Annotated in this window: 128 protein-coding genes and 1 pseudogene (2 of these 129 running past the window's edge); 60 read left to right on the forward strand and 69 right to left on the reverse strand. The window is 53.3% G+C overall.

Annotated features, from left to right (window positions below):
• The 3 genes from RHI63_RS05345 to RHI63_RS05355 all read right to left on the reverse strand — a co-directional run.
• Positions 1 to 114: the start of a YccF domain-containing protein gene (locus tag RHI63_RS05345; protein WP_206201395.1), read on the reverse strand. Its footprint begins 255 nt before the window's first position; only the first 114 of its 369 coding nucleotides appear in the window; the start codon lies at positions 112 to 114; its stop codon lies beyond the left edge, outside the window.
• Entirely contained in the window at positions 111 to 686 is a 576-nt protein-coding gene (locus tag RHI63_RS05350) for a hypothetical protein (RefSeq protein ID WP_310821975.1), read from the reverse strand. Before RHI63_RS05350 ends, RHI63_RS05345 begins: the two co-directional genes overlap by 4 nt.
• A 113-nt stretch (positions 687 to 799) precedes the next feature.
• Positions 800 to 1,534 (reverse strand): glutathione peroxidase, encoded by a 735-nt coding sequence (locus tag RHI63_RS05355; RefSeq protein ID WP_206201397.1) that lies wholly within the window; start codon positions 1,532 to 1,534, stop codon positions 800 to 802.
• 247 nt (positions 1,535 to 1,781) lie between these two features.
• Between RHI63_RS05355 and RHI63_RS05360 the strand changes: the two genes are divergently transcribed.
• From RHI63_RS05360 to RHI63_RS05370, 3 genes are all read left to right on the forward strand, one after another.
• On the forward strand, positions 1,782 to 2,408 hold the full coding sequence (locus RHI63_RS05360; protein WP_206201398.1) for a hypothetical protein: 627 nt from the start codon (positions 1,782 to 1,784) through the stop codon (positions 2,406 to 2,408).
• A gap of 62 nt (positions 2,409 to 2,470) precedes the next feature.
• A complete protein-coding gene (locus RHI63_RS05365) occupies positions 2,471 to 2,725 on the forward strand; it encodes a hypothetical protein (protein WP_206201399.1) in 255 nt (84 codons plus the stop codon).
• A 21-nt stretch (positions 2,726 to 2,746) separates the two neighbouring features.
• Positions 2,747 to 4,564: an HMA2 domain-containing protein gene (locus RHI63_RS05370; protein WP_310821976.1), complete on the forward strand. Its 1,818-nt coding sequence runs from the start codon at positions 2,747 to 2,749 to the stop codon at positions 4,562 to 4,564.
• A gap of 18 nt (positions 4,565 to 4,582) precedes the next feature.
• On the opposite strand, the gene RHI63_RS05375 is transcribed toward RHI63_RS05370, so the two are convergent.
• The gene (locus RHI63_RS05375) at positions 4,583 to 4,759 is read right to left on the reverse strand and encodes a hypothetical protein (protein ID WP_310821977.1); all 177 of its coding nucleotides are present in this window, start codon (positions 4,757 to 4,759) and stop codon (positions 4,583 to 4,585) included.
• A 63-nt stretch (positions 4,760 to 4,822) separates the two neighbouring features.
• Here RHI63_RS05375 and RHI63_RS05380 point away from each other — a divergent pair, with 63 nt between their 5' ends.
• Together RHI63_RS05380 and speY are read left to right on the forward strand one after the other, a co-directional pair.
• Positions 4,823 to 4,954: a hypothetical protein gene (locus tag RHI63_RS05380; RefSeq protein ID WP_255451698.1), complete on the forward strand. Its 132-nt coding sequence runs from the start codon at positions 4,823 to 4,825 to the stop codon at positions 4,952 to 4,954.
• Positions 4,955 to 5,153: 199 nt separating this feature from the next.
• Complete coding sequence (gene speY / locus RHI63_RS05385; RefSeq protein WP_149817679.1) at positions 5,154 to 6,317, forward strand: homospermidine biosynthesis protein; 1,164 nt, start codon at positions 5,154 to 5,156, stop codon at positions 6,315 to 6,317.
• Here the strand turns inward: speY and RHI63_RS05390 are convergent.
• Positions 6,314 to 7,060, reverse strand: a complete 747-nt coding sequence (locus RHI63_RS05390) for a metal ABC transporter ATP-binding protein (RefSeq protein WP_302679049.1) — start codon at positions 7,058 to 7,060, stop codon at positions 6,314 to 6,316. The genes speY and RHI63_RS05390 overlap by 4 nt on opposite strands.
• Positions 7,057 to 8,007, reverse strand: a complete 951-nt coding sequence (locus tag RHI63_RS05395) for a metal ABC transporter substrate-binding protein (protein WP_310744929.1) — start codon at positions 8,005 to 8,007, stop codon at positions 7,057 to 7,059. Before RHI63_RS05395 ends, RHI63_RS05390 begins: the two co-directional genes overlap by 4 nt.
• 60 nt (positions 8,008 to 8,067) lie before the next feature.
• Here RHI63_RS05395 and RHI63_RS05400 point away from each other — a divergent pair, with 60 nt between their 5' ends.
• Genes RHI63_RS05400 through RHI63_RS05415 form a run of 4 tightly spaced genes read left to right on the forward strand, consistent with a single transcriptional unit; the run spans position 8,068 to position 10,971 of the window.
• Positions 8,068 to 9,246, forward strand: a complete 1,179-nt coding sequence (locus RHI63_RS05400; protein WP_310821978.1) for a peptidylprolyl isomerase — start codon at positions 8,068 to 8,070, stop codon at positions 9,244 to 9,246.
• A 38-nt stretch (positions 9,247 to 9,284) separates the two neighbouring features.
• Positions 9,285 to 9,746, forward strand: coding sequence for a pentapeptide repeat-containing protein (locus RHI63_RS05405; protein WP_206201404.1), 462 nt, complete (start codon positions 9,285 to 9,287; stop codon positions 9,744 to 9,746).
• A 3-nt stretch (positions 9,747 to 9,749) separates the two neighbouring features.
• Positions 9,750 to 9,902, forward strand: a complete 153-nt coding sequence (locus tag RHI63_RS05410) for a hypothetical protein (RefSeq protein WP_190278162.1) — start codon at positions 9,750 to 9,752, stop codon at positions 9,900 to 9,902.
• Positions 9,895 to 10,971, forward strand: a complete 1,077-nt coding sequence (locus RHI63_RS05415; RefSeq protein WP_206201405.1) for an Era-like GTP-binding protein — start codon at positions 9,895 to 9,897, stop codon at positions 10,969 to 10,971. The genes RHI63_RS05410 and RHI63_RS05415 overlap by 8 nt, the downstream gene beginning before the upstream one ends.
• Here the strand turns inward: RHI63_RS05415 and dcd are convergent.
• From dcd to petN, 5 genes are all read right to left on the reverse strand, one after another.
• Entirely contained in the window at positions 10,938 to 11,519 is a 582-nt protein-coding gene (gene dcd, locus RHI63_RS05420) for a dCTP deaminase (protein ID WP_181496856.1), read from the reverse strand. The two genes, RHI63_RS05415 and dcd, sit on opposite strands and share 34 nt — an antisense overlap.
• Positions 11,520 to 11,603: 84 nt before the next feature.
• The gene (locus RHI63_RS05425) at positions 11,604 to 11,936 is read right to left on the reverse strand and encodes a hypothetical protein (protein WP_310743493.1); all 333 of its coding nucleotides are present in this window, start codon (positions 11,934 to 11,936) and stop codon (positions 11,604 to 11,606) included.
• Between the two features lie 57 nt (positions 11,937 to 11,993).
• Complete coding sequence (gene argS / locus RHI63_RS05430; RefSeq protein WP_310821979.1) at positions 11,994 to 13,748, reverse strand: arginine--tRNA ligase; 1,755 nt, start codon at positions 13,746 to 13,748, stop codon at positions 11,994 to 11,996.
• Complete coding sequence (locus RHI63_RS05435) at positions 13,748 to 13,903, reverse strand: hypothetical protein (RefSeq protein WP_206201408.1); 156 nt, start codon at positions 13,901 to 13,903, stop codon at positions 13,748 to 13,750. The genes argS and RHI63_RS05435 overlap by 1 nt, the downstream gene beginning before the upstream one ends.
• 18 nt (positions 13,904 to 13,921) lie before the next feature.
• Positions 13,922 to 14,011 (reverse strand): cytochrome b6-f complex subunit PetN, encoded by a 90-nt coding sequence (gene petN, locus RHI63_RS05440; protein WP_011056671.1) that lies wholly within the window; start codon positions 14,009 to 14,011, stop codon positions 13,922 to 13,924.
• Positions 14,012 to 14,105: 94 nt separating this feature from the next.
• Between petN and RHI63_RS05445 the strand changes: the two genes are divergently transcribed.
• Together RHI63_RS05445 and RHI63_RS05450 are read left to right on the forward strand one after the other, a co-directional pair.
• Complete coding sequence (locus tag RHI63_RS05445; RefSeq protein ID WP_310438420.1) at positions 14,106 to 14,573, forward strand: ankyrin repeat domain-containing protein; 468 nt, start codon at positions 14,106 to 14,108, stop codon at positions 14,571 to 14,573.
• Entirely contained in the window at positions 14,570 to 16,354 is a 1,785-nt protein-coding gene (locus RHI63_RS05450; protein ID WP_206201410.1) for a mechanosensitive ion channel domain-containing protein, read from the forward strand. Before RHI63_RS05445 ends, RHI63_RS05450 begins: the two co-directional genes overlap by 4 nt.
• Here RHI63_RS05450 and RHI63_RS05455 read toward each other — a convergent pair.
• From RHI63_RS05455 to lipB, 3 genes are all read right to left on the reverse strand, one after another.
• Positions 16,351 to 16,860 (reverse strand): cupin domain-containing protein, encoded by a 510-nt coding sequence (locus RHI63_RS05455; protein WP_206201411.1) that lies wholly within the window; start codon positions 16,858 to 16,860, stop codon positions 16,351 to 16,353. The two genes, RHI63_RS05450 and RHI63_RS05455, sit on opposite strands and share 4 nt — an antisense overlap.
• On the reverse strand, positions 16,841 to 17,824 hold the full coding sequence (locus RHI63_RS05460) for an RNA polymerase sigma factor, RpoD/SigA family (RefSeq protein ID WP_315862901.1): 984 nt from the start codon (positions 17,822 to 17,824) through the stop codon (positions 16,841 to 16,843). The genes RHI63_RS05455 and RHI63_RS05460 overlap by 20 nt, the downstream gene beginning before the upstream one ends.
• 220 nt (positions 17,825 to 18,044) lie before the next feature.
• A complete protein-coding gene (gene lipB, locus RHI63_RS05465) occupies positions 18,045 to 18,725 on the reverse strand; it encodes a lipoyl(octanoyl) transferase LipB (RefSeq protein ID WP_206201412.1) in 681 nt (226 codons plus the stop codon).
• Between the two features lie 160 nt (positions 18,726 to 18,885).
• On the opposite strand from lipB, the gene hpf reads away from it, so the two are divergent.
• On the forward strand, positions 18,886 to 19,503 hold the full coding sequence (gene hpf / locus RHI63_RS05470) for a ribosome hibernation-promoting factor, HPF/YfiA family (protein WP_302676538.1): 618 nt from the start codon (positions 18,886 to 18,888) through the stop codon (positions 19,501 to 19,503).
• Positions 19,504 to 19,561: 58 nt separating this feature from the next.
• Here the strand turns inward: hpf and RHI63_RS05475 are convergent, their stop codons facing one another.
• From RHI63_RS05475 to RHI63_RS05485, 3 genes are all read right to left on the reverse strand, one after another.
• Positions 19,562 to 20,068 carry a hypothetical protein gene (locus RHI63_RS05475; RefSeq protein ID WP_302679059.1) on the reverse strand — a complete coding sequence of 169 codons (507 nt, stop codon included), beginning with the start codon at positions 20,066 to 20,068 and terminating at the stop codon, positions 19,562 to 19,564.
• Between the two features lie 85 nt (positions 20,069 to 20,153).
• The gene (locus RHI63_RS05480) at positions 20,154 to 20,846 is read right to left on the reverse strand and encodes a HEAT repeat domain-containing protein (RefSeq protein ID WP_206201415.1); all 693 of its coding nucleotides are present in this window, start codon (positions 20,844 to 20,846) and stop codon (positions 20,154 to 20,156) included.
• A 152-nt stretch (positions 20,847 to 20,998) separates the two neighbouring features.
• Positions 20,999 to 21,130 carry a photosystem II protein Y gene (locus tag RHI63_RS05485; RefSeq protein WP_149817644.1) on the reverse strand — a complete coding sequence of 44 codons (132 nt, stop codon included), beginning with the start codon at positions 21,128 to 21,130 and terminating at the stop codon, positions 20,999 to 21,001.
• A 238-nt stretch (positions 21,131 to 21,368) separates the two neighbouring features.
• Between RHI63_RS05485 and RHI63_RS05490 the strand changes: the two genes are divergently transcribed.
• Entirely contained in the window at positions 21,369 to 22,550 is a 1,182-nt protein-coding gene (locus RHI63_RS05490; protein ID WP_255521508.1) for a pentapeptide repeat-containing protein, read from the forward strand.
• Between the two features lie 8 nt (positions 22,551 to 22,558).
• On the opposite strand, the gene rodA is transcribed toward RHI63_RS05490, so the two are convergent.
• Complete coding sequence (rodA, locus tag RHI63_RS05495) at positions 22,559 to 23,827, reverse strand: rod shape-determining protein RodA (RefSeq protein WP_206201417.1); 1,269 nt, start codon at positions 23,825 to 23,827, stop codon at positions 22,559 to 22,561.
• Between the two features lie 146 nt (positions 23,828 to 23,973).
• On the opposite strand from rodA, the gene RHI63_RS05500 reads away from it, so the two are divergent.
• Positions 23,974 to 24,690 (forward strand): pyridoxine 5'-phosphate synthase, encoded by a 717-nt coding sequence (locus tag RHI63_RS05500; RefSeq protein ID WP_206201418.1) that lies wholly within the window; start codon positions 23,974 to 23,976, stop codon positions 24,688 to 24,690.
• Here the strand turns inward: RHI63_RS05500 and RHI63_RS05505 are convergent.
• Complete coding sequence (locus RHI63_RS05505) at positions 24,680 to 25,141, reverse strand: YbjN domain-containing protein (RefSeq protein WP_206201419.1); 462 nt, start codon at positions 25,139 to 25,141, stop codon at positions 24,680 to 24,682. The genes RHI63_RS05500 and RHI63_RS05505 overlap by 11 nt on opposite strands.
• Positions 25,142 to 25,166: 25 nt before the next feature.
• Positions 25,167 to 25,604, reverse strand: a complete 438-nt coding sequence (locus RHI63_RS05510; protein WP_206201420.1) for a hypothetical protein — start codon at positions 25,602 to 25,604, stop codon at positions 25,167 to 25,169.
• Between the two features lie 195 nt (positions 25,605 to 25,799).
• Between RHI63_RS05510 and RHI63_RS05515 the strand changes: the two genes are divergently transcribed.
• From RHI63_RS05515 to scpB, 6 genes are all read left to right on the forward strand, one after another.
• A complete protein-coding gene (locus RHI63_RS05515; RefSeq protein WP_225901665.1) occupies positions 25,800 to 26,408 on the forward strand; it encodes a DUF3038 domain-containing protein in 609 nt (202 codons plus the stop codon).
• Complete coding sequence (locus RHI63_RS05520; RefSeq protein ID WP_206201421.1) at positions 26,408 to 27,082, forward strand: DUF4335 domain-containing protein; 675 nt, start codon at positions 26,408 to 26,410, stop codon at positions 27,080 to 27,082. Before RHI63_RS05515 ends, RHI63_RS05520 begins: the two co-directional genes overlap by 1 nt.
• Positions 27,083 to 27,147: 65 nt before the next feature.
• Positions 27,148 to 27,681, forward strand: a complete 534-nt coding sequence (locus RHI63_RS05525; RefSeq protein WP_206201422.1) for a gamma carbonic anhydrase family protein — start codon at positions 27,148 to 27,150, stop codon at positions 27,679 to 27,681.
• Between the two features lie 117 nt (positions 27,682 to 27,798).
• Positions 27,799 to 28,824: a phosphate acyltransferase PlsX gene (gene plsX / locus RHI63_RS05530; protein WP_206201423.1), complete on the forward strand. Its 1,026-nt coding sequence runs from the start codon at positions 27,799 to 27,801 to the stop codon at positions 28,822 to 28,824.
• On the forward strand, positions 28,824 to 29,813 hold the full coding sequence (locus RHI63_RS05535) for a beta-ketoacyl-ACP synthase III (protein WP_206201424.1): 990 nt from the start codon (positions 28,824 to 28,826) through the stop codon (positions 29,811 to 29,813). Before plsX ends, RHI63_RS05535 begins: the two co-directional genes overlap by 1 nt.
• A gap of 2 nt (positions 29,814 to 29,815) precedes the next feature.
• Complete coding sequence (scpB, locus tag RHI63_RS05540; protein ID WP_310821981.1) at positions 29,816 to 30,325, forward strand: SMC-Scp complex subunit ScpB; 510 nt, start codon at positions 29,816 to 29,818, stop codon at positions 30,323 to 30,325.
• Here scpB and RHI63_RS05545 read toward each other — a convergent pair.
• Together RHI63_RS05545 and RHI63_RS05550 are read right to left on the reverse strand one after the other, a co-directional pair.
• Positions 30,297 to 31,175, reverse strand: a complete 879-nt coding sequence (locus RHI63_RS05545) for an FHA domain-containing protein (protein WP_225901666.1) — start codon at positions 31,173 to 31,175, stop codon at positions 30,297 to 30,299. The two genes, scpB and RHI63_RS05545, sit on opposite strands and share 29 nt — an antisense overlap.
• Positions 31,176 to 31,226: 51 nt before the next feature.
• The gene (locus tag RHI63_RS05550; RefSeq protein WP_255521510.1) at positions 31,227 to 31,406 is read right to left on the reverse strand and encodes a hypothetical protein; all 180 of its coding nucleotides are present in this window, start codon (positions 31,404 to 31,406) and stop codon (positions 31,227 to 31,229) included.
• 365 nt (positions 31,407 to 31,771) lie between these two features.
• On the opposite strand from RHI63_RS05550, the gene RHI63_RS05555 reads away from it, so the two are divergent.
• From RHI63_RS05555 to cysE, 3 genes are all read left to right on the forward strand, one after another.
• A complete protein-coding gene (locus RHI63_RS05555; protein ID WP_206201625.1) occupies positions 31,772 to 32,326 on the forward strand; it encodes a late competence development ComFB family protein in 555 nt (184 codons plus the stop codon).
• Complete coding sequence (cimA, locus tag RHI63_RS05560; protein WP_302676527.1) at positions 32,323 to 33,933, forward strand: citramalate synthase; 1,611 nt, start codon at positions 32,323 to 32,325, stop codon at positions 33,931 to 33,933. The genes RHI63_RS05555 and cimA overlap by 4 nt, the downstream gene beginning before the upstream one ends.
• Before the next feature lie 75 nt (positions 33,934 to 34,008).
• Positions 34,009 to 34,749 (forward strand): serine O-acetyltransferase, encoded by a 741-nt coding sequence (cysE, locus tag RHI63_RS05565; protein WP_149817618.1) that lies wholly within the window; start codon positions 34,009 to 34,011, stop codon positions 34,747 to 34,749.
• Here cysE and RHI63_RS05570 read toward each other — a convergent pair.
• From RHI63_RS05570 to RHI63_RS05610, 9 genes are all read right to left on the reverse strand, one after another.
• Complete coding sequence (locus tag RHI63_RS05570; RefSeq protein ID WP_302679064.1) at positions 34,746 to 35,264, reverse strand: DUF721 domain-containing protein; 519 nt, start codon at positions 35,262 to 35,264, stop codon at positions 34,746 to 34,748. The genes cysE and RHI63_RS05570 overlap by 4 nt on opposite strands.
• 16 nt (positions 35,265 to 35,280) lie before the next feature.
• Positions 35,281 to 36,168: a PRC-barrel domain-containing protein gene (locus RHI63_RS05575; protein ID WP_225901667.1), complete on the reverse strand. Its 888-nt coding sequence runs from the start codon at positions 36,166 to 36,168 to the stop codon at positions 35,281 to 35,283.
• Between the two features lie 148 nt (positions 36,169 to 36,316).
• Complete coding sequence (locus RHI63_RS05580) at positions 36,317 to 36,787, reverse strand: allophycocyanin (protein ID WP_206201429.1); 471 nt, start codon at positions 36,785 to 36,787, stop codon at positions 36,317 to 36,319.
• 21 nt (positions 36,788 to 36,808) lie between these two features.
• Entirely contained in the window at positions 36,809 to 37,282 is a 474-nt protein-coding gene (locus RHI63_RS05585; protein WP_302676524.1) for an allophycocyanin, read from the reverse strand.
• 45 nt (positions 37,283 to 37,327) lie between these two features.
• The gene (locus tag RHI63_RS05590) at positions 37,328 to 38,014 is read right to left on the reverse strand and encodes a V4R domain-containing protein (protein ID WP_206201431.1); all 687 of its coding nucleotides are present in this window, start codon (positions 38,012 to 38,014) and stop codon (positions 37,328 to 37,330) included.
• A 157-nt stretch (positions 38,015 to 38,171) separates the two neighbouring features.
• A complete protein-coding gene (gene ligA / locus RHI63_RS05595) occupies positions 38,172 to 40,244 on the reverse strand; it encodes an NAD-dependent DNA ligase LigA (protein ID WP_315862902.1) in 2,073 nt (690 codons plus the stop codon).
• Positions 40,245 to 40,262: 18 nt separating this feature from the next.
• Positions 40,263 to 41,183, reverse strand: coding sequence for an NAD(+) kinase (locus RHI63_RS05600; RefSeq protein WP_206201433.1), 921 nt, complete (start codon positions 41,181 to 41,183; stop codon positions 40,263 to 40,265).
• 8 nt (positions 41,184 to 41,191) lie between these two features.
• The gene (locus RHI63_RS05605) at positions 41,192 to 42,184 is read right to left on the reverse strand and encodes an NAD(P)H-binding protein (RefSeq protein WP_149817603.1); all 993 of its coding nucleotides are present in this window, start codon (positions 42,182 to 42,184) and stop codon (positions 41,192 to 41,194) included.
• Between the two features lie 120 nt (positions 42,185 to 42,304).
• Entirely contained in the window at positions 42,305 to 42,832 is a 528-nt protein-coding gene (locus RHI63_RS05610) for a pentapeptide repeat-containing protein (RefSeq protein ID WP_225901668.1), read from the reverse strand.
• Between the two features lie 48 nt (positions 42,833 to 42,880).
• Here RHI63_RS05610 and aat point away from each other — a divergent pair, with 48 nt between their 5' ends.
• From aat to RHI63_RS05630, 4 genes are all read left to right on the forward strand, one after another.
• Positions 42,881 to 43,471, forward strand: coding sequence for a leucyl/phenylalanyl-tRNA--protein transferase (aat, locus tag RHI63_RS05615; RefSeq protein WP_206201435.1), 591 nt, complete (start codon positions 42,881 to 42,883; stop codon positions 43,469 to 43,471).
• 189 nt (positions 43,472 to 43,660) lie between these two features.
• A complete protein-coding gene (locus tag RHI63_RS05620) occupies positions 43,661 to 44,395 on the forward strand; it encodes a TPM domain-containing protein (protein WP_310453437.1) in 735 nt (244 codons plus the stop codon).
• 74 nt (positions 44,396 to 44,469) lie between these two features.
• Positions 44,470 to 44,988 carry a hypothetical protein gene (locus tag RHI63_RS05625; RefSeq protein ID WP_024125793.1) on the forward strand — a complete coding sequence of 173 codons (519 nt, stop codon included), beginning with the start codon at positions 44,470 to 44,472 and terminating at the stop codon, positions 44,986 to 44,988.
• A 76-nt stretch (positions 44,989 to 45,064) separates the two neighbouring features.
• Positions 45,065 to 45,325 (forward strand): YkvA family protein, encoded by a 261-nt coding sequence (locus RHI63_RS05630; protein WP_206201437.1) that lies wholly within the window; start codon positions 45,065 to 45,067, stop codon positions 45,323 to 45,325.
• 3 nt (positions 45,326 to 45,328) lie between these two features.
• Here RHI63_RS05630 and RHI63_RS05635 read toward each other — a convergent pair whose 3' ends face one another.
• Genes RHI63_RS05635 through RHI63_RS05655 form a run of 5 tightly spaced genes read right to left on the reverse strand, consistent with a single transcriptional unit; the run spans position 45,329 to position 48,902 of the window.
• The gene (locus RHI63_RS05635) at positions 45,329 to 45,598 is read right to left on the reverse strand and encodes a hypothetical protein (protein ID WP_206201438.1); all 270 of its coding nucleotides are present in this window, start codon (positions 45,596 to 45,598) and stop codon (positions 45,329 to 45,331) included.
• A gap of 2 nt (positions 45,599 to 45,600) precedes the next feature.
• Positions 45,601 to 46,038 carry a tetratricopeptide repeat protein gene (locus tag RHI63_RS05640; RefSeq protein ID WP_310743500.1) on the reverse strand — a complete coding sequence of 146 codons (438 nt, stop codon included), beginning with the start codon at positions 46,036 to 46,038 and terminating at the stop codon, positions 45,601 to 45,603.
• Between the two features lie 12 nt (positions 46,039 to 46,050).
• Positions 46,051 to 46,404 carry an iron-sulfur cluster assembly accessory protein gene (locus RHI63_RS05645; protein ID WP_206201439.1) on the reverse strand — a complete coding sequence of 118 codons (354 nt, stop codon included), beginning with the start codon at positions 46,402 to 46,404 and terminating at the stop codon, positions 46,051 to 46,053.
• Between the two features lie 40 nt (positions 46,405 to 46,444).
• On the reverse strand, positions 46,445 to 47,881 hold the full coding sequence (gene lpdA, locus RHI63_RS05650) for a dihydrolipoyl dehydrogenase (protein WP_302676517.1): 1,437 nt from the start codon (positions 47,879 to 47,881) through the stop codon (positions 46,445 to 46,447).
• Positions 47,882 to 47,939: 58 nt separating this feature from the next.
• A complete protein-coding gene (locus tag RHI63_RS05655; protein ID WP_206201441.1) occupies positions 47,940 to 48,902 on the reverse strand; it encodes a DUF362 domain-containing protein in 963 nt (320 codons plus the stop codon).
• Positions 48,903 to 49,044: 142 nt separating this feature from the next.
• On the opposite strand from RHI63_RS05655, the gene RHI63_RS05660 reads away from it, so the two are divergent.
• Complete coding sequence (locus tag RHI63_RS05660; protein WP_149817595.1) at positions 49,045 to 49,449, forward strand: hypothetical protein; 405 nt, start codon at positions 49,045 to 49,047, stop codon at positions 49,447 to 49,449.
• Here the strand turns inward: RHI63_RS05660 and RHI63_RS05665 are convergent.
• Positions 49,423 to 50,880, reverse strand: a complete 1,458-nt coding sequence (locus tag RHI63_RS05665) for a site-2 protease family protein (protein WP_310800546.1) — start codon at positions 50,878 to 50,880, stop codon at positions 49,423 to 49,425. The two genes, RHI63_RS05660 and RHI63_RS05665, sit on opposite strands and share 27 nt — an antisense overlap.
• Here RHI63_RS05665 and RHI63_RS05670 point away from each other — a divergent pair.
• Positions 50,879 to 51,553, forward strand: coding sequence for an MBL fold metallo-hydrolase (locus RHI63_RS05670; protein WP_310821984.1), 675 nt, complete (start codon positions 50,879 to 50,881; stop codon positions 51,551 to 51,553). The two genes, RHI63_RS05665 and RHI63_RS05670, sit on opposite strands and share 2 nt — an antisense overlap.
• Positions 51,554 to 51,785: 232 nt before the next feature.
• A complete protein-coding gene (locus RHI63_RS05675; protein WP_206201444.1) occupies positions 51,786 to 52,223 on the forward strand; it encodes an Hsp20/alpha crystallin family protein in 438 nt (145 codons plus the stop codon).
• Positions 52,224 to 52,325: 102 nt separating this feature from the next.
• Here the strand turns inward: RHI63_RS05675 and grxD are convergent, their stop codons facing one another.
• The 3 genes from grxD to RHI63_RS05690 form a co-directional block, all read right to left on the reverse strand.
• Positions 52,326 to 52,649, reverse strand: coding sequence for a Grx4 family monothiol glutaredoxin (gene grxD, locus RHI63_RS05680; protein ID WP_181496364.1), 324 nt, complete (start codon positions 52,647 to 52,649; stop codon positions 52,326 to 52,328).
• Positions 52,650 to 52,710: 61 nt separating this feature from the next.
• Entirely contained in the window at positions 52,711 to 52,962 is a 252-nt protein-coding gene (locus RHI63_RS05685; RefSeq protein ID WP_149817589.1) for a BolA family protein, read from the reverse strand.
• A gap of 69 nt (positions 52,963 to 53,031) precedes the next feature.
• The gene (locus RHI63_RS05690) at positions 53,032 to 56,127 is read right to left on the reverse strand and encodes a response regulator (protein ID WP_310821986.1); all 3,096 of its coding nucleotides are present in this window, start codon (positions 56,125 to 56,127) and stop codon (positions 53,032 to 53,034) included.
• Positions 56,128 to 56,246: 119 nt separating this feature from the next.
• On the opposite strand from RHI63_RS05690, the gene petG reads away from it, so the two are divergent.
• Entirely contained in the window at positions 56,247 to 56,360 is a 114-nt protein-coding gene (gene petG / locus RHI63_RS05695; RefSeq protein ID WP_149817584.1) for a cytochrome b6-f complex subunit V, read from the forward strand.
• 43 nt (positions 56,361 to 56,403) lie between these two features.
• Positions 56,404 to 57,753 (forward strand): ribosome biogenesis GTPase Der, encoded by a 1,350-nt coding sequence (gene der, locus RHI63_RS05700; protein WP_206201446.1) that lies wholly within the window; start codon positions 56,404 to 56,406, stop codon positions 57,751 to 57,753.
• Here der and RHI63_RS05705 read toward each other — a convergent pair.
• Genes RHI63_RS05705 through RHI63_RS05715 form a run of 3 tightly spaced genes read right to left on the reverse strand, consistent with a single transcriptional unit; the run spans position 57,750 to position 60,168 of the window.
• Positions 57,750 to 58,955, reverse strand: a complete 1,206-nt coding sequence (locus RHI63_RS05705; protein ID WP_310743503.1) for an ABC transporter substrate-binding protein — start codon at positions 58,953 to 58,955, stop codon at positions 57,750 to 57,752. The genes der and RHI63_RS05705 overlap by 4 nt on opposite strands.
• On the reverse strand, positions 58,956 to 59,474 hold the full coding sequence (ilvN, locus tag RHI63_RS05710) for an acetolactate synthase small subunit (RefSeq protein ID WP_149817577.1): 519 nt from the start codon (positions 59,472 to 59,474) through the stop codon (positions 58,956 to 58,958).
• 49 nt (positions 59,475 to 59,523) lie between these two features.
• Positions 59,524 to 60,168, reverse strand: coding sequence for a J domain-containing protein (locus RHI63_RS05715; RefSeq protein WP_206201448.1), 645 nt, complete (start codon positions 60,166 to 60,168; stop codon positions 59,524 to 59,526).
• Between the two features lie 69 nt (positions 60,169 to 60,237).
• Between RHI63_RS05715 and RHI63_RS05720 the strand changes: the two genes are divergently transcribed.
• The 3 genes from RHI63_RS05720 to RHI63_RS05730 all read left to right on the forward strand — a co-directional run bounded on the left by RHI63_RS05720 (position 60,238) and on the right by RHI63_RS05730 (position 61,935).
• Positions 60,238 to 60,792, forward strand: a complete 555-nt coding sequence (locus RHI63_RS05720) for a shikimate kinase (RefSeq protein ID WP_206201449.1) — start codon at positions 60,238 to 60,240, stop codon at positions 60,790 to 60,792.
• Positions 60,786 to 61,343 carry a DUF4126 domain-containing protein gene (locus RHI63_RS05725; protein WP_149817571.1) on the forward strand — a complete coding sequence of 186 codons (558 nt, stop codon included), beginning with the start codon at positions 60,786 to 60,788 and terminating at the stop codon, positions 61,341 to 61,343. Before RHI63_RS05720 ends, RHI63_RS05725 begins: the two co-directional genes overlap by 7 nt.
• 73 nt (positions 61,344 to 61,416) lie before the next feature.
• Positions 61,417 to 61,935: a pentapeptide repeat-containing protein gene (locus RHI63_RS05730; RefSeq protein WP_206201450.1), complete on the forward strand. Its 519-nt coding sequence runs from the start codon at positions 61,417 to 61,419 to the stop codon at positions 61,933 to 61,935.
• Here the strand turns inward: RHI63_RS05730 and msrA are convergent.
• From msrA to RHI63_RS05755, 5 genes are all read right to left on the reverse strand, one after another.
• Positions 61,932 to 62,591 carry a peptide-methionine (S)-S-oxide reductase MsrA gene (msrA, locus tag RHI63_RS05735; protein ID WP_149817567.1) on the reverse strand — a complete coding sequence of 220 codons (660 nt, stop codon included), beginning with the start codon at positions 62,589 to 62,591 and terminating at the stop codon, positions 61,932 to 61,934. The genes RHI63_RS05730 and msrA overlap by 4 nt on opposite strands.
• 80 nt (positions 62,592 to 62,671) lie before the next feature.
• Positions 62,672 to 63,241: a DUF4340 domain-containing protein gene (locus tag RHI63_RS05740; protein ID WP_206201451.1), complete on the reverse strand. Its 570-nt coding sequence runs from the start codon at positions 63,239 to 63,241 to the stop codon at positions 62,672 to 62,674.
• 37 nt (positions 63,242 to 63,278) lie between these two features.
• On the reverse strand, positions 63,279 to 65,249 hold the full coding sequence (acs, locus tag RHI63_RS05745) for an acetate--CoA ligase (RefSeq protein WP_206201452.1): 1,971 nt from the start codon (positions 65,247 to 65,249) through the stop codon (positions 63,279 to 63,281).
• 67 nt (positions 65,250 to 65,316) lie between these two features.
• Positions 65,317 to 65,796: a DUF2214 family protein gene (locus RHI63_RS05750; RefSeq protein ID WP_310438400.1), complete on the reverse strand. Its 480-nt coding sequence runs from the start codon at positions 65,794 to 65,796 to the stop codon at positions 65,317 to 65,319.
• Between the two features lie 106 nt (positions 65,797 to 65,902).
• A complete protein-coding gene (locus tag RHI63_RS05755) occupies positions 65,903 to 66,256 on the reverse strand; it encodes a hypothetical protein (RefSeq protein ID WP_302676502.1) in 354 nt (117 codons plus the stop codon).
• A gap of 188 nt (positions 66,257 to 66,444) precedes the next feature.
• Here RHI63_RS05755 and RHI63_RS05760 point away from each other — a divergent pair, with 188 nt between their 5' ends.
• Positions 66,445 to 67,797: an AAA-associated domain-containing protein gene (locus tag RHI63_RS05760; RefSeq protein ID WP_149817559.1), complete on the forward strand. Its 1,353-nt coding sequence runs from the start codon at positions 66,445 to 66,447 to the stop codon at positions 67,795 to 67,797.
• Positions 67,798 to 67,807: 10 nt separating this feature from the next.
• Here RHI63_RS05760 and RHI63_RS05765 read toward each other — a convergent pair whose 3' ends face one another.
• Positions 67,808 to 68,152, reverse strand: coding sequence for a carboxymuconolactone decarboxylase family protein (locus RHI63_RS05765; protein WP_149817557.1), 345 nt, complete (start codon positions 68,150 to 68,152; stop codon positions 67,808 to 67,810).
• 322 nt (positions 68,153 to 68,474) lie between these two features.
• On the opposite strand from RHI63_RS05765, the gene RHI63_RS05770 reads away from it, so the two are divergent.
• Positions 68,475 to 68,930, forward strand: a complete 456-nt coding sequence (locus RHI63_RS05770) for a hypothetical protein (RefSeq protein ID WP_310821987.1) — start codon at positions 68,475 to 68,477, stop codon at positions 68,928 to 68,930.
• A gap of 29 nt (positions 68,931 to 68,959) precedes the next feature.
• Here RHI63_RS05770 and RHI63_RS05775 read toward each other — a convergent pair whose 3' ends face one another.
• Positions 68,960 to 69,157, reverse strand: a complete 198-nt coding sequence (locus tag RHI63_RS05775) for a DUF2949 domain-containing protein (RefSeq protein WP_206201456.1) — start codon at positions 69,155 to 69,157, stop codon at positions 68,960 to 68,962.
• 319 nt (positions 69,158 to 69,476) lie between these two features.
• On the opposite strand from RHI63_RS05775, the gene RHI63_RS05780 reads away from it, so the two are divergent.
• Together RHI63_RS05780 and RHI63_RS05785 are read left to right on the forward strand one after the other, a co-directional pair.
• Positions 69,477 to 70,310 carry a fatty acid desaturase gene (locus tag RHI63_RS05780; RefSeq protein WP_206201629.1) on the forward strand — a complete coding sequence of 278 codons (834 nt, stop codon included), beginning with the start codon at positions 69,477 to 69,479 and terminating at the stop codon, positions 70,308 to 70,310.
• Positions 70,311 to 70,316: 6 nt separating this feature from the next.
• Positions 70,317 to 71,183: an SDR family oxidoreductase gene (locus tag RHI63_RS05785; protein ID WP_149817549.1), complete on the forward strand. Its 867-nt coding sequence runs from the start codon at positions 70,317 to 70,319 to the stop codon at positions 71,181 to 71,183.
• A gap of 43 nt (positions 71,184 to 71,226) precedes the next feature.
• On the opposite strand, the gene ftsZ is transcribed toward RHI63_RS05785, so the two are convergent.
• Together ftsZ and RHI63_RS05795 are read right to left on the reverse strand one after the other, a co-directional pair.
• Positions 71,227 to 72,468: a cell division protein FtsZ gene (gene ftsZ / locus RHI63_RS05790; protein WP_310438397.1), complete on the reverse strand. Its 1,242-nt coding sequence runs from the start codon at positions 72,466 to 72,468 to the stop codon at positions 71,227 to 71,229.
• 94 nt (positions 72,469 to 72,562) lie between these two features.
• Entirely contained in the window at positions 72,563 to 73,408 is an 846-nt protein-coding gene (locus RHI63_RS05795) for a metal ABC transporter permease (RefSeq protein ID WP_304941103.1), read from the reverse strand.
• 22 nt (positions 73,409 to 73,430) lie between these two features.
• Between RHI63_RS05795 and RHI63_RS05800 the strand changes: the two genes are divergently transcribed.
• The 12 genes from RHI63_RS05800 (at position 73,431) to RHI63_RS05855 (ending at position 85,746) form a co-directional block, all read left to right on the forward strand.
• A complete protein-coding gene (locus RHI63_RS05800) occupies positions 73,431 to 74,213 on the forward strand; it encodes a TIGR00297 family protein (RefSeq protein WP_315863475.1) in 783 nt (260 codons plus the stop codon).
• A 75-nt stretch (positions 74,214 to 74,288) separates the two neighbouring features.
• A complete protein-coding gene (locus tag RHI63_RS05805) occupies positions 74,289 to 74,945 on the forward strand; it encodes an FkbM family methyltransferase (protein ID WP_206201459.1) in 657 nt (218 codons plus the stop codon).
• The gene (locus RHI63_RS05810; RefSeq protein ID WP_206201460.1) at positions 74,915 to 75,994 is read left to right on the forward strand and encodes a glycosyltransferase family 10 domain-containing protein; all 1,080 of its coding nucleotides are present in this window, start codon (positions 74,915 to 74,917) and stop codon (positions 75,992 to 75,994) included. Before RHI63_RS05805 ends, RHI63_RS05810 begins: the two co-directional genes overlap by 31 nt.
• Complete coding sequence (locus tag RHI63_RS05815; RefSeq protein ID WP_225901671.1) at positions 75,991 to 76,875, forward strand: alpha-1,2-fucosyltransferase; 885 nt, start codon at positions 75,991 to 75,993, stop codon at positions 76,873 to 76,875. The genes RHI63_RS05810 and RHI63_RS05815 overlap by 4 nt, the downstream gene beginning before the upstream one ends.
• Positions 76,876 to 76,894: 19 nt before the next feature.
• A complete protein-coding gene (locus tag RHI63_RS05820; RefSeq protein WP_310821989.1) occupies positions 76,895 to 77,785 on the forward strand; it encodes a glycosyltransferase in 891 nt (296 codons plus the stop codon).
• Positions 77,786 to 77,819: 34 nt separating this feature from the next.
• Positions 77,820 to 78,782, forward strand: a complete 963-nt coding sequence (locus tag RHI63_RS05825; protein WP_302679086.1) for a glycosyltransferase family 2 protein — start codon at positions 77,820 to 77,822, stop codon at positions 78,780 to 78,782.
• 15 nt (positions 78,783 to 78,797) lie between these two features.
• A complete protein-coding gene (dusB, locus tag RHI63_RS05830; protein WP_206201463.1) occupies positions 78,798 to 79,835 on the forward strand; it encodes a tRNA dihydrouridine synthase DusB in 1,038 nt (345 codons plus the stop codon).
• Positions 79,836 to 80,136: 301 nt separating this feature from the next.
• Positions 80,137 to 82,392: a formate C-acetyltransferase gene (gene pflB / locus RHI63_RS05835; RefSeq protein ID WP_310744943.1), complete on the forward strand. Its 2,256-nt coding sequence runs from the start codon at positions 80,137 to 80,139 to the stop codon at positions 82,390 to 82,392.
• A gap of 101 nt (positions 82,393 to 82,493) precedes the next feature.
• On the forward strand, positions 82,494 to 83,279 hold the full coding sequence (locus RHI63_RS05840; protein WP_255521518.1) for a carboxylesterase: 786 nt from the start codon (positions 82,494 to 82,496) through the stop codon (positions 83,277 to 83,279).
• Positions 83,280 to 83,303: 24 nt separating this feature from the next.
• Positions 83,304 to 83,525, forward strand: a complete 222-nt coding sequence (locus tag RHI63_RS05845; RefSeq protein WP_149817527.1) for a sulfurtransferase TusA family protein — start codon at positions 83,304 to 83,306, stop codon at positions 83,523 to 83,525.
• Positions 83,522 to 84,568: a small ribosomal subunit biogenesis GTPase RsgA gene (gene rsgA, locus RHI63_RS05850; RefSeq protein WP_206201465.1), complete on the forward strand. Its 1,047-nt coding sequence runs from the start codon at positions 83,522 to 83,524 to the stop codon at positions 84,566 to 84,568. Before RHI63_RS05845 ends, rsgA begins: the two co-directional genes overlap by 4 nt.
• The gene (locus tag RHI63_RS05855) at positions 84,568 to 85,746 is read left to right on the forward strand and encodes a glycosyltransferase (protein ID WP_310743509.1); all 1,179 of its coding nucleotides are present in this window, start codon (positions 84,568 to 84,570) and stop codon (positions 85,744 to 85,746) included. The genes rsgA and RHI63_RS05855 overlap by 1 nt, the downstream gene beginning before the upstream one ends.
• Here the strand turns inward: RHI63_RS05855 and RHI63_RS05860 are convergent.
• A complete protein-coding gene (locus RHI63_RS05860) occupies positions 85,728 to 86,780 on the reverse strand; it encodes a TrkA-related ion transporter (RefSeq protein ID WP_310743510.1) in 1,053 nt (350 codons plus the stop codon). The genes RHI63_RS05855 and RHI63_RS05860 overlap by 19 nt on opposite strands.
• Positions 86,781 to 87,086: 306 nt before the next feature.
• On the opposite strand from RHI63_RS05860, the gene RHI63_RS05865 reads away from it, so the two are divergent.
• Positions 87,087 to 88,427, forward strand: a complete 1,341-nt coding sequence (locus RHI63_RS05865) for a hemolysin family protein (protein WP_310821990.1) — start codon at positions 87,087 to 87,089, stop codon at positions 88,425 to 88,427.
• Here RHI63_RS05865 and RHI63_RS05870 read toward each other — a convergent pair.
• The 4 genes and pseudogenes from RHI63_RS05870 to ureA form a co-directional block, all read right to left on the reverse strand.
• Positions 88,424 to 90,670: a DUF3488 and DUF4129 domain-containing transglutaminase family protein gene (locus tag RHI63_RS05870; RefSeq protein WP_310744946.1), complete on the reverse strand. Its 2,247-nt coding sequence runs from the start codon at positions 90,668 to 90,670 to the stop codon at positions 88,424 to 88,426. The genes RHI63_RS05865 and RHI63_RS05870 overlap by 4 nt on opposite strands.
• A gap of 232 nt (positions 90,671 to 90,902) precedes the next feature.
• Complete coding sequence (locus RHI63_RS05875) at positions 90,903 to 91,178, reverse strand: MoaD/ThiS family protein (RefSeq protein WP_149817514.1); 276 nt, start codon at positions 91,176 to 91,178, stop codon at positions 90,903 to 90,905.
• A 50-nt stretch (positions 91,179 to 91,228) separates the two neighbouring features.
• Complete coding sequence (gene thrC, locus RHI63_RS05880; protein WP_206201469.1) at positions 91,229 to 92,527, reverse strand: threonine synthase; 1,299 nt, start codon at positions 92,525 to 92,527, stop codon at positions 91,229 to 91,231.
• Positions 92,528 to 92,701: 174 nt separating this feature from the next.
• A pseudogene (gene ureA, locus RHI63_RS05885) lies at positions 92,702 to 93,005 on the reverse strand (urease subunit gamma).
• A 67-nt stretch (positions 93,006 to 93,072) separates the two neighbouring features.
• Between ureA and RHI63_RS05890 the strand changes: the two are divergent.
• Positions 93,073 to 93,630: a 5-formyltetrahydrofolate cyclo-ligase gene (locus RHI63_RS05890; RefSeq protein ID WP_206201470.1), complete on the forward strand. Its 558-nt coding sequence runs from the start codon at positions 93,073 to 93,075 to the stop codon at positions 93,628 to 93,630.
• Here the strand turns inward: RHI63_RS05890 and RHI63_RS05895 are convergent.
• Positions 93,627 to 94,526 carry a CoB--CoM heterodisulfide reductase iron-sulfur subunit B family protein gene (locus RHI63_RS05895; RefSeq protein ID WP_206201471.1) on the reverse strand — a complete coding sequence of 300 codons (900 nt, stop codon included), beginning with the start codon at positions 94,524 to 94,526 and terminating at the stop codon, positions 93,627 to 93,629. The genes RHI63_RS05890 and RHI63_RS05895 overlap by 4 nt on opposite strands.
• A 184-nt stretch (positions 94,527 to 94,710) precedes the next feature.
• Between RHI63_RS05895 and metK the strand changes: the two genes are divergently transcribed.
• The gene (metK, locus tag RHI63_RS05900; RefSeq protein ID WP_206201472.1) at positions 94,711 to 95,961 is read left to right on the forward strand and encodes a methionine adenosyltransferase; all 1,251 of its coding nucleotides are present in this window, start codon (positions 94,711 to 94,713) and stop codon (positions 95,959 to 95,961) included.
• A 31-nt stretch (positions 95,962 to 95,992) separates the two neighbouring features.
• Here metK and RHI63_RS05905 read toward each other — a convergent pair whose 3' ends face one another.
• Positions 95,993 to 96,316 (reverse strand): hypothetical protein, encoded by a 324-nt coding sequence (locus tag RHI63_RS05905; protein WP_206201473.1) that lies wholly within the window; start codon positions 96,314 to 96,316, stop codon positions 95,993 to 95,995.
• Between the two features lie 178 nt (positions 96,317 to 96,494).
• On the opposite strand from RHI63_RS05905, the gene RHI63_RS05910 reads away from it, so the two are divergent.
• The 3 genes from RHI63_RS05910 to RHI63_RS05920 are packed head-to-tail and all read left to right on the forward strand — an operon-like array spanning position 96,495 to position 98,968.
• Complete coding sequence (locus tag RHI63_RS05910) at positions 96,495 to 96,740, forward strand: DUF3134 domain-containing protein (protein WP_149817500.1); 246 nt, start codon at positions 96,495 to 96,497, stop codon at positions 96,738 to 96,740.
• A 46-nt stretch (positions 96,741 to 96,786) separates the two neighbouring features.
• Positions 96,787 to 97,905, forward strand: coding sequence for a phospho-N-acetylmuramoyl-pentapeptide-transferase (gene mraY, locus RHI63_RS05915; RefSeq protein WP_310821991.1), 1,119 nt, complete (start codon positions 96,787 to 96,789; stop codon positions 97,903 to 97,905).
• A 13-nt stretch (positions 97,906 to 97,918) separates the two neighbouring features.
• Positions 97,919 to 98,968, forward strand: coding sequence for an alcohol dehydrogenase catalytic domain-containing protein (locus RHI63_RS05920; protein WP_310744228.1), 1,050 nt, complete (start codon positions 97,919 to 97,921; stop codon positions 98,966 to 98,968).
• Here RHI63_RS05920 and RHI63_RS05925 read toward each other — a convergent pair whose 3' ends face one another.
• The 10 genes from RHI63_RS05925 to petC form a co-directional block, all read right to left on the reverse strand.
• On the reverse strand, positions 98,969 to 100,141 hold the full coding sequence (locus RHI63_RS05925) for a murein transglycosylase A (protein WP_302679092.1): 1,173 nt from the start codon (positions 100,139 to 100,141) through the stop codon (positions 98,969 to 98,971).
• 5 nt (positions 100,142 to 100,146) lie between these two features.
• Entirely contained in the window at positions 100,147 to 100,401 is a 255-nt protein-coding gene (locus RHI63_RS05930; RefSeq protein ID WP_149817491.1) for a hypothetical protein, read from the reverse strand.
• A 69-nt stretch (positions 100,402 to 100,470) separates the two neighbouring features.
• Positions 100,471 to 101,067 carry a tetratricopeptide repeat protein gene (locus tag RHI63_RS05935; RefSeq protein ID WP_225901673.1) on the reverse strand — a complete coding sequence of 199 codons (597 nt, stop codon included), beginning with the start codon at positions 101,065 to 101,067 and terminating at the stop codon, positions 100,471 to 100,473.
• A 271-nt stretch (positions 101,068 to 101,338) separates the two neighbouring features.
• A complete protein-coding gene (tpiA, locus tag RHI63_RS05940; protein ID WP_399382240.1) occupies positions 101,339 to 102,037 on the reverse strand; it encodes a triose-phosphate isomerase in 699 nt (232 codons plus the stop codon).
• 129 nt (positions 102,038 to 102,166) lie between these two features.
• Entirely contained in the window at positions 102,167 to 102,484 is a 318-nt protein-coding gene (locus RHI63_RS05945) for a MarR family transcriptional regulator (RefSeq protein WP_302679093.1), read from the reverse strand.
• Positions 102,485 to 102,577: 93 nt separating this feature from the next.
• Positions 102,578 to 103,342 carry a MinD/ParA family protein gene (locus RHI63_RS05950; protein WP_149817487.1) on the reverse strand — a complete coding sequence of 255 codons (765 nt, stop codon included), beginning with the start codon at positions 103,340 to 103,342 and terminating at the stop codon, positions 102,578 to 102,580.
• 118 nt (positions 103,343 to 103,460) lie between these two features.
• Positions 103,461 to 105,197, reverse strand: a complete 1,737-nt coding sequence (locus RHI63_RS05955) for an ABC transporter ATP-binding protein (protein WP_310821994.1) — start codon at positions 105,195 to 105,197, stop codon at positions 103,461 to 103,463.
• A gap of 3 nt (positions 105,198 to 105,200) precedes the next feature.
• On the reverse strand, positions 105,201 to 106,610 hold the full coding sequence (gene mnmE / locus RHI63_RS05960; protein WP_310744953.1) for a tRNA uridine-5-carboxymethylaminomethyl(34) synthesis GTPase MnmE: 1,410 nt from the start codon (positions 106,608 to 106,610) through the stop codon (positions 105,201 to 105,203).
• 22 nt (positions 106,611 to 106,632) lie between these two features.
• Positions 106,633 to 107,568 carry a cytochrome f gene (gene petA, locus RHI63_RS05965; protein ID WP_149817480.1) on the reverse strand — a complete coding sequence of 312 codons (936 nt, stop codon included), beginning with the start codon at positions 107,566 to 107,568 and terminating at the stop codon, positions 106,633 to 106,635.
• 19 nt (positions 107,569 to 107,587) lie between these two features.
• Positions 107,588 to 108,130, reverse strand: a complete 543-nt coding sequence (gene petC, locus RHI63_RS05970; RefSeq protein ID WP_310438386.1) for a cytochrome b6-f complex iron-sulfur subunit — start codon at positions 108,128 to 108,130, stop codon at positions 107,588 to 107,590.
• 114 nt (positions 108,131 to 108,244) lie between these two features.
• Between petC and RHI63_RS05975 the strand changes: the two genes are divergently transcribed.
• The 3 genes from RHI63_RS05975 to apcB all read left to right on the forward strand — a co-directional run.
• Positions 108,245 to 108,565 carry a DUF3067 family protein gene (locus RHI63_RS05975; RefSeq protein WP_149817476.1) on the forward strand — a complete coding sequence of 107 codons (321 nt, stop codon included), beginning with the start codon at positions 108,245 to 108,247 and terminating at the stop codon, positions 108,563 to 108,565.
• 229 nt (positions 108,566 to 108,794) lie between these two features.
• Positions 108,795 to 109,280 carry an allophycocyanin subunit alpha gene (apcA, locus tag RHI63_RS05980; RefSeq protein WP_149817474.1) on the forward strand — a complete coding sequence of 162 codons (486 nt, stop codon included), beginning with the start codon at positions 108,795 to 108,797 and terminating at the stop codon, positions 109,278 to 109,280.
• A 59-nt stretch (positions 109,281 to 109,339) separates the two neighbouring features.
• A protein-coding gene (gene apcB / locus RHI63_RS05985; protein ID WP_149817471.1) for an allophycocyanin subunit beta crosses the window boundary here: on the forward strand, positions 109,340 to 109,547 show its 5' portion. It continues 278 nt past the right edge of the window; the window shows 208 of its 486 coding nt (coding positions 1-208); it begins with the start codon at positions 109,340 to 109,342; the stop codon falls past the right edge of the window.

The following is a 109,547-nucleotide window of genomic DNA, read 5'->3' on the forward strand; positions in this document are numbered from 1 at the left end:
CCCAAAGGGAATGCCAATGATCGTCAGGCACAGCGTCACACCGCCCAGCATATAGCCAATGCCCGTCAGGAAGCCGCCAAAGATCAACCAAATGATATTGCCAAGAAGACTCATGATCCGCTGCTCCAAACATTACCTAAGCCTAGCCTAGCAAGTAGCCAGTCGAGGAATTCTGCATAGGCAATCTGAGTCTGGAACCATGACGGTGGCAGTTGTCCAAAATAGGTCATCGCGAGGATTAGGGTGAGAATCGTTGTTAAAACTGCAAAAACAGTATTTTTGAGCAGGTTTTGGGGAACGCGATCTTGGCGATAACGGGTAATGGCCTCACGAATGCGCTGGGCGAGTTCAATCGCTATTTCTTCTTGCGTTTCTAGGCGATCGCCCACATCGGCTTTTGTAATGGTGACGAGCGGGCGGTTGTCTTGAACCACGCTGACATTGTCGCGATCGCCCACTCTTTTGATGGTAATGCTCTCAACGGGAATATCTTCATCCTCTGCCACTTGCAGGATACGGCGTTGAATCGCTGCCGCCCGTTCCTCGGGGGTAAAGGAGCCAATGCCTTCACGCACCTCAAACAAAACTTCGCCATCGAGGATCACTGGGTATTCCTGAATCTCAGCCGCCGCTGGGGGTACTTGGGCATCTTGCGCCATTGAAGGCCACTGTGCCTGCCCCACCACCAGTAAAAAAGCGTGTCCAAAAGCGTGGCTTTGTCATAGATGGCGGGGATGCAGGCAGTTCATTCTCCATTTTTGGGTGAAATCCTTGCCTGCCGCTGCTTTAGCGAAGATCCTTAACAATTGGTCGCTAGGTACTCTGCCAGTGCCTCCGAACCGCCAATGTATTGGCCGTCAATAAAGACTTGAGGAACCGTTGTTGCCCCTGTCACTGCTTGGAGCGATCGCAGGCTAGCCGCCTCACCGATGACAATCTCATCGTAGTGAATACCCTTTTGCGCAAGCATGGTTTTGGCGTTGGCGCAGTAGGGACAGCCCCGCTTCGTAAATAGGGAAACACATTGCCGCTTGTAGCCGGGGTTGAGATAGCAGAGCATCGTTTCCGCATCCGAGACCTTAAAGGGGTCGCCGGGTTCTTCGGGTTCAATGAACATTTTCTCGATGACGCCATCCTTCACCAGCATTGAATAACGCCAAGAGCGCTTGCCAAAGCCAAGGTCTTCCTTATCGACAAGCATTCCCATACCGGCGGTAAACTCACCATTACCATCGGGAATGAGGCGCACATTCTCGGCTTGCTGGGTTTTGCCCCACTCATTCATGACAAAGGCATCATTCACGGAAATGCAGAGGATATCATCCACGCCACAGTTACGAAATAGGGGTGCTAATTCGTTGTAGCCGGGGAGATGGGTTGAAGAACAGGTAGGGGTGAAAGCGCCCGGCAAAGCAAACACAACAACGGTTTTGCCATTGAACAAATCATTGGTGGTGACATTGACCCATTGATCGCCTTCACGGGTGCGAAAGGTGACTTCGGGAACCCGTTGCCCTTCACGGTTGGGTAGCATGGTGGAGTCCTCTACATAACCTTACTTCCTAAAGTGTAATCGTTATGACTTTGATTTGTCAAGCGACAATGGCTCGTTTTTGATCTCAGGTGCTCCCCTCTAACCTAGGAAGTGATCTACAGCCTTCTGATATGGTCTCCTGATTGACAGGCTATTTGGAAAACTTTGTGGCTTGACTCAAGTTTGCTATCGTACAGGTAGACTTACTCAGCGTACGATTACGACCACAACCTTTGGCAAGCTTCTGATGGACGAACTGCTTAAAACCAGCCAAGAATTAGCTGAACTGTTCCCTGACGGTGCGATTTTTATTGGCGGAATCGCAGTTTATCTGCATAGCAAATCCCAAGGTCTATTGCATCTTGCTGAAAGCAGTCATGATGGAGACTTCTACATCTCCCTTATTGATTTTGCAGATTTACGAGATTTGGAAGAGATCACACCAAACCGGCGCTTAAATAAGTATCAGCTCATTAAGAATGGATGGGAATTTGATGTCTATGTTGAAAGAAATAATCATCTCGCTATACCCTTTTGTGAGGTCAATGCAGAAAAAATAGTTATTGATAATCTGCCCTGTGCGTGTTTAGAGCATCTATTAATTCTTAAGTTAGATGCTTATTCTGACAGGTTTCATTCATCAAAAGGGGATAAAGATAAGCGAGATATTATTCGCATCTTAAACATGATGAAAAGTCCAAGAATTGATATTTTGAAAAACTACTTAGATCAAGAAAAAATAAAACTCATTAAATTGGCAATTAGTGATAATTCAAAGTATCTAGAAATGTGCAAAAACAATTCTCAACAAGCAAGTGCATTACGTAAGTCAACACAGAAAAATAGTCAAATTTTGCTCGATTTAGAAGTATGAGAAAACTATATCGCGTTTTTATACCACCGCCAAAATATGAGAAAAGGTGTTACTCCTATGAAATGATTTATACACTTGAGGAAATATGTGAAAAAGCGGGCTACAAATTAAAAGTAACAGGATGCCTAACACCGAAAATAATTTTCGCAGAAAAAGAAAATACAATTGCTTTTGATCGAGAGGGAAATCCAATCTATATCGTAGATGTTAGAGGTATTGATTTGTCGAGACCTGAAGGGTGGGAAATGATTTTGGAAACATTAGCCTATGGCTTTATGGATTACGCCACACGAGAAACGGTGCGTCACCTGTCTTGATTGAACTTCATGGGAGCGTTGATGGAGCAGCAAATTGTCCATGCCACAACAGGACGGGTGCGATTTCGGGTGCCGCGTGTGCAGCGAGATTCGGCCTACGGAGAGTTATTGGTGCAGTTGCTGGAGTCTTTGGCCATTGTCGAGCGGGTACGGCTCAATCCCCAAGCGGCAACGGTGGTGGTGGAGTATCAACCCCATTTGCTCCATGAAGCGGCGGTCTATGAAAGTTTGAATCACTGTTTTCAGCAAGCCATGGTGGCCATGCCGCAGCCCTTGCCGGAGAGTGCGGCTCCTGCGGATGCGATCGCCCTTGAAGATTACGAAGCACAAGTCGAGGCCGATGCTCGCCTTGAAACCGATTGGGAACGCTTGGGTCTGCCCTTGGTGGCCTTGGGGGTCTCGCTCCTCAGTGTGCCCTTGGAATTGCCCTTCGCGGTGGTTGGGGCAACGGTCTTGGCCAGTGCTTGGCCGTGGTTTCAGCGGGTGGGGCATCAGATGCGTCAGGGGCATCCCCCGAATGTGGATTTGCTCGATAGCCTCTGGATGGCACTGCATACCGTCAATGGCCAGTTCTTAGCGCCTGCCTTGAAGACTGCCCTAGTGGGGGTACGGGCAGATGTGCGCGATCGCCAGCGACGACAACAGTTGCATCGATATCCCAGTGTCTTGATGGCTCACTACGAACACCTGACGGTGGAACGCCAAGGACATTCCCTGACGATTGAAAGTCAGGAGTTACAAGTGGGAGATCTCCTGTGGCTGCGGCCGGGGGATGTTGTGCCCGTAGATGGCAGTGTTGTTGCTGGATTGGCGGAAGTGGAGCCTGCCCATTTTGAATTCTCGCGACAGGTGTGGGTGTGTCGTCCCGGCGATGCTCTCTATGCCGGCTGTCAAATCCTGACAGGACAAGTCCAGCTGCGGGTAGTGCGTACTGGCTGGCAAACACGCCTTGGCTTGATCACGGATCTCCTGCACACTGAACCGGTCTATGACAGTGCTCTTGCTCACCAACAGGGGGAATTTGCGCGCCATGCGGTGCTGCCAACCCTTGCCCTCAGTGGTGCCCTCTGGTTGGCTACGGGAGTCTATGGGCCAGCGATCGCCCCCCTACAATTTGACTTTGGCAGTGGTGTGCAACTGTCGCTGCGGACGGTAATGCTCTCGGCGCAGGTATTTGCTGTGCAACAGGGGATCTATTTACCCACCGCTGGTACTTTAGAGCAACTGGCACAACTAGAGAGCTTGGTGATTGATGCTCGCGCAGGTCTTCCCCAGCCCCAACGGGCACAAATCCTGATTCAGCAATTGCGACACCTTGGCCTTCATATCTATCTGCTGCAAGATCAAGGCTCGCCCCTTGAGGGCACCACCGATCTCACGAGCGATCGCTTCACCGATCTGCAGGCCTACCTCGTGGGTAAGCGGCGACGGGTGGGCTGGATTAGCTTTGGTGACACCTGCTCCTGTCCTGAACCCACGTGGTTGCCGATTCGCTGGCAGCCCCCTACCTTTGCCCCCAATGCCAAAGTGGTCGTTCTCTTGGATGACGACTGGTCTGCCCTTGGCCGTGGCATGGCCATTGCCCGCGATGCCCTAGAGCGAACCTATCAAAATGTTGCCCTGATTTCTCTACCCAATTTAGCCGTTACCTTTGGCGGCATGTTTTTGGGCTTGCATCCTGTGGTCAATGTCGTCACCAACAACGCCACTGCCTTTCTTGCCGAGTTTTGGCATGGAAACTCACCCCAGTTTCGTACCGCCCTATTGCCAAGTACACCAACGACCGTCCCCCTGCAACCGCTGCCCCTAGAATCCCCGCAACTAGCGGTGGCCTTATAAAGCGAGGCTATCAAAGCATCAATAGCGCTGCTTCAAGCAGGTGAGCAGCGACCAAAGTCCCGTAAACCAACTGGCAATCGCAAGGATTAAGAAAATTCCCCCCGGCAGCATCGTCAGCCAACCGGTTCCTCGCAAGAGGTAGAGAATGAGGAAGACGGTGAAACAAGTACCAAAAGCATAATAGGCACGGCGCACGGCAAATTAGGTAATGAAGTGTTATAGTGATCTCGTAATGTAAGGGCATGGGACTTGTCAACAGTGAAACAATTGACGTTGATGGGCTATCCCAACATCACCACTTGGTATCTCGAAATGGGGTTGCGCCAACGGCGAGCAGCCATCCCTGCACTCTCGGTTGTGGATAATTGCGAAGGACCGAGTATGAGCTGATCGGCCTGCAAGTGTTCACCCCTGTGTGAACTGGGTCGATCAGAAGTGTTGAGCGTATTCATCACTGTTACTGCACTTCAAGTTTTTAACAACTTCAACCCATTAGACACCCCTCAGCGGGTCTAGTCATGTTGCGGTTAGGAATGTTCCTGACTGGGCGGCTGCCCCTGCTGTGGAATTAGCTTGCGAGGAACGACCAATGTCTGCATTTGCTACTCCCATTACCCCTGCACCCATTCCCGACAATATCACCTTAACAGAACTTATTGATAAATACTTTACGGCCTACAACTCGGCACGCTTGCGGGAAATCTGCCAACTTCTGAGCCAACGGGTCTTCCAGCCAGAAGTGACGGTTGGCCTCAGCCTCTCAGGGGCGATGACCCCCACGGGATTGGGCATCTCTGCCTTAGCGCCTTTAGTGCGGGCGGGATTTGTTGATTACATTATTAGCACTGGGGCAAACCTCTACCACGATATTCACTATGCCCTCGGCATGGATCTCTATGCGGCACATCCTTTTGTCGATGATGTGCAACTGCGCAAGGAAAGCAAAATCCGCATCTATGACATTATCTTTGACTACGATGTGCTCCTTGAAACTGACGCCTTTTTGCGGCAAGTGCTGCGCAGTGAAACCTTCCAACGCCGCATGGGCACCGCCGAGTTTCACTATCACCTAGGGCGCTATGTCCGCGAACTGGAAGTGCAGCGGGGACAAACCCATTCCTGTCTCTTGGCCACGGCCTATGAGTGTGGGGTGCCCATTTACACCTCCTCCCCCGGTGATAGCTCCATTGGTATGAATGTGGCGGCGATCGCCCTCGAAGGGTCGAAACTGATCATTGATCCCGCCATTGATGTCAATGAAACCGCTGCGATTGCCTACTTTGCCCGCGAAGCCGCTGAAGGAAATGGTAAGAGCGCCGCTCTCATTATTGGTGGCGGGAGTCCGAAAAACTTCCTGCTGCAAACCCAGCCACAGATCCACGAGGTTTTGGGATTAGAGGAACGGGGGCACGATTACTTTATTCAGATTACCGATGCGCGGCCGGATACGGGTGGCCTCTCGGGCGCTGTGCCCAGTGAAGCCGTCAGTTGGGGCAAGGTGGATCCCCAAGGGTTGCGGGATACCGTGGTCTGCTACACCGATAGCACGATCGCTCTTCCCATCCTTACCGCCTACTGCCTCAATCGCTGTCAACCCCGTCCCCTCAAACGCCTCTACGATCGCCGAGGCGAAATGGTCGAACGCCTGCAGCAGCTCTACCTGCAAGCGCAACTTCAGCACAAGGTGAAAGACCTGCCCCCTGCAGCACCTGTAGCCACCTATCCCTGTGGTACGCCGATTCGTCGGGGCTAGTCACAGCGGCGGGGGATCCGCAGGGATCCCTCGAAGGCTCGCGCGAGATTTTCAGGGGTAAAGACCTCACTGGTGCGGCCATAGGCTAGGATGCTGCGGTTCACCAGCACCACCTGATCACAAAAGGTGGTAATCGAGGAGAGATCGTGGGTGGAGATGAGAATCGTGTGCCCCTTCTCCCGCTCCGCCATGAGGAGATCAATAATCAGTTTCTCCGTTTTTACATCCACACCCGCAAAGGGTTCATCCAAGAGCAACACCTGTGCTTCTTGGGCAAAGGCGCGGGCAAGGAACATTCGCTTCTTTTGTCCGCCGGAGAGTTCGCCAATTTGGCGGTGCCGCAAGGGCCACAATTCCACCTGTTCTAGACTTTCCCGTACCCGCTGGCGATCGCGCGCGGTTGGTTGGCGCAGCCAGTTCATTTTGCCATAGCGCCCCATCATCACGACATCCCAAACCCGCAGCGGAAACTGCCAGTCCACATCTTCACTCTGGGGGACATAGGCCACCAAGGACTGCCGTTGTACCTGCTGTCGGGGTAAGCCATGAATGCGCACCTGACCTCGGATCGGCTTGACAAACCCCATGATGGCCTTGAAAAGGGTGGATTTACCCGCCCCATTCATGCCCACCACCCCACAGATCGTGCCGGCGGGCAGTTGCAGCGTTGCCCCATGGAGGGCAAGATGGCGATGATAGGCCACCGTCACATCTTGTAAATCAATGGCAGGGCTAGAAATCATGAGGCTGTCCTCCCGGTGAGACCGCGAATCAGGGTGTGGATGTTGTAGCGCAGGAGCTCAAGATAGGTGGGGGCATTGCCCTCAGGGGACGATAGGGAATCCACATAGAAAATGCCGCCAAATGTGGCGCCAGACTCCCGCGCCACCTGTTGTTGCGGACCGGCATTAACCGTACTTTCGCAAAAGACAGCGGGAATCTGTTGCCGTCGCACAATGTCAATCACCCGTGTCATTTGTCGCGGCGTCCCTTCCTCATCGGCATTCACAGGCCAGAGATACACTTCCTCAAGGTCATAGTCCCGCGCTAGGTAGGAGAAGGCGCCTTCACAGGTGACGATGTAGCGTTTGTTGGCGGGGAGGGCTGCTAGGGCTTGACGTAGCTCTTGATCAAGGGCGCGAATTTGGGCTTTATAGGCTGCGGCGTTGGCGGCATAGATCTCCGCGCCAGCAGGATCGAGGTCTGTGAGCGCTTTGCGAATGTTGTCAACATAAATCAGGGCATTTTGGGGTGACATCCAAGCATGGGGGTTGGGTTGTCCGCGGTAGGCATCCTCTTGAATGGGAATGGGGGTAATCCCCTCTGTGAGCGTGACGCGGGGCACATTCGGTAGGCTGTTGTAGAAGCGATCGCCCCAGCGTTCGAGGCCAAGGCCATTTTCTAAAATGAGAGCCGCTTCCTGCCCCCGCACCAAGTCACTGGGAGTAAATTCATAGCTGTGGACTTCAGCTCCCGGTTTAAGGAGGGATTCCACTCGCAGGCGATCGCCCGCCACCTGCTGCGCCATATCCGCAAGGACTGTAAACGTGGTCAGCACCAAGGGGCGTTCATCCCGGTCGGTTTGCATTTGACCAGTTGTTTCCCGCTGCTCAGGCGCAAGAGCGGCACATCCCCCCACTACGAGTACTCCCACCAATAACCAACTCAGTTGTCGCATTGCATTTTCCATTTTCATAATTCTTTCATAATTCTCAGCCTAACACAGAAGCTTCAAGAAAATGAAATAAAAATGAAAAGCTCCCCCTTGGAGGGCGATCGCCCTGTCCGATACACTGGGGGGAGACGGTCATGGGAAGAAACGGTGAAACGACGCAAACGCTGGCTTGCTGTTTTGGTGATACTACTCCTCTGGTTGGGAACCTTCCTGCTGCCGCCACTGGCGATCGCGCTGCCTGTTGACCATCCATTAATTGCTGCCCTGCCCCAAGGGAATGCCATTACTGATCCCAAAGCGCTGCTCCGTTGGGCCTTACCGATTGACAATCCAACGGTACGAGAACTGCAAAAGGATCTAGAACAAATCTCTTTTTGGGTGCGGGGCAAACAGTGGTCAAAAATTGCCAGTAACATCAGCAAGGCGAAAGCCATTGTTCGCGATCGCGCCGATGAACTGCTCAAAAGTATCCCTGCCGAGAAACAGGAGGCGGCCAAAACCCTCTTGGCGGAGTTAGAGACCTCCCTCGATACACTTCAGGAAGCCGCCAAAACCAAAGATCGCAGCCAACTCTTGCCCGCTAAAGCCGCTGCCCTCGACAAAGTGGGGGACTTGGAGGCCATGATGGTACAAAACGTGAGCTATACGCCTCCCAAGGGCTACGAGCACCTGCCGCGATTGCTGGGCCGTGCCACCGTGGAAATGGAAACTACTAAGGGGAACCTGACGATTGTTGTCGATGGTTACAGTGCCCCCCTGACCGCCGGCAACTTTGTGGATTTAGTACAACGCCACTTCTACGATGGCCTCCCCTTTACCCGTGCTGAGGAATCCTATGTGCTGCAAGCAGGGGATCCCCCAGGGCCAGAGGTGGGCTTTATTGATCCAGAAACGAACCAATACCGTGCCATTCCCCTTGAAATTCTGGTGGAGGGCGACAAGTATCCCCTCTATGGCATCACCCTTGAGGATGCGGGTCGTTACCTCGAACATCCTGTGCTGCCGTTTGCTGCCTATGGCACCGTTGCCTTAGCCCGACCCAGTGATGATCCCAATGGTGGTTCCTCGCAGTTTTTCTTTTTGCTCTTTGAACCGGAGTTGACCCCCGCAGGACTGAACCTTTTGGATGGTCGCTATGCCGTCTTTGGCTATGTCGTGGAGGGAGAAGAAACCCTGCGGCAACTGCGCCAAGGGGATAAAATTCTCTCGGCTAAGGTGGTGGATGGCCTTGAAAATCTGGTACAACCGGCGTAGGTTAGGATGTCCAGTATAGACACCGTTGAGAGAGTGCGATGATTGCCAAGGTTGCGCCTGCCCTTTTCCTGCTCCTAGTCAGTACCCCTGCTTGGGCCGCCAATCCAGCCCATTTAGAACAACTGCGGCGCACGGGCAACTGCCCCAACTGTGATCTCAGCTATGCCCGCTTACGGGGGCGGAATCTTCAGGGAGCGGATCTGCGGGGGGCAAACCTCAATGCTGCCAATTTACGCGGTGCCAACCTGAGCAGCGCCAACCTCAGCGGGGCTGTCCTCAATAACGCTGATTTAACGAAGGCCAATCTCACCAATGCCAACCTCAGCGGGGCAAGCCTACTCATCACCCGTTTGGATCGAGCCATTCTCGGGGGGGCAAAGTTAGTGGATGCGATTCTCGGGGGGCGCGATCGCCTAGCACGGGTACGGACATTCCGCGATGCCACCTTGCCCAGTGGGGAAAAGGCCTTCTTTTTAGAAGAACCCAGCCGCCGTCGCTAGCCTATGGGGATTGCGATCGCCAGCTTTATTATTTTGTTCCTGCTCAGCGAAGCCGTATTGCACCTACGGCAGTGGGTAATTCCCTTTCCTGTCGTCTTAATTGCTGCGGTTGGTTTAGTGGTGGCCTCTAATTGGTCGCTCCTTCGCCGTGAGTAGCCTCCCTATCCTAGACATAACGGCTAAATGTCTAGAGGAACTCCTCGCGTGGCATCAGGTGCACCATCCGCAATTGAGTGCCCAATGGCAGCCCCTCTATGAGTTGCGCGATCGCCTCCACCAGAGTGCATGGCACATTGTTGTCTTGGGTCAGGTGAGCCGCGGCAAGTCCGCCCTTTTGAATGCCCTCTATGGCGAAGCGATTTTTCCCGTGGGCGCCCTTCATGGCACGACTCGATGGCCGCGAACGGTTCGCTGGCACTGTCAAGATCAAATCGTTGATCTCACGGATACCCCTGGGCTGGATGAAGTCGCGGGTAGTGAACGGGAAAAAATGACATGGAGTGCCGTTGAGACTGCCGATCTTGTCCTTTTTGTGACCCAAGACAGCCTTACCCCCGTCGAATGCCAAGCCCGCGATCGCCTAAACACCCTTAGGATTCCCCACAAGCTCATTCTCACCAAGGCGGATCTCTACCCGCCAATGGCCGAAGGTATTGCCGTGAGCAGCACAACAGGTCAAGGCATTCCAGAACTGCGACAGCTTCTTCAGCAGTGGTTACAACAGGAGGCTCCCCAAGCCCGTGCCCTGCGAATTCTCCACCAAGCCAGCCAAGTTGAACAGAACCTCGGGGCAGCTCTTGGCACGCAAGACACGTCGGCATGGTCTTGGTTAACCGCACAGATGGTGGGTAGCCTGCTGCTGCCGGGGGGATTTTTCGATGTCGTGCTGGCGATAATCAGTACCCTTGCCTATATCCGCAAAGCGTGCCAAGCCTATGCCGTGCCCTTTCCCCTACCGGCCTTTGGGAGTCTGAGTCAGTTTGTCTTACTGTGGTATGCGGCGATTTATCTTTCCAGTTGGCAAGGCTTGACCTTCGGCAGTGAACTCTGGGGAGTCAATACGACTGTTGTCCTCCAGGGGGGAGTGATCTTCTGGGGCTACCAACAGATTCGCCGCCGCCTAGACCCCTATCTTCAGCAAGGCTATCAATGGGGACACCATGGACCCCAACGGCTGTTGCAGCAACTCACTCAAACCCGTGCCAATGTGACGGCCTCCGGCTGATCTTGGTATTTGCCCCGCCGCGTTTCATAACTGACATCGCAGGGTTCACCCTCAAAAAAGAGCAATTGCACCACTCCCTCATTGGCGTAGATGCGACAGTCTGCACTGGAAGAATTTGAGAATTCTAAGGTCAGATGGCCTCGCCAGCCCGCCTCTGCCGGTGTCAGGTTAGCAATAATCCCCGCACGGGCATAGGAGCTTTTACCAATACACAGAACCGTGACATTTTCAGGAACCTGTAGGCGTTCTAGCGCCACCCCAAGACCGTAGGAATGGGCGGGCAAAATAAAGAAGGCACCATTGGCATCTTCATGGAGGGGCGCAGATTCCAGATTTGCCGGGTTAAAGTTTTTGGGATCCACCACCGTCCCCGGCACATGGCGAAAGATACGAAACTCCTTCGGGCTGAGGCGAATATCGTAACCGTAGGAAGAAAGGCCAAAACTAATCACGGGCTGCTCAGCCACCCGCCGCACCAGTGTCGGTTCAAAAGGCTGAATCATGCCCTGAGCCGCCATGGCTCGAATCCAAATATCATTTTTAATCATTGTGCTGTCGCGATCGCACAAACAACCAATGTATCTTACAGCCCTTTTCCCATGAATAAAACAGGCTCAACACTGTGAAGAGACTTAACGCTTTGCTTCCCACTGACCCCAGCGATAGCCGAGTTCAAACCAGATCAGCGAATTCACAAAATAGATCGCGACCACCGTTAACCCTTGCCATAGTTGACCCAACTCAGGCCAAAGCCACGGCAATAGGCCCAAACCCACGGCGATACCCCCTAGCAGACCGAGACCTGTCCCCCCTGCCATGACGAACATGATGAACAAAGCGCCCAGTTCTAGGCTGTTGGGTAACTCACGGCGAAATAGCCGAAAATAACACTGCATGAGATACATGTGCGGCCATATCAGCAGGAAGATCACCGCCAGCAAAAGGTTAGAGAACAGGCTTCCCACACTCTAGAAAATTCCAGAAACAACATTGGTGCTGCGCCCCAGTCTAGCGAGAAGGCGCTAAATCCGATCCAAAACCCGAATCCCCAGTAGGGATAGTCCTAGCTTCAGGGTCTGAGCAGTGAGATAGGCAAGGGTGAGACGGGATTGCTTCGTTGGCTCAGTTGCCGAGAGGATGGGACAGCGATCGTAGAACTGGTTGAAAAGCTGGCTCAGTTCAAAGAGGTATTGGCAGAGGCGGTTGGGCAATAGCTCAGCGCTCACAAGGTCGAGGGTTTCCTCCAGTTGCACAAGGTGCTTGGCCAAGTTTTGCTCGGTCTCATCCTCTAGGAAGAGGGGGGTATCTGGTGAGAGGGTGCGCCAATCAATGTCGCCGCGCCGTGTCAGTCCTTGGACACGCACATAGGCATAGAGCAAATAGGGAGCAGTATTCCCCTGTAGGGAGAGCATCTTGTCGTAGCTAAAGACATAGTTACTGTTGCGGTTTTGGCTAAGATCTGCGTATTTGACAGCACCGATACCGATCGCCCGTGCCACGGTGTCAATGAATTCTGGAGATTCACGACGGCCTTCACTGGCAAGGCGCTGTTCTAAATCCGCTCGACTGCGGGCGATCGCCTCCGTCAACAAATCCATCAGGCGAATCGTTTCCCCAGAACGGGTTTTCAAGCGTTTGCCATCTTCCCCCAACACTAAGCCAAAGGGGACATGGGTTAACGTGACATGGGGCGGCACCCAACCCGCGCGCTGCGCCACTTGAAACACTTGGGCAAAGTGGGTGGACTGCCCAACATCGGTAACATAGATAATCCAATCTGCTCGGTCTTTGTCAATGCGGTAGCGCAGGGCGGCTAAATCCGTGGTTGCGTAGTTGTAGCCCCCATCGGACTTCTGAATAATTAAGGGTTGGGGCTGCCCCTCTTTATTGGTGAAGCCTTCCAAGAAGACGACCTTTGCCCCCTGATCCTCCACCACGAGGCCAAGAGCGGCTAAGTCCTCAATCACCGCGGGCAAAAAGGGATTGTAGAAGGACTCCCCTCGTTCGGTGAGTTCAATATCCAGCAGATCGTAGATCTTTTGAAACTCGCGGCGGGATTGCTCACACAGCAGTTGCCAAGCGCGGCGACTCTGTTCTTCTCCCTGCTGGAGTGCCACCACCTGCTGCCGTGCCTTCTGCTGAAAGTTTGGATCGCTGTCAAAGCGTTGCTTGGCCTTTTTGTAGAATGTCACCAAGTCACCTAAGTCAAGGGCATTGGCGGTTGTGAGGGCGTCGGGATAAACCTCATCAAGGTAGGCAATGAGCATGCCAAACTGCGTTCCCCAGTCCCCCACATGGTTGAGCCGCAGGACATTGTGGCCTTGAAACTCCAGAATGCGGGCAATGCAGTCACCAATAATCGTGGAGCGCAGGTGACCCACGTGCATTTCCTTGGCAATGTTGGGGCTAGAAAAATCAACCACCACCCGGCGTGGCTCTCGCGCTGGCGGAATCCCCAAGCGATCGCTCCCAATAGCGGCTTGCAGGCTGCGCGCCAGAAAGTCTGGCTTGAGACGAAAATTGAGAAAGCCCGGACCAGCAATTTCGACGGGTTGACAGAGATCCTCAACATTGAGATGTGCCACCACCTCTTGGGCTAGCTCACGGGGTGCTTTGCCCACCTGCTTGGCGAGGCTCAGGCAAACATTGGATTGATAGTCGCCAAACTTGGCTTGACTGGCCGGCAGCAGGAGCGGCTGGGGATAGGTATCTAAAGGAAGTGCGGTTTGCAGGGCACTGAGGAGGCGATCGCCCAAAAGCCGTAGAGGAGCAACCATTAACGCTTGCGCCCCCGTTGTTGTTCTTTTTGCTCTGCTTGCAGCCGCCGGCGATCGCGCCACTCCGCAAAAGTCAGATAGCCAATGCCACCAGTGACGACAATCAGCAGCAGCAAGGCCACCAGAACCAGAAGATCCGCCAATGAAACCGTCATTGCCCCAGTCCTAGGTGGCTACATGCCGTGGCGACCCCACACCACAAAGGCGATCGAGAGCGTAAAGACACTGAGAACACCCACCCAACCGAGCGTGATAATATCCATTGCATGCGATCCTGAACTCAATGCAGACCTCATTTTAACTCAGATAGATTATCTTTTCTTTATTAGAGGCAGGCTACAGGCAATGACGCAGGGGATGACAGCAATTGAAACCGCCATTGAGCAAGGAGACCTAACCGCTGTCCAGGAGGCGATCGCCAACGGTATCGAGTTGAAAACGGAAGCGCTGGCACTGGCAGCAGAACTGGGGCACACGGAGATTGTCAATGCCCTGATTGTCGCCGGCGTCGATGTTAACCAAGGGGACAGCGAGGGTTGGACACCATTGATGGCTGCTGCCGGCGGTGGACATACCGCCATTGTGGAGAAACTGTTAGCCGCCGGTGCCAATGTCAACGCTCAAACGACCTTTGGTTTGACCCCCTTAATGGCCGCAGCAGCCAAAGGACAGACGGCTACGGTCAAACAACTGATTGCAGCAGGTGCAGATCTCAACGCCAAGGATCAGAATTCTTGGACAGCTTTGGTGTGGGCGTTGGATGGAAAACATGCCGACGTGGTGGCAGTCATTAAAGCCGCTCGCGCACAATCTTTAGGACCATGATGAAGTACCTCAGTTTATTTTTAGCAGCAGCCCCTTCAAGTATTCTCATTGCTCAACTGGCGCGAACTCAACGGCTGCGGGTCGCGCTCATTGAAGCGGCTCAAATTGTGGGGATTGTTGGCATTGCGATGCTCACGGACTGGCTGCTGCTGAACTTGGGGATTCATCAACTGCAACAGCGGCTTGACCAAAAAGCCAGCCAACAATCCCAGCCTTGGCTCTCCCTTGGCGCTAGTCTATTGCGCCTGACGCTGCGGATTTTACTCTGGGCACTCGTTTTATCTTGGATTCTGCAATCGGTTCAAAGTCTTTCCCCTTGGCATGAGCGCATCGATAGCACGATTCAGTTTCTCCTCAAACGGGTGGCCGTGGTGTTTAACACCCCCTTTATGGAGTTGGGGCGGACGCAAATTACCCTAAACTTTCTCTTTTTAATTCTCTTTCTCTCCCTCGCAGTGATTTTTACCTCCCGCTGGGTGAGCGAGTGGCTCAAGAGTCGGATTCTCATGCAGTTACGGGTGGATCGCGGTAGCCAAGAAACCATCACCCGTGTGGTTAGCTATAGCCTCAGCTTTATTGGCTTTATTGTTGTTCTGCAAACCGCGGGCATTGACCTCAGTTCCCTGACGGTGTTAGCGGGGGTCTTGGGGATCGGTTTTGGTTTTGGTTTGCAAACCCTCGCCAGTAACTTTATTAGCGGTTTAGCGATTTTGTTGGAACATCCGATTAAAGTCGGCGATTTTATTGAAGTGGATGGCCTGCTGGGCACGGTGGAGAAAATTTCAATTCGCGCTACGATTATCCGCACCAATGATAGCCAGTACGTGATTGTCCCCAACAACCGCTTTATTGAAAAGAACGTCGTTAACTGGAGTTACGGTAGTCCCGATAGCCGTATCCATATCCCTGTGAGTGTCGCCTATGGCAGTGATACGGTTCTGGTGACCGAAGCGCTCCTCAGTGCCGCCCGTCAGGATCCGCGCGTCCTGCTCACCCCACCCCCCAGCGTTTGGTTTCGCGGTTTTGGCGAGAATGCCTACCTCTTTGAATTGCTGGTGTGGATTAACCGCCCCCAAGATTCTGAACCCATTAAAAGCGCCCTCAATTTTCTCATTGAGCAGGAATTACGGCAGCGGCAGATTGAAGTGCCTTTTCCCCAGTTGGATTTGCGGTTGCGCGACTTGGGGGAACTGCGCTCCTTGGCTCATTACTACCACCGTTCTGTGGCCAGTGTGCCCGAAACCGCAGCGGTGAGTGAGCCAGTAGCTCCTGAAATGGTCAAAACCGAACCCTCCCTTGCTGATTTACTGCGCAATATCAGTTGCTTTTCCCGCTGCTCCAATGCGGAATTGCAAATGCTGATTGAGTTGGGCAATCGTCAATTTTATGGTGTGGGGGAAATTATCTGCTCTGAGGGCGATCCGGGGGATGCCTTTTACATTGTCCTTGAGGGATCAGTGGAAGTGCGCTCTGAGCAGTTGGATCAAATCTTAGCCACCCTCTATGAGGGCGATTTCTTTGGCGAAATTTCAGTGCTAACGGGAATGCCGCGATCGGCCACAGTGCGGGCGTTAGAAGAAACAGTTCTATTTGTGGTGCATCGTTCAGCGGTACAGCGCCTGCTGCAAGCTCAACCCCAATTGGCGGAAGAGATTGCCCACGAGCTAGCGGCACGACAACAGGTTCTCCAAGAACTCGGCCTCGTGAACTCCCAAGAAATCAAAAGCCTGCCCCCCTTGCAGTGGATTCGTCGCCGCTTGCAAACGCTCTTTAATGTCTAGGGCGTCAAGCGTTCAATGAATCTCTGGTGCTGAGGAAACTGCTGCTGCAATTGCTGGCGATCGCCCAATTCAAAATCGCGAAAGTCAAATCCCGGCGCCACCGTACACCCCACAAGACTAAAACTGTCTGGCGCATCCACCGTTGCTCCAAACCATGCTCCCGCTGGTACCACCTGTTGCCATTGCTCCCCCTGATCGATATTCATCCCCAAGCGCAGGGGCTGATACTCGCCCGTTGGTAGAATCACATGAATCGTCAGGCTACTGCCCGTGTAAAAGTGCCACAGTTCATCACTGGCAATGCGGTGCAGTCGCGAACAGGCCGTGGAGGGGAGCAAAAAGTAAATACTCGTACAGTAGGGGCGATCGCCCCCCTGAAAACCTGAAGGCAAAACCGCTGCGGGAATACTCCCTGCTGAGCGATAGACCTCACGGAAATAGCCCCCCTCTGGATGGGGTTGCAGATCAAGCGCCTCAATCCACGCCTTAGCTGGCCAAGTATTCATACATTTGCTGGCGCCGCCGCCGCAGATGATCAAGGGCTTGCCGCTCCAGTTGCCGCACCCGTTCACGGCTGAGGTTGAGTTGTTCACCCACCTTAGCAAGGGACAGCTCTTGGCCATTCCCTAACCCGTAGCGCAGGGTGAGGACTTGCCGTTGTTGCGGGGTAAGTTCCGCCAGCCACAGGTTGACATCATCGCGGAGGGACTCCACCGTAGTAAATTGCTCTGGCGAAAGACTGTCATCCTCGAGCAGTTCACCGAGTTCAGTGTCCTGATTGTCCCCAACGCGCAGATCAAGGGAAACGGGTTGGCGCGCAAGGGTCAGGTATTCACGAATTTGCTCCGGTTCGAGTTCTAGGGCTGCTGCCACCTCAGCAGGGGTTGCACTCCGTCCCAATTTTTGCGCCAATTCCCGTTGCGTGCGTTTGATCTTGTTCAGCTTCTCAGTGATATGGATGGGCAGCCGAATGGTTCGCCCCTGTTGGGCGATCGCCCGCGTAATGGCCTGACGAATCCACCAGTAGGCATAGGTAGAGAACTTATAGCCGCGCGTGGGATCAAACTTTTCCACACCGCGTTCAAGGCCAAGGGTGCCCTCTTGCACCAAGTCCAGCAATTCAAGGTTGCGTTTTTGATACTTCTTGGCCACCGAAACCACCAGCCGTAGGTTGGCTTCAATCATTTTTTGCTTGGCGCGTTCGCCGCGCTTAAGGAGATTGCGCAATTCCGCCGGCGTGAGATGAGAGGCCGCCGCCCATTCTTCAAAGGTTGGTTCACGTCCCAGTTCCTTGGTGAGAGCCTCGCGTTTTTCCCGCAGTGCCATCATTTGCTGCACTTGTTTACCCAGAATAATTTCCTGCTCATGGGTCAGCAGCGGCACGCGTCCAATTTCCTGTAGGTAGGTGCGCACCATATCGGTGCTAACAGTGGGTGTCGGGGATGGGGTTTTGGAAGCGGAGTTCATCATAGCAGCACAGATTCTAAACAGTATTTGGCAAGGAAGAATGTAGATAAAAGATTTATCGCGATGAAGATGACGACTCGCACTGATAAAGCTGAGGTTCCTATAGCGTTAGCCTAGCAGGTGAGAGGGAGTTGGCCTGTATCCTAATCTACTTAGACTTAAATTGTGCCCCGAAAGTTGCCAATTCATAACAGCCGATTCCTGAAATAAAGATTAAAGTTTGTCAACTAGAGATGGGGATCAGGAGATCGGCAAGGGCTTTGGGGGCAAATTCGAGGGCAAAAACACGGCCAAAGGCCGTCACAAACTGCTGGCGCACCTCCTCTAGGGTAATGTTGGCACAAAACTGCCGTAGGTTCCCGACGGGGCGATCGCCAATGCCACAGGGGACAATGCGCCCAAAGCCCTTTAGATCGTTCACCACATTGAGGGCAATGCCGTGGAAGGTAATCCAGCGGGTCACCTTGATCCCAATTGCGGCCACCTTGTACCCCTCTACCCAAACACCCGTAAGGCCAGCAACGCGCTCCCCTTTAATGCCATAGTGCCCTAGGGTTTGAATCACGACTTCCTCCAACTGGTGGAGATACCAATGCAAATCGCAGCGGTGGCGGCGTAAATTCAAAATCGGGTAGGCGACCAATTGGCCGGGGCAGTGGTAGGTGACATCGCCTCCGCGCTCAATGCGCAAGACCTCAATGCCAGTAGCCACAGGATCAAAGTGAAGGTGGGCGGTGGTTGCCCCTTGACCAAGGGTGTAGATGGGGGGATGCTCCAAAGTGAGCAGGACATCTCGGGCAGTGGGATTGTGGCAGCGCTCAGCCACCAGTTGCTGTTGCCAGCGCCAAGCATCGCGGTAGGGAATGATCCCCAAGGCACAATGCCAACCAAGGGCAGTTTTCATAGGGGGTGCCAGATTGTCAAGAGCTAGAGGATAAGAATTATCACAGAACACGAATAAAGGTGAAGAGCGGCAGCACACCCTGTAATCGCCGATACGGAGATGTTAGGGTGGAAGTAGATCAGCCTTAGATGTATCTGTTTTGCTCAGGGGAGGCAACCCTATGAGGCTAGTGATTCATGGTAAAAACATTGATATTACGGATGGCATTCGCAGCTATGTGAACCAAAAAATTGAGCGAGCCACCCATCATTTCCAAAATGTGATTAATGAAGTTGATGTGCATCTGTCCGTGGCTCGTAACCGTAGCACTGCTCCCAAGCAAACCGCTGAAGTGACCCTCTTTGTCAATGGCTCCATCATTCGCGCCGAAGAAAGCAGTGAAAATCTCTACGCCAGTATTGATCTCGTTGCCGACAAAATTGCGCGCAAACTCCGTAAACTCAAAGAAAAACGCCAAGACAAGTCCCGCGCTAAAGACACCAATAGTGTGGTGGAGCCCGCAGTGGTGACCGACTTAGTGGGCGATCGCACCCCCCAACTGCCCGAACAAGTCGTGCGCATGAAATACTTTGCCATGCCCCCCATGAGTATCCAAGAAGCCCTTGAGCACCTAGAAATGGTGGATCACGACTTCTATGTCTTCCGCAATCGCGATACGGGAGAAATTAACGTGGTCTATGAACGCAATCATGGGGGCTATGGGGTGATTCAACCCCGCCCCACCTCCCAAGAAAATCATCACCCTGCGGCTAAACCCATAGCTAAGGCAGCACCCTAGAACCACACTCAAACAGCAATCACAAAAGGGATGACCTCTGCCTCTGGTTTTCCTGCTGCTAGGGGCGGAGGGTGAGTTGCCACTCTTGGGTCTGGCGATCGCGCTGAAGTTCGCTATTTTCACCAATCACATAGGGTCCCCAGTAGCGTTTGGAGCCATCCAGCGTGAAAGCAAGGACAATATCCCCTGACTGAAGTGCCAGCTTGCCCTCTGGCAGCGTTAATAGTAATCCCTTAATACTGCCCTCCATGGGGGCAAAATCCCAGTGAACTGCTCCTTCATTAGGATGGGCGCGATCGCGGGCAGCGAGCAACACCACGCGCACCGGAAAGGCCGTTTGATTACTGATGCGTAGCCCATTCGGTTGCGGGTTGGCTGGCGTTTGGGGAGGGGGTAAGGGCTGAACAGTAGTGGTTTCTGGTTCTGCCTCGACAATGGGGGGCGGTTGGGTCAGCAGGTCTGGCTCCCACCAGAGCGCAAAATGTAGTTGTGAAAGAATAATCGCACCCACCACCCCGACCAGCACTGCCACGAGGTAAGGAAGAAATTTAATTCGGATAGACATAGAGATAGGTTACTGCGGATGCCGCGCCTTTCTTTCCAGTTTAGAGAGTTGTGGCAGAAACCGCAGTGGGCAAAAAAGTTTGATCTCAATTGCCAGGGCCCTGAACTTCGGAGGAAAGTCGCTCTTGCAAGCGTTGCAAAGAAATCTGGGCTGCCGTCGCCACATGGGGATGCTCATCTTTAGCGAGGTATTCCAAAGCGGCTTGGGTTTTCGGGCTAGGGAGATTGCCCAGAGCTTCAGCGAGCCGTTGCCGTACCAACCAATCCTCTGTGGTCACAAAGGGCAAAATATCTTCGACAACACTGGGATCGCCAATTTCCCCCAGAGCGGCGATCGCCCCTTGGAGCATCACGACTTCCTGACTTTTCAGCGCCGAGCGCAATACATCCACCGCGCGGGGATCCTTAAGATTGCCCAGCGCCACAGCAGCACTAAAGCGCACTAACCAATCGGTGTCTTCATAAAAGGCGCGCACTAGCGGTTCAAAGGCACGCCCATCTTCGAGATAGCCCAAGGCACCCGCAGCATCGGCACGAATACCATAATCCGGTTCACTCTCGAGCAACTGCACCAGAATGTCAAAGCACTCCGGTGTGGATTTAACCCCAAGGGCAAACACAGCCATTGAGCGAATCTGTAGATTTTCGTCCCAAAGGACTTTTTTAATCAGGGGTACGGCATCCGCAGAGGGGACATCCCGTAGCGCGGCTAGCGCCAGCAGGCGATCGCGGGAATTGGGACTTTCCAGTTGATGGGCAAGCTGTTCGAGGGAAGGCATGGCAGTAACCTGAAAGCTAATTTACAAAAGTTAACAATATACTTCCTATTATAAAAAAGTCTCCCCGAAGTAAAACCAAGATCACACTTGGTCTGGTTCCTTGGGGAGCGCTTGCCCAACAATTTCACAGAGGATACAGCCGTATCAATGTCCTAGGCTGCTTTGGCTTTTTGCAGGAGCTTTTGAAACTGCTTGACAGCATAGGGCAGAATGTTACGAACTGCCCAACCCGCAGCCAGTAGGACAGGTAACAGGACAATCAGGACACGCCAATCCATACCCATAACCTCCCAAAACGTTTTCTGAAAACTTTATGAATTATTGTACAGCCTTCTCTAAGGAGAGAAAGGGGGGACACGATGCAACAAAGAAAGATTCTACCGACAGAGCTTTTCTAAACATCGACGGGCTATCCGATCCCAATGCTGACGTTCACAGTTTTGGGTGTGTTCTCCCCTTGGAAAAAGGTCTGTATGATTGGTTTAACTCCTTTAAGGCCAAATCCTGATGGGCGAAGACAAAATGACCCTCCGTGACAACCAAACGGCGGCTGCTTTGCGTCTCAGTAAAGTGTTAGCCGCTCGTAATCGTTGGCGCACGGGTTGGCAGTCTCTGCGTTCGGTGTTGATGCCGATCGCCATGGTCACTGTCTTGCTGGCTTGGGGACTCGATTGGGATGCGGTGGGTGTGGTGGCTGCTTTGGTGCTGGGGGGACTGAGTTTCCCCTTGGTCTGGACTTCGACCTATCACTGGTTTACTGAAGATCTCACGGAACAGCAACGGCAGTTCATTTTGGCCTCACTGGGCCTGAGTTTGACGGTGGTGGCACTCATTGCCATGACTGGCGCCATGGACTGGATTCGAGGACGCTTTCAAGGTACGAATTGGGATGCGGTGGGGGCACTGGCGGAGGGCTTCGGTGCCTTGGGACAGATTTTGGTGGCGCTCTTGGCCGCCTATGTGGCTTGGCGACAATACGTGATCTCGCGGGATTTGACGACGCAACAAAACCGCATTACCCAACAGCAAACGATTGACAGTTATTTCCAAGGGATTGCCGATCTCATTCTTGACGATGAGGGGTTATTGGAGGATTGGCCGCCGGAGCGGGCGATCGCCGAGGGACGCACTGCTGCCATCTTGGGGGGGCTCGATGCCGAAGGCAAGGCCAAAATCATTCGCTTTTTGTCAGGCGCAAAGTTACTCTCGCCGCTGAAGCGCGATCGCCGACTGGGACGGGCGATTTTTGATGGGCTGGGTGGCTATGAGGAAGACATTGAGTATGGTGTGCGGGTGATTAACCTTGGCAGCATGCTAGCGGGCGCTGATCTCAGTGGTACCGATTTGCGCTGGACCGAATTGAGTGATGCCAATCTCACAGGCACCCTCTTTCGCAACTGTAATTTGACACGAGCCAATTTGGCAGGGGCGATTTTGCAGGGGGCGGATTTCACCAATGCCGATCTCAGTCGGGTTCGCTTCTTTTATGGCACCGCTGATCAGGCCAGCCCCCGCGATCGCCTGCATCCTCCCAACTTTCGCACTGGGGCGCAGACGGGTGCAGTGGTCGAGGATGTCAACTTTACCAATGTCAAGAACCTCTCCGAAGAACAACGCTACTATTGCTGTGCTTGGAGTGGTAGCCGCTCCCGTGAAACGATTCCCGGTGGCTGTGAGGGCATTCCGAATAAACTAGGACGCTAGCGCCTCGGTTAGTAGCGCGATCGCGGGCGATGATTCGCCACGGAGAGCACCATCCCTAAGCCAAGATAGGTCGCCAGCAGGGCTGAGCGGCCATAACTCACCAGCGGTAACGGCATTCCTGTCACGGGGAGCAGACCAATGGTCATGCCAATATTCACCACCACTTGAAACAGGATCATGGCAAATAGACCGATCGCCAGCAACGAGCCAAAGTCATGACCGGCACTATTGGCAATTTGCAATAAGCGCAAACCGATTAACCAAAAAAGGCATAGGAGAACTAAACTGCCAATGAAGCCCGTCTCCTCAGCGATCGCTGAAAAAATAAAGTCTGTATGCTGTTCGGGAATAAATCCCAACTGGGTCTGGGTGCCTTGAAAAATGCCCCGCCCCCATAGCCCACCAGCACCAATGGCAATCCGCGATTGAATCAAGTGGTAGCCAGCCCCAAGGGGATCCTTGTCGGGGTCAAGAAACATAAGAATACGGGTTTTTTGATAGTCCTTGAGCACGCTCCAAAGCAGCTGCCCCAAGCCAGCCCCCCCGAGATTGAGCACCAGCCCCCCCAAGCCACCGACCCAGCCCAAGGGCAAGCTCCGCCATGCAACGACGGCCATCGCCAGTGTCCACACCAACCAGAGGATCAGGTTCAGTTGGTAGGGCAGAGGCAGGGCAACGAGAATCGCTGCCACCAAAGGGGAAAGCATCAAGACAATCCAGCTGCCGGGGGTATTCGCCCAGTAGAGCATTGTCAATGTAATGGCAATGAAAACAAGGGACGTGCCCAAATCCGGCTGCGTCAAAACTAGGAAAAAAGGGGGGGCGGTGGCTGCAAAGACACTGAGAATGCCCTTCAGAGAGTGGCCTGAAATGCGGTGCAACAGTGCCGCTTGGGTAAGAATGAGGGAGATTTTGGCAAACTCCGAGGGTTGCAGGTTAAAGCCGCCAATCGCCAACCAGCGCTCTGCTCCCTTGGCCTCGACCCCCACGAGATCAACCGCTAGCAGCAGGGCACAGCTCAGGCCGTAGATGACCCAATGACTGCCCATAAAGACTGATTCCGGAACGCGGGCAAGGATCAGGGCAAGCATCGTACCCATCCCCCCCACCAATAAATGCTGGAGACTATCGTTTTCCTCTAGGTGTAGTTGACTACTGTGGATGAAGACCGCCCCAATGACCGTGGTTGCCCAAACAGCCCCTAACAGCAGCCAATCCACGCCTCGCCATGGATAAAACCAGCCAAAAGTCCGCCGTCGGGGTACTCGCCAAGTCATCAGCCACTGTCCTGTCTCTCCTAGGGGGTTAGTCTATCGGCTGGCTCAAAAGGTTGCAAACGGCCAGCGCGGACAACCGACATGGCACCTTGCCTTGGTGTATTATCCGAAAGGTTGGGCTTCTATTCCGACAAGGAGCGATCGCAGTGGCAACCCTAGGGGTCAACATTGATCATGTGGCAACGATTCGCCAAGCGCGGCGCACAGTTGAACCCGATCCCGTAGCCGCAGCCGTTTTGGCAGAACTGGGGGGAGCTGATGGCATTACCGTACATCTGCGGGAAGATCGTCGCCATATTCAAGAGCGGGATGTGCGCCTGCTGCGGCAAACGGTACGCACCCATTTGAACCTAGAGATGGCTGCCACTTCCGAAATGGTGGCGATCGCCCTTGACATTCGGCCAGATTACGTGACGTTGGTACCTGAGCGGCGCGAAGAAGTCACCACCGAAGGGGGGCTAGATGTGGTGGGTCAGCGGCAACCCTTGACCCAAGTGGTGCAAACGTTGCAAGGCGCAGGAATTCCTGTGAGTTTATTCATTGACGCGGATCCGGCCCAACTGGAAGCCGCCGCTAAAACCACGGCTCAATTTATTGAACTGCACACTGGTCGCTATGCCGAAGCCAAGGGGGAAGCGGCGCAACAACAAGAGTTAGCAATTTTAGCTCATGGTGTCCAACAAGCAAAATCCTTAGGCTTGCGGGTGAATGCAGGCCATGGCCTGACCTACACCAATGTGGGGGCGATCGCCCGCCTTGAAGGCATTGAAGAACTCAATATTGGCCACACGATTATCAGCCGCGCTGTTCTTGTGGGCATGGTGCAAGCCGTACGGGATATGAAAGCCCTCATTAGCTCTTAAACTCAGCCCTGAGGGCGTCATCATAGTCATCAGCGAGTGTCGCCACAATCGTAATTAGGCGGGAAATTTCACCCGCAGTAATCCCCCCTAGGGTGCGGGTAGCCACGACTTGGACTTGGTCTTCAGCAATGGCAAAGTGTGCCTCGAGGGTGGTGAGCCAGTTCAACGTCAGGAGCTTACGATAGAGTGCCAATTCATCCGCTACGGGCAGAGGCAGTACCGGTGACCAAATGGTGAGAAAGTCTTCCGCCGTATGGCCACTCAACTGCACAAAGACCTCGGCACTGCCATAGCGAAACATCCAAATTTTGCCACTGTCCGTTTGGCCAACGAGGGGGGCGCCCCCCTGATGGAGACTAGAAATCACCGTTTCAATAATCTCAACCGCATTTTCTAGGGGCGTGTCAAGGGATGCTGCGGGGATGGGCTGCACTTCACTGACCATGGTCATTCCTTTCGTGAATCAGGACAACTTGTTAGAGGACTTGGTGGGTGTAGGCGTGTTGTTTGACATTGTCGGCAGCGGTAACGATACGCTCGGAGTTGAGCACCCGTTTGCGTTCTGTGGAGGTATTAAAGTTGCGGTAAGTCTCGCCAAGGGGAATATGGCGGGTACTTTGGGGACGGGCAATGTAGGTGCGTGCGGCTGCTGCAAGGCGATCGCCATAGTCATCACACAGATGGGCACTGGGGGGAAACTGCTGCTGCACTTGCTGCGGATCTTGGGCTGTACCATAGGTGAGGGCATGGGCTTCACTATAAGAAGTGGGCAAGCCATGGAGCAAGGCTTCCAACGCCGCTGAGGGAATCGGCTCAATCACCTCTACGGGCTGGAGTTTTCCCTCCACCTGCACAAAACAATGAGCGAGTCCAAGCACCACATAAGCTTCTGGGGGGGGAATCTCTTGACTCATTGCAACCTCACAATCATGTGGTTCTCCTCAAGTCTAGCCTGCTTTTCGAAAAATCAGCGCAGTGGGCAACATATAAAAAGAGGCGGCAGTCGTCAGTGGAGAAACGGCTAAGATCGTTTAGGCCTATTTCACCATGAGTCCTGTCATTATTGCTGTATAGTGAGCACTCTAGAGAGTATGGAAACGGCAAACTCAATGCCAGCAACAATCGAATCCCCTGAAGTTGAGCTATTACCTCCGATGTTGGCAGCACTGCCCGACCCCCAAGGGGTGAGTGTGTGTCCTCGGCGGGCACGTTGGCAATTAGACTTATTGTTGCTTGCCCTAGAGTGCGTTGATTTGCATGCCTCTGAGTTGATGTTGCAAGTGCTGCGAGATCTGCAACTGCAAGTGATGATCCCCAATCGGGTCGTATTTTGGCAAATTCGCTGCACCAATCCCTTTCGCCAAATTACCCAGCGTACCCCCTTGCCCTTAGCGGAAACAAAGGCACTCACCGCAGTGGTTGTGCAAGTGGCGCGGCGGCAGACGGCAATCCTGCGGCATTTACTTTTGGTGTTGGATCAATTGCAGGCGCAAAATTTGCCCCCGGAAACCTATGCCCCCTTGGCGGAGTATTTAGACCGCTTTCGCCGCCATTTTCGCAAACGCATGAACCTCCAGCGATCGGGTCTCTTTCTCTACAAAAATAACCAAGCCCTCAATGAGTTGGGTCTAAAGCTGTTGGCACAACTTCTGCTCTGTGCAGGCACAAAGGGCATGGAACGCCTTTGGTTTAGTTTATTTGATGGGGAAGTAAGTTAATGCTGCTGCAACGCCAGTATTCATTGCCCAATTGCACACTGCGAATTGAAGGGCTGAGTGGTCAAGCCGGCGCAGAGCAGTTGGATATTGTCACCCTCTGCGAGTGGGAGATTATTGGCCAGAATCAGCGGGTCAAGGGCGGGAAAGAATTCCTTGTGGCATTGCTCAATAGTGTGCCTGCAGCAGCGCAAACGTGGTTGAGTGGTGTTAAGTTACGGCGATCGCCCCAGTACCCGATTCAGGTCGAGATTCAGGCCTCTAATCAGGTAGTGCTGCATATTCCCCGCCAGCTATTGCAAGGCTCGCCTACAGAAAATGCCGATACCCCTGCCCAGAATGGCGCTGGTGAAACCCTAGAAGTGCAGCTCACTTGGTTGCAGCTAGCGGATTTAGTGGAGGCATTGGATCAACTCTGTAGTGATAGCCAAACACTGCCTACCCTGATACCAACATTCCATTCCCTCCCCCGGCAGGCGATCGCCCCTGCTGTGCCTTTGCGCAAACAACTGATGCCTTTGGGGATTGGCGCTGCTAGCTTAGCCGTCATGGCTGCGATCTTTTTCCATCTACCAGTGCCCGAACGCCGTCCCCCCCGCGAGGAAGCCGTGCCCCCCACCGCCGAAGCCGTCACACCCTCACCGGCACCCACGACACCAGCAACCCCGAATCCGTAAGCCCATTTCAGGCCTACCCGCAATTTGGCAACTGTCGTTTAGCTTTTTGATGCTTGGAATCAACCATGGTAATCACTACCCCTAGTGCTTTTTGGCCCCCCGTTGCCAGCGATCGCGCTGCCTTTATTGCCCCCAATGCCACCCTTGTTGGCGATGTCCGCTTGGGTGAAGGCTGTAGCATTTGGTATGGCGCTGTTTTACGCGGTGACGTGGCGTACATCGAGATTGGTGCCCACACCAATGTTCAAGATGGCGTCATCCTCCATGGTGATCCGGGACAACCCACGATCCTTGGGGAAGAGGTGACGGTTGGGCATCGCGCGGTGATTCATGGCGCAACCGTGGAAGATGGCTGCTTAATTGGCATTGGCGCCGTGATTCTCAATGGCGTTCGAGTTGGAGCGGGCAGTATTGTCGGTGCAGGGGCAGTGGTGAGCAAAGATGTCCCCCCCCGCTCTTTGGTTGTGGGCATTCCCGCTAAGGTGGTGCGGGAAGTGAGTGACACTGAGGCCGCCGATCTACGTCAGCATGCCCGTAAGTATGAACAACTGGCCCATGTCCACAACGGCACAGGCACTGATCTAGGGTTCCATCCCTAGAAGTTGCATCCAAGGCTGTCCTACACTGATTCCGACGGTGTTGGCTGTTGGCCATTCTTAGGAAAAGGGCTGTCATCTGCTAAAATTCTGAAGGATTTTCTCGTAAGAGTTCAGCCAATGACTCGTGCACGGATTGCTGTGGATGCCATGGGGGGTGACTATGCTCCCGATGAGATTGTTGCCGGTGCCCTCAGAGCCAGTGAAGAATTAGACGCCGATATCCTCCTTGTGGGTGATCCGGTGCCCATTCAGCGCTACCTCAATGAACATGCCCCCACAGCCAAGACCCAAATTGTCGAAGCGAGTGATGTTGTGGAAATGGGGGAAGAACCCCTGACCGCCCTGAAAAAGAAACCCAAGGCCTCAATTAACGTGGCGATGGATCTGGTCAAAGCGGGTGCGGCTGATGCGGTTGTTTCCGCTGGTCACTCAGGGGCAGCGATGGCTGCGGCGCTATTGCGCTTGGGTCGACTCCCTGGCATTGATCGCCCCGCCATTGGTGCCGTCTTACCCACCCTCATCCCCGGCAAATCCGTTCTTGTCCTCGATGTCGGTGCCAATGTGGACTGCCGCCCGAAATACCTTGAGCAATTTGCGGTCATGGGTTCGATCTACAGCCAGTACGTCTTGGATGTCGAAGATCCCAAGGTGGGCTTGCTTAATATTGGCGAAGAGGACTGCAAAGGCAATGATCTGGCCCTAAAGGCACATCAACTGCTGCGGCAAAATCGCCAAATCTCCTTTTTGGGCAATGCCGAAGGCCGCGATGTCCTGTCGGGACAATTTGATGTCGTGGTCTGTGATGGCTTTGTTGGCAATGTTCTGCTTAAATTTGCTGAATCCTTGGGTAGTGTCCTCGTCCAAATTCTCCGCGAAGAGCTACCTCGGGGCTGGCGCGGGCAACTGGGTACGGCGCTGCTGCGTCCCAATCTCCGCAAAATTAAACAGCGCATTGATCATGCCGAACATGGCGGTGGCCTCCTCTTGGGCGTGGATGGCATCTGCATCATTAGCCATGGCAGTTCCCAAGCACCTTCGATTTTTAATGCCATTCGCTTGGCCAAAGAAGCGGTGGATCATCGCGTTTCAGAGCGGATTCAAGCTTGTTACCAGCATGCCGTTGCCGTTGAGGATCAGGCTTAGTGGCTGTGCAGGGCGTTAAATTTAGCGGCGTGGGCGCGGCAATCCCCCGTCAATGCTTGACCAATGCCCACCTCAGTGCCCTTGTGGATACGTCTGATGAGTGGATTCAATCCCGTACCGGCATTCAAGAACGGCACGTGGCAGCTCCTGACCAGCGCCTTGTGGATTTGGCCAGCGAAGCGGCAGGCGCAGCCCTACAGATGGCGGGCCTAGAACCCACAGCAGTCGATTTAATCATCTTGGCTACCTCTACGCCCGATGATCTCTTTGGCACCGCCTGCTTGGTGCAAACTCGCATTGGTGCGCTAAATGCCGTGGCTTTTGACTTAACGGCTGCCTGTTCTGGCTTCCTTTTTGCCTTGGTTACGGCGGCTCAGTATTTGCGCACCGGTGCCTACCGCAGTGCCTTGGTCATTGGTGGTGATATTCTGTCGCGCTGGGTGGATTGGGGCGATCGCCGCACCTGCATTCTCTTTGGCGATGGCGCCGGCGCAATGGTGTTGCAAGCGAGTGACGTGGATCAGCTTTTGAGCTTTGAGCTGCGCAGTGATGGCCGTCTCAATGAGCACCTCACCCTTGCCTTTGCCGGAACCCCTCAATCTCTAGGGGAGCAGCTGGCGATCGCCCAAGGGGGCTTTGCCCCCATTGCCATGAATGGCCGTGAAGTTTATCGCTTTGCCGTCACCCAAGTTCCCGAAGTGATTGAAAAAGCTCTCCACCGCGCTGCCTGTACGGCTGAGGACATTGATTGGCTGGTGCTGCATCAGGCAAACCAACGCATTCTTGACGCTGTGGCTGAGCGTTTGGGCATTCCTCAGGAAAAGGTGATTAGCAATGTGGGGCAGTGTGGCAATACCTCAGCCGCCTCAATTCCCCTTGCCCTGACGGCTCCGATTCAACAGGGGCATATTCAACCCGGAGACTTAATTGCCACCGCTGGCTTTGGTGCGGGGTTAACTTGGGGAGCTGCCCTGTTCCGCTGGCAATAGCTATGCAAAGGGACACTGACCTGCGTACATTAACGATGCGGGTGGAGGCCATTCTCTACCTGAAGGCGCAGCCCCTCACCCTTGCTGAACTAGCAACCCTCGCCGCCACTGCTCCTGAGGCCGTTGAACTGGCACTGATTGAGCTACTCAACGACTATGCCCATCGCCAAACGGCCCTTGAAATTGTCCAAATTGACGATAGATACAGCCTGCAACTCAAGCCCGCCTTTCAAGAATTGGTTCAGTCCCTTGTCCCCGTTGAATTGGGGGTTGCGGCACAGCGCACATTAGCCCTGATTGCTTTTCGTGGCCCCATTCGCCAACCAGAGGTGATTGAACTGCGGGGATCCAGTGCCTACCAACACATTCAAGAACTCCTCACCCTTGGGTTTATTCAGCGGCGGCGGGATAGCCAAAGTCGCTCCTACATCCTCCAAGTCACTGAGCGCTTTCACCAGTATTTTCAGGTGGATCAACTGCCAACTATTCAGGGGGAAAGGGCGGACGATTGACATACTCACTGAGCAACTGGGAGGGCAAATCATCATTGGTCGCCAATTGCAGATTCAAGAGAGCCACTGCGAGCTTGTCTTGCTCTAGTTTGTTGCGTCCCAAGGCCTTGAGAATGCGCCGTAATTGAGCCGCAATTTCTGCCCCAAACATGGTGAGATTTTCATCGGGCAGTGCGGGCAGCCAATCAATTGCCCCATGTTCTACTGCCCATTGTCGCTGCATGGGGGAAATGTGGTTGTCGTAGCGGTCAATAATGAAACTGCGCAGCTTGGGATAGGTTGCCTTGATCCAATTCAAAAGGTTACCAATATCCGGGGTTTCCAGTTGCGAATCAAGGAGCAACAGGTCAGGGTTGCGCTGCATCACGGTCACAAAATCACTAATAATGCGGCGGCTATTGATTTGCCCCGATTCAACGATAACTTCTAACCCCTGACTACGCAGCAATTCTTGCCAAATTTGTACTTGAATGCCGGGGGGTTGAATGATGAGAATGGTGGGTTGAAGGGCAAGAGGAGCATCCGGCGGGGTGGTGGAGACAGCCTCATCGGTACGAAATTCAAGGGTTGTTTTGCCGATAATAAAGCGATCGCCCGTTTTGAGGAGCGTCGGCACCTGAATCATTTGACCATTTAGCACACAGCCATTACGACTCCCCAAATCAATGAGATAATAATCGTCATTATCCAGACGCTGAATCATGGCATGGCGACGGGAAGACCAGCGATCCGCTAAAACAATTGTGCAGTCTTTACCTCGACCAATCACCCATGAATTGCCTTGGGTAAGAGGGACGATATAGGTGCTGGCCTCTGTGGAGATGACCAATTGTGGATACTGTGGTAACAAGGTGACCCCTCTTCCAACTCCCTGTAGGAATAAATTCGGTCTCTCAGTCCTCTATTCAAAATGATAATCGGGACATTGAATGGCGGCTTCCGTTGCTGCCCAATCGGGATGTAGGGAACACTTGAGGCGATAGTCTCCTGAAAAGAAACGACAGCGAGAACAGGGAATTTGATGTAAGCGGCGGGCGATCGCCAGCCCTTCTTGGGTGAATTGCCACACATTCCACACCATGATTGCCAGCAGCAGCCAAGCAACACAAAAACAAATTGGTACTAGTAATGGCTCTACGGTATGTAAAAAAGATGACAACCAAACAACCATAGGCTGCAACAGAAGAAGAAATGAGAATGATGTGGGCGACTGCTAGCCTTTAATTATTTCCTACGACAATTTTACCACTTGGCTATACAGGTATGAAGATTTCGTAGGATTTGGCAGTTCTTTGCAACAGTTCTCATCGTTATCTTAGCGTTACCGCCTTTTTCTAAAATATGGACTACCTACAGTGCAAAATTGCCCCTGCCCTTGGCAGTTCCTCGGCATATACTAAATTTGAGTGGGGGAGTGCCCCTACAGCAATTACAGCGGAAACACGTATGGGGATTCAAGAGATTGTTGAACAAGCACTGCGCAATGGTTATCTCACACCAACGCAGGAGGCAGAAGTCGGACGCATTTGCGACAAAGCCACCGAACTCTCCGTGGAAGACTATATGGCGTTGGATCGCCTTATGGGTGCTCTCTTGACGGGGCAAGTGGTGGCGGTTCCCCGCAAGCAATTTATCAACGTTATGGAAGAATTGGTGCTCACCGAGGCAATTACCCGCATTGCCGCCATTGAAGCAGAGCAAGAATGCGCCCTTGATTTGGGAGATATTGCCGCCTACGCCCTCAACCGCCTTCCCCCGCTCTACGCCACAACCGAAGAGGGCGCACAGTATCAACGCCAGCGGGCTGAAGAGGAACTCATGGATCTGATTCGCGCCCAAGTCCAAGAGGCCATTAACCGCAGCATGGCACGGCCACAATTTCATCCGGAGCGATCGGCCATCGGCAAAACCTCCGGCAAAGAGGTCTTTTCCCAAGTCAGTTCTTTGCTGCAAGCCTACGCCAATGACTATGAGCGTCCCAAGGGAGAGTCAGCACAGTGAAAATTTGGCTGTACGATACCACCCTGCGTGATGGTGCCCAGCGGGAAGGTCTCTCCCTCTCCCTCGAAGATAAACTGCGGATTGCTCGTCAACTGGATCGCCTAGGGATTCCTTTTATTGAGGGGGGCTGGCCGGGCGCCAATCCCAAGGACGTACAGTTTTTTTGGCAGTTGCAGGAAACGCCCCTCCAACAGGCAGAAATCGTTGCTTTTTGTGCTACTCGTCGCCCCGGCCGCAAGGCCGCAGAAGAGCCAATGTTTGAGCCGATTCTAGCGGCCGGTACCCGCTGGGTGACACTCTTTGGCAAATCTTGGGATCTGCATGTCACCGACGGCCTCAAGACCACCTTGGCCGAAAACTGCGCCATGATTGCCGATTCCATTCAGTTCTTGAAATCCCATGGGCGACGGGTGATCTACGATGCCGAGCATTGGTTTGACGGTTACTTTGCCAACCCCGACTATGCGCTACAAACCCTTGAAACCGCTTTAGCGGCGGGTGCCGATTGGTTAGTTCTCTGCGATACCAATGGCGGTTGTCTGCCCCATCAAATTCAGGCAGTGGTCGCCGAGGTGGTGGCGCATTTTGGTGCCTTGGACTGCTTGGGCATTCACACCCACAACGATGCTGGCACAGCCGTAGCCAATGCCCTTGCGGCGGTTCAAGCGGGGGTGCAAATGGTGCAGGGAACGATCAATGGCTATGGCGAACGCTGCGGCAATGCCAATCTGTGCACCCTGATTCCCAATCTGCAATTGAAACTGGGCTATGACTGTGTCACCCCAGAGCAGTTGGCAACCCTCACAGAAGTGAGCCGCCACGTGAGTGAAATTGTCAACCTTGCCCCCGATGATCACGCGCCCTACGTGGGGCTGTCGGCCTTTGCCCATAAGGGGGGAATTCACGTCAGTGCCGTGCAGCGCAACCCCCGTACCTACGAGCATATTGAGCCGCATTGGGTGGGCAATCAACGGCGCATTATTATTTCTGAGCAGGCGGGCATCAGCAATATTTTGGCGAAAACCAGTGAACTTGGCTTTGAGTTGGATCGGCAGCATCCCCTGAGTCGGACAATTTTGGAGCGGATTAAGCATCTCGAAAGCGAAGGCTATCAATTTGAAGCGGCGGAAGCGAGTTTTGAACTCCTGATTCAGGAGGTTCTAGGGCAACGCCAGCGACCCTTTACCCTCAAGGGCTTTGATGTCTTTTGCCGCACCGATTCACGTCAACTGGAGGCCACGATTCGCAGCCAGTCTCTGGCCACGGTCAAAGTTGAAGTCAATGGGGAGGAGATGCTCACGGCGGCAGAGGGCAATGGTCCTGTCTCGGCATTGGATCAGGCGCTGCGCAAGGCCTTGATGTCCTTTTATCCAGAGATTGCCGAGTTTCACCTCACGGACTACAAGGTGCGGATTTTAGATGGCCATGCCGGCACGGCAGCCAAAACACGGGTGCTGGTGGAGTCTAGTAATGGGCGCGATCGCTGGGCAACAGTCGGTGTCTCTGCCAATATCATTGAAGCCTCCTACCAAGCGGTTGCCGAAGCCCTCGAATATGGCCTACAGCGCACTCGGCGATCCCAACCGTCCCCTTTGGTGGCCTCCTGAAGCCTCTTAGACCTTGGCAAAATCCGCTAAGATCAAAACTGCTGTTTAGGTTGCATCACTGCCAAGGAGCCGCGTGTGCTCAGCACCCTCAAAGCAGATTTCCAAATTATCTTTGAGCGGGATCCCGCTGCCCGCAATTGGTTAGAGGTTGTTTTTTGCTATCCCGGACTTCAGGCCATTGTTCTCCATCGGTTGAGCCACTGGCTTTGGCGGCGGGGTATTCCCTTTATCCCCCGCTTTATTTCTCACATTGCTCGCCTGCTGACGGGGATTGAAATTCACCCCGGCGCCACGATTGGCAAGGGCGTTTTCATTGATCACGGCATGGGGGTCGTCATTGGCGAGACTGCGATTGTGGGCAATTACTGTTTGATTTATCAGGGAGTGACCCTCGGCGGTACCGGTAAAGAAACGGGAAAGCGGCACCCTACCCTCGGTGAAAATGTGGTTGTCGGTGCAGGGGCAAAGGTGTTGGGCAACCTCACGATTGGGGACAATGTGCGCATTGGCGCGGGGTCTGTGGTGCTGCGGGATGTGCCCTCGGATTGTACCGTGGTGGGGATTCCCGGGCGAATTGTCTATCGTGCAGGTGCCAAAATTGCCCCCTTGGAACACGGTCAACTGCCAGACTCTGAGGCCGAAGCAATTCGCTATCTCTTGGATCGCATTGAACTCCTAGAGAAACAGGTGCAAACACTGCAACAGCAGGAAAAGGTGCCTGCTCTGGCGCAAGGACATTTGCAAGCCTCCCAAGGTCAAGCCTGCCGCCTCAGCGATCGCCCCATTGAGGAGTTTCTCAACGGCTCTGGCATCTAGGCTGGCCGCATATAACACAGGCCACAGAGTCCCCAGCGCTGCAATTCTTTGATGGGTGTAGGGCACTGACAGCGGGGGCAGAGGGGATAGTCTCGCGATCGCTGACGCACTTGGGCTTGCCATCGTTGAAAAGCCTCTTGGGGAGTGGCGGCAGGTGTCACATTGGGAAGATGCCCGACTTTCGGTAAGGCCTCATGGCTAGCGATCGCCGAGCGTTGGGGGTGCCAGTCCCGATTGGAAAAGCGAATATCGCTGAGGACAATGCCAAGGGTCTGCTGAATTTTGACCATGAGGGGCGATCGCGAGAACATCAGATGGTGCGCCCAAGTACTACTGGCAACGGCCACATGCAAAACCCCTTGACTGGTGAGTTCCACAGGAACAGCGTGCTCAGCGACGACCGCCCCCACGAGCTGCGGCCACTGCTCCAAGAGACGCAAGAACCGCTGCGGCTGCTGCCATTCAGGAGCCTGCTGCCATTGCTGAAGTACCGTGGCCAGTGGGACATAGGCCATCGTGGACTATTCCCGACTATTCGTGATCGTATTCCTCTTGCTTCTGCCGCTGCTCAAGGCGAATCGGTTGTTGCTCTTCCCAAGGATCGGCAGTGGGTTCCGATTCCGGCAGTTCTACGGGCATGGCTTGAGCTGGAGGTTTAACTTGACGCGAGCGGGGACGCTCTTCATACTCATACTCCTCCTCATACTCCACATACTCGGGCTGGCGACGCCGACGCCGGGGAGCGGTTTCCCAATCGGCTTCGTAATCACTGCGGCTGCGTTGGGGGGGATAGACGGGCGATCGCGCTCCGGAGGGCAATTGATTACTGCTCGGCGTAACGGGCTGATAGTACTCGTCCTCGTCGCTTTCCCAAGGGGGTGCCCCCAAGCCGACCCGTTCTAAGAGACCCACTGTTAATTGCCGCAGGCGGGTTTCTGCCCCTTCAAAGACAATAATGCGATCAGGGCCGGTGCTGACAATTTCCTCAATGGGCAACTCGTAGGTGCTAATCAGTTGCGCCGGAATCCAAGGCAAGCCAATGGAAGCTAAAATCAAATCCGTAATGTCGCCCGTTTCAGGATCAAACTTAAAGCCCCGTACCTTACCCAGCACTTCGCCGGTTTCGGTGACAATCTCACTATCAATCAGTGTGCTGTAGTTGTAGGTATTGAGAGCTTCGGTGACATCATCATCGTGCTCAACGAGAATGACATCGCCAATTTGGCGAATACTGTCGAGAAGAATGTAGCGTTGCTCCCCTGTAAAGAGGGTATTGCGTACCCCCAAGGCCACCACTTGCCGCTGGTCAATATCGACCCAAACTTGATTAATGACGCCTAACTTCCGACCAGTATCACGGGTAATTATCTGTGTACCGATCAAATCTGCCCGTTGCAGCAATTGCGCCGATATGGTCATGCCTTTGTGTATCCCAATGAATCTTAGTAATACTATAGCGGCGAATACCAATGGTACGCCAAAGGCGATCGCAGGAGTGATAAATTGCCCCGTGCAATCGGTGCTTCTAGGCTAGCGCATTTTTGCCACACTGCTGAGTGGGGTGAGTCTATTCCCCTAGGATGGACTGGGTCAGTGCCATCACAGGCTGCATTAACGGTGTTTCCTCACCCGAGAGCACTTGATTGACCGCTTGGGGCAGGACTTGGTACGTTACTTGTGCCACCTTCTCATCCTTGAAGGCCTTAATGATCGTGCGGTACCACAGCAAGAAGCCATCCCGCAGGGCATCCAAATCAGCAAATAACATCGCCGCTGCCGCTAGGCGTAGTACATGCTTGCGATCGCGCCGACACACGGCGGAATAGTCGTGATTGCCCTTACGGAAAATATGGGGACTTTTGGCGCGCAGTTGCTGCTCCACCTGATCTAGGATTTTCTCTTCAGCATCGCGGATTTTTTCGTAGGCACGAATGCGCTGCTCCGCTGCTGCTAGATAATTTCTGAGAAATTCCAGTTCCTTGGCACTGGCATAGCGGCCATCGGCCTCAAGGCTGAGTTTTTCTAGTTGACGCAGCATCAGTCCCACCCCACAACAACTCTATTCTGACAAAATTGAACTGCCGAGGGCAAGGACAGGCTGCATCACCCGTTGTTCTTCGGGCGTGAGCAGTTGCTTTATCATATTCGGCAGGTACTTGCCATAGGTGGAGGAGGCAGTTGCTTCGTAGTTAAAGGATTTGACAATGGTGCGGTACCAAAGTAAGAAATTATCCCGCAGCAAGTCCAACTCCGCAAAAAGCATGGCCGAGGCACACAGACGAATGGTATCCACTAAATCACGACGGCAAATTTCTGAGCGATCGCCATTGATGAAATGGAAGCAGCGGGGATTTTCTGCCTTTTGCATGGATTGAATTTTATCCGCCATCATTTCCGCCTCAGTGCGGATTTTTTCGTAGGCACTGATGCGACTCTCCACCGAGGCCAAGTACTCCCGCAGAAAATCTAATTCCTCGGCCCGGGCATAGCGACCATCGGCAACAACAGTTAAGTGATTCAACTGACGGAACATAGGGCAACCCTCGCTAGAAAATAAATGAACACACTCGCTTGTGGCTTATCGTTTCACCAACTCCCCTTGGCGCAGGCGTTTTTCAATATCCCGTGCCGTAGCCCCTTCGTTTTGCCAGAAGGCAGCAGCATCAATGCGATCCTGTTTACCAACGAGAAACTTACAGTAGGTTTCCCCCATGGCATAGCACTGCAACTCGATACAACTCAGGGGCTTTTGAATCAATCCCGTAAAGAAGCCCGCAAACAGACCAGCATAGATGTAGCAGACGGGCTTACCCACATCCCCAAGGGTGCGCGCCACCACGGAGTCAAAGATATTGATGAACATAAAACCATTCTTTTGCTCCGTGAGATCCACTTCCCAGTTGCCCCAGCCTAGGGTTGTCAAAGGCCACCACCAAGCCTCGAGAATAAATGTCAAGGCGGCCTTGCGTAGTTCGCGCTGGTACTCCTGCTCAAAGTGTTGCTTAAAGACAACCGCATCGCGTTTGCCCCACTCTTCGCCAATTTTGTACATGACGAGGGCAGAGGCAGGGCCAACTTCCTCTTCGAGACCTTCCACTAGGCCAATGACAAAGTCTTCTGTCGCTAGAGCGATCCGCTGATCATACCAGTCGGTAATGCTGCCCCGTTGGCGATCAAATTGCAGATAGTCCCGCAAGCTATAGTGATTGGTGCGCATCGGATGAGTTTGGTGTAACTGATGCTGATAGTCCTGAGCACGGGTCATAGCATTGGCACTCCCAGCAGGTCGAGACGGCGTGACAGAAACCATAGATCAGCGAATTGCCCCCTATTGTGCTTGAACGTTAGGTACTGAGCAGCCACACTTTTTAGGCTAAAAGATTTTTCAGGGTCGTGGCTCCGCACTCCCACTGATTTTTTGTCTAACGACACATTTCTATAAGTTCTGTTTCATTGATGCAGGGGATGCCCAATTCTTGAGCGCGTCGCAGTTTACTCCCCGCTTTTTCGCCCACCACTAGATAATCCGTTTGCCGACTGACACTCTCACTCACTTGACCGCCATATTGCTGGATCAGCGTTTTGGCTGCTTCACGGGTGAGGCTGGGCAGGGTGCCTGTAATCACAAAACGTTTGCCCGCAAGGGATTGTCCAGTCGTTGGTGCAGTGGCGATCGCCGCCGCCAGTTGTAGCCCCAAGGCTTTGAGATCAGCAATGAGGGTTTGGTGCGCTGGGTCTTGGAACCACTCGTGAACCGCTTGGGCAATTTCCTGACCAATGCCATAGACCCCACACAGATCGGCGACGGTAGCAGCGGCCAGCTCCTCAACAGACTTGAATTGATCGGCAAGCACTTGGGCATTGACACTCCCCACATGGCGGATGCCTAGGCCATAGAGCACCCGTGGCCACGGTTGTTCTTTCGAGTCGGCGATCGCCTGCAACAATTTAGCAGCGGACTTTTGACCCATGCGCTCGAGGCGCAACAGTTGTGCTGCCGTCAGGCGATAGAGATCCGCCGGAGTGTGCACCAACTCCTTGGCCACCAATTGCTGTACTAGCTTTTCCCCTAACCCTTGAATATCCAAGGCATCCCGACTTGCCCAGTGGAGGATTTGGCCGCGCACGATCGCCGGACACCGCGGATTGACACAGCGACTCACCGCTTCGTTGGCAGGGCGCACCACCGGCTGATGACATTCAGGACACACGGTGGGCATCGTAAAGGGTTGAGCCGTTGGCGATCGCAATTCGGGAAAGACCCGCACAATCTCTGGAATGATTTCGCCGGCTTTGTGGATCACCACCTTATCGCCAATGTGCAAATCCAATTCGGCAATGTAGTCTGCATTGTGCAGCGTTGCCCGTGATACCGTGGTACCCGCTAATTGCACTGGCACCAGTTCAGCGACTGGGGTGAGCGCACCCGTGCGTCCCACTTGAATGGTAATGGCCACCACATCAGTAATGGCCTGCTCTGGTTCGTACTTCCAAGCAACACAGCCGCGGGGAAACTTTTGCGTAAACCCAAGGGTCTGTTGCAGCGTTAAATCATTGAGCTTGACCACAATGCCATCGGTCAGATAAGGCAGTTGGTGGCGGGCGGTTTGCCAGTGGTCGTAGTAGGCTTTCACCGCCTCTAGGTCAGGGCAGTCGGCATTGTGGGGATTGACCCGAAAGCCAAGGCGTTGCAGCGCATTGAGCACTTGCCGCTGCGATTGGGGTTCCCCTGCTTGGTTCTCATCCCAAGGAACGCTACCCCCTTCAGGTAAATGCAGCGCATAGGCAAAGAAGTCCAGTTGGCGTTGGGCAACAATGCGCGGATCCAGTTGACGGAGAGTACCGGCGGCGGCATTACGGGGATTAGCAAAGGGAGCTTCTCCTTGGGCTTGGCGTTCTTGGTTGAGTTGATGGAATCGCGCCAAAGGCAAAAAAGCTTCCCCACGAACTTCAACGATTGGTGGTGGGTTCTCGATAGCTAGCCGCAGGGGAATGGTGCGAATCGTGCGCACATTGCTGGTAATATCCTCACCGCGTTGGCCATCGCCCCGAGTTGCCCCCCGCACCAATAACCCGTTTTCATAGGTCAAAGCAAGGGCCACGCCATCCATTTTGAGTTCGCAGACATATTCCGTCGGGGGAATTGGCTCCTCTTGCCGTAGGCTACGCCAATAGCGCTGCCAGCGTTCCTGCCACGCCACCATATCGGCAAAGGTAAAGGCATTTTCGAGGCTATAGAGGGGAATGCGATGGCTGACACTCTCAAATTGACTGACGGGAGCTTCGCCGACCCGCTGGGTAGGGCTGTCGGGGGTGATGTACTCAGGATGAGCCGCTTCGAGTTCCTGCAGTTCGCGATAGAGCTGGTCATAGACTTCATCTTCCATGATCGGCTGATCGAGGGCATAGTAGGCGTAGCTCGCCCGCTGGAGCAGGTGCCGCAGTTGTTGAATCCGTTCGGCTGCTGTCGTCATCGGGGGTTCCTTCGAGACCATTTGCCCCAGGGATTTGGACTATTCTTGACTATTCTTGGGGCGTGGTTTGGCCACATGGGGCAGTCCCCAGCCCAGTTTTTGCCGCAGCACATGGAAGAATTCTGGCGCACGCAGGCGAATGAAGCGGGCACGGTAGGGGGCACGTTGTACAAAAACTTGATCCTCCGGCTGAATGTAGCAGCCCGCATTGCCATCCACCACCAGAATGAGATGCTTGAAGGGGTTCGCCGGATAGATCCACACTGGTTCGCTGTTGGCAAAGACAAGGGCACGGGAGGCTAAAGAGTGGGGACAAATGGGCACCAATTGTAAAGCCGCCACACCGGGGGTAATCACAGGGCCACCCGCCGAGAGGGCATAGGCCGTAGAACCGGTGGGGGTGGAGAGAATCAAGCCATCAGCAGCAATATCCACGCGGGCATGGGCACCCACATCCACTTCAAAGTGGCACATTCCTGTCAGGGGTTCTTTGTGGATCACCATTTCATTGAGGGAGAGGGCTTCCCAAATAACGGTTTGATCGCGGAGAACTTGAACCGTGAGCATCGTGCGATCTTCAATCGTGTAGTCGCCGCGCAGCACTTGATCAAGGGCAGGTTCTAAATCGGCGACATAGCCCTCGGTGAGAAAGCCCAAGTGGCCGGTGTTGATGGTGAGCAGCGGAATCTCACAGGGAGCCAACTGGCGAAAGGCAGAAAGCACAGTGCCATCGCCGCCAAGAACAACCGCAAAGGCCATGGAAGCATCAAAGCCGGGGGGCACCAGTTGATCAATGGGGGTATGGCAGACGGGACTATCGGGACGGGAATAGCCAAGAATGCCACCAATCCCCGTGGCCATGTGCACTTCCCAGCCCTGAAGCTCTAAGATTTGACGGACATGGGTAGCCAATTCGACCGCAAGGGGTTTGCCTTCGTTGTAGATGATCCCCGCCTTCACAGCAACTCCTAGGGGGTGGACTTAAAGGGACTGCGTTTTTTGCGTCCAGATTTTTTCTGTTTGGCTTTTTCGTAATCCAATTCTTTGAGTTTACGCAGAATTCGGGTGAAATAGTCCTGTAAATAGGCCTCAAGGGTCAGGGTTTCGCTGGGATCGAGGTCAAAGGTGCGATAGACTTCCTCCATCGGGGCATTGAAGACTTGACCACTGGCAATCACTTCCGTAAAGGCAAGGCGATCGCTAATGTTCCATGTCCACTGAAACCACTGGGTGGCCTGCCGTGCGGCTCGCAAAACCCCAATGGGCAAGCGAGTAATTTTTGCCTCCTGCCCTGAGAGATTTTCACATAGCTTAATAATTTCATCGGCTGTCCAAGCGCGGGTGCCCGCTAGATCAAAGGTTTTGCCATAGGTGGCAGGCCGATCAATGGCACGCACGGCAAATTTGGCCACGTCCTGAGTATCCATGTAGGCAATGGCGGTGGACTCTCCCAAAACCCAAATGGATTGATTTTCCAGAATCGGGATCGCATATTGGCCAATCAAGCCCTGAAAGAAGCCACAGGGACGCAGGATCGTGTAGTTTAGCCCTGATTCGCGCAAGAAGTCTTCGGTACAGTGTTTGATTTGCATCAGGGGCACGTGGGGATAGTCCTGCGCTCCCATAATCGAGAAAAAGATCAGGTGCTCAATATCAGCAGCTTGGGCAGCCTGAATCAAGTTGACTTTGCCTTGCCAATCCACTGCTTCGATGGTTAGGGTATCGGTGGGGCGAGTGGCAGAGGCATCAATGACCACTGAGGCCTTGGCGTACTGCAATGCCTCAAGAATACTGTCAGCAGCACAGAGGTTTCCCTGAAGAATGGTGGCGCCCCATTCCCGCAGAAACGTGGCTTTGGCTGGACTGCGGACAAAACAATAGACCTGATGTCCTTCATCTAAAGCGCGGCGCACAATTTGCCGCCCTAGGGTACCCGTACCGCCAACAATAAAAACGTTCATGAAAAACTCTAGTCATAAATCTTAACTTTTGTAATACTTTATCAGAATTCCCGACACGGGCGATCGCGCAGCGTGTTCTACGGACAATCATGGGGATCATCCTGAGCAAACGCAGACGGATTAAGTGGCAAAGTCTTCACAGTGGAGCGTTTCCCATGTTTTGCGCCCCGTCACAGGATTAGTGCCACTGGCAACCTTGCAGAGCTTGCGTTGGGCGTCTTCCCGCAGTTCCACATCGGTAAAGTCAGCACCGGTGATAATGGCATCGTCAAAGTTGGTATTAAAGGCAAAGGCACCTTCAAGGATGGCATTGGTGAGATTGGCCTTGGTCAGCCGTGCGGTGTCCAATGTGGCGTAGCGTAAATCGGCACCTTCAAGGTTAGCCGTTTCCATGTTGGCACCAAAGAAGCTTACCCCCTGAAGATTGGTGTGGCTGAGGTTACTGTGGAAGAGGTTGGCTTTTGTGAATTCCGACCCCCGCAGATCCCGCCCGGAAAAATCCATATTGATCAGGGCTTCTTTCGTGTAATCTTCGGCGATCGCCCCCGTGGGGGTGAGCAGAATCCACAGGATGGCCAATAGCAATGCTACACACCAGCGCCAGTAACGGCTAATGGTTGTCGTGACAGCCGAGAATGAGAGTAGCATAGGCAACACTAGAGTTAATGTGAAGTGTCTATTGTTCAGATTATCAGCATGGAGATTTCTGAGGCCGAGTGGGTACGCGATACCTTTATTGATGATGGCTATGCCGAAGGCTACTTTCTCATGGGGGAAGGCGATCACCTAGAGTGGTACACCAGCCGCCAGCGGGCATTGATTCCCCTCGATGAGCGGTTTTGCTATCCGAAGTCTTTGCAGCGAGTGCTCAATCAAAATCGCTTTCAAGTTGCGATTAACCGGGACTTTGCTGCTGTGGTTGAGGGGTGTGCCGATCGCCCGAGTACATGGATAACACCCCGTCTTAAGGATGTGTACCATCTGCTTTACGGCACAGGTTGGGCAGTAAGTTTTGAAACGTGGCAGGGCGATGAACTGGCAGGGGGCATTCTCGGTATTGTGATTGGCGGCGCATTTATCGGCGAGTCCATGTTCTATCGCATCCCCGACGGCTCGAAAGTGGCGATGGTGAAACTGGTGGAGCATCTGCGGCGTCGCGGCTTTCTGCTGTTTGATGCCCAACTGCAAAATCCCCATCTTGAGCGCTTTGGGGCGTATGTTGTCAGCGATCGCGAGTATCGGCAGTTATTGGCACAGGCAATTCGTCAACCCTGTCAATTTCTCTAATGCTCTCAGACCAGTGCCTGCGTCAATTATCTATCAAAAACAATTAATCTATTCTTAAACCAAACTTAGTCATAAATTAGTCATCAATACACACATTATTGAGAATGTTTTTGAGCAGAAAAGCTATACTGTGATTCAAGACGCACTCCCTTCAAAAAAATGATGACTTTGCGCTGGCGAAACCGCCCTTTGTTGCCGCTCCTTTCTGTGGTGGCCGGTTTGATGTTGACGCTGGCGCCGTCGCCGATTCAAGCCTATGTGCGCTTCCCTGATTTACCCGATACCTACGTCAACGATCTAGTGAAGGTGTTAGAGGATCCTCAGCGGGAACAGGTTCGCTCCGAACTTCAAGCGTTTCATCAACGCACGAATCAGCAAGTCCTACTGGTAACGATTCCTTCCTATCGCGATTACAGCAACCAACACTCAAGTTTTGAAGCCTTTGCCACGGATTTATTTAACCATCGGGGCGTGGGTAGCCGTTGGCGCAATGATGGCGTGATGATGTTGGTTGCCCCTGGCGATCGCAAGGTGCGGATTGAATTGGGCAGTGCCTATGGCAGTGGTTGGAACCCACGCATGCAAACCGTGATTGATCGCTATATGCTGCCGGACTTTCGCCGGGGCCAGATGGCGCAGGGCATCATGAATGGGGTGCGTGCTCTGCTCAATGAACTGGGGACCAATCAGTTGACCACCTCCAGTAGCTCTGTCCCCTCAACTTACACCAGCACTGCCGGCGGGGACATTATTACGGGCATCTTCATCATTGTTGGTCTGATCATTCTTATTCCTTCCAGCATCATTTCTGCGATCGTCAAGTTTATTTTCAATAGTTCCTCCAGCTATGACGACAGTTACTCGAGCCGCAGTGATGATGAGGGTGGGCATTCCTCAGGTGGGGGGGCTTCGGGCAGTTGGTAACTGGATTCACCCCTACTAGAATTGAAGGCCAAAATGCTAAAATAGCGTCGTTCCGTAGCATATGAGACACGCTCTTGACGCAGGCGACGAATCTTCCGGGCATTGATTCCCCCCAAATTGATGAGTTTTTGCAGGAATTAGCGACAATCCAAGACTCTGGTCCGAAGCGGATTGCGCTCCTTGGCTCGCGTCACGTCCCGATTACGCATCAGCACCTCATTGAAATGATGAGCTATGCCCTCGTGCTGGCGGGTAACCGCTTGATGACCTCAGGTGCGGTGGGAACCAATGCAGCGGCAATTCGGGGAGCCATGCGGGCAGACCCCAATTTGCTAACGGTGATCTTGCCCCAAAGTCTTGAGCGCCAGCCTCGCGAGTCCCGCCAACAACTGGATAAGGTGATGCACTTGGTGGAGAAGCCCGAAAACGATCACCTGCCCCTCGCAGAAGCCAGTTCCCTCTGCAATCAGGAAATTATTTCCCGCTGCCAGCAACTGATTTGTTTTGCTTTTCACGATAGCCACACACTGCTGCAAACCTGTGAACTGGCGGAAGAGCAGCATAAGGTGGTGACGCTCTTTTACTTTGATTAACCGCGGACGGTTTTCCCCACCTAGGGCCATTGAGTCCCTATGCCAGAATAGGAGCAGGATTCAAGGTTGATACGCCATGAGCGGCTTCTACAACTGGTATCGGAATGTGTTGCGGCATCCTAAATATCGCTGGTTGATCATTGCCGCCAGCTTGATCTATTTGCTCAGTCCTCTGGATATTTCACCCGATCTAGTGCCGATCATCGGTCAATTGGATGATGTCACGGTCATGGTGATCCTTGCCAGTGAGCTAACGCAATTGCTGGTGGAGCGGATTAAAAGCCGGCGATCGCCCAACATCACCACCACGGTAGATGTGGAAGCAGAGCAAGTTTAGGGATTAATCCCGCGATCGCAAGTCACTGCCAACAGAGCGCAGCAGCCAGCGGTTTTGCACATAACTCAGGGCACCGTTAATGAGTGCGGCGGCCATCAAGATGCCAATCGCAGGCATAAAGAGGGGTTCCCAGAGGCTGATCCAGAGATCAAAGCCAAGGGGTAGCGCCAAGGAGCGCCCTACAAGGGCAACCACAAACCAGCCAAAGCTAGCCAAGACAAAGAAGGTATCCGCCACCAAGAGCCAATTGATCACGTCCCGCAGCCGTGCCATAGCTATCCCCCCAATACCCACTGTTTGACGCGGGCAAGGGTCTCCCAATCGGGTTTGCGCTGCAGGCCGTCGGCAAAGTTATCGATGACCTCTTGGCGTAGCTCAGCGACAGCAGCAACCACAGTTTGCGCCAATTCAATGTGGGGACGAACCCCCTTTTGGCCTGTTTCTAGCATCGCTACCGCAAGGTTAATGCGCGCTTGGGGGTCTTCAGGATTTAGCTTGACCGCTTTTTGGGCGGCCTTCAGGGCAGATTGGGGCTTGTCATCGAGGAGATAGAGCCACGCTAAGCACGTCCAAGCGGCGCTACTTTTTTGAGCACGCTGGCAAATCTCTTTGAAGGTGGGAATCAGTTCTCCAGGCGGTGTCCCTTCTTTGTAGCGGGCGATCGCCGCCTCAAATTGACGTTCAACGTCACTCACCGGTTGAGATGTGGTCAAGGGCAGAACTCCTTAGGCAGAAAATGAGGTACCACAGCCACAGGTTTGGGTGGCATTGGGATTCGTAAACTTAAAGCCGCCACCAATAAGGGCGTTGCTGTAGTCGAGCACCAAGCCATAGATGTAGAGCATACTCTTGGGATCGGAGACCACTTTGAAGCCATCATAGTCAAAGACTTCATCATCGGGACGGATATTGGCGGGGTCTTCAAAGTCCATCGTGTAGGACATGCCGGAGCAGCCACCCCCTTTGACGCCGACCCGCAAACATAGGTCTTTGCCGTGCTTATCGCGGAGTTCAAGCACGTGCTTGAGGGCAGCTTCGGTCATCATGATTCCCTTGGCGGGTTGTGTGGCCTGTGTCATCACCCACTCCTGAAAGACTCCAAACTTTATCGTAGCAAGTTCAGCGGTGGCTCACCATCTCGTGGGCACGCTTAAAGGCTTCGTCAAGCACCTCCGAGAGGGTGGGATGGGTGTGGACATTAAAGGCTAAGTGGCTCACGGTTTGGCGATCGCGAATGGCATTGGCGGCCTCTTGAATTAAATCCGAAGCATGGAGACCAAAGATATGCGCCCCCAGTAGCTCGCCCGTATCCACACGGAAGATCACCTTGGCGAGGCCATCGGTTTCCGTTTCCGCCAGTGCCTTGGAGTTGCCCTTAAAGTAGGTACGTGCCACTTGTACCTCAAAGCCTTCTTTTTCCCCTAGCTCACGGGCTTGGGGTTCCGTCAAGCCGACAAAGCTCATTTCCGGATGGGTAAAGGCCGCCGCAGGAATACTGCGATAATCCACTTGGCGCGGCCGCCCGACAATGGTTTCAACAACAGCAATCCCCTGCGCTGAAGCGGCATGGGCAAGCATCATCTTCCCCGTGGCGTCACCGATCGCCCACAGGTGGGGAACGGGTTTCCCTTTTTTCGTTACTGCCAAATACTCATTGACGGGGATAAAGCCACGCTTATCGGTGTTGACGCCCACACTCTCTAGGCCAATATCTTGAGTGGCGGGAATGCGACCGGTGGCCACAAGGCAGGCATCCACCTCTAGGACATCCACCACTTCTTTGGTTTTGGCATCCGCCAATTCAATGACCACTGGACTACCGGGAATCACCCGCTTGGCTAGGGTACCGCTGTAGGTTTCAATGTCGCGAGGGGCAATCAAGACCCGCTGTGCCTGTTTGGCAATATCTGGATCAAAGGTGGGCATGAGTTGATCCAGTGCCTCAATCATGGTCACTTCGCAACCCAAGGCGGTGTAAATATCGGCAAACTCTAGGCCAATATAGCCACTGCCAATGATGGCTACCCACTGCGGCAACCAATCCAGCTTAATGGCATCATCACTGGTATAAACGGTCTTGCCATCCACTTCAATGCCGGGGGGAACCCAAGGGACTGAGCCGGTGGCAATAATGATGTCCTTGGCCGTAACCGTTTTCTCACCCGTGGGGGTGGTAATGCTGACTTTCTGACACCCCGCTACTTTGCCCCGACCAATAAGGGTGTCTACGCCAAGGCGCTTGAGGCTGTTTGTCAGATCACTGCGGATTTTTTGTACCAAATTGGCGGCATGGGCAGCCACACCCGCGCGATCCACATTCACCTGCCCCAGTTGAATCCCCAAGGCTTGCCAATGACTGGCTTGACGCAGTTCTCGTACCCGTCCGGCTGCCGCAAGGAGTGCTTTTGAGGGAATACAGCCGCGATTGACGCAGGTGCCCCCCATTTCTGCGGCTTCGACAATGGCCGTTTTCAGACCGACGCTGACGGCATGCAGGGCAGCCCCATGACCCCCCACACCCGCACCGATAATGACGAGATCGTAGTCAAAGCTCAAGGACGGTTCTCCCCAACAGCATTTTCCTAGCTTATCAAAGGGCGTCCCCGCTGAGAACTTAGACCTTTTGGCTATAGGCGGTTAGGGGTTCCTTGATCCAGCGAATATAGAGGTGTTTGAAGGTGGACTTGAGGACACGCGGCGCACCAAAGTCAATGGGCATCATCTGCTGGGGTAGTTGCCAGTCTCGAACAGCTAATTCGTGGGGCTGTGCCAAGGGAAATGTCATCTCACTCAGCTCATAGTTGTAGCCAAGGGCGGTGGCGGCACGTTGGGTAGGAATGCGCTCAGGATCTACATTCAGGATAGCCACGAGGGCGCGATCGAGGGCAAAGACATCACGACTGGCACCCAAAATATTCAGGGGGCGCGGCGTTCCCCCACTGGGGCCATTGCCTTCATGGCCAATAATGCCATCCACAATCGTGAGGTCGGGGGCGATCGCCCGTGCAGTTTCGACGAGCATGCGGCCAAAGCGATCAGCATCCTTACCCGCTTCCATATGCCACCATGCCTTCATTTTGCCGGGGACACAGCCAAAGAGATTCTTGACCCCAAGGGTGAGGGTGAGTTGCACATGGGATTTCACCTTGGGTAGGTTAATGACGACATCGGCGGCCATCGCTTCTTTGCTCAGGCGCAGGTGGGCAAATTCAGGATTGTCTGTAGCATAGCGATCGCCATGGAATTCAATGACCGGTAAATTCAATTCCTGAATAAAGGGCAAATAGCCATTGTTGCGGGCGACCCCCAATGCCGAGCCAAAGGCAGGTCCATCCCCTAGGAAGGGTTGTCCCCCCACCGCCTGCACCATTTTGGCAACGCAATAGACCAGTTCTGGGCGAGTGACGCATTCGTGTTTTGGTCGTGCGCCGGTGAGTAAGTTCGGCTTGAGCAGCACGCGATCGCCCGGTTTGACGATCGCCGCCATTCCCCCCAAGGGCGCTAGGAGTTCCTCAAGGGACGCACTGAGACGGTCAAGGTCATAGGATGTTGCCCGCAGTAAACTCACGCTTGGCATTGGAGGCTCCTTGTCACTGGCATTGTTTCTCAACAGTGTGCCACAAAGATAAAATTGAGGCTTTGCAATCCCTGCCCAATGATCCTCTCAAACCAACATTAGATGATGAAAAAGATGCAAAAAGATACGATAGAGAAGAGACATGTCTGCTAACGAGCGATCGCGAATGCCCCAAGGCCTTGAGTCAGAATTTCGGCAGCAGGTGGATCGCCTGCATCGCTTTACCGTTCTCATGCGCTGGAGTGTGGTGCTCTTTCTTTGGCTGACGGTTGGCACATTGAGTCTCTGGGGCTTCCGTTATGAAATTAGCCTGATGCGCGAGCATTTTACGTGGGCAGCGTTGCGTTATGGCATTCTCTTCAATCGGCTGCCGGCGATCGGTTTGGCGCTGTGCATTGGCATGACCCTGAGCGTTCTCTACTGGCAGACCCGCAACATTTTCTGGGGCAGATCCCCCAAGTGGCAGCAACGCCTAGAAAAACAAGTCCTGCGCATTCGTCAACAGGGGCAACGCCATCCCCTATGGCATTGGGTGTGTCGGCAGTAGCAAATCCCCCAGGGGTGCCGGCACCGGCAAAATAATGAGCAATAGCAACACCAGTGCCATCAAGCCAAGGGCATCGCGCCAGTTATCCAATTCACTGACATCATTGAGGGCAGGTTCATCAAAGGCGGGCATAAAGAACAGGATCAAAGCCCAGACAAAGAGCCACGGTTGAATAAAGGAGAGAATCAGCACCAGTAAACGGCTGACTTGGCCAATGACTGCCCCCGCCCGATGACCATACATCGCATGGACAATGTGCCCCCCATCCAATTGACCCACCGGCATCAAGTTCAAAGCCGTCACCACCAAGCCCAGCACTCCCGCCACTGCCATCGGATGGAGGTGTAGCGCACTATCACTCTTGAGGGCAGCGCCAAAAATGGCTTTGGCAATCAGGGCAAAGAGAATCGAAATGCGGGGACTAAACACTTGGGGATTGAGGGGCTGCTCGGAAGCATTGGCGGGCAGTTGTACCACCTCGGACTGCTGTAGTCCCCAAATTAGAATCGGTAGGGTCACGAGCAATCCCGCAAGGGGACCCGCCATACTGATGTCAAAGAGGGCACGGCGATGGGGAACGGGCGATCGCATCTGGATAAAGGCCCCCAGTGTGCCCATGGCAAAGGGTAGAGGAATAAAGTAGGGCAGCGTTGCTTTGACGCGGTAATACCACGCAGTGGCAAAGTGTCCCAGTTCATGGATGCCCAAAATCAACAGCAGACTGACACTGTAGGGCAACCCCTGCCAGAGCAAACTGGGATTGAGTCGCAGTTCCGCCGCCGTCAGCTCAGGCGCCACGAGTGCCAAGCCAGCAACCGTTGTCGTCAGAAACGTTAAAGCCAATAGTCCAAGGCTGAGGCCGGGACGAAAAAGCTGTTGGGGCTGGGGCAAGCGATCGCGGGGAATCAAAGCAAAAAAGGGCTTATTACTCAAACCCATTTGAAACATGACCAGAAAGCGATCGCCAAAGCGTTGGGCAATATTGCGCTCCACGGTTTCATAGACTTGGTTCGCATCCCCGCGCATTTGCCCCCGGCAGATCACCGCCTGCGGACGATACTCAATTTGTTGCAGATAGTACATGCCCCAAGGGAAACAGCTCTGCAATTGCGTTTCTTCATCCTGATTGAGGAGCTTGCCATTTTCCGTCGGTGTGGGCGGTGGGGGTGTGGGTGGTGCCGCTGGTAAGGAGGGCTGGCCTCGGCGCAAAAGCACAAGATAGAGCACCGAACTGGTGACAAAAACAAGGATCAACCATCCCGACGGCACAGGGGTATTCCCTAAAAGCAGCATCCAACCCCCAATAAAAAATGCTGGCAACATCAGCACCAGCCATAGGAGCCACCAAGGGGTTTGACTGACACGGGCAGCACTCTGGCGGACAATAAAGACCAAGATCAAACCCAATACAATAAGGGAAATCCATGTCATGATTTCGATACCTGTGGCTCAACAACAGAAACCGCCCCGCCTTGTATTGCCCATGGTTTACGGGTTTCCACCAAACCGCGAGACGCTGGGAGGCACTGCTTATCTCATTGTAGAAAATGATGGCAATACCCTTATTGATTCCCCCCCTTGGACAGAGAGCAGCCAAAATTGGCTCAGGGAGCAGGGTGGCGTTCAGCGCCTCATCCTTACCCATCGAGGGGCGATCGCCCGCGTTCGTGAAGTGCAGCGCACCTTTAACTGTGAAGTAATCATCCATGGTCAAGAAGCCTATCTTCTACCCCAAGTGACCGTAACTCCGTTTAACCACCATCTAGCGATTAGTGAAACCCTCGAAATCCTCTGGACACCCGGTCACTCCCCCGGCAGCGCCTGTGTCTATTGGTCTGGCCAAGGGGGTGTTCTCTTTAGCGGTCGTCACCTACTCCCTACGCCGACGGGAGAACTAGCACCGATGAAAACGGCGACCACCTTCCACTGGCCTCGACAACTGCGCAGTGTTGAGACATTAAAAGCCTTTTGTCGGCAGAAGTCCCTGAGTTATCTCTGTCCGGGGGCAAATATTGGTTTTCTGCGGGGGACACTGGCGATCGCCAACGCCCAAGCCATTCTGCAAGAAATCCCTGTTGATAACCTTTTGGCTAACAAGGTTTAATGTTTCCTTAATTTCCCCATCAGGATAATACAGGTTCGGGAAAAGGAACTTGGAGAGATCGTTAAACCCCACTTAGATCAAAGCTTGCATCCTCTATAGTGAAGGTAGGCAGAGGGAATAAGCCCAAGCAATACCAAGGCAAACAAAAACAAAGTTAATTGTTGGTGCTGTTCTCTCTGTAAATCATCCCGTGGGCAATCTAAAACCTTAAGGAATACAGGAGGATCAGCGTATGGCACTCGTTCGTTGGGAACCGTTCCGCGAAATCGATGCGCTACAACGCCAAATGAACCGTCTATTTGATGAATTGATTCCCTTGACCGAACGTCGCAGCGATCTCAGCTTCTTGCCGGCAGCCGAACTCGAAGAAACGCCTGATGCTTTGCTTCTAAAAATTGAACTGCCCGGCATGGAGGCCAAAGACCTCGACATTCAAGTGACGGCAGATGCCGTCTCTGTCAGTGGTGAACGCAAATCTGAAAGCCAAAGCGAAAGCAATGGTATCAAACGCACCGAATTCCGCTACGGTAAATTCCAACGGGTCATTCCTCTGCCAGTGCGGATTCAAAACACCGATGTCAAAGCCGAATACAAAGATGGCATCCTGCACCTGACCCTGCCGAAAGCGGAAGAAGAGAAAAACCGCGTCGTCAAAGTAAACCTTGGCTAATCCGCCACTTTCTCGGCCAAACGGTCAAGGTTGTTGAACAGATGATGAAGCTCCCCCAGCAATGGGGGATTTATTTTGGGCGTCAGTGAAGGTGAGAAAAAACTAGGAAGCTAAGGCCACCTCAACCAGTTGTTGCAACTCACCACTTTGGTATAGCTCAATGAGAATGTCCGAGCCACCAATAAACTCACCATTGATAAACACTTGGGGAATCGTTGGCCAGTTGGAATACTCCTTAATCCCTTGGCGAATCTCAAAATCCTCAAGGACATCCACCGTTTCATAGGGAACACCGAGGGCATTCAGGATTTGCACCGCATTGTTGGAAAACCCGCATTGGGGCATGAGCTTGCTGCCCTTCATAAAGACAATGATTTTGTTGCTTTTGACGAGGTGATCAATTTTGGCGTGGAGTTCGGGTGTCATCGTTGGCTTTCCCTCTTGAGTTCACAAGTTACAAAAGAACAGCAATAGATTGCATTCTAAATCACTGGCGTTGTGCCCATTGCTGGGGGGTATAGGTCTTGAGGGCAAGGGCGTGGAGTTCATTGCTAGCCATGAGATCCTTAAGGCTGCTATAGACCAATTGGTGCTGCTGCACCAGTCGCTTACCCTCAAAGGCAGCAGAGACCACTACAGCTTCGTAATGATCGCCACCCCCGGTCAAATCTTGCACTTGAACAAAGGCATCGGGCAAGCTGGATTGAATTAAGGTGGTTAGTTGTTCAGGGGTAACCATAGATAATTATTTATTCCTAGCTGGAATCAAGAACCAGTTAATCTATCTCCTTTAGTCTATCGCTAAATGTTAAGTTGTTGGGGTCTGGAGGGGATGGCACTGACGGAGGGCACGCACCAAGTCTTCAAGGTTAATGGGCTTGCTCACATAGTCATCCATACCTGCATCTAAGCAAAGCTGGCGATCGCTCTCCATGGCATTGGCGGTCATGGCAATAATTCGCGGACGGGGTTGGTTCAGCTGTTGAAACAGATTAATCACCTCACGGGTAGCCGTTATCCCATCCATCTCCGGCATCTGCATATCCATCAAAATCACATCATAGGGCTGCCGTTGCACCGCATCCAGCACCTCCAAACCATTGGCAGCAATATCACCGCGATAGCCCAATTTTTCTAAGATGCGCAGTGCCACCATTTGATTGACTTTGTTATCCTCGGCAATGAGAATCCGCAGCGGCGGCAGACCGGCTTTTAAGTCTTCAAAGGATAGGGCAGCCGCTGGCTTAGGCGATACCGTTGTCGGCTTTTTGTCAAATAAATGGTTAAGGACATTGTACAGGGTGGACTGTTTGACCGGCTTGCTGATCAGGGCAGAGAATAAAGCAGTTTCCGACTCTGGCAGTGTATTGCCTAGGGAGGTTAGCAGAACCAAGGGCAATTGCGTGTAGGTGGCGCGAATTTTACGAGCAAGGGAAATGCCATCCATCTCCGGCATTTGCAGATCTAAAATGGCCACATCCGGCAGGGCTTGTTGTTGAAGCAGCACAAGGGCCTTGGGGCCACTCTCAGCCACAAGGGGGTGCATTTTCCAGTTTTTGGTTTGTAGGGCGAGAATTTGCCGGTTAGTAGCATTGTCATCCACAATGAGCACGCGCCGATTTTCAAGATGGCCGACCCCCCTGCTCTCTTTGGAAATGGCCCGCGGATTGACGAGAAATTTGACAGTAAAGTAAAAAATAGAGCCACTTTCTTCAATTGGGATCGAGTCATAGTTGGCTGGGGGTGTGCCGCCAATGGCCAAAGAATCTGTGGCCGTTTTACTTTCTACCCAAATTTGCCCCCCCATATGCTCCACAAGGCGTTGACAAATGACAAGGCCCAAACCTGTGCCGCCGTAGTGGCGAGTGGTTGAGGCATCCACTTGCATAAAAGGCTGAAAGAGGCGAGCCATGCCCCTTGGCGAAATGCCGATGCCCGTATCCTGAATGGCAAACCAGTAGGAGTAATAGGAGGGCATAAACTCATACTGGCTCATTGGTGCAGGCATGCCCTTAAGGTAGAGGGTCACATTGCCACCTTGGGTAAATTTGATGGCATTGCCCATGAGATTCACCAAGACCTGCCGCAGTCGCCCCATATCACCAATGACCTCATAGGGAATCCCTGGCTCAATATGGGCAGCTAGTTCCACCTGGCGATCGCTGGCTCGACTGGCCAAAAGGTCGAGGACTTCTTCGACACAGTCACACAGGTTGAAGGGATAGCTCTCTAACTGTAGCTTGCCCGACTCAATCTTAGAAAAATCGAGAATATCATTGATGATGGCAAGTAGAGCGTCACCACTGAGGCGAATGGTGTTGACAAATTCCCGCTGTTGGGGATTGAGGGGGGTATCCAGCAGTAATCCAGTCAGGCCAATGATGGCATTCATTGGGGTGCGAATTTCATGGCTCATGGTGGCTAAAAACTCACTCTTGGCCCGGCTGGCTTCCTCAGCAGCCCTGCGCGCTTGCTCTAGGAATTCCTGCTGCTGGATCATTTGGGAGATGTCTTCCCAAGTGCCGACAAAGCGATCTTTGCCACGGCTTTGCTGCAGAGGAATAATCCGCGCCCTAATCCAGCGACTGCTGCCGTCTTCTTGAACCACCCGGAAGCGCTCGTTGAGGGGTAGCCTCTTTCGCTGGCAGGCGACCCATGCCTTCAAGACGCGATCGCGATCTTCAGGGTGCAGGCGTTCTATCCACTGTTGTTCGGCTTCCTCCAGACTGTTGACGCCCAACAGGTCTAGAAGTGCCTGATTCAAAAAGGTGGGTCGTCCCTCGGCATCTAGGGTAAAAATGCCCACCGGCGCCATTTTGCTGACACTACGAAAGCGCGCTTCACTTGACTTTAGGAGTTCTCGCAATTGCTCTTTGCGCTGGCGATCGCGGGCAATGATCAGGATAGCACCACCCACCAAAACGGATAGGGCAGCAAAGAGGACAAGGAACTCCTGATGTAGGCGGCGGTTGTATTGCGCCAACTGGGTGTCAGAGAGCCGCGAAACCAACCACCAACGGGTGCTGCTCCAGTCACGAGCTGAATTGGTTGCTCGATCGGCAGAAAGGTAGTTGGCCTTTAGGGGAAAAAAGGCTTGATAGATAAATAGCCCCTGGGCGCTTAATAGGCTGCCTCGAGGCCGTCGTTGCATTTGTTGCCACAGCAGCGGATATTGATTGCGGATCGTAAACTGCTGTCGCTCAGGATAATAGAATCCCCATTCCTGGTGATGATTTTCTGCAATGAACCAATAGCCTTGGTCATTTGCTAGGAGGCAGCTGCTGTTCCCTAGATTGCAATTGTTGATCAACTGATTGAGAAGGTGGCTGGCGCGGTAACGAACCAGCAAAACCCCCCTTGGTGCTGCTTTTTGGTACAGGGGTACCCCAATATACAAAACAGGTTGAGCCAAGCTGAAACCGGTGCCCTCTATTAAATCCAAGGGGGAAACAAAAATCTGGTTGGGGGTCAATCGCTGTAGGATAGGCCAGTAACGGTCAATTGTCTTGGTCGCAGCGGCATCCGTTGCTTTGGGTGTGGCATGCCACTGAAAACGCACCCTGCCCTCTGGATCAAGAAAATAAAATTGATCATAGTGTTTTTTGAGGTGTTGCCATGCTGCCAGTCCTGCCTTTGCCTTTTCGTGAGCCTCTTCCCCAGCAGAAGCCTCCATTAAATGAGGCAACACCTGCAGTGCCATCAAAGCTCTCAACTCTTCAACCGCGTCATCTAAGATCATTCTTAGGAGCAACCGGCTGCGCTCTAGTTTATACTCCTCCTGCAGTTGTAAGTCCTTCAGAAGGGCGTGGCGTTGACTAAAATACAGGGGTGTTAACAGAGCGGCAATGACTGCTGTTGTGGGCAAAAATAACTTAATAAAAGAGAAAAGAGGAAAGCGAAACATGGACGTTCTCGCTGGCGGTGAGGATGATTTTTCCTGATCAACAGGGAGATGCCGATACAGCGCCCATTCATTAGTGTATCGTGAGGAATGGAGTTGATGGTTAAAAGGGGTGTAAGACCATGATTGAACCTTTACTGTGCGGCATTGTGCTGGGGCTAATTCCAGTCACATTGGCGGGGTTGTTCTTTGCTGCCTACCAGCAGTACAAGCGCGGCAGTCAATTTGAGACCTAGGTTGAGGGGTAAACTCAAGCCTGATTCTACGAACAACACGCCTATGGCTTTGCCTGTTGTTGCCGTTGTAGGACGCCCCAATGTGGGCAAGTCCACCTTTGTCAATCGCTTGGCCGGGGAACGGGATGCCATTGTCCACGATCAGCCCGGTGTAACCCGCGATCGCACCTACCGCCCAGCCTTTTGGCGCGATCGGGAGTTCTTGGTGGTGGATACTGGCGGACTCGTCTTTGACGATGACAGTGAGTTTCTCCCCCTGATTCGCCAACAGGCGGAACTGGCTCTGCAGGAGGCAACAGCTGCAATTTTAGTGGTAGATGGCCAAGCAGGACCCACTGCCCTAGACTATGAGATTGCGGCTTGGTTGCGGCAGCATCCTGTCCCCGTTTTGGTGGCGGTCAATAAATGCGAATCTCCTCAAATGGGTCAGGCGCAGGCGGCAGAATTTTGGGCGCTGGGTCTAGGGGAACCCTACCCCATTTCCAGTATTCATGGCAGCGGTACGGGGGAATTGCTGGATCAGTTGATGACCTACTTACCCGCAGCGGCAACGCTCCCCGAGGCGCCGGAAATTCAGGTGGCCATTGCTGGGCGTCCCAATGTGGGGAAATCCAGTTTGCTCAATGCCTTGATTGGGAGCGATCGCGCCATTGTCAGTCCGATTTCAGGTACCACCCGTGACGCCATTGATACCGTGATTGAACACAATGGCACCCAGTACCGCTTCATTGATACCGCCGGCATTCGTAAGCGGAGTCATGTGGCCTACGGGCCTGAGATGTTTAGTGTGCATCGCGCCTTTAAGGCGATTCACCGCTCCGATGTCGTGCTGTTGGTATTGGATGCCCTCGAAGAAATTACGGAACAGGATCAGCGCTTGGCGGGGCATATTGCCGATCAGGGGCGTGCCTGTGTCCTAATTGTGAACAAGTGGGATGCCGTTCCCGAAAAGGATACCTATACGATCAATACCTATCGCGATCGCCTGTATCAGCGATTGAATTTTCTGGAGTGGGCAGATGCCCTCTTTGTCAGTGCCCATACGGGTCAACGCCTCGACAAAATTTTTGCAGCAGTAGATGCAGCGGTTGAACAACATCGTCGCCGCGTCAGTACAGCCGTAGTCAATGAAGTGATTCAAGAAGCCCTACGCTGGCATACGCCCCCCGCGACTCGCCAAGGCCGCCAAGGAAAAATCTACTACGCCACCCAAGTGGCCACCCAGCCGCCAACATTTGCGATTTTTGTCAACGATGCCAAACTCTTCAAGGACAACTATCGCCGCTACATTGAAGGGCAAATTCGCCAACAACTGGGATTTCGAGGCACCCCCATTCGTCTCCTTTGGCGCAGTAAGAAACCTCGTGAAGCTGCCGAATTAGCAGTCCGTTAGGGTTGGTGTTCAACTTTTTTCACCAAACTAAACTTCCCACTCTGGCCATCGTCACTCATCTCAATCTGGCCAACGTAAAAGAAGCGTTGCAGCACTTCGCCTTCAGGGGTAAAGCGAATTTCCCCAAGGGGGGTTTCATAGACTCCCTTGAGAATCTCTTGATTCAAGGCCTGACGCAAATCGGCAAGGGGCAATTCCGACAGGTTCTTTTCTTGAGACAGTCGTGCCAAGGAGTCCGCAAAGACTTGAACTGCCGTAAAGGCTTGAGCACTGAATTGAGAGGGGGCTTGACGATATTTGGCTGCAAAGGCGTCGCGAAACTTGACATTCATGGGATCGGGGTTTTCGGGATTATAGGCCTGCGCCACCAGAACGCCATTGCAGAGGCGACGACAAACGGGGAAGAGGTTGACTGTGTTGACGCCATTCCCGCCCAAAATTAGGCCTTGGTAGCCCAATTCCCGTAGTTGGCGAATCAAATTGCCGCCGTCGGCTGCTAAGCCGGAGATAACAATTAAATCAGGTTTGAGATTGAGGGTGGCATTGATTTGGGCTTGGAAATTGGTATCCGTGGTTTGGGTCTGCTGGACAGTCACCAGTTCAAGCTTGGGGTTCTCGCGAATGGCCTTTTGAAAAATCTCGGTTTCTGAGCGACTAAAGGCATCGTCTTGGGCAAAAAAGACCGCCACTCGGCGAATGTTGGGATTAATCTCAAGGGCTGCTTGAATTGCCGTGGGTGCCACCACATCCACCCCTGCGGAGACGCGACTAATGAAGGCACCGATTTCGGGAATGCCACGGGCGGTATTGGAAGGAGCCACCACGGGGACACCAGCCTGCTCGGCAATAGGATCGGCACTAAACGCCTGCTGCGAGAGGGTGGGGCCAACAATGCCAATCACGCGATCGCGATTGATTAAGGTTTGAAAAACATTCACTGCCCCCGCTTCATCACTGCCGGTATCCTGAATCACCAGCCGTAGGGTCTGCCCCTTGATCTGGCCGGCTTGGTTGAAAAACTCCCCGGCGACTTGCACCCCCTGTAGAGCCTCTTGGCCGTAGAGAGCGGCATTACCGGTTTGAGCGAGGGCAACTCCAAGGGGTAATGCATTGTTGCTTACTGAGGGAGACTCCGTTGCGGTACAGCTACTGAGGGCGATCGCCCCTAGTGCAAGTAATAACCAGCGATACTTCCCCGCCAATTAGACCCGTGCCTCCAAGGACTTTAGGTATTCCGTATTCACCCCCGACTCACGCACAAGGGCAATTTTACCGGTGCGGGCAATTTCGCGAATCCCAAATTTATTCAGCATTTGGACAATGGCCACCATCTTGCCGGGGTCACCGGAGACTTCAATGGTCAGGGAATCATCGGACACATCCACCACCTTGGCACGGAAGATTTGTACCAGTTCCAAGATTTCAGAGCGGGTGCTGGCGGTGGCATTCACCTTCAGGAGCATCAGTTCCCGTTCCACACAGGGAATCGTGGTAATATCCTGCACCTTGAGGACATTGATCAGCTTGTAGAGTTGCTTGGTCAATTGCTCAATGATGGCATCGTCGCCGGGCACCACCATCGTAATGCGGGAGATGCCAATTTGCTCCGCAGGGCCTACCGCTAAGCTCTCAATGTTAAAGCCACGCCGCGCAAATAAACCGGCAATGCGAGTGAGCACACCCGCCTCATCTTCCACTAAAACCGATAGGGTATGTTTCATAACTGGGATTGAATCTTGCTGCCATGCTGGGATGCTGATTCTCTCTAGTTTAGCGGACAAGCTGACACTCTGCGAAGAGGCGCTGGGCAATGCGAAAGAGTTCCTGCCCAGTGTGCAAATAGCGATCGTCGTAACTGTGGCTAAATTGCTCTAGCTCATCGAGACCATCCACCAGTTGATTCAAACAGTAATAGAGGTGGGCTGCCACCTTGGCCACAGCAGCGGGGTTGGGTTGGGCTTGGAACGTATAGCGGGCGCGGGTGAGGGCGCGACGACAGTCCTGCAAGTAGGTAAGGAAATGATCCATGAGGTCATCATCAAAGGGATCAGCTGCAAGGGCATCAATCTGGCGGGGGAGCGATCGCAAGACCGCCTCAATAATCCGACTCACGGGGTTGTAGGTGAGGGTCAGCCATTGCTCTAGCTCGCGATCGGCAGCTTGGGAACGCTGCACATCAGGCTGAGCGGTTGTTTGCTGGACACGGTGCTGGGCATCATAGGCCTGCCGACACTGCTCATCCCCCAAGATTTCATAGGCGGCGTTAATGGCGGCCATCCGCTCATGGCTGGAGCGATCGCTAGGATGGTAGTCGGGGTGATACTGCTTGACTAAGCGGCGATAAGCGGCCTTAATCTCGGCTTGGGTAGCCGTTACTGCCACCTGTAGTGTCACGTAGGGATTGGGCTGGGACATCGAAATGGTGAGAAGACCTCCATATTTAGGTTAAAGTGCTGATTTGGCGGTGTCGAGAAATGGTTATCTATGGAACTGCAAGAACGCCTTGGAGGAGTCAATATCTATCTGGTGGGGATGATGGGTGCCGGTAAAACCACCACAGGTCGCATCTTGGCGCAACGCTTGGGCTACAGGTTTGTGGATACAGATGCGGTGATTACAGAGTTTCGCCAACGACCCATTCGCGAAATTTTTGTCCAAGAGGGGGAGGCTGCTTTTCGGGAGTTGGAACAACAGGTCTTAGCACAAGTCTCTAGTTACCATCATTTGGTCGTGGCCACCGGTGGCGGCATTGTCCTCAACCCGATGAACTGGAGTTATTTGCGCCATGGCATTGTGGTCTGGCTTCATGTCCCCCTTGCGGTGCTCTGTCAGCGCCTGCGCCAAGATCAGGAACGTCCCCTGTTGCAGGATCAGCCCCTTGAGGAACGCTTGAGTGAACTGCTGCAAGCGCGTCAATACCTCTATGCGCAGGCGGATTTAGAACTGGCGATTACGGCTGAGGATACCCCGGAAACGGTGTGCGATCGCCTGTGGGAAACCCTCCCCAATATCTTGAAACCCATAGAGCCATCATGCTAGAAGTTCTAGCGATTCTTTCAGCAGCAGCGGCCGGCGGGCTACGACTGGCACTGCCCCTCCTGTTGATTGGTCTATTGCAGGGGGAACAACTGTGGTCACAGGTGCCTTTACTGCGCCATTTTTCCCCCTATGGCGTGGTTGGTGTGTTAGCCGCTTGGTCGTTTCTGGAGATCTTCCTGTCCCGCAATGTCTGGGGCTACCGCCTGATTATCCTTGTACAACTGTGCTTTAGCCCCCTTGTGGGTGCCCTCCTTGGCATGACCGTGGCAACAGCAACAGAGACACCTCAGTGGCTCATTGGTACCCTGAGTGGTCTTTTTGCCTTTGTGTTGCAATTGGTGCAGGTGGGTTGGTTTTATCGGCTGGGGAAGTTACCCCGCTGGGTGATTGTCGGGCAGGATATCCTGTGTATGCTGCTAATTTTATTTGCCCTCAGGGCACCCAAGCAGGGCGGGTTAATTGCCTTACTCCTGTTGTGGTTGGCCGTTCGCAGTGCTAAGGATTGGCAACAACGACATCAGCGCTCCCGCCGCCAACGGCTAAATTCCTAGGACTTGTGCTAAAGTCTCTCTAGCGTGGCAGGAGGATGTGGATGTGAACCAGCAAGCATTCATCGCAACAGCAATGATTAGTGCAGCGCTTACCAGCGGTGCTGCTTTTGCCATGCCCTCCCCCATGCAGCAACTGGTGCAAACCAATGCTTGTCCCGGCTGTGATCTGCGGAATGTCGATTTACGGGGCTATAACTTAGCAGGGGCAAATTTGCGCGGCGCCAATCTTCAGGGCGCCAACCTCCAGGATACTAACCTCATGGTGGCCAATTTGGTCGGGGCAAATCTGAGTAATGCCAACCTCACCGCCGCTTATTTAGAACGAACTAACCTAGAACAGGCCAATCTCAGTGGTGCTAACCTGAGCCGTGCGATTTTGCGCCATAGTCGTGCCCGCCGTGCCAATTTCAACAACAGCAACTTAACGGGAGCCGATGTCCGCTATGGGGATTTTCGCCGCGCCAATCTCAACGGTGCCACTTTTGAGCAAGCCAATATGCAGTGGGCACGGTTAAACAATGCCACTGTCAGTCAGACCAACTTTAGCGATGCTTACCGTCCCCGTATGCCCTATCGCCTCAATCTCCACTAGGCGCTAGGGGTAGCGCTCATCAGTTCGTAGGGCACCTTTGTGCCCCCAAGGCCGCAGTAGCCATTGACATTGCGATGGAGATATTGCTGGTGGTAGGGTTCGGCAAAGTAAAATTCGGGCGCTGGTAGAATTTCAGTGGTGATCGTGCCATAACCGGCGGCTTTTAGGGCTGCTTGGTAGCGATCGCGACTGGCCTCGGCAAGGGCTTTTTGCTCAGGGGAATAGTAGTAAATACCGGAGCGATACTGCGTCCCCACATCGTTGCCTTGGCGCATACCTTGGGTGGGGTCATGGTTTTCCCAAAAGACCTTGAGCAATTCCTCATAGGTCACCTTCTGGGGGTCAAAGACCACGCGCACCACCTCGTTGTGACCTGTCATGCCCGTACACACCTCTTCATAGGTGGGATTGGGGGTATAGCCGCCAGCATAGCCCACAGCGGTGACATAGACCCCCGGCACCTGCCAAAACTTGCGCTCAGCCCCCCAAAAACAGCCCATACCAAACATGGCTAACTCCATGCCTTCGGGATAGGGAGGGGTGAGGGGATGACCATTCACAAGATGAGCCTCTGGCACGGGCATGGGTTCTGCTCGGCCGGGTAGAGCGGCACTGGGGCTAGGCATTGTCAACTTTTTGAATCCGAAGAATCCCATGGCTGATGTTCACTCGATAGTTCACTACGCTTTTATATTCTGACGAGCTTTTGGGGAGTCGTGCCAGAAGTCACAGCGTTCTAGTTTGCTGCTTGCTGACGCTCCCATTCCTGTAGGGGGCGCTGGAGGGCATTTTTAAGATCAAGGGGCACGAGGGTCACCGTCATTTTTTCGCGCGGTTCCGCTGGCGGGTCAATTTCCGCGTAGAGCTTGAGGCCGTCAAAGGTGGTGTCTCCCAAGTGTAAACGGTGCTGCTGGCCATCTTTAAGGGTGATATCCACAGTGGCCATGGGGGGAGCAAGGCCATAATCCCCGGCACGTTCAGTAGGTACATCGAGAGAGCGATCGCGCTGACCCGTGGCCAATAAGTTTAATAAAAAGACAACCGTGCCCTCTTCTGCGGGGGTTTGCTTTGCCCGATCAATCACCCAGTCACCTGTAGCCAACTTTTTCAGGTTGAGGCTGTAATCAGGGGCAATAATTTTCAAGGCCACCACATCCCCTTCTTGAAAGCCAAAAAGAGGTTTTTTGGCCGCTGTATCATTGCTATTGGGAGTCGGTAACTGTTTCTCAAAGAGATAGAGACCGCCACCCAAAATGGCCGCCGTTGTTAAAAGAACGAGTGTTTTTGTGCGGATGCCACTTGCCATAGCCTATCAATTATAGACTCATTGATAGGGGAGACTCTCAAGCCCCCTGGCGCAACTTATCCAGCACTGACCGATCTTCCAATGTTGAAGTATCCCCAGATACCTCTTGGCCAGCTGCAAGGGAACGCAGGAGCCGCCGCATGATTTTGCCCGATCGCGTTTTGGGCAGGGCATCGGTAAAGCGAATCTCCGCCGGCCGTGCCAAGGCACCAATTTCATTGACAACGTGCTGCTTTAATTCCTGTTGGAGGGCATCGCTGGGGGTAGCCGACCCGTCAAGAATCACAAAGGCAACAATCTCTTCTCCCTTGACCTCGTCGGGTTTACCAACAACGGCTGCTTCAGCAACAGCAGGGTGAGAGACCAATGCCGATTCAATTTCCATCGTGCCCAAGCGGTGACCGGAGACATTGATCACATCGTCAACCCGTCCCATCACCCAAAAGTAGCCATCTTCATCCTTGCGGGCACCATCGCCAGCAAAGTAAACGTATTGGCCATCGCGAGGGGGAATGTGTTCCCAATAGGTGCGGCGGAAGCGATCGGGATCTCCGTACACGGTTCGCATCATTCCTGGCCAAGGGTGACGAATGACCAGATACCCACCCTCATTGACCCCCACGGGGTTGCCTTCCCGATCCACCACATCGGCAAGAATCCCCGGAAAGGGCTTGGTGGCAGAACCGGGTTTCATGGGAATTGCCCCCGGTAGCGGTGTAATCATGTGCCCCCCAGTTTCTGTCTGCCACCATGTATCGACAATGGGGCAGCGTTCACCGCCAATGACCCGGTAGTACCACATCCATGCTTCGGGGTTAATCGGTTCACCCACGGTTCCCAAGAGGCGCAAAGAAGAGAGGTTCCGTGCGCGGGGCAAGTGTTCGCCCATTTTAATGAAGGCACGAATAGCCGTGGGAGCTGTGTAGAAAATAGTCACCCCATACTTCTCAATCACATCCCAGAAGCAACCGGGATTGGAGGCGCGGGGTGCCCCTTCATACATGAGGGTGGTTGCCCCATTGGACAGCGGCCCATAGACAATGTAGCTGTGACCCGTAATCCAGCCAACATCAGCGGTACACCAATAGACATCGGTATCTTGGAGGTCAAAGACCCATTGAGTGGTGATGTGGGTGTAGAGGTTGTAACCCGCTGTGGTGTGGACAACGCCTTTGGGTTTGCCGGTGGAGCCAGAGGTGTAGAGAATAAAGAGTAAATCTTCGCTGTCCATGGGTTCGGCAGGACAGTCAGCGCTGACCCCCTTTTGCAGATCATGCCACCAGTGATCGCGACCGGGCACCATGGTCACTGGCTGCTGCGTGCGCTGCACCACCAAGACATGTTCAACGCTGGGAACTGCCTGATTGGCTAGGGCTTTATCCACTTGATCCTTGAGGGGCACAATGGCATCTTTGCGCCAGCCACCGTCAGCCGTAACCACCAGCTTGGCTTGGGCATCAATGAGGCGATCGCGCAAAGCTTCGGCACTAAACCCCCCAAAGACCACTGAGTGGGGGGCGCCGATCCGCGCACAGGCCAACATGGCAATGGCTGCCTCTGGAATCATCGGCATATAAATACCGACGCGATCGCCCTTTTTCACCCCCAGTTGCTTGAGGACATTGGCAAATTGGCAGACTTCGCGGTGCAGTTGGGCATAGGTGAGGGTGCGGCTATCGCCGGGTTCTCCTTCCCAGATCAAGGCCGCTTTATTCTTGCGCCAAGTCTTGAGGTGGCGATCCAAGCAGTTGTAGGTGATGTTGATTTTGCCATTGACAAACCACTTGGCATTGGGGGGCTGCCAATCCAGCACCTGATCCCAAGGTTGAAACCACTCTAATTCCTGTTGTGCCAATTCGCCCCAAAAGGCAGCGGGATCGCCTTTGGCCTTTTCGTAGAGGGCATTGTAGGCCTCAAGGGAATTGATCCGCGCCTTGGCCACAAAATCAGCGGGGGGATAAAAAAGGCGGTTTTCCTGAAGAATGGATTCAATCGTGGGATGACTCATCCGTTTTATCCGTGGCAGCAAGATCTATCATAGGGGCGATCGCTCCCCTACTGAAGATGACCCCTGCTTATCCCCGTTGAATCCAATCCAAACCAATCCCCCGCGCCATCATCGCTGCTAAAAAGGGAATGGCACTGAGAAAGGCCAGTTCAGCCCGAATCACCCAAGTCAAACGCTGCACCGTTGGTAACTCGAGGGTGGGAGCCTTCTCTTCCCGCAGCGGTTTAATCCACAGTAGAAAAGAGATCGTTGGATACAGCGACAATAGCCCCACCAAAATAAATAAGCCCACCTTGAGGTGAAAGATGGGGTTGGCCAAATAATATTCAGTGCCTTTGCCAAAATAGAGAACCCGCAAAATGCCCGTGACAAGAACAGTCACCGCAGCAATGCCATAGAGGGCATCCGTAATCACTAATCGCCAAGCCTGTTTAAGGTCTATATCCTTGCGCAGGGTGAGGTGCTCCACCACAAGGGCAGCAAAAGCCACCATAAAGCTGAGGTAGTGCAGATAGGCGATCGCGGCACTGCTCCAAAGGGTGTTCATCCGATAGCGTTCCTTGGCGAGTGAGAGACTTTGCAAAAAGGGCTGTATTGATCCTAGGGGGCAGCCTTGGGATGCGCAAGTGCCAACCCCCACAAGTTTTTAGGCTTTAGCCACGGCGTAGATCTTTGGCCATGGAGCGAAAGCGGTCTAAGCTGGGATCACTGCGACGGCGTTCCTGTTCTTCCACTGGGGGCGTTACCACATCACTGACACTGGGTTCGGGTTTACCTTTGTTTTCTGCCTCTGGATTTACCCTTTCGATGGCGGAGACCAACTCCACCACTTCTACCTCTTCTTTGGCACCGCCGGTTGCAGGGAACGTTTTTTTCACGACCTTGGCGGTACGCATGTACTCAATGTTGCCGTAGGTCTTGGCTGCATCGGGATCGAGAAAAAAGTCTTTGCTGGGTTGGGCGTCAGCTTGCTTGCCCCGACGGAAAAGGCCATCAAAGAGTCCCATAGCGGAATTGTTACCTTTTGTGAAGAAACCGCTGATCAGTTTACAATAAAAATCTCAAGGGGGGTTATCAGAAATTCCGCAAATGAGGGGCGATCGCCAACCCTAGTAGCAATTTTTGTCCCCGAGGTTTTCCAAGACCTGAATCCTCATGGTAGGTTAACGGTGGAAATGCCACAGGATGCAGGACCATGCACGCCAAAACCAAAGGGGAATCGCTCGTCCGCTTACTGGATGTGGGTAAGGCCTACCGTCAGCCCAACGGTCAGGTCATTAGCATTATGGAAAATATTAACCTTGAATTGCGCACGGGGGAAATTGTTGCGCTCCTAGGGCCATCGGGATCCGGTAAGTCAACCCTGATGCGCATTATTACGGGTTTGGTTGCGCCTACGTCTGGGCAGGTCTTGTACCGCGAGCAGCCAATGCAGGGCCTGAATCCGGGGGCTGCGATTGTCTTTCAAAGTTCGGCGCTCTATCCGTGGCTAACGGTTTTAGAAAATGTGGAATTGGGGCTAAAGGCTCTAGGAGAAGGCCCGCGATCGCGCCGCCGCAAGGCACTGCGGATGATTGACATTATTGGCTTGGATGGCTTTGAAAACGCCTACCCCAAGGAACTGTCGGGGGGAATGCGGCAGCGGGTGGGATTTGCCCGTGCTTTGGCGGTGGAGCCGGAACTCCTGTGTATGGATGAGCCATTTTCCGCCTTGGATGTGCTGACAGCAGAGAACCTGCGCTTTGAACTTCTCGATCTGTGGCTAGAGCATAAAATTCCTACCCAGAGTATTTTGATTGTCACCCACCACATTGAAGAAGCGGTCATTCTCGCCGATCGCATTATTGTTTTGGGGAGCAACCCCGGTCGCGTCCGCGCTGACTTTCCAGTGACATTGCCCCACTATCGCGATCGCAAGAACCCTGAGTTTCAAGCCACCGTGGATCGCATCTATAAAATTCTCACCAATCCCCATGTGGATGAATTGGAGCAACTGGAACCCAAGCCAGCTACCCTGCCCACGAGTCAAGAACCGCGTTATCCGCTGCTCCCCCATGTGCGCATTGGCTCGATCGCCGGTCTATTGGAACTCTTAGAACACCGCAAAGAAGACCTCTACCGCATTGCCCAAGAGCTGCAACTGGAGCTAGATGATATTCTGCCCATTGTCGAAGCCGCCCAGATGATGGAACTGGTGGAACTCAAGGAGGGAGACATCAGCGTGACCCCGATTGGCAATGCCTTTATTCAGGGGGACATTGACCAGCGCAAGCTGATTATTCGCCAACAACTCCTCAAGCATATTCGCCTTGTGCAGCAAATCCACACTTTCCTAATGGCCAAGCAAAACCACCGCATTCCCGAAAGTTTGGTGCTGGATATTTTAGAGCGGCACTTTACGCCGCAGGAGGCCGATCGCCAGCTCAATACCGCCATTGACTGGGGACGCTACGCCGAACTCTTTAGCTACGACGAACCGGCCAAAGAAATTTTCCTTGAAGTCAGTGAACCCGAGGAGCCATTGCCCCTTGAAACGACAGCAGTCTGAGGGGAATGTCCTAATGGGTCTGCGCTTGGGTAAACTCCTCTAGCGCCTCCATCACATGGGTGGCATACATCAAGGCAGGGCCGCCATCCATGGCTACAGTCACCATGAGGGTTTCCATGATTTCTTCAGGGGTTGCGCCTGCATGCAAAGCAGCACGGGTGTGGAAGGCAATGCAGCCGTCACAGTGTTTGGCAACCCCAATAGCTAGGGCAATCAACTCTTTGGTTTTGGTATCAAGAGCACCGGGGGTTGACGAGGCCCGACTCAAGCTATAAAAGGCCTTCATGGCATCGGGCATCGCTGCCGTTAGCTTTGCCGTGTAGGATTTGATGTGGTTAATTTGCTCGGTGTACATCGCTGTTCTCAAACAATCGTGTTACGCCTATCATCGCCGCTGAAGGAGGCTACCCGCCCGAAACTTCAACGTTTTTTCTTCTTCATTGGTCTATTGGCAACTCCGCTTCGCTACATTACCGCGCCTTAACCCCCACCTGTGACGCGAGGATGGGGGAGTGCAGGCTAAACATGTTCGACGGTCACCGCCCTTGGTGATGAGCATCATCGGTTGCGGGTGAGAAACGCCACGGATGTTCTTAGTCAGCCCCCCTAGGATAAGAGTATTCACCCCATAGGGGCTAGACAAAACTGTTCTCTCCATTCACACAAAGGACACCCAAATGCTGAATCAAAAAGGTTTACTCCTCGCCTGCCTCGCCGTTGCCCTCAGCCCCCCGGTGAGCCGTGCTGTACCTCTAGCTGCCACCCAGACCGTGCAATTGCAACCCCCAAGTAATGTACGGGTGCGCCCTACGATTATCGGCAAGATCAATAAATCTCCTTCTATCTCCTGCAATGAGATTGTGATTAATGCCACACTGCATCCTCCCGGCGGCTTTCCAGTGGGGGGTGCCACCGCTACTTTGTCCCCTGCTGGTAGTCATGGTTGCAGTTACAAAATTACCGTTCCGCCCGAGCTACTCGGTAAGAAGGTTCATCTCTGGGGAACGTTCAAGAGTCCCTCACCCCTGTTGTCAATTCAACCCGTGGGCTGGCAAAGTCCCATTTCTCTGCCTCAGCAATTAGGGATTTCCCAGAGCTATGACTTTGTTGCTAAGGACACCGTGATTCATTAAGCCTAAATAAAGGAATTCTGAGAGCGCCACTAGGAGTGACTGGTTTCTAGCCAGTCAAAGATGCGGTCAAGCTGCTCAAGGCTCACCAAGCCATACTGCCAGAGAACAACGGGCAACAGATTCACCTGCTCATCGCAGTGCTTGAGGCCGAAGTCAATGGCAGCGGTGGACAGTGCCATCTCCCGCTGTAGGAAGTCAATGAGTCGTGTCCAACGTGGCGTTTTCATGATTCCTATAACTACCACACCTTACCCTCTATCCTAGGGATTAATCTGAGAAAATGCAACATTTCGTTACAAAACCACAGAAAGTGAAATAATCAGCCTGCTATTTGGTATGATGCCTGGTATTTTCGGGGACACTCTCCCCAGAGACTTCCCCCACCAGAGGGAATTTATAGGGGGGATTGCCGAATCATTGGTCTTGGGAAAAACGCTCTAAGTAAAGATACTCAACCGTAGCTCGTTATACTAAAGTCTGATGGGTGTTGTTCAAGCTCAGCCTAGAGAGAACAGCAGCCGAATCAGTTGTTTTACGGATGTGTTCATGACCCAAGCCACCGTTGCCAAACCCCCCATTGCCTGGCCTACGGCGACCTTTATTATTTTTGTGCACCTCGGTGCTCTTCTTGCGTTTTTACCCGGCATGTTTAGTTGGAAGGCAGTCCTGCTGGCGCTTGTACTTCACTGGTTGACTGCTGGCATTGGTATTACCCTTGGTTGGCACCGCCTCGTTACCCATCGCAGCTTCCAAGTGCCCAAGTGGTTAGAGTATTTCTTGGTCTTTTGCGGCACACTCTCAATGCAAGGGGGGCCGATTTGGTGGGTTGGGCTGCACCGCCATCACCATCTGTACTCCGATCAACCCAATGATCACCACGATTCCCGTAAGGGCTTTTGGTGGAGCCATATTGAATGGATGTTTCGTGAGGTGCCAGCGGAGGCAGAGATTCCCCGTTTCACCAAAGATATTGCGGATGATCCGGTGTATCAGTTTCTTGACAAGTACTTTCTACCAATTCAGGTGGTCTTGGCCATTGTTCTTTACCTCTGGGGCGGTTGGCCATTTGTGGTTTGGGGAATTTTTGTACGTCTTGTAACGGTCTATCACACCACTTGGCTGGTGAATAGTGCCACCCATGCCTTTGGCTATCGCACGTTTGAAACCACGGATCACTCAACGAATTGCTGGTGGGTCGCCCTGTTAACCTTTGGCGAGGGTTGGCATAACAATCACCATGCTTATCAATATTCGGCACGCCATGGGTTGCAGTGGTGGGAACTGGATCTGACGTGGCTCACCATTCGCTTGTTGCAATTGCTGGGTTTGGCTACGAAGGTGCGTTTGGTAGAAGCACCAGCAGCCTCTTCCCAAGAATAGAGCGCAATGCGGGTTCTCATTCTCGGTTGCGGTTATACGGGAACGTGGTTGGCGCGATCGCTCCAAGCCCAAGGCATTGATGTGGTCATTACCAACCGTCGGGGAGAGCCGCCGCCAGAACTCAGCACTGTTCCTTGTTTTCCCTTTACATGGGAGCAGCAGGGGGAGCCAGTCCCCTTAGCACCAGCCGCCCTTGAAGGGGTAACCCACATCCTCAATAGTATTCCTCCCGATCGCCAAGGGGAGGATGCGGTTGCGCTGGCACTGTTGCCGCAGTTAGAGAAACTGAATCTGCACTGGTTTGGCTACCTTTCGACAACGGGGGTCTATGGCGATCGCCAAGGGGGCTGGGTAGATGAAACCACACCCGTCAATCCCCAAAATTTGCGTTCACAACACCGCGTCAGCATTGAGCAAACCTTTCTCAACTCCAATCTGCCCACCCATATCTTTCGACTCCCCGGCATCTATGGCCCCGGAGAAGGACGCAATCCCATTGCTCGTATTCTCAAGGGTGATGTGCAACTCATTGATAAACCGGGGCACTACTTCTGCCGTATTCATGTGGTCGATATTGTCCAAACCCTTGAGCGATCGCTGGCACAACCCACGCCGCAGGAAATCTATAACCTCAGTGATGATCAACCCTCAGAGTCGCTCCCTGTTCTACTCGAGGCCTATCGTCTTTTGGGTCGCCCAGCCCCACCAGCCATCCCGTTAGAGGCAGCCAATCTGAGTCCAATGGCCCAGTCCTTTTGGCGCGAATCCCGCCGAGTCCGCAATGACAAAATCAAGCGGGTTTTAGGCGTTCAGCTCCGCTATCCTTCCTACCGCGAGGGGTTACTAGCGATCGCCCGCGAATTAGGTCTTTGAGACGGCCTGCCATCCCCTGTGAGAAATAGGCACCTTATAATACCTAAGGATTCGGTCGCCGTCGCTGGAGAAACTCAGGAATGTCTAACTTCGGCTTGGCTTCAACCTCTGGTTGTGGTGCGGGGGCTTCCGGGGGAGGCGATGCCGTCGTTAGGGGGCGGTTCGTTAGGGGTGTCGTTTTGGTTGTGGCACGGGTGCGGCTAATGGGTTCACCACTAAAGCCAGTGGCAATAACGGTGACTTGAACTTCCCCTTGCATTTGGGGATCAATCACCGCACCGAAAATGATATTGGCGTTAGCATCGGCCACATTGTAGATCACCTCGGCAGCGGCATTGACCTCATGGAGGGTGAGATCTGTGCCCCCCGTAATATTGAAGACAACGCCCTTGGCACCCTCAATCGACCCCTCCAGTAGGGGCGAAGAAATTGCACTGACGGCAGCTTCCGTAGCTCGTGACTTGCCAGAGGCAATACCAATACCCATCATGGCAGAACCGGCATCAGCCATCACCGAACGAATATCGGCGAAATCAACGTTAATCAGCCCCGGCAGGTTAATAATGTCGGAAATCCCTTGAACCCCTTGGCGCAGGACATCATCGGCCACTCGAAACGCATCCTGAACCGATGTTTGCTCCGAAATCACTGAGAGAATCTTGTCATTGGGGATCACGATGAGGGTGTCAACACGACTTTGCAGGGCTTCGATTCCTTCATCCGCTTGGCTCGCTCGACGACGACCCTCAAAGGTAAAGGGACGGGTGACGACTGCAACAGTTAGGGCGCCCTGTTCCTTAGCCACTTCAGCCACAATTGGGGCAGCGCCAGTGCCGGTACCACCCCCCATGCCGCAGGTAATGAAAATCAAATCGGCATCCTTGAGTGCCGCAGCAAGGTCTTCGCGGGATTCTTCAGCCGCTTTTTGACCAATGGCGGGGTTGCCACCGGCGCCGAGACCACGGGTGAGTTTCTGGCCAATTTGCAGGCAGCGGTGGGCCTGGGATTGGGCGATCGCCTGCGCATCAGTATTGACGCACCAAAATTCAACACCCGCCACATTACTGGCAATCATGCGGTTGACTGCGTTGCCACCGCCCCCACCGACACCAATCACTTTGATGCGCGCTGCTGAAGTTTCCACCAAGCTGTCATAACTCCTTAACACATCGGTTGGTGCGCCATGGCCATTGTCGCCAGATGCAATGCCTACCTCTCCCGAAACAAAGGAGGCGGGGACTTCAGAGGGAACAGGTTCCGTAGGCCACTGTTGATCTGACTCCATAACGCAACTGTCTTCACCCATGATAAATATGGGGCAACTATATCATGAACTCTAGCAAAGGCATCGGCAACACCCCACAAAATAATCCTTAAACCTAACTCAGGGGAGAGCGGGCTTTGGCCAACAGACCGTGCTTGGGGGCAAAAATCATCGCCAGCAAAAAAATCACTGTTTGCAGGACAACAATACAGCCACCTGTTGACGCATCGAGATAGTAACTGAGGTAGGTTCCCAATAAACTGCCAAGGCCACCCACCGCCAAGGCAATGAGTACCATGATGCCAAAGCGATCGCTCAGCAAATAGGCCGTTGCCCCCGGTGTAATTAGCATCGCCACGACGAGAATAATGCCCACGGTTTGCAGGGCAGCCACGGTGGTGAGGGACAGCAGCGCCAGCAGGAGATAGTACAGCAGCGTCGTATTCAGGCCAATGGTGCGGGCATGGGTCGGGTCAAAGCAAAAGAGAATCAAATCCCGATGCAGTAGGGCGATCGTGATCAGTGTCATGAGGCTCACAATCACTGTTTGCCAGAGGTCGCGATCGCTAATCCCCAAGACATTCCCAAAGAGAATATGCATCAGGTCAACACTACTGGCGGTCTTCGAGAGCAGCACTAACCCCAAGGCAAAAAAGCCCGTAAACACCAAGCCAATGACTGTATCCTCCTTCACCCGTGTCTGCTGTTGAATAAAGCCAATGAGGGTCACGGCCATCAGACCAAAGACAAAAGCCCCCAAAGCAAAGGGCAGCCCCAGCCAGTAGGCCAAGACCACACCGGGCAAGACCGCATGGGACACCGCATCCCCCATCAAGGCCCAGCCCTTTAGGGTTAAAAAACAGGACAATACCGCACACACACAACCCACAAGGGTGCTTACCCCCAGCGCCTTAACCATAAATGCATGTTGCAGTGGCTCCAATAGCCAAGTGATCATCATTTGTCCTCTATGCCTGAAAAGTATGATAAGGTGCTGCCAGTACAGTCGGAGTGCGGTTCTCGTGGATGGCATCCTTTTGCTGAACCCTTGGTGGATAGGTATTTTGCTCAATACCGTCCTTGGGGCGATCGCCCTCCTTGCACGGCAAAAATTACTCACTCTAGCAGGTCTCTTCCATGCGTGGCTCCTCGGCGTGCTGATTTGGGGCACCTTAGGCTGGCAGGGCTATCTGATTGTCATGGTTTATTTCCTTGTGGGTTCAGCCGTCACCCGCATCGGCATGGCCGAAAAAGAGACCGCAGGCATTGCTGAAAAACGCGCCGGCGCGCGCGGGCCAGAGAATGTCTGGGGATCAGCCTTTACAGGCACCCTCTGTGCACTCCTTGCTCTCCTGCTACCCCAATGGCGGGAGTTATTTTTGGTGGGGTTTGTGGCCAGTTTTAGCACCAAGCTCTCAGACACCTGTGCCAGTGAAGTGGGCAAAGCCTATGGTCAGCGCACCTTTCTCATTACCACATTGCAACCAGTGCCCCGAGGGACAGAGGGAGCGGTGAGTTTAGAGGGAACACTGGCCGGTCTAATTGGTGCCACCGTGATTGCTGCGCTAGGCTGGAGTGTGGGCTTGATGGGGGCGATCGCCCTCCCCATTTGTATCCTTGCTGCTTTCCTAGCCAACCTTGTGGAGAGTCTTGTGGGAGCCACCCTTCAGGAACGCTACACTTGGCTGAGTAATGAAATCGTTAACGGCATCAACACAACGGTGGGGGCTTTGGTGGCAATGGTAGCCGTTTTTATCGCTTCGTAAGCGTTGTAAGCGGGCTGTTAGTGACCTAGGGATTTACCTCGTTTGATTTATTGACATTTATCAAATTTTTTAGGTATGAACAAAGTTTTAGACTGGCTTGACTCATTGCTAATTCAAAACTCATTTCAAAGAGAGGTTCGTCGCTGGTTTCGAGATAAAGGCGATAGTACCTTGCGGCTTGATTATCCACTTGATGCAGAGAGCATTGTCCTAGATGTGGGGGGATATAAAGGAGACTTTACTGCTCTCATTCATGAGAAATTCAATTGTCGAGTATTTGTTTTTGAACCGGTTTCAGTCTTCTATCATATTTGTAAGCAACGGTTTACTGGTAATGCAAAGATTATTGCCCTGAATTATGGACTGTCTGACGCCGATAAAATTTCTCAAATTCACATAGCTGAGGACTCGTCAAGTTTTTATAAAAGAAATTCAAAAACATCAGAGGAAATAGCCCAACTACGAAACTGTGCTACTGTTTTCAAGGAGCTTGGTATCGAAAAAGTAGATTTGATGAAAATTAACATTGAAGGAGGAGAGTATAATTTAGTGAAAAAGCTCATCGATTCTGATTTAATAGAAAAGATAAAATATCTTCAGATTCAGTTTCATAATTTTGTTGAGAACGCAGAGGAAAAGCGTCAGAATTTACGCTCTCAGCTAACAAGAACTCATATTGAAATGTGGAATTATGAATTTGTTTGGGAAAGCTGGCGCTTAAAGAGCATTTGAGTTTTAACCTAGAAAATCATGCAATGACAAAGCAAAGATTAACTGGTCTTTTTGTCTATCCTGATATTCCCACAGCCGTATTTTTTGATCCGAATGGATCTCCAGACGGGCTAACACAGCCTTGGGTTGCCCTGCGGGAGGGGTTTCGTGCTCAAGGCGTTGAACTTGTTGGCCTTGATGAATGCTGTCATGACCCCGATTTTGAACTCCATCTTAATGTTCAAGCTCCCCGCTCTAAGTCTCCAAAGTTTGTAATTCTCGCTGAACATCCCTTGATCTATCCAGCCAATGGGCAGCGGTTCTTATTGCGTCGCTATCAAAGTGTGTTTACTTGGAACCCTGATCTAGCTATCAAGCAGGCTCAGCAAATTCAACTGCCTCACCCGTTCAAGATAACAGGTGGTGTAGATGGCTATGGGCAACGTCCTCAGTTGGTTGTTTTAATCAACAGTAATAAGGCTTTGGCTTGGTGGGCTCCCTCTCAAGATCTCTACCGCGAGCGGGTCAGAGCTATTCGCTGGTTTGAACGTCATGCACCACAGGACTTTGCCCTTTATGGTCACGGTTGGAATCATTCAGCCCAACAGCCCGTGGTAGGAGATATCATTCACGCCTTAGAAAAAAGGTGGATTCACAGACCATTGCCCCCATTTCCGTCTTGGCGGGGCATTGTGCCCACAAAGAGTGAAGTATTACGACAGTCCCGCTTCTCGATTGTCTATGAGAACGCGATTTTTCGTGGTTACATCACAGAGAAAATTTTTGATGCCTTTTGCGCCGGGAACGTGCCGATCTACTGGGGGGCACCAGACATTACCGACTACATTCCTAAGGCTTGTTTTATTGACCGTAGAGAGTTTTCTTCCTACGACTCTTTATACAACTTTCTCAAGACGATGCCAGAAGAGATCTATAAAGGCTACCAGCAAGCGATTTGGAATTTTCTGCACTCTCCCCAAGCACAGCGGTTTTCTATTGCTCACTTTGTGCAGACCATTGTTCACGGCATTTTGGATCAAGTCAACGCTAGTCATAAACACTCGGAATGATGATCTTTGTCAATCTTATCGGTGGCCTTGGCAATCAGATGTTCCAGTATGCTGTAGGAAGGGCTTTGTCTATGACTAGGGGAGTGCCCTTGCGTTTAGATATTTCCGATTTTGCAAGTTACCAGCTTCATCAAGGGTTTGAGCTACATCGTGTATTTTGCTGTGAGGCTCCGATTGCTTCTCTTGAGGATTTGAAGTCTGTTTTGGGGTGGTGGGGGGTACCAAAAATCAGGAGAGCGATCGCCAACCTGCAACTTTCAGCACTATGTAAGGGACGACTAATTCTTGAACCTCACTATCACTATTGGGAACAAATTCACTCTATCCCCAGTACTGCCTACCTTCAGGGTTACTGGCAATCAGAAAAATACTTTAGCGAAATTGCTGACGTTCTACGGGAAGATTTCAAGTTTAGGCAACCCTTGTCAGAAATAAATGCTCAATGGGCAGATAAAATTACCCAGTGTCATTCAATTAGTCTCCATATTCGTCGTGGAGATTATGTTTCAAATCCTATGACCCATAAAGTTCACGGCGTCTGTCAGCTTGACTATTACTATCGAGCCATTGAATATATCACGTCACTTATAGATGATCCTGTATTCTTTGTTTTTTCAGACGAAGCTGAATGGGCAAAATCAAACTTAGAGATCTCGCACCCTGTTTACTATGTGGAAAATAATACTGGTCAGGAGAGCTATAATGATATGCGCCTCATGAGTCTATGTCGTCATCATATTATTGCCAACAGTACGTTTAGTTGGTGGGGAGCTTGGCTAAATAATAGCCCTGAAAAAATTGTAATTGCTCCTCAAAAATGGTTCGCCACATCTGATAAGGATGATTCGGATTTAATTCCAAAGACTTGGATTAGAATTTGAGATGATTTAGTTATTGTTAATGATGAATATACACAATAGTCCGACTATTTCAGTTATTTTACCAGTTTTTAATTCTGACCAATATATTGAATTAGCTATAAATTCTATTCTTGATCAATCCTTTAATGATTTTGAACTCATTGTTATTGATGATGGTTCTTCAGATAATTCCTTTGAAATTTTATCAAATTATGCAAAACTTGATGCTCGTATTCATTTAATTCGTCGGGATAATCAAGGTTTGATTTATACACTGAATCAAGCAATTGAACTTGCTAAGGGTCAGTATATCGCTAGAATGGATGCAGATGATTTGACTTTACCTAACAGGTTAGAAAGTCAACTTGAATTTCTAGAAAAAAATAAATTACATCTTTGTGGCTCATCTGTTCAGCTCATTGGGGCAGCGATTGGTTCTTGGCACTATCCTCCTTCCCATGAAGGTTGCGAAATTGAATTGTTATTTGGTGTACCTTTTGCCCATCCATCTGTAATGGGTCACTCCAGTGTTTTCAAAGAACTGAGGTACTCCTCTGAGTGGTCACTGGTGGAAGATTATGATCTCTGGCAGCGGGCATGGGCGGCAGGGTTCAAGATGGGGAATGTGCCAGAGGTGCTTCTCCAATATCGAGTACATCGCAAACAAACCTCCAGCCTTTATCGTTGGCAGCAAGCTCAAAATAGTCAACGGATTCGTTCGCGCCACTGGCAGCAACTCCTAAGTGCCAAGCTAGGAATTTCAGCAACTGAGGCTCAAGAAGCAGAGAAAGACTTGTGGAAAATATTCCAACTCCTGCGGCAGTTAAAGCAATGTTATAAAGGAACAGAAGCAGAAAAAATTCTCCACCATGCCTTCCTGCGCCTTTGTTCCCACCGTCTCCATAGTTGGGTTTTAGATAGAACAAGCTAGTTGAGTAGCTCAAGACCACATTTCTGGAGTGACCATGTTTTTTAGTGTCGTAATTCCTACCTATAATCGCTTGCCCATTCTAGAAAAGTGTGTTCGCGCGATCGCCCATCAAACGTGGAATCCAGACTTAGGCATTGAGGGCTATGAGGTCATTATTGTTGACGATGGCTCAACAGACAACACCATTGAGTGGCTTGAGGCACATCGTGAAGCGTTTCCCTGTGTCCGCTGGTTTCAACAGGAACATCTGGGTCCTGCGGCTGCCCGTAACTTAGGTCTGCAGGTGGCCAAGGGTGACTGGATTATCTTTATTGATAGTGACTTGGTGGTGACGGAAACGTTTTTAGAAGCCCATGGGAAGCGCTTAACTCAAGAAAAAGAACGTCTTGGCATTGAGGATATTGCTCAGGTTCCTGCTTTTTCCTATGGTCGTGTGATTAATACCTGTAATTTTGAAGAGCCAACCTCAGAACCCTATAAAATTGTTGATTTTTCAGCCGCCTATTTTGCAACGGGAAATGTGGCGATCGCCCGCCATTGGTTGGAAAAAGCAGGCCTCTTTGATACCCAGTTTCAACTCTATGGCTGGGAAGATTTAGAACTAGGGGTGCGCCTCAAGAAATTGGGTTTGCGATTGCTGAAGTGCCCCGCAGCCGTTGGCTACCACTGGCATCCCCCCTTTTCCCTCAGTCAAGTGCCCACCCTGATTCAGAAAGAGATTGAAAGGGGACGAATGGGGGTCTTGTTCTATAAAAAGCATCCCATTTGGGAAGTGAAGCTCATGATTCAAATGACGCCCTTTCACTATTTCCTTTGGGCCATCCTATCCCTCGGCGGCATTCTCAATGAAAAAACACTGGCGCCCCTGTTGCAATGGCTGATTAATATCGGTCGCCCTCAAGATGCCTTGGAAGTGGCTCGTATCTTTTTGAACTGGTATAATGTGCGGGCAGTCTACTCAGCCTATCAAGAGCAAACACCGCAGCAGCAGCATTGAGCTTTCGTGGGAGTTATGTTAACCCTGTCTCCAGAGCTAAAAGCCCGTTTGGCAACGCCATTGCAGATTGGCTCTGTTACGGTCAATAGTCGGGTCTTGCAGTCCCCGTTGGCCGGGGTAACTGATTTGGTGTTTCGGCGATTGGTGCGCCGTTATGCCCCCGACTCAATGATGTACACGGAGATGGTCAGTGCTTCGGGGTTGCACTATCTGAAAACATTGCCCCGGATCATGGAAGTGGATGCCAATGAGCACCCCATTAGTATTCAGCTTTTTGACTGTCGCCCTGATTTTCTAGCGGAAGCAGCGATAAAGGCGGTGGCTGAAGGGGCGGATACGGTAGATATCAATATGGGCTGCCCTGTGAATAAAATTACGAAGAATGGCGGTGGTTCTTCGCTGCTGCGGGATGTGCAAACGGCAGCAACAATTGTGCGGACGGTCTCCAAGGCGGTGCCTGTGCCGGTTACGGTCAAAACCCGCATTGGTTGGAGCGATCAGGAGATTAATATCCTTGACTTTGCCAAGGCGATGGAAGATGCTGGCGCTGCCATGATCACAGTTCATGGGCGAACCCGTGCCCAAGGCTTTAATGGCCCAGCTCGCTGGGAGTGGATTGCGCGGGTGAAGGAGCGCGTCAGTATTCCCGTGATTGCCAATGGCGATATTTTCTCGGTGGAAGCGGCGGTGCGCTGCCTAGAGCAAACTGGGGCGGATGGGGTGATGTGCTCGCGAGGAACGATGGGTTATCCCTTCTTGGTGGGGGAAATTGATCACTTTTTGAAAACCGGGGAATTGCGGCCTGCGCCAACGGTGGTTGAACGTCTGCACTGTGCGCGGGATCATCTCATTGCCCTCTGGGAATACAAGGGGGAACGGGGGATTCGCCAAGCCCGTAAACATTTGACGTGGTACGCCAAGGGCTTTGCTGATGCCGCAGAACTGCGCAGTGAATTGTGTCGCATTGAAACCCTAGAGGCTGGTTTAGCCCTGCTGGATGCAGCAATTGAGCGCTTGCAGGTAAGTTCAGACACCGAGGCGATCGCGGCCTAAATACCTAAACAAATGAAAAAAAGATTTGTGTTGCGCAACAATTCCGCAAAAATTTCGTAAAAAAAGTCCCTAGAACCCACGGGTTATAATGAAAGTGTAGGTGTGAGCAGGCCAAAAAAGAGTGATGAGGCTTGGCCTACAAAAAGTTCACTTGCATTTCTCGTTTGATCGCAATCGCTTAATCTCTTGCGTATTTTCTAGCATTTGCAGTTAGCAGGTTCTTGCTGGTTTGAAGGGGCGATCGCTATTGGTGAAGGGCGATCGCGAGAAATTGCTGCACACTTGATGAGGAACATTGATTATGAACTGTACACGCTACACAGAATTGCCCGAAGCGGCATGGCGAGAATTTACGGGTGGTGATTGGGTCGATCGCATTGATGTGCGCGACTTTATTCAACGCAACTATACCCCCTACGCTGGGGATGCCTCCTTCCTCACAGGCGCTAGCGATCGCACCCAACAACTATGGGCAAAAGTGCGCGACCTGATGGCACTAGAGCGCGAAAAAGGGGTGCTCGATGCCGATACCAGTGTCCCCTCTTCGATTACAGCCCACGCACCGGGCTACATTGATCGCGAGTTGGAGCAAATCGTTGGCCTGCAAACCGATCAGCCCCTGAAACGGGCGATTATGCCCTTTGGTGGCATTCGCGTTGTTGAAACCTCCCTCAAGGCCTACGGCTACGAATTGGATCCGCACACGAAGGAAATCTTCACCAAATATCGCAAAACCCATAACGATGGCGTCTTTGATGCCTACACACCCGAAATGCGCCGCTGTCGTAAATCGGGGATCATTACGGGACTGCCGGATGCCTATGGCCGCGGTCGGATTATTGGTGACTATCGCCGCGTGGCTCTCTATGGGGTAGATCGCTTGATTGCCGACAAACAGGCACAGCAGGCTTCCCTAGAAGTCGATGTCATGGACGAAGAAACCATCCGCCTACGGGAAGAACTCTCAGAGCAAATCAAAGCCCTCAATGAACTCAAGGAAATGGCCGCCAGCTATGGCTTTGATATTTCGCGGCCAGCGGCCAATGGCAAAGAGGCGATTCAGTGGCTCTATTTTGGCTACCTTGCGGCTGTCAAAGAACAAAACGGCGCCGCCATGTCCCTTGGGCGGGTCTCCACCTTCCTCGACATTTACTTTGAACGGGATTTGCGCCACGGCACAGCCACAGAAGCTGAGATCCAAGAATGGATTGACCACTTTGTGATGAAACTGCGGATGGTGCGCTTCCTGCGGACGCCGGAATACAATGAACTCTTCTCTGGCGATCCCACATGGGTCACGGAATCCATTGGTGGCATGGGTCTTGATGGTCGCCCATTGGTGACGAAAACCAGCTTCCGTATTCTGAATACGCTCTATACCCTTGGGCCTGCCCCCGAACCCAACTTGACGGTGCTGTGGTCGGAAAACTTGCCAGAGGCCTTCAAACGCTTCTGCGCCCAAGTTTCCATTGACACCAGTTCGATCCAATACGAAAACGATGACTTGATGCGTCCCTACTGGGGCGATGACTACGCGATCGCCTGCTGTGTCTCAGCGATGCGGGTCGGCAAACAAATGCAATTCTTTGGGGCACGGGTGAATTTAGCCAAAGCCCTCCTCTACGCAATCAATGGCGGTCGGGATGAAGTCTCTGGCCAGCAAGTGGCACCGATGTTTGCGCCGATTACAGGCGACACCCTGAAGTGGGAAGAAGTGCTGCCGCGCTTTGAACAGATGATGGCTTGGTTGGCGAAGGTGTATGTCAATACCCTCAACGTCATCCACTACATGCACGATAAGTACTGCTACGAGCGGCTGGAGATGGCGCTCCACGATCGCGATGTCTTTCGCACCATGGCCTGTGGTGTGGCGGGTCTATCGGTGGTGGCGGATGCCCTCTCGGCCATTAAGTACGCCGAGGTGAAAGTGATCCGCAATGCCGAAGGGTTGGCGGTGGACTACGAGATTAAGGGTGATTTTCCGAAGTACGGCAACAACGACGATCGCGTGGATAGTCTCGCGGTGTGGGTCGTGGAAACCTTCATGAATGAAATCCGCAAACACAAAACCTACCGCAATGCCGTGCCTACGCAGTCAATCCTGACGATTACCTCCAACGTCGTCTATGGCAAGAAAACCGGCAATACTCCCGATGGCCGCAAAGCCGGTGAACCCTTTGCGCCGGGCGCCAACCCCATGCACGGTCGCGATACGAAAGGGGCGATCGCCTCACTGGCATCCGTGGCCAAGTTGCCCTATGTCCATGCCCAAGATGGCATCTCCAACACGTTCTCCATCGTGCCCAGTGCCCTTGGCAAGACACGGGAGGATCAAATCAGCAACTTGGTGAATCTGCTGGATGGCTACATCCACGACCAAGGCTTCCACCTCAACGTCAACGTGCTTAACCGCGAAATGTTGTTGGATGCCATGGATCACCCTGAACTGTACCCCCAACTCACCATCCGGGTGTCGGGCTATGCGGTGAACTTTATCAAACTCACCCGCGAACAACAGTTGGATGTGATTAACCGCACCTTCCATGAACGCTTTTAGGCTCATCTTTAGGCTCTTTAGGCGAACTGCCGCCTAGATGAACGTCGCGTCCTCTACCTCGGTTGCTCTGGCGATCGGGGTAGATTTTTTATGGTGCTAGCGTGTGGTGTTTGCGTACATTGGTGAATCTCGTTAATCTTCCCTTTTTCTATAGCCATGCTGCGGGCGATCGCGCCTGCTTGTTACTCCATGGCTTGGGGGGTGGGGTTTATGAACTGCAACTTTTGGGAGAGGTTCTCTACAAAGCAGGCTGGACGGTTCAGGGCATCCTCTATCCGGGGCACGATCGCCCCAGTGCCCAAATGCCCGCCTCGACATGGCCGCAGTGGTATGAGGCAGTAGTGACAGCCTTTAAGACCTTACGAGACAGCCATCGCACGGTTGCCGTGGTGGGCTTTTCCACTGGGGGAACGCTAGCCCTTCATCTTGCCTATGAGTATGCCGTTGATTCTCTTGTACTCCTTGCCCCCTTTTTGCGCATCTATCGGCCTTGGTTTTGCCCCGTCGCTCCAGAGAGGCTTGTGCAGTCCGTTGGCCAGTGGATTCCCTTTGTGCCTCGGCGCAGCCTACCAATCCGCGATCGCCCCCTACGCCAAGCAGCAGAAGCCGCCTGCTTTTTCAAAAGTTTCAACCTGCAAGCGGTGCGCAGTGCCCTTGAGCTGATTGCCCAAGTGGAGCGGGAACTGCCGCTGATCACAACGCCAACACTGATTCTGCAAAGCCTTGCTGACACGGTCGTTGACCCCCAAGGGGCGCAGAGGATTTATGAACACCTAGGCAGCCCCGAAAAGGAATTGCACTGGTTCAAGGAGTCGGATCACTTGCTCCCCCTTGATGTCGAGCGAGAACAGGTATTCGCCAAGGTGGTCGCCTTTTTGGGAAGATAGTTGCAGTTGGTTACTTGCCCTGCCATGGAAACATTGGATCTACGGGGAACGCCCTGTCCTTTGAACTTTGTGCGCACAAAACTGCGACTGCAACAGTTGCCCCCCCAGCAGCCCCTTGAGGTGTGGTTGGATGCAGGAGAACCCATTGAGCAGGTGCCCGATAGTTTGCGCATGGCGGGCTACGATGTCCTTGGGATTGAGCCACGGCAGGACTATTTTGCCCTTCAGGTGCAGCGTCCGGCATGAGTGATCTGGTGGGCTTGGTGCGGGCTGTTCAGGCCAATTACTACCGTGTCCGCCTGCGGGAAGCCACCAATGGTATTGAGGAGTTACTGTGTGTACGCCGCGCCCGCCTCAAGAAGATGGGGCAACAGGTGTGTGTGGGGGATTGGGTAGTGGTGAGCCATCCCGACTGGCAAGGACACCGCGGAGCGATCGCTGAGATTTTGCCCCGCCGCAATCAATTGTCACGCCCAGCGATCGCCAATGTCGATCAAGTGTTGCTCCTTTTTGCCTTGGCTGACCCTCCTGCTGATGTCCATCAAATTAGCCGCTTTCTCTTGACCGCCGAGGGATTGAATGTCGAAATTCAGGTGCTTTTCACCAAAGCGGATTTAGTTTCTGCGCAAGAGCAACAGCAGTGGCGCGATCGCCTGCATCAATGGGGCTATCACTGCCATGTCCTCAGTCTCACCCAAGGAAGCGACTGGCAACATCTGCATCCCCACCTCGCCGATAAGATTACAGTTGTCTGTGGCCCGTCGGGGGTAGGCAAAAGTAGCTTGATCCGCCATCTGACACCTCGGGAAGATATTCGCGTCGGTGCGGTCTCGGATCACTGGCACCGGGGGCGGCACACCACTCGCCATGTGGAACTCTTTCCCCTGCCAGCGGGGGGCTGGATTGCCGATACACCGGGCTTTAATCAGCCGGAACTGCCCCAAGACCCCCAGCAATTGGCGGCGGCTTTTCCGGAGATTCGCCAACGGCTGAGCAAGGATCGGTGTCTCTTTGATAACTGTCGCCACGATCAGGAACCGGGCTGCTGTGTACGCGGTGATTGGGAGCGCTACCTCCTCTACATTGAGTATTTGCATGAGCTAGAAACAATGGCCAGTTCAGAGCCATCCTTAGGGAAGGCACCCCCAGTGAAGGCCAAGAGTGACCGCCAAGGGCAGCAGCGCCTTGAACCCCTCTTGGATCCGAAAAAATATCGCCGCCGATCGCGCCGACAGCAGCATCAGCACCTCAACCCTATGGCTGAAGAAGTCCTCGATAGCGAACTGTGATGACGATGCCCCTTGTGTTAACTCTCATCCTGTTGAGTGTAACGGGTCTTTCCTTGGTAATCTGGTTGGTTTTGCTGCTGTTTTGGGGACAGTTTTGGCGCCCGGATCAGCGGCTACAGGGGGGAGACCTCAGGGTTTGGCCAAGGGTGGTGGTTGTCATTCCAGCTCGCAATGAGGCGGCGGTGATTGGCACCAGTGTGCGATCGCTCCTCGAACAGGACTATGCTGGAACCCTACATCTGATCTTGGTGGACGATCAAAGTAACGATGGCACAGGGGACATTGCTCGCCAAACGGCTTTGGAACTGGGCAAGGGCGATCGCCTAACGGTGATTGAAGGCACACCGCTCCCCCCCGGCTGGTCAGGTAAGCTCTGGGCGCTGTCCCAAGGCATTGAGGCCGCCCGTGCGTTTGATCCCGATTACTTGCTGCTCACAGATGCCGATATTGCCCACGATCGCCAAAATTTGCGCCAATTGGTCGCCCACGCCCGTCAGCAAAACTGTGCCCTTGTCTCGCTGATGGTGAAACTGCGCTGCCAAAGTATTTGGGAAAAATTGCTGATTCCCGCCTTTGTCTTTTTCTTTGCCAAGCTCTATCCCTTCCGCTGGGTCAACGATCCACAGCGATCAACGGCGGCTGCAGCGGGGGGGTGTATTTTGATTGATCCTCTGGCCCTAGACAAGATAGGGGGCATTGCCTGTATTCGCGATGCCCTAATTGATGATTGTTCCTTGGCAGCAGCGGTAAAGCGCGCAGGCTACCGCATTTGGCTGGGATTAACACCGACAACAGTGAGTTTGCGAGCCTACAATACCCTCAGCAGTATTTGGCAGATGGTGGCTCGCACTGCCTATACGCAGTTGTCCTATTCACCGCTCTTGCTGGTGGGAACCGTGATTGGCATGACACTGGTGTATTTGTGGGCGCCCCTTGCCCTTGCTATCGGTCTGATCGGTCAGTCGCTACCCTTAGCCGTCATGGCGGGACTCACTTGGGGGAGCATGGCGATCGCCTACGGGCCAACGGTGCGTTTCTATGGCCTCAATAGGGCTTGGGCGCTGACACTGCCTGTGATTGCCTTCCTCTATACGCTGATGACACTGGATTCGGCGCGGCGCCACTGGCAAGGCCGGGGGGGGGCTTGGAAAGGACGGGTTTATCCCCGCAAGTCATAGATGGGGCGATAGGCCATGACAATCAGCGTGTCAGTGGGGTCAAGGCTCTGAAAGTCTGAGGGACGAGGGTTGAGCAACACCTGCTGATTTTGGCGGCGAATCCCGATCAGGAGCAGCGGGTTCTCTGGATGGCGACTACTGTACTCACTCATCCAAGCACTGAGGGCAGCAAAGGAGAGGCCACAGAGGGTAGTGGGATAGTGCCCTGGCTCAATGAAGTAAAACTCATTGGTGTGATCAGAATAGGTCAGGAGTTGGCGATAGACCTCGGACATTTGGCGAAAGAGGGCACTTTGGGCCAGAATCCCAGAACTATAGTCCTGACTCAAAATCACTTCATCCACCCCCGCTTCCTTAAGGTGGCGCTGGCGATCGCTATTCACCAATTCGGCCACCACATGAATATCCTGCTCTTGGCTAGGAGTTTTCTCTAGATGCTTTACCGCAAGGGCAATGAGGGCATTTTTTTCATCGGGAGCTTCCATGTCGGCATCGGCAAGCAGAATAATGGCTTTGGCTTGGGGGGCATTGAGGCGCTCTAGGGTGCCATGGTGGGTAGGATCCCCTTGCACTACAAAGACATCCGGGCGCCCTTGGAATTCAGGATCCAGTGCAATCGGTTCAGCACATAAAAGCACAATGTCACGGGGATGGTAGGCGTTGGCGGCAATCAGTTGGCGGAGCACAAGGGGCGCCTTGGCATTCCAGTTGCAAATAATGATGTGGTTGCTAAAGGGTTTCATGGGTAGGGTTTGGCTAAGAGCTTGGGTGACAAAGTAGGCGGAAAATTTGCCAACCAAGGCACCAAAGGCAAAGGTGCCAAAAAGCAGTAGTACGAGCTGCAGGACTTGCCCCGGCAGGGTGCGCGGGCGATCGGGATACTCCCCCACCAAGGTAATCACTGCATTACTGAGGGTCTCCCAAGCGCGGCTCGGCGACTGAAGTGCCTCTTCGCTCCAGAGGAAAGCCACAATTAACAGCACCAGAATCGCGATCGCCCCTAGGGTAAGGAAGCGTTGAAGTCGCTCGTGCATTGGTTGGCGAGGGAAACATCACGTCTATTCTAAGATTCCGCCCCCTTGTAGAGTCTCCCAGATTCCAGTATCCTGACTGCTATACAGCCCTTTTCCCTAAGGATGGAACCCCCTCGAAACAGCCAAAACTACTTAATGACCCAATCACATCCCCTCAACAGGTCGACATCACTGGCAGAGGGGCGATTTATTCAGCATGATAGAAACAATATCGGCAGTAAAGGAGCAGTCTCTTGAATAAGCCTGACGACCGACGATGCCGACTCAGACTGTATATCTGGGGTTCCCCCTAGAAGAATAGCTGCAATGTCTGCTGCTGCCTTAGAAATTTTACTTGTGCTGCTGCTCATCATCGCCAATGGCATTTTTGCTGGTGCTGAAATCGCAGTGGTCTCTGCACGCAAGGTTCGTCTTGAGCAACTGGCAAAACGGGGTCAACGCAAGGCGAAGGCAGCCCTAAAACTTGCCAACTCCCCGAATAATTTTCTCTCGGCTGTACAAATTGGGATTACCCTGATTGGGATTCTCAGTGGTGCCGTGGGCGGTGCCACCCTTGCCCAGCGGTTACAGGCTGCCCTCAGTCCCGTGCCATGGTTGGGGCAGTATAGTCAGCCTTTGAGTATTGCCCTTGTGGTGACGGGGATTACATACCTTTCCTTGGTGATTGGCGAACTGGTGCCCAAGCGCATTGCCATGACGTACCCTGAGGCGATCGCCTGCAACATTGCCAAACCCATGACATGGCTGACGAAATTAGCGGCTCCGATTGTGCATTTACTCAGCGTCTCCACAGACACCATCCTGCAAGTATTGGGCATTACCACCATTGCTGACCAAACGGTTACAGAGGATGAAATCAAAGTCCTGATTGAACAGGGGGCACAGGCGGGTCTCTTTGAGGTGGCGGAGCAGGACATGGTGGCGCGGATTTTTAACTTGGGCGATCGCCCGATTCAGTCGATCATGACCCCCCGCACCGATATTGTGTGGCTGGATATTGAATCCTCGCTTGAAGAAATAGAAACAGAAATTCTGGCCAGTTCCCATTCGCGGTTTCCCGTGGCCGAAGAGACCATTGATCACTGCTTGGGAATTATTTCAGCCAAGGACTTTTTGGCCGCTCGTCTCACCCAGCAAGAGATTGACCTGCGCCAGCTTTTGCAACCAGCGCTCTTTGTTCCCGAAGGCCTACCGGCACTTGATGTCCTTGAACTCTTTCGTCAGTCGAGTCAACACATTGCCCTGATTACCGATGAATACGGGGGCATCGAAGGACTGGTGACGCTCAATGATCTCACGGAGGCGATTATTGGCACCCTGCGTCACGACGAGGGGGAGGAACCGCAAATTATTCAGCGGGAGGATGGCTCGTGGCTATTGGATGGGTTGCTCTCGACCTATGAACTCAAGGAATTGCTGCGGCGGGAAAGTTTACCTGAGGAGGACACGGCCAACTACCACACCCTTGGCGGGCTAATCATTACGCTATTTGGGCGTATTCCCCAGTCGGGAGATTACATTGAAACCGATGGCCTGCGCTTTGAAGTGGTGGATATGGATGGCAACCGCGTGGATAAGGTGCTGGTGACCGAACTAGTGAGCGATGATGCCCTCGCCGATGACAGCAACCCCAAGGACAAGGATTAACGACGGCGCAGATGCAGATCCGCTACTGTACGTTGCAGCGATCGCCAGCGTTGTTGTCGCAGTTGATTCAGGGCGCGTTTCAGGGGTGGCAAGGGGGGCTGATCACCACCATAGCGCCAAGCCACATAGGCCTGCGTCAGGGTTTCAATGGCTCGCTGACTGACGGCATCAAGACGGCCAGCGGTTTGCAGCGATCGCGCGTATTCCCACGGAGTTTGATTGGGTCGCTTCGGTAATCCCTGCTGGGCGAGACCATCGAGCATTTGTACATAGAGGCGGGCGATCGGCGGCAGTTTTTGCAGGCGTTGACGATATCGCCACGTCTGGAGAGCGTACCACAAACCCCAGACCACAATGACGCCACCAAAGAGAATCAAAATCCCTTGGACAATCCCCCCCAGCCCTTGGCTAAACAGATCAAAGAATTTTTGCAAAGCAGTTTCGAGGGTAGCAAAGATAATGCCAAAAAATCCCGTCACCGGGGTCGGCAACCATCCCGTGACCCACTGCCAAAACTGCTGCAGAACGCTAAAGGTCTGATCTACCTCTAGGGTGGCTGGATAGAGATCGTGCCCCGGAATTGGATCAAAGAGAAACCAGCCCAAATTGGGAAAGTAGGCTTCCGTCAGGGCATAGGCATCGGTATTGCGAACCACATACAAGCCCGTGAAGGGGTTAAATTCCCCCGTTCCTAAACCGGTGACCAAGCGCGTGGGAATGCCAATACTGCGCAGTAGCAGCGTCAACGCCGTGGAAAAGTGATCGGGATAGCCGCCGCGCCACTCAAACAGAAAGGCGGCCACCAAGTCTTGATCTGGGCTCAAGGGAGGAATATCGGTTTTGAGGCGGTAGGACTGCTTGAGGGCTTGGGTGAGGTAGAGAGCTTGCTCGTAGGGTTCGGGAATCGAGCGATCGGCCTTGGCAAGGAGGTCTTTGGCCAGCGCTTGCAGCCGTGGTTTCAGGTCAGGGGGGACTTCAAGGTAGGACTGATAGCCTACGGTGTGATTTAATTTTGGCGCTCTGCGCAACAGGGAGCGATCGCGCACGGGCACTTGGGAAATCACAGAATAGGTCAGCCCCTCGGGCAAGGGCACCGGCGCCCGCAGGCCACCCTCGGGGTCACGGGCAATTTCACGGGTGGGAAAATAGAGTTCGCGGGGTTCGTAGAGATGGGGAATCAGGTTACTAAACTCAGAGACAATGGTATAGGTCTGAATCACTTCCCGCGTCGGCATTTGGGAGAGTTGCTGTGGCAGCAGATAGCGAAAACTCCAAGGGGAACGCCGCAGCACTTCTGCCTTATCGTTGCGACTAATGCGCCAACCCCGCCCCGTATATTCATCAAAGGCAAGGACGCGCCAAAAGCCGGGGGCTTGCGATCGCACCCGCATTAACTCCCTAGGCGTCATGCTCCCGCCAAAGGTCTGATCAATCTCAGAGCCAAAGCCATAGTAAAAGTTCGGGTCAAAGGTTTGATTGGCCAGTTCCTCGCCAACACCACCACCACCACGGCCACTGACATAGCCCGGATTGATCACCCGGGTTTGGTCAAACTCCCCTGCCACTTGAATTTCAGCACTGACAGGCAAGGTGCGAATTTGATAGCCGGGGAAGCGCGGCAGCAGCACAAAGACCACCATCCCCAAGCCAAGAATCAGGGCAAAGAGGCCGACCCATTGCCGCCAAGGCAAGCGCAGGGATTTCAGGGTGGTGGAGAGTAGGCCAAGGCGCGAGCGGTAGTCAAGGACGAGTACGGGTAGGGCGATCGCCAGAAAGATCACAAGAAACAGCCCAAAGGTCATGGTTTGACTGAGGGTGGCCGCCACACTAATTAAAATCAGGGCAATGACCATTGAGTAGCCCAAATCTTTGCGGCGGGGCAGGTCAAAGCTATGGAGCACTTGCAGTTGAATCAAGAGTTCCGTCAGCAAAATCCGTGAATCCTGGTTCAGTGCTGCCAACCGCGCCAAAAAGACCGCTAATGCCGTCAACATCCCAACGGCGATCGCCAGCTTTGCCACCACATTTCTTTGCCGCCGTGCCCACCAACTCCAACTAAAGCCCGCAATGGAGAGGGGAACTGCCCAGAGACTATTGGCAGTATCCGCCGCCACATCAGTTGCCACCAGGCCAACAATCACCATGCCCAAGACCCCTAGGCGCAGCAGCAGGGAATCCTCAACATCTTTGGCGGGAGCTAGCATCGGGGAATTGGCAATGGGCTGTAACCAAGACTGAACCATCGGACAGCAGCGGCAAACAGTGCCCTGATCCTAACAAATCTCTTCCCCAGAAGTGGTGGATACCTTGGCGGCGATCGCGTCCTCTATCAGCGGCTTGCAGCATGGCTTAAAAATCAGCCCCTGACGGCGCAAATCTACACCGAAGAGGAACTCCAATCGCTTTTGGGTCTCTCCCTTCCCCCAGGGCTAAAATCAGGGTTCAATCATCTCAACAGGAGCAAATTCCTCTTGCTTAGCCGCCAGCGATCGCGGGAATGATGCTGACTTCGTCGCCATCCTTGAGGGGCGTTTCAATGCCATTGAGGAAGCGAATATCCTCATTGTTGACGTAGAAATTGACAAATCGCCGCAGTTGGCCACTTTCATCGCAGAGGCGCCCTTTAATGCCGGGGCAGTCCTGCTCTAGCTTTTCCAGAAGCTCAGCGATCGATTGGGCTTGACACTCCACCGTTGCTTGATCGCGGGTGAGCTTTTGCAAGGGCGTCGGAATCAAAACAGTAACAGCCATAGACCTCTACAAACCATCCATAAATTTCAACACAGCGTCGGAAAAACCGACTAGACCAATACCGGTTGCCAATCCAACCGTTCGAGGGTGCGCGATCGCTCCAAGGCACGCTCAAAGCTAGCCAACTTGGGTTGGATCGTCAGGGGTTGACCAATGTCGTTTTGCACTGCCTCTTGGGTTTTCAGGCCGTTGCCGGTGATATAGACCACCGTCACCTCTTCGGGGTCAATTTTGCCCGATTCCACCAATTTTTTAAGAACGGCAATTGTGGTACCGCCAGCGGTTTCCGTGAAAATACCTTCCGTTTCCGCCAGCAGCTTAATGCCTGCCACAATTTCTTCATCGGTGGCCGCAGCGATCGCCCCATTGGTTTTGCGGGCAATCTCTAGGGCATAGACCCCATCGGCGGGGTTACCAATGGCAATGGACTTAGCAATGGTGTTGGGCTTCACGGGTGCCACAAAATCCCGCCCCTCGGCATAGGCTTGGGCAATGGGGGAGCAGCCCACCGCTTGGGCACCACTACAGCGCACGGGTTTATCCGCCACCAGACCCACTTCCACAAATTCGCGGAAGCCCTTGTAAATTTTCGTGAACAGAGAGCCAGAAGCCAAGGGAGCCACAATGTGGTCAGGAAGCTGCCAGCCCAACTGTTCAATCACCTCATAACCGAGCGTCTTTGACCCTTCCGAATAGTAGGGGCGCAAATTGATATTGACAAACCCCCACCCGTGGGTATTCGCCACTTCCGAGCACAGGCGATTCACTTGGTCGTAGTTGCCCTCAACGGCCATTACCGTTGGCCCATAGATGAGCGTCCCCAAGACCTTACCCGCTTCCAAATCTGCTGGAATAAAGACACAGCAATCTAGCCCTGCATGAGCCGCGATCGCCGCCGTTGAATTCGCCAAATTGCCGGTACTGGCACAGGAGACGGTCGTAAAACCCAATTCCCGCGCCCGCGTCAACGCCACCGATACCACCCGATCCTTGAAGCTCAAGGTGGGCATATTCACGGCATCGTTTTTGATGTACAGATGCTTGAGTCCGAGTCGCCGAGCCAGCCGCTGGGCTTTGAGGAGGGGAGTCATCCCTGTGCCCACATCAATGGGGTTGGGCGATGTCACAGGCAAAAAGGGACGGTAACGCCAAATGGACTTTGGCCCCGCCTCAATCGTGCTGCGCGTTACGGCTGCCGCCAATTGGCTCAGATCGTACTTCACCTCTAGGGGGCCAAAACAGTATTCGCAGACATGAATGGCTTGGGGTTCGTACTCGGCGCCACACTCTTTGCATTTGAGGTGGGTAAAGTAGGCGGTTGCGGTGGTGGAGCTAAGGGTTGCGGTCATGGGTGTCAGACTGCCTCAGACAAGTTGTTGACCATCCTAGCAGGGGGCGATCGCCCTGTCAAATATATCCGACTATTTTTATCGGGATTTGAATGGCCATAAAAATTCTCCCCGTTTTCCTTGGAGATGTGCTGCTAATCAGCGGTTGGCGCTATCCTAGGGCTTTTTGAGGCTTCAGCGAATGGGGGTATGCACGGTCACCCGCTTCGTGCCATCGGGAAATGTTGCTTCGACTTGTACTTCTGTGGGCATTTCCGGCACCCCCTCCATGACATCGTCACGGCTGAGCAGCGTTGTGCCATAGTTCATCAAATCAGCAACTGTGCGCCCCTCCCGCGCCGCTTCCAAAATGGCAGCAGAAATATAGGCCACTGCTTCGGGATAATTGAGCTTGAGACCCCGTGCTTTACGACGTTCGGCCACAAGAGCGGCGGTAAAAATCAGGAGCTTGTCTTTATTCTTGGGGGGACAGTTGCATCGTTCCTCAGGCTAAACACTCACTTTGGCCTCTATCTTAACTTGTGGCTTTGGTGCCCAGAAAATCAATGAGCGATAAAGTCAAACTGCGACAACACTATCTTGAATGGCGGCAGCACCTGAGCGATCGCGAGTGGCAAGATCGCAGTCAGCGCATTTGTCAGCACTTGCTTGATCATCCCCAGTTTCAACAGGCAACCACAGTGTTGACCTATGTGCCCCATCGCCGCGAACCCGACTTGCGCTTCCTCTGGTCACTCCCGAAACAGTGGGGCTTGCCCCGTGTCGTGGGTCAGGATTTGCGGTGGCATTGTTTTAATGGCAACCAAGACACTCTCCAGCAAGGACGCTATGGCCTTTGGCAACCGCCCCCCGAAGCGCCCCCGATTGATCCAGCGTGTGTTGATCTCTGCCTAGTGCCTGCCGTTGCCTGCGATCGCCAAGGCTACCGTCTCGGCTATGGCGCCGGTTTTTTTGATCGCCTCTTTGCCCACCCCGATTGGCAGCACGTGTGTCGCTGGGGAATTGTCTTTGAGTCAGCCCTTCTAGCAGAATTGCCCCGTGACCCGTGGGATCAGCCACTGCAAGCTATCTGCACTGAATCAGGCCTCTTGGCAATCAGCTAAAGCCCCAGTTTTGCCAACACCGGTTGCATTGAAACCACGTGTTTTCTCAAACCCAGTTCCTCAGGACGCAGGCCAAGGGCTAGACCCACCAGTTGCGGCAGATGGAGAATCGGCAAATTGAGGGTAACTCCCACCTGCTGGGCAATTTCTGGTTGGCGAGCATCCAGATTCAAATGACAGAGGGGACAGGGGGTGACAATGCAATCCGCGCCATGGGCGATCGCGCTCTGGAGTCGTTGTGCCGCCATGGCAAAACTGGCCGCCGTCGCATAGCTGGAAATGGGCCAACCACAGCACTGGGTACGTCCCTCATACTCGATGGGGGTAGCCCCAACTGCCTCAAACACCTGTTCCATTGAGGTGGGGTGAATTGGGTGATCAAAGGGCAGCCTCTCTTGGGCACGCAGCAGATAGCAGCCATAAAAGGCCGCACAGCGCAGTCCCTTGAGGGGACGACGGACGCGATCGCGCAACTCGTCAATGCCCACATCGCCGATAATCGCCCAGAGCAAATGCTTCACTTCTGTGGTGCCTTGGTAAGGAGCGCAGCCCTGTTGCGTCAACACTTGGTTAATTTCTGCCACGTACGCCGGGCGATCGCGCTGAAAGGTCTTGAGGCGTTCATCCACATGGCCAATCACCCCCTGACAGGTGCTGCAATGGGTCAACAGGGGCAAAGCCAACTGTTCGGCAAGGGCAATGTTGCGGGCATTGACGGTATCTTCTAGCAGCCACGAATTCTCCTTAAACGTGCCTGAGCCACAACAACTGGCTTCCTTCAGTTCCACCAGCTCGATATTCAACAGGGGGGCGATCGCCCGCGTTGAGAGGTCTAATTCCCGACAGGCCCCTTGAGCCACACAACCGGGATAATAGGCATAGCGTAAAGCAGACATACAACTTGAAACGCCTAAAATCTGCCCCTAGTCTAGCCAATCATCACAATCACTCGTGTGTCCTACTGCTCAGGTATAATCCTAGGATTTAGAAACCAATCCTTGTTTTTTAGTCAAAAGTCCGTGTTACCATAAACCAATTTCTTGCAGTTCTTTCAACAACCCATGCCATAGGAGTGTTATCTTGCGTTACTTATTTAGTTCGGAGTCCGTCACCGAAGGCCACCCCGATAAGATTTGCGACCAAATTGCCGATGCCATTCTGGATGCGCTGCTCACCCAAGACCCCCAAAGTCGCGTTGCCGCTGAGGTCGTCGTGAATACGGGTCTGGTGCTGATTACTGGGGAAATTACCACCAAAGCACAGGTCAACTACGTCAACCTAGCACGGCAGAAAATCCGTGAAATTGGCTACACTGATGCTGAAAATGGCTTTGCCGCCAATAGCTGTGCCGTTATCGTTGCCCTTGATGAGCAATCCCCCGATATTGCCCGAGGGGTGGACACGGCTCAAGAAGCACGGGAACGTCTCAGTGATGCCGAATTAGATCGCGTTGGCGCCGGTGATCAGGGCATTATGTTTGGCTATGCCTGCAATGAAACCCCTGAGTATATGCCCCTGCCCATTAGCTTGGCTCACCGCATGGCGCGTCGCTTGGCTGCTGTCCGCAAAACGGGTCAACTTCCTTATCTGCGTCCCGATGGCAAAACTCAAGTCACTGTCATCTACGAAGATGGCCAGCCGGTGGGCATTGATACCATCCTGATTTCCACCCAACACACGGCCACCATTGGTGACATCAGCGACGAAGCCGCCGTTCAAGAAAAGATTAAAGCCGATCTATGGGAAGCCGTCGTCAACCCTGTCTTTGCGGATCTGGCAATTAAACCCGATGACAAGACCCGCTTTCTCGTCAACCCCACGGGCAAATTTGTCATTGGTGGTCCTCAGGGGGATTCGGGACTCACAGGACGCAAACTGGTGGTGGATACCTACGGTGGTTATGCCCGTCACGGGGGCGGTGCTTTTTCCGGGAAAGACCCCACCAAGGTCGATCGCAGTGCTGCCTACATGGCTCGTTACATTGCCAAAAACATTGTGGCCGCAGGCCTAGCCGACAAATGCGAGTTACAGATTAGCTATGCCATTGGTGTGGCTCGCCCCATGAGCCTGTTTGTGGATACCTTTGGCACGGGTAAACTTGCCCCAGAGCAACTGCTGGAGTTAATTACAACTCACTTTGATCTGCGCCCCGCTGCCATTATCCAAACCTTTGGTCTGCGCCACTTGCCCCAGGAGCGCGGTGGTCGCTTCTACCAAGATGTGGCTGCCTACGGTCACTTTGGGCGTCATGACCTCGACCTACCTTGGGAAAAACTCGATAAAGTCGCCGATCTGCAAGCCGCTGCCGCTCAATTTCTAAGCGCAGTCTAGGAACATATTGGGGGGATTTCTCCCCCCTGCACTACTGGGTGACTCGTTGCAGGCAGGTTTGTGCCGTGTTGGTGAGCATCTGGCGCACTTCGGGATTGACATTGGTCTGTACATCTTCACCGATCGCCTGAAATTCTGCCAAGGTGAGCGAGGATTGCAGTTCATTGATCACACAGGTACAGTAGGCATTGCCGTATTGCGCCATTTGCGGCACCTGTTGTTGCAGGGCAGTCGTACATTCACTGGTAAATCGGGAAACCACTTCTGGGGGGTAGGGAGCAGCGATCGCCCCCCCGCCGAGGGACACCGCACTTAAAACCGTCAAAGAGATGGATGATTTTTTGAGTAAAGACATTGTTTCTATCCTTCGTGTATCAAAGTTTCATGCCCATTCTTTAGTGACTCCTCCAGTCTAGGCAGGTTCCAGAGAATGTGCCACTTTGGGCGATCGCCACAAAACGCAGATTTACATTCCTAGGGGCAAACGTTAAAGTAGAGGATTGGACTACTACAACACCGTTCACCTTAGCCCTATGACCCTATACAACCCCTCTTTGTACGAAGAACCCATTTCCCAAAAGAACTTAACCGCTGCGGGTCGTTCCGATCGCTCCATTTTGGAATGGTTACAGCAAACGGGTCGATTAATTGCCCGTGATGCCAATGAGACAGACCCGATCGTGGATAGCACCCTCGATGATATGGGTGAAATTGAGGAATTTGTTGGTGACTCCTTGGGCGATTACGACGAAGAAGATGACCTAGGGCTTGAGGAGTAGGGCACCAATCCCCCTATTATCGGAGTGATGTGCTAGAGCTATCCCCATGCCCTCCACCAAAACCACGGCTGCCATTGAACCCCGTTGGCTGACAGGACAGCGACTTTTTGGCCTTCTCGCTATTGGCCTGCTCATGGCTAGCATTGCCTACGATACCGGAGCAAACCACTGGCAACAGCCGTTGAAAACCTTGACACTGCCTTGGTTGGTGAGCTTTGCCATCGTTGTAGGGCTAGGGATGGCGGTGGTGCCCCTGTTGCGGCGGTTGAAAACTGGGCAGATTATTCGCGAAGATGGTCCACAATCTCACCTGCAAAAATCGGGCACACCGACAATGGGGGGAATCTTTTTTGTGCCGACGGGGTTAGGTCTAGCCCTCCTGTGGACTGGAGTTGCGCAGGGGAAAGTATCCGCAACGGTGGGGGCAATCGCCCTCCTTGTTCTCTGGTATGCTGCCATTGGCTGGTGGGATGACTGGCAAGTTCTGCGGCGCAAATCCAACAAAGGGTTATCGGCGCGGCTGCGGCTCCTCCTTGAGGGGATTGGGGCAGCTCTTTTTTGTGCTTGGCTGGTGGGCAGTGATCCAACGGCAACGGTGGTGACCGCGCCTTGGGGGTGGGTTTGGCCTTTAGGGATGGCGTTTATTCCCTTGGCGATTTTTGTGCCGATGGCGGAAGGGAATGCCCTCAATCTCACCGATGGTCTCGATGGTCTTGCCGCGGGCACGGCGGCGATCGCCCTCCTCGCTTTAGGCATGATTCTGACCGCCCATCCCGATTTGCAAATTCTGGCAGTGGTCATGAGTGGTGCCTGCCTCGGCTTTCTCTGGCACAATCACCATCCGGCACGGGTGTTTATGGGGGATACGGGTTCCCTAGCCCTTGGGGCACTCCTTGCGGGCATTGGCTTGGCCAGTCATCACCTCTGGGAACTGTTGATTGTCAGTGGTCTTTTCTTTGTGGAGTCTCTCTCAGTCATTGCCCAAGTGCTCTACTACAAAGCAACCAAAGGTCCCGATGGCGTGGGCAAACGGCTGCTGCGGATGGCCCCTCTACACCATCACTTTGAATTGGGGGGCTGGTCAGAACTGCGGGTGGTGAGTACGTTTTATGGGGTGGTTGCCCTCTTGGGACTGCTCTGTGGCCTCCTGCAATGGTTGGCTTGATGGGGGAAGTGCAATGAAAGCAGCAGTACTCTACGGCAAAGAAGATGTCCGCATTGAAACCGTCGCCGATCCCACGCCCGGTCCCGGAGAAGTGGTGATTCGTGTTCAGGCTGCCACTACCTGTGGTACCGATTTGAAGGTATGGCGGCGCGGCGGTCATGCACGGATGCTAACGCCACCGATTCTCTTTGGCCATGAAGCGGCCGGGGAAATTGTTGCCCTTGGGGCTGGGGTGACCGGCTGGCAGGTGGGCGATCGCGTGGTAGCGAATAATTCTGCCCCCTGTGGCCAGTGTTTTTACTGCCAACGCCAAGCCTTTTCTCTCTGTCCCCATCTGGAGTTTAACAATGGCACGTTTGCCGAGTATCTAAAAATTCCCGCCAGCATCGTCCGCCAGAATCTGCTGCCTATTCCGGCGTCCCTCTCCTTTGCTTTGGCAGCGCTCACCGAACCCCTCGCCTGTGTCCTCCACGGTGTGGCTCGCTCTGGCTTTGACCCCGCAATGGTTGAAACGTGGCCGAGTCCACCGCAAATTGTGGTGCTGGGGGATGGTGCCATTGGCCTGATGTTTATGGGGGTTCTGGCACAGCAGGGAGCACGGGTTCTCGCCTTTGGCGGTTCCGATCAGCGGCTGGCGATCGCCCGCACCTTTGGGGCAGAGCAGATAGTAAATCATCACCAGTGCAGCGATATTCCTGCTGTGGTTAAAGACTGGACCCAAGGACGGGGTGCCGATATTGTCATTGAAGCCACTGGCGTACCTGAAGTCTGGGAAACGGCGATCGCCTGTGGTCGCCCCGGTGCCACCATTAACCTCTTTGGTGGCTGCCCCCGCGAAACTTCGATCCGCGTTGATACCGAACGCCTGCACTACGAAGAACTCACCCTCAAGGGGGTCTTTCACAACACACCCACATTTGTCCGCCAAGCCTTGCAACTGATTGCCAGCGGCACATTGCCTTTCGAGAAACTGATTAGTGGCCAAGCCCCCCTCACGGAGATTGAAAACGTCTTGCAAGCAATGAAGGCGCGCCAAGTGATTAAAGTAGCGCTGCAGCCCTAGCTATTCCCGCAGGAGCAAATAGTACAACTGCCCCGGTGTATTGATCAGACCCGCCCGCGCTTTGGCCACCTCCCCCGTGCCCATGAAAATATCGACACGACCCGGCCCGCGAATGGCACTCCCCGTATCCTGATCCAAAACAAAACGGCTGACGGGGGTTTGCTGCCATTGGCCTTGGGCTTTGAGGGGAATTTTCGTGTTGATCACCGCCAAGGCACCCGGAGGCATCAGGGACTTATCAGTGGCGATCGAACGCTCTGGAATCACCGGCGTTGAGAGACTGCCCGTGGGGGGGCGCCCTTGGGTATGTTCAAAAAAGACAAAGCTGGCATTGCGAGGTAAATAGCGATCTAACTCAGCGGGGTTGGCCTCAAAGTAAGCCATGAGGCGCGGTAGCGTCAGTTCCTCACGGGGAATTTTGCCATCGCGAATGAGTTCTTGGCCAATACTCGTGTAGGGGTGATTAGTCTTACCGGCATAGCCCACCGTAAAGCGGCGACCATCGGGCAGTTGCAGCTCAGCCGACCCTTGGACGTGAACCAGAAAGGCCTCTAGGCGATCGCGCAAATAGACCAGTTCCAGACCCCGCAAAGGCCCATTGCGCCACTGCTGACCATCCGCCCCTTCCAGTTCCAAGCGGGTTGGGTGCGGCTCTCGCCACTGCTCAAAATTGGGGGGGCGACGAAATAGGGGATAGCGGTATTCTGCGGTGGGCACTAAGCTGGCACGATACGTCGGTGCATAATAGCCCGTGAAATCCACTCGCCCTTGGCCATCGGTGCCAATGGATTGATAAAAGACAAATTCTCGCTTGACAGATGCTTGCAGTTCTGCCGCAGAGCGACGGGTTTGTACCAGATGGCGAAAGCGTTCGAGGGAGCGGATCACTCGCTGATGGAGATTGGGGCCAAGGGCGGCGCCGGGTTGACCGGGAGCAGTGTAGGCGGCGTAGTCGCGGCGTGCTTTATCGCTGCGCAGGTAACGCAAACTATGATCAATGGCCTCCAGCAGTCGTGCTCGTTCCCTGGGGGATTGCCAAAGGGCCGTATCTAGGGCAACCCTTGGGGGCAGTTGGCTTTGGCGCGTTAAGGGAGCAACCGTTGGTGCTGTGGCGATCGCGCTTGTTGCGAGGATCACGACCCCCTGAACCCATCCTGCGAATAAACCCGCCATAGACGTTAGGCAAACCGATCCACACTAGAGGCAAACACGGGTTCTACCCGAATTGCAAATACCTTTGAGGGGCGCACCACCATGTATTCCCCTTGAATGTTTTTAATGGGAACGGAAATAAAGTCGTTGGAATCTGCTTTGGCCACTAACTCGTTGCTGTACCACTTCTGGAAGTCTTGAATGGTGGGGAAGCGCACCTCCTCACGGTGACCGCCATCCAGAAATAAATGCACCGCAAATTCAGAAGGGGTTCTGGGCATAGGCGCGATCGCTCATCCTCATCATGCACATTATTCCCCTATTATCGCCGCAATCGGTGGCTTCAGGCACTAGGGACCGCCAGTGAGGGGACGGGGGGCGCGATCGTAGTACTGGGCTGTCATCGCTGGGTTGAGAGCGCGAGCACGCTCATAGTCCCGTTGCGCCAATTCCACATTGCCACTATCGAAGTGAGCCATGCCCCGACTATAGTAGGCAGCAACAAATTGCGGATCCCGTGCTAGGGCAGCATCAAAGTCGGCAATCGCCGCTGTGTAGTTTTGCAGAGCCAGATAGGCCATGCCGCGGTTGTAGTAGGCGGCAATAAACTGGGGATCGTTGCGCAGCGCAGTGCTAAAGTCCGCGATCGCCCGCTGCATATCCCCTTGGTCATAGTAGGCTAGGCCGCGCGCAAAGTAGTAGTCAGCACTGGGGTTGAGTCTGATTGCTTGGCTAAAGGCATGAATGGCAGCGGCCAGATCACCCGTACCTTGGTGCATTAATCCCACGTTGTAGTAGTCCTCGGCACTGCGGGGCACAAGGCGTTGCAGTTCTTGCAGTTCAGGAGGTGTGAGGGTGGCGATCACCATGGGCTGTGCCACAGCAGCACTGCTGAGACCAACAAAAGCAGCTAAAACTGTCAAAACACTGAAGAGTTGTTGGCGCATCGTCGGCCTCCTTTGGGCATCGCTCAGCCTTACTTCGATCCTAAAAGAAAATGAAGAAATCGCCCAGCAAACGATAACAGTTGTAATAAGTCGCTCGCTCCGACCCTTTTCTTAGCTACATACACAGCATTGCGCTCTGGAGTCGTAGTGCATGCCATGCTTGGGAAAGGGCTGTATGTTGATATCTTTAAGTTTTTCTGCGCAGAGGGCAGTGCGCGAGCTCTTGGATCAGATGTGATCTAGGGCACTGACGCCGAACTCAAAGTCATGTTCAAAGGAACTTGTAATTAACAATACGCCCAAAACTCTCCGGCTGCAAACTAGCGCCACCCACTAGCACCCCATCAATTTCTGGCTGCGCCATGATCGCATCAATGTTGTTGGCATTGACCGAGCCACCGTACTGAATGGGGGCATCGGGATTCTGTAACTTGCTGCGAATCAGGCCAATGACACGGTTGGCTTCCGTTTCTTCACAGGTATCACCCGTACCGATCGCCCAAATGGGTTCGTAGGCAATCACCAAATTGCTCTGATCGACATCCACCAAGTCCAGCGCCAACTGCTGAAGGATGTGGTTTTCAGTTTCCCCAGCATCCCGTTGAGCTTTTGTTTCACCGACACAGAGAATGGGAGTCAGGCCATAGTGTTGGGCAGCCTTGAGCCGTTGGTTGACCGTAGTATCCGTTTCCCCAAAATACTGCCGCCGCTCACTGTGGCCAACAATCACGTAGCGCACGCCCAACTCCACCAGCATCGGTGGCGAAATTTCCCCTGTAAACGCCCCTTGATCCGCCCAGTGGACATTTTGGGCACCCAGCTTCACCCGCGTTCCGTGCAGACTCTTGGACAATACACTTAAACAGGTGTAGGGAACACAGAGCACCACCTCGCGATCGCTGGGGGTGTCCACCAATTTCCCTAAGAACTCCTGTAGGAAGGCCACCGCCTCCTGTTGAGTTTTGTGCATTTTCCAGTTGCCAGCAAGAACTTTTGGGCGCACTCGTCCTGACTTTCCTCTGCGAAACTTAGCGTAATTAAGCGTACCACACGAGTTGCCTCATATAATTAGAGGTTTAACTGAGGAAGTGGCTCAGACTTAACCCAGCTTGTCCCAAACCGCCGCAATTCGGGGAGATTGACGCTTGGGTTGCACGCGCGGAGTCCGCCGTCCGAGTTTGACTTGGTAGGTGTCGTTGTCAACTGTCACATAGCCGAGTTGGCGAACCTCTGCGAGGGTGGCACTGACCTCTTGCGCAGACCACTGCAACTGCTCAGCCAATTCTGGCACGGTGAAGGGCGTTGGCTGGCGCATCATCAGTGTCAAGAGCGATCGCTGGCGATCGGGCAAAACCAACAAATCTGCTGGATTGAGACCCCCACCGCAAGCACTGCTAGCATTTTGACTGTCTATCATTGGCAATGTTCCTCAATGGCAGTGACTGGCAGTGGCACTCGAGAAGGATCAAAAGGATCAAAATTCAGTCAGTCTCCTTACTCCTAGGCTACCCTAATCCAACAGATGCTGCACAACACTCCTGACAACGAGACTGTAGGGATGCTCAGGGTAGCGTAAACAGAAAATATCGCTGCTCCCCAGTTGAAACATTTCTTCACAAACAGGCAAGATACCTGCAACGGGCACACCATAGGTCGTTTCCACCTGCTGCTTGAGGGAGTCCTTATTAAAGGCGCTGGGGACTTTGTTCACCACCATCACCATTTTGGGCACATCCAGCTGCCGCGCCACATCAACCGTGACCGCTGTTCCTTGAAAGTCTTGGCGATCGGGTCGCAGAATCAGCACCAAGGCATCGGAGACTGTAATCGAGAGCAGCGTTTCCTCATTCAGCCCTGGGTGGGTATCAATGAGCAAAAAGTCGAGATTCAGCCCTTGGAGCAACTGCTGAAAACCATCATTGAGCAAGCCGACATCGTAGCCTTCCCGCAGCACACGGGTAATTTCACTGGTTTTGAGGCTAGAGGGAATGAGATAGATTGCTCCTTTGGCTTGCTGGCCGTGAGCCGTAATCAGATGGCTGACATCCCGCGCCACATCAGTAATTTCACAGCGTCCCCACAGGTAGTCATTCAGGGCATGTTCCGTATCTTCCGACTCAAGGCCAAAGAGCACATGGATACCGGGGGATTGAATATCCGTGTCCACGATCGCCACCCGATAGCCCAAGGTTGCCAAGGTACAGCCCAGATTTGCTGTTGTATTTGACTTGCCTGTGCCACCACGAAAAGAATGCACAGAAATAATGCTACCCATGAGCTGTCCTCGCTGCTCTGAACAATTCAACGTCTATTTTCACATCCTGCCGTCGAGGAAACATCTCATCCCAAATTCAGAAGATAGAATCCAAACGGCCAGCCCATCAGACAAGGGGTCATTCCGCGTCTTGGAAATACTGCTGGGCGTAGAACTGGGCATAGCGGGCAGACTGGGCAAGTAGTTCTTGATGGCTGCCACTTTCAATGATCCGCCCCTGCTCTAAGACAAGAATGCGATCGGCGCGACGAACCGTGGCCAAACGGTGGGCAATAATAAAGACGGTGCGCCCCTTCATTGCCTTTTCGAGAGCACTTTGCACCAAGGCTTCCGATTCAGAGTCCAAAGCAGAGGTGGCCTCATCCAAGATCAAGATACGCGGATCGGCATAAACTGCACGAGCGATCGCCAGTCGTTGGCGTTGACCCCCAGAGAGATTAATCCCCCTTTCCCCGACCCATGTCTGATAGCCATCGGGAAACTGAGTAATAAAGTCATGGGCATTGGCGATTTTGGCGGCCTCAATCAGTCGCTGCCAATCCGGTTCAGAGTAACCAAAAGCAATATTTTGGGCAATACTGCCTGAGAAAAGAATCGTTTCCTGAGGAACAATGCCAATTTGCCGCCGCAGGCTTTTCAGGGTCACAGTTTTAATATCAATGCCATCAATCAACACTTTTCCCGCTTGGGGGTCATAAAACCGGGGCAACAGGTTAACAATGGTGGATTTACCTGCTCCTGAATGTCCCACAAGGGCAATCACCTCGCCCGGCTCCGCCAAGAGATTAAAGTCCTTGAGCACGGGACGCTCTAGATCATAGCCAAAGCACACATCTAGGTATTGCACTTTGCCAGAAATGGGGGGTAGGGGCTGCGCATGGCTCATTTCCTTGATCGTGGGTTCGAGAGCCAACAGGCCAAAGCTACGCTCCACCGACGCCTGTGCCATTTTGAGTTCATTGTAATCAGCAGAAATCATATTAATGGGTTCCATCAGTAGCGCTACTGCGGCAACAAAGCTGAGGAACTGTGGCCCTGTGAGATGACCGGCATTGATTTGCCACGCCCCCAAGATAAACAGCAGCATAATGCTCAGAGCCTCAAGAAACCCCACCACCGGGTATTGCATTGACTTAATGCGTTCTGCACGGTAGCGAGCACGACGGTTCATATCAGCCTGATGTTCAAACTGCTCTACAGCATAGTCCTCAGCCGCAAACGCCTTAATCAGACGAATCCCCGAAAAAATCTCCGTGAGGTGGGAGGCCAAATCCGCAATGCGGGCTTGACTCAGGCGCGACTGTCGCAACAACCGATTGCCAAACCAAGCGATGAGAAACGTCATCAGTGGCGCAATGATCATCGTCCCCAATGTCAGTTGCCAGTTGAGGTAGAACATATAACCAATGACGGCAACTGTGGTTAAAGTTGAGGGGATGAGGCGATGAAAACTGCTATTGACCATGACGCCAATGCGATCCACATCCTCAGTGAGGCGGTAGGTGAGATCGCCGGTCGCTGCCTTTTCAAAATAGTCCACCCCCAAACGATGCAGATGACGGTACAGCCGCACCCGAATGTCATAGACAATCCGTAGGGAAATATCGGACATTAGGACATCTTGGCCAAATTGGCAAAAACTACGACCGACAAACAGCAGCGAGGAGGCGGCACACCATTGAATCAGGCCTATCAAATCCCCTGCCCCGATGAGCTTCGCCGCTTGGCCAATGAGGTAGGCGATCGCCGGCATGGTCGAGACGTAGCCGAGGGTACACAAAAAAGCGACCAGCAACCGTCGCCGATAGGGAAGGATATAAGCAAGTAACGGCCGGTAGCTGGTATTCCAAAGCATGGGCTATTTTCCAATGCAAAAACGGCTAAAGATTTGTTCTAGCACAGACTCCGTCACCTCTTCCCCGGTTAGGGTACCAAGGGCACGAGCGGCAGCATGCAGGTCAATTGTCCAAAAATCGAGGGGGAGTTGGGCATCAATGGCCGCAAGCACATGATTCAGGGATTGGTGAACCTGCTCCAAGAGCGCGGCTTGACGTTGGTTGATGGCAAAGTCTAGGTTGGCGGCGGTAACCCCTTGGCCTTGGACAAGGTCTAAAATGGCGTCCTCGAGAGACTCAATTCCCCTTTGACTGAGGGCCGAGAGCAGCACAGTGGGAATGGGGGCAATGGGCAATGGAATATCTTGAACCTCTACGGTTTCGCTGAGGAGATCAGCTTTATTCAAAACCACCAAGACGGACTGAGGCGCTTGCTGCCGCCGCTGCTGCAGCTCGAGTTGGTCGTAAATCTCCTGATCGGCGGCTGTCCACCCTTGACTGGCATCAATGACAAGGAGGATGAGATCAGCACTGGCTGCGGCTTGGCGCGATCGCTCGACGCCAATTTGTTCGACAAGGTTATCGGTCTCGCGAATGCCGGCCGTATCAAGCACTTGGATTGGAATGCCACCCACGACCAATTGGGACTCGACAATATCGCGGGTGGTGCCGGGTAAATCTGTCACAATGGCGCGATCGCTACGGCTCCAAGCATTGAGCAGACTCGACTTACCGACATTGGGGCGACCCACAATGGCCACTTTTAGCCCAGTGCGGATCAGTGCTCCCCGTTCTGCTGTGGCCAAAAACGCTGCCACTTGGTGTTGCAGCTGGCGAATGTCCTCAGCAATGGCTGCGGGGTCAAGGGGGGGTAGCTCGTCCGTAAAATCGAGTCGCGCTTCAATTTCCGCCAAGAGGGATAAACAGGTCTGACGAATCTGCTTGAGGGGACGGGCCAGTTTGCCCGTGAGACCCGCTAGCGCTATTTGGGCTGCCGTTGTCGATTGGGCGGCCACCAGTTCGGCCACACTTTCGGCTTGGGTGAGATCAAGGCGACCGTTGAGGAAGGCGCGCAGCGTAAATTCCCCCGGCTCGGCGAGGCGTGCTCCGGCGGCGACACACAGTTGCAGCACGCGCTGGACAGGGATGAGGCCACCATGACAGTGAAATTCCACCACATCTTCGCGGGTGTAGGAGCGGGGCGCCAGCATTAACAGCAGGAGCGCTTCATCGACCCGTTCCCCAGTTTGGGGGTCGCGGACATAGCCATAGAGAATACGATGGGATTCCCAAGGCTGCTTGCCGGGGGCTTCAAATAAAGACTGAGCGATCGCGACTGCTTTGGCGCCTGAGAGACGGACAATGCCAATACTCCCTTGCTGGGGCACAATAGCCGTGGCGATCGCCACAATCGTGTCATGAAGGGATTGCACTACCGTGGGTGATAGGACTCCTTTAGAGACTCATCTCGGCGGCTTGCACTTTCTCGACCTGTTTCTTCTTCAGAACCAGCAGAATCTGCGAGAGGGTGATGGCGGCAAAGAAGACCAACAGCCACTTAATGCGGTTGGGATCCTGCAGGACAATTTCCGTATCCTTTTGCCCAAAACCACCCACATTGGGATTGTTGGTGAGGGCTTCACCCGCTGCCACCGTTTGGCCTTCACTGACAATGAGGTCAGGGCCAGCGGGAATGGTCTCTGTCACTGCTTCACCACTCTCGGGGGTGATCACCACCGCAGTACTGCCATCGGGGTTAGCGGTAATACTGGTAATCGTGCCCGCGATCGGTGCAGTAAAGACGTTATTGTTGCTCTTTTCACCATTGGGATAGACTTGGCCGCGACCGCGGTTGCCCCCAGCGTGAACGGAGTATTTACCGAAGTGGATCGATTTATCCGTGGCAGGGTTGGGGGCGAGGACGGGGAAAACAATTTCCTGATACTGCTCACCCGGTAAGGGCCCCACCAGAATAATGTTTTGCTTGTCCTCACTGTAGGGCTGGTAGTAAATGCCGCTGGTTTTGGCTTGTAACTCCTCGGGAATGCGATCGGGAGGAGCAATTTTGAAACCCTCGGGCAGCATGAGAACTGCACCGACATTCAGACCGCCCTTAGAGCCATCCCCCAACACCTGTTGCACACGGGTGTCGTAGGGAATTTTCACCACGGCTTCAAAAACGGAATCGGGGGTGACGGCTTGGGGCACTTCCACTTGGGTGGGTTTGGCGGCGAGGTGACAGTTGGCACAGACAATTCGCCCGGTCGCTTCGCGAGGACTGTCATAGCCCTGCTGCGCATAAAATGGATAGGCCTGTGCTTGCGGTGACCAAAGAAGCACACTGGCGGCAAGGGCGATCGCCAGCGTCAACGATTTGAAAAAGCGTTTCATACCACTCCCTAATTTCTTTTTACGTCCACCAAGGTTCTTTGCCCGTGCGGAAATCGGTTTCCGTCCAAGGGGTAAACACCAGTTTGTCATCTTCGGTAACCGTGGCATTCACCAGTGCCAAGGAGAGGGGAGCAGGGCCACGCACCACTTTACCTGTGTTGTCGTATTGAGAGCCGTGGCAGGGGCAAATGAACTTGTTTTCACTGACATTCCAAGGCACCACGCAGCCAAGGTGAGTGCAGACGGCATTCAAGCCGTAATTGGCAATTTGGTGATCCTCAGTAACAATCACGTAGGTGGGATCCCCTTTAATCCCTTGGGCAAGGGAGCGATCGCCCGGCAGGTGCTTCGTCAGGTAGTCGGAAACCTTAATATCGTTGCCTAATGCATCCTTGGCAACCACACCACCACCCGTGCCGCCACTGGAGGGCGGAATGAAATACTTGACGACAGGGTACAGAGCGCCCAACGCTGTACCGGTAATGGTACCAAACGTCAGCAGGTTCATAAACTGTCGCCGCCCCATATCGGGCACATCAGACATTCCAGAAACTTGAGCCATGGTTTACGCTTATTTACTAAGGAATCGAAACGAACAGCCGTAAAATAATTACGTTTGTTAACTATTATCACACTGTCCGAGCCGTCCTAGCCGCAAGGGCTGAAATTCTTGCCAATGCTGACGCCCCTCACTGGTGATGAACTCCATGCCTTGCTCCTGCGCAAATGGGGGCGCTCCTTTGACCTTCAGTTTCGCCGCGTGGGCGATCGCATCTTTTTGCAAGTGATGTGGCGTTACCTCGAGCAGGCCTCCTATCCCGATACGCCTGAAGATTATGCCGCCCACCTTGGAGCCATCGCCCAGCACCTCAATGACTGGGGCTGTGCCCAGCAAGTTTGCACCTTTATTGAGACCACCCGTGAGAAACCCCGCCTCGGCAAAGCGGTGAATATTCCCCTCAACCTTGGCACCCGCATTATCGAATGGCTGGAATAGCTGCCCTTAGCAGATTTTTGAAAAAATGTTAAGAATGTTAAAAAGGATTGCGATGATGTGGGAGATGTCCCCCCTATGCCTGAGAATGTTTGCGGAAGGTTACGTCAGCCCGTCGGGTTCATCGCCGTACCTATCTCTCCTACAGGAGTGCGGTGAATCGTAACATTCCAATGGCAAATGCCACATTATCAAGACCCTTGTTTTACAATTCCAACTTTGGAGGAACTCAATGAGCGTCGTCACGAAATCGATCGTGAATGCAGATGCCGAGGCCCGTTACCTCAGCCCCGGTGAACTGGATCGCATTAAAAGCTTTGTCAGCACCGGCGAGCGCCGTCTGCGCATTGCCCAAACCCTGACCGAAAACCGCGAGCGGATTGTCAAGCAAGCGGGCGATCAACTCTTCCAAAAACGGCCTGATGTGGTCTCCCCCGGTGGCAATGCCTACGGTGAAGAAATGACCGCCACCTGCCTGCGTGACCTCGACTACTACCTGCGGCTTGTGACCTACGGTATTGTTGCGGGTGATGTCACCCCCATCGAAGAAATTGGTTTGGTGGGTGTGCGTGAAATGTACAACTCCCTCGGCACCCCCATTCCTGCCGTGGCCGAAGGGATCCGCGCCATGAAGAACGTTGCTTCCTCGCTGCTGTCTGCAGAAGATGCCGCTGAAGCCGGTTCTTACTTTGACTTCGTGATTGGCGCCATGCAGTAGGTCGCCTCAGCATCCTTCATTGATCCATCATCCAAATCAGTTTTTGAGGAAAAAGAACTATGCAAGACGCGATTACCGCTGTCATCAACGCCTCTGACGTACAAGGCAAATACCTCGACACCGCCGCCATGGAGAAGCTGAAAGCTTACTTCGCAACTGGCGAACTGCGGGTGCGGGCTGCGACCGTGATCAGCGCCAATGCCGCCAATATCGTCAAAGAAGCAGTGGCCAAATCTCTGCTCTACTCTGACATCACCCGTCCCGGTG

It is taken from the genome of Thermosynechococcus sp. GLH187, assembly GCF_031583395.1.
GTDB lineage: Bacteria > Cyanobacteriota > Cyanobacteriia > Thermosynechococcales > Thermosynechococcaceae > Thermosynechococcus.

Coding starts and splice junctions, on each gene's coding strand:
- RHI63_RS05355 (WP_206201397.1), bottom strand. CDS start 1,534: ATGCTACCCAACCGTGAAGGGCAACGGGTTCCCGAAGTCACCTTTCGC.
- RHI63_RS05360 (WP_206201398.1), top strand. CDS start 1,782: ATGGACGAACTGCTTAAAACCAGCCAAGAATTAGCTGAACTGTTCCCT.
- RHI63_RS05365 (WP_206201399.1), top strand. CDS start 2,471: ATGATTTATACACTTGAGGAAATATGTGAAAAAGCGGGCTACAAATTA.
- RHI63_RS05370 (WP_310821976.1), top strand. CDS start 2,747: ATGGAGCAGCAAATTGTCCATGCCACAACAGGACGGGTGCGATTTCGG.
- speY (WP_149817679.1), top strand. CDS start 5,154: ATGTCTGCATTTGCTACTCCCATTACCCCTGCACCCATTCCCGACAAT.
- RHI63_RS05390 (WP_302679049.1), bottom strand. CDS start 7,060: ATGATTTCTAGCCCTGCCATTGATTTACAAGATGTGACGGTGGCCTAT.
- RHI63_RS05395 (WP_310744929.1), bottom strand. CDS start 8,007: ATGGAAAATGCAATGCGACAACTGAGTTGGTTATTGGTGGGAGTACTC.
- RHI63_RS05400 (WP_310821978.1), top strand. CDS start 8,068: ATGAAAAGCTCCCCCTTGGAGGGCGATCGCCCTGTCCGATACACTGGG.
- RHI63_RS05405 (WP_206201404.1), top strand. CDS start 9,285: ATGATTGCCAAGGTTGCGCCTGCCCTTTTCCTGCTCCTAGTCAGTACC.
- RHI63_RS05410 (WP_190278162.1), top strand. CDS start 9,750: ATGGGGATTGCGATCGCCAGCTTTATTATTTTGTTCCTGCTCAGCGAA.
- dcd (WP_181496856.1), bottom strand. CDS start 11,519: ATGATTAAAAATGATATTTGGATTCGAGCCATGGCGGCTCAGGGCATG.
- argS (WP_310821979.1), bottom strand. CDS start 13,748: ATGGTTGCTCCTCTACGGCTTTTGGGCGATCGCCTCCTCAGTGCCCTG.
- RHI63_RS05435 (WP_206201408.1), bottom strand. CDS start 13,903: ATGACGGTTTCATTGGCGGATCTTCTGGTTCTGGTGGCCTTGCTGCTG.
- petN (WP_011056671.1), bottom strand. CDS start 14,011: ATGGATATTATCACGCTCGGTTGGGTGGGTGTTCTCAGTGTCTTTACG.
- RHI63_RS05445 (WP_310438420.1), top strand. CDS start 14,106: ATGACAGCAATTGAAACCGCCATTGAGCAAGGAGACCTAACCGCTGTC.
- RHI63_RS05450 (WP_206201410.1), top strand. CDS start 14,570: ATGATGAAGTACCTCAGTTTATTTTTAGCAGCAGCCCCTTCAAGTATT.
- RHI63_RS05455 (WP_206201411.1), bottom strand. CDS start 16,860: ATGAATACTTGGCCAGCTAAGGCGTGGATTGAGGCGCTTGATCTGCAA.
- RHI63_RS05460 (WP_315862901.1), bottom strand. CDS start 17,824: ATGATGAACTCCGCTTCCAAAACCCCATCCCCGACACCCACTGTTAGC.
- lipB (WP_206201412.1), bottom strand. CDS start 18,725: ATGAAAACTGCCCTTGGTTGGCATTGTGCCTTGGGGATCATTCCCTAC.
- hpf (WP_302676538.1), top strand. CDS start 18,886: ATGAGGCTAGTGATTCATGGTAAAAACATTGATATTACGGATGGCATT.
- RHI63_RS05475 (WP_302679059.1), bottom strand. CDS start 20,068: ATGTCTATCCGAATTAAATTTCTTCCTTACCTCGTGGCAGTGCTGGTC.
- RHI63_RS05480 (WP_206201415.1), bottom strand. CDS start 20,846: ATGCCTTCCCTCGAACAGCTTGCCCATCAACTGGAAAGTCCCAATTCC.
- RHI63_RS05485 (WP_149817644.1), bottom strand. CDS start 21,130: ATGGGTATGGATTGGCGTGTCCTGATTGTCCTGTTACCTGTCCTACTG.
- RHI63_RS05490 (WP_255521508.1), top strand. CDS start 21,369: ATGACCCTCCGTGACAACCAAACGGCGGCTGCTTTGCGTCTCAGTAAA.
- rodA (WP_206201417.1), bottom strand. CDS start 23,827: ATGACTTGGCGAGTACCCCGACGGCGGACTTTTGGCTGGTTTTATCCA.
- RHI63_RS05505 (WP_206201419.1), bottom strand. CDS start 25,141: ATGACCATGGTCAGTGAAGTGCAGCCCATCCCCGCAGCATCCCTTGAC.
- RHI63_RS05510 (WP_206201420.1), bottom strand. CDS start 25,604: ATGAGTCAAGAGATTCCCCCCCCAGAAGCTTATGTGGTGCTTGGACTC.
- RHI63_RS05515 (WP_225901665.1), top strand. CDS start 25,800: ATGCCAGCAACAATCGAATCCCCTGAAGTTGAGCTATTACCTCCGATG.
- RHI63_RS05520 (WP_206201421.1), top strand. CDS start 26,408: ATGCTGCTGCAACGCCAGTATTCATTGCCCAATTGCACACTGCGAATT.
- RHI63_RS05525 (WP_206201422.1), top strand. CDS start 27,148: ATGGTAATCACTACCCCTAGTGCTTTTTGGCCCCCCGTTGCCAGCGAT.
- plsX (WP_206201423.1), top strand. CDS start 27,799: ATGACTCGTGCACGGATTGCTGTGGATGCCATGGGGGGTGACTATGCT.
- scpB (WP_310821981.1), top strand. CDS start 29,816: ATGCAAAGGGACACTGACCTGCGTACATTAACGATGCGGGTGGAGGCC.
- RHI63_RS05550 (WP_255521510.1), bottom strand. CDS start 31,406: ATGGTGTGGAATGTGTGGCAATTCACCCAAGAAGGGCTGGCGATCGCC.
- RHI63_RS05555 (WP_206201625.1), top strand. CDS start 31,772: ATGGGGATTCAAGAGATTGTTGAACAAGCACTGCGCAATGGTTATCTC.
- RHI63_RS05570 (WP_302679064.1), bottom strand. CDS start 35,264: ATGGCCTATGTCCCACTGGCCACGGTACTTCAGCAATGGCAGCAGGCT.
- RHI63_RS05575 (WP_225901667.1), bottom strand. CDS start 36,168: ATGACCATATCGGCGCAATTGCTGCAACGGGCAGATTTGATCGGTACA.
- RHI63_RS05580 (WP_206201429.1), bottom strand. CDS start 36,787: ATGCTGCGTCAACTAGAAAAACTCAGCCTTGAGGCCGATGGCCGCTAT.
- RHI63_RS05585 (WP_302676524.1), bottom strand. CDS start 37,282: ATGTTCCGTCAGTTGAATCACTTAACTGTTGTTGCCGATGGTCGCTAT.
- RHI63_RS05590 (WP_206201431.1), bottom strand. CDS start 38,014: ATGACCCGTGCTCAGGACTATCAGCATCAGTTACACCAAACTCATCCG.
- ligA (WP_315862902.1), bottom strand. CDS start 40,244: ATGGTCTCGAAGGAACCCCCGATGACGACAGCAGCCGAACGGATTCAA.
- RHI63_RS05605 (WP_149817603.1), bottom strand. CDS start 42,184: ATGAACGTTTTTATTGTTGGCGGTACGGGTACCCTAGGGCGGCAAATT.
- RHI63_RS05610 (WP_225901668.1), bottom strand. CDS start 42,832: ATGCTACTCTCATTCTCGGCTGTCACGACAACCATTAGCCGTTACTGG.
- aat (WP_206201435.1), top strand. CDS start 42,881: ATGGAGATTTCTGAGGCCGAGTGGGTACGCGATACCTTTATTGATGAT.
- RHI63_RS05630 (WP_206201437.1), top strand. CDS start 45,065: ATGAGCGGCTTCTACAACTGGTATCGGAATGTGTTGCGGCATCCTAAA.
- RHI63_RS05635 (WP_206201438.1), bottom strand. CDS start 45,598: ATGGCACGGCTGCGGGACGTGATCAATTGGCTCTTGGTGGCGGATACC.
- RHI63_RS05645 (WP_206201439.1), bottom strand. CDS start 46,404: ATGACACAGGCCACACAACCCGCCAAGGGAATCATGATGACCGAAGCT.
- RHI63_RS05655 (WP_206201441.1), bottom strand. CDS start 48,902: ATGCCAAGCGTGAGTTTACTGCGGGCAACATCCTATGACCTTGACCGT.
- RHI63_RS05660 (WP_149817595.1), top strand. CDS start 49,045: ATGTCTGCTAACGAGCGATCGCGAATGCCCCAAGGCCTTGAGTCAGAA.
- RHI63_RS05670 (WP_310821984.1), top strand. CDS start 50,879: ATGATTTCGATACCTGTGGCTCAACAACAGAAACCGCCCCGCCTTGTA.
- RHI63_RS05665 (WP_310800546.1), bottom strand. CDS start 50,880: ATGACATGGATTTCCCTTATTGTATTGGGTTTGATCTTGGTCTTTATT.
- RHI63_RS05675 (WP_206201444.1), top strand. CDS start 51,786: ATGGCACTCGTTCGTTGGGAACCGTTCCGCGAAATCGATGCGCTACAA.
- grxD (WP_181496364.1), bottom strand. CDS start 52,649: ATGACACCCGAACTCCACGCCAAAATTGATCACCTCGTCAAAAGCAAC.
- RHI63_RS05685 (WP_149817589.1), bottom strand. CDS start 52,962: ATGGTTACCCCTGAACAACTAACCACCTTAATTCAATCCAGCTTGCCC.
- RHI63_RS05690 (WP_310821986.1), bottom strand. CDS start 56,127: ATGTTTCGCTTTCCTCTTTTCTCTTTTATTAAGTTATTTTTGCCCACA.
- petG (WP_149817584.1), top strand. CDS start 56,247: ATGATTGAACCTTTACTGTGCGGCATTGTGCTGGGGCTAATTCCAGTC.
- der (WP_206201446.1), top strand. CDS start 56,404: ATGGCTTTGCCTGTTGTTGCCGTTGTAGGACGCCCCAATGTGGGCAAG.
- ilvN (WP_149817577.1), bottom strand. CDS start 59,474: ATGAAACATACCCTATCGGTTTTAGTGGAAGATGAGGCGGGTGTGCTC.
- RHI63_RS05715 (WP_206201448.1), bottom strand. CDS start 60,168: ATGTCCCAGCCCAATCCCTACGTGACACTACAGGTGGCAGTAACGGCT.
- RHI63_RS05720 (WP_206201449.1), top strand. CDS start 60,238: ATGGAACTGCAAGAACGCCTTGGAGGAGTCAATATCTATCTGGTGGGG.
- RHI63_RS05725 (WP_149817571.1), top strand. CDS start 60,786: ATGCTAGAAGTTCTAGCGATTCTTTCAGCAGCAGCGGCCGGCGGGCTA.
- RHI63_RS05730 (WP_206201450.1), top strand. CDS start 61,417: ATGATTAGTGCAGCGCTTACCAGCGGTGCTGCTTTTGCCATGCCCTCC.
- msrA (WP_149817567.1), bottom strand. CDS start 62,591: ATGGGATTCTTCGGATTCAAAAAGTTGACAATGCCTAGCCCCAGTGCC.
- RHI63_RS05740 (WP_206201451.1), bottom strand. CDS start 63,241: ATGGCAAGTGGCATCCGCACAAAAACACTCGTTCTTTTAACAACGGCG.
- acs (WP_206201452.1), bottom strand. CDS start 65,249: ATGAGTCATCCCACGATTGAATCCATTCTTCAGGAAAACCGCCTTTTT.
- RHI63_RS05750 (WP_310438400.1), bottom strand. CDS start 65,796: ATGAACACCCTTTGGAGCAGTGCCGCGATCGCCTATCTGCACTACCTC.
- RHI63_RS05755 (WP_302676502.1), bottom strand. CDS start 66,256: ATGGGACTCTTTGATGGCCTTTTCCGTCGGGGCAAGCAAGCTGACGCC.
- RHI63_RS05760 (WP_149817559.1), top strand. CDS start 66,445: ATGCACGCCAAAACCAAAGGGGAATCGCTCGTCCGCTTACTGGATGTG.
- RHI63_RS05765 (WP_149817557.1), bottom strand. CDS start 68,152: ATGTACACCGAGCAAATTAACCACATCAAATCCTACACGGCAAAGCTA.
- RHI63_RS05770 (WP_310821987.1), top strand. CDS start 68,475: ATGCTGAATCAAAAAGGTTTACTCCTCGCCTGCCTCGCCGTTGCCCTC.
- RHI63_RS05775 (WP_206201456.1), bottom strand. CDS start 69,157: ATGAAAACGCCACGTTGGACACGACTCATTGACTTCCTACAGCGGGAG.
- RHI63_RS05780 (WP_206201629.1), top strand. CDS start 69,477: ATGACCCAAGCCACCGTTGCCAAACCCCCCATTGCCTGGCCTACGGCG.
- RHI63_RS05785 (WP_149817549.1), top strand. CDS start 70,317: ATGCGGGTTCTCATTCTCGGTTGCGGTTATACGGGAACGTGGTTGGCG.
- ftsZ (WP_310438397.1), bottom strand. CDS start 72,468: ATGGAGTCAGATCAACAGTGGCCTACGGAACCTGTTCCCTCTGAAGTC.
- RHI63_RS05795 (WP_304941103.1), bottom strand. CDS start 73,408: ATGATGATCACTTGGCTATTGGAGCCACTGCAACATGCATTTATGGTT.
- RHI63_RS05800 (WP_315863475.1), top strand. CDS start 73,431: ATGATAAGGTGCTGCCAGTACAGTCGGAGTGCGGTTCTCGTGGATGGC.
- RHI63_RS05805 (WP_206201459.1), top strand. CDS start 74,289: ATGAACAAAGTTTTAGACTGGCTTGACTCATTGCTAATTCAAAACTCA.
- RHI63_RS05815 (WP_225901671.1), top strand. CDS start 75,991: ATGATGATCTTTGTCAATCTTATCGGTGGCCTTGGCAATCAGATGTTC.
- RHI63_RS05820 (WP_310821989.1), top strand. CDS start 76,895: ATGATGAATATACACAATAGTCCGACTATTTCAGTTATTTTACCAGTT.
- RHI63_RS05825 (WP_302679086.1), top strand. CDS start 77,820: ATGTTTTTTAGTGTCGTAATTCCTACCTATAATCGCTTGCCCATTCTA.
- dusB (WP_206201463.1), top strand. CDS start 78,798: ATGTTAACCCTGTCTCCAGAGCTAAAAGCCCGTTTGGCAACGCCATTG.
- pflB (WP_310744943.1), top strand. CDS start 80,137: ATGAACTGTACACGCTACACAGAATTGCCCGAAGCGGCATGGCGAGAA.
- RHI63_RS05845 (WP_149817527.1), top strand. CDS start 83,304: ATGGAAACATTGGATCTACGGGGAACGCCCTGTCCTTTGAACTTTGTG.
- rsgA (WP_206201465.1), top strand. CDS start 83,522: ATGAGTGATCTGGTGGGCTTGGTGCGGGCTGTTCAGGCCAATTACTAC.
- RHI63_RS05855 (WP_310743509.1), top strand. CDS start 84,568: ATGACGATGCCCCTTGTGTTAACTCTCATCCTGTTGAGTGTAACGGGT.
- RHI63_RS05860 (WP_310743510.1), bottom strand. CDS start 86,780: ATGCACGAGCGACTTCAACGCTTCCTTACCCTAGGGGCGATCGCGATT.
- RHI63_RS05865 (WP_310821990.1), top strand. CDS start 87,087: ATGTCTGCTGCTGCCTTAGAAATTTTACTTGTGCTGCTGCTCATCATC.
- RHI63_RS05870 (WP_310744946.1), bottom strand. CDS start 90,670: ATGGTTCAGTCTTGGTTACAGCCCATTGCCAATTCCCCGATGCTAGCT.
- RHI63_RS05875 (WP_149817514.1), bottom strand. CDS start 91,178: ATGGCTGTTACTGTTTTGATTCCGACGCCCTTGCAAAAGCTCACCCGC.
- thrC (WP_206201469.1), bottom strand. CDS start 92,527: ATGACCGCAACCCTTAGCTCCACCACCGCAACCGCCTACTTTACCCAC.
- RHI63_RS05890 (WP_206201470.1), top strand. CDS start 93,073: ATGAGCGATAAAGTCAAACTGCGACAACACTATCTTGAATGGCGGCAG.
- RHI63_RS05895 (WP_206201471.1), bottom strand. CDS start 94,526: ATGTCTGCTTTACGCTATGCCTATTATCCCGGTTGTGTGGCTCAAGGG.
- RHI63_RS05905 (WP_206201473.1), bottom strand. CDS start 96,316: ATGTCTTTACTCAAAAAATCATCCATCTCTTTGACGGTTTTAAGTGCG.
- RHI63_RS05910 (WP_149817500.1), top strand. CDS start 96,495: ATGACCCTATACAACCCCTCTTTGTACGAAGAACCCATTTCCCAAAAG.
- mraY (WP_310821991.1), top strand. CDS start 96,787: ATGCCCTCCACCAAAACCACGGCTGCCATTGAACCCCGTTGGCTGACA.
- RHI63_RS05920 (WP_310744228.1), top strand. CDS start 97,919: ATGAAAGCAGCAGTACTCTACGGCAAAGAAGATGTCCGCATTGAAACC.
- RHI63_RS05925 (WP_302679092.1), bottom strand. CDS start 100,141: ATGGCGGGTTTATTCGCAGGATGGGTTCAGGGGGTCGTGATCCTCGCA.
- RHI63_RS05930 (WP_149817491.1), bottom strand. CDS start 100,401: ATGCCCAGAACCCCTTCTGAATTTGCGGTGCATTTATTTCTGGATGGC.
- RHI63_RS05935 (WP_225901673.1), bottom strand. CDS start 101,067: ATGCGCCAACAACTCTTCAGTGTTTTGACAGTTTTAGCTGCTTTTGTT.
- tpiA (WP_399382240.1), bottom strand. CDS start 102,037: ATGCACAAAACTCAACAGGAGGCGGTGGCCTTCCTACAGGAGTTCTTA.
- RHI63_RS05945 (WP_302679093.1), bottom strand. CDS start 102,484: ATGATAGACAGTCAAAATGCTAGCAGTGCTTGCGGTGGGGGTCTCAAT.
- RHI63_RS05950 (WP_149817487.1), bottom strand. CDS start 103,342: ATGGGTAGCATTATTTCTGTGCATTCTTTTCGTGGTGGCACAGGCAAG.
- RHI63_RS05955 (WP_310821994.1), bottom strand. CDS start 105,197: ATGCTTTGGAATACCAGCTACCGGCCGTTACTTGCTTATATCCTTCCC.
- petA (WP_149817480.1), bottom strand. CDS start 107,568: ATGAAACGCTTTTTCAAATCGTTGACGCTGGCGATCGCCCTTGCCGCC.
- petC (WP_310438386.1), bottom strand. CDS start 108,130: ATGGCTCAAGTTTCTGGAATGTCTGATGTGCCCGATATGGGGCGGCGA.
- RHI63_RS05975 (WP_149817476.1), top strand. CDS start 108,245: ATGCTGACGCCCCTCACTGGTGATGAACTCCATGCCTTGCTCCTGCGC.
- apcA (WP_149817474.1), top strand. CDS start 108,795: ATGAGCGTCGTCACGAAATCGATCGTGAATGCAGATGCCGAGGCCCGT.